Genomic DNA, 115343 nt, shown 5'->3' on the forward strand with positions numbered 1-115343 from the left:
AAAGCCTAGTTAAAGAGGGGGCTGAAGGTGGTGAACCAGTAGAAGAACCGCCACTGGCTTTGGACCAAATTAATCAGCAGTCATTGCGTCTGACTACCATGACACTGTTCGTGATATTCGGTAGCGCCTTTTATGGCATCTGGGCGGATCTGATAACCGTTATTTCCTATCTGGATAGCATCTCTTTATGGCACTACACCTCAACAGTAGCTGGTGCGAGCATCACACAAGCTGTCACATTAGGTAATATGCTAGTGGCAGTGATGGCTCTGGTGGTTGCTTATGTTTTGACACGTAACCTACCTGGTTTACTTGAAGTGGTGGTGCTGTCGCGCCTGCAACTACGTCAGGGGACTTCTTATGCAATCACCACAATCCTGACCTATCTGATTACCGCTATTGGGGTCATTACCGCACTTGGTTCACTCGGTGTCTCGTGGGATAAGTTGCAATGGTTGGTTGCGGCACTCTCCGTCGGTTTGGGGTTTGGTTTGCAGGAAATCTTCGCCAACTTTGTTTCGGGTTTAATTATCCTCTTTGAACGTCCTGTTCGTATCGGCGATACAATCACTATTGGGACTTTCTCGGGTAATGTCAGCAAGATACGTATACGTGCAACAACTATTACTGATTTTGACCGCAAAGAAGTCATTATTCCAAACAAAGCCTTTGTTACCGAGCGGCTGATTAACTGGTCACTGTCAGACACTGTTACCCGGATTATTATTAAAGTCGGGGTGGCATATGGCTCTGATTTGACAAAAGTAAAAGACATATTGCTGCAAGCGGCCCATGAAAATCCACGGGTAATGTCTGATCCGGAACCTCATGCATTCTTCCTGAACTTTGGTGCCAGTACCCTTGATCATGAGTTGCGAGTGTATGTGCGTGAATTACGAGATCGAAGCTATACGGTGGACGAATTAAACCGGGCGATTGATAAACTATGTCGTGAGAACGACATTAATATCGCGTTTAATCAGTTGGAAGTGTATCTGCACAAAGCGGATGGAACAGAAGTTCAAGAAGTTAATCGTCCTTTTGAAACCAAAGAGTTACCTTCAACTCAGGCTAAAATTGGAAATGCCAAACCTGGTTTACCAGATATCAATAAACCACTCGCTTAAGATACTCTGCTGGGAAAGCATGGAATGAGGGATGGCGACCAACCACACTGCATTTCGTAAAACGAACGCTATACAACAAGGCGATACCTGAATGTATCGCCTTGGTTAAACATCATGACTAATCCGAAGTCTGGCGGCGGAGCTTACGCTGATAATCAAGTTGCACGATCGCTAATGCCGCCAATGCTGTTTCTGGCGCTATCTCATTGCATTCCAGCAAGTAGATAAGATCTACTGCCAGTTGCAGTTCTGGTGAAGCTTTTTCAACTGACATAATGTGGCCAACATTTGATTTTCAGTTAATTGGGAAAGTCGGGGAACACCGCTACTGTGAGTTTTCACCTGACTTGATTTCAATCTCTATACCTAATTAGTTGCAATATGTAGGACGGATCTACTGGGTGAGCCTCTGGAGAGGCCTCATTAGCCCTGATGAGCTTACATAAGTAAGTCATTCTGGCGATTGAAACAACCGACATACCTGCAACCTGAAGGACAATAGATTTAAACATTATAGAAAACTATTCGATGTCGAAACCCTAATGATTCAAAAAATGTGACAAATATTCAAAAACCGTTCTCTTTCCTTTCAATGCTGCGCTCAATTTTTATTAATGCCTGCCGACAACGCATTAAACGTCCCTCTAGTGCGGCAAGTTCTTTTTGTATTTTTTGCTGTTCACTTAATAGACTTTGCTTACCGAGCAGGCTCTCTCTATCTTGGATCATCGCCAGTATTCTTCGTTCATAATCTTGGTGTTCAGCCAGTTTATGGTAAGGGTCCGACTTGCTTTCACGAGGTTCAGGATTAGATTTTCTCAATTTCTGCGTCGCTAACTCTCTTTGTAATGCGGATATCTGCGCTACCAATTTCTCAGCCAAAAAGGCGACCTGTTGTGTACGATTCTCTGCCACGACTTGCTTTAGTTGTGCCATATTCTTATGCACTTCTAATAGATAATCGCGAAAACGATTACCATGATTACTGAATAAATTCAGATCAAAACGGGCTTGCTGGGATGGAGTATTGGCTTGTGGGCCAACCTGCGTAGACAATGCTTCAATTTGGCTTTCAAGCACCTGTAATAATTTTTCTGTACTCATGGCGCTTCTCCTGAAGGTTTCTCGCCAGCTTGCCCTCGAAAAGGGGGGGTGACAAGCAAGGACGAGTAAATATATGTATCGTGTTAATAATGCCAAGAATATCTATTGATGATGCTCAACGCATGCGCTAATGATAGAGCGGCATATTTTGATGAATATTATAAAGGGAGTTTATGTCTCGTTGGTTGTTAATTGCCTTGGGTTGGGTGGCGGTGGTTTTAGCAACCTTAGGTGTTGTGCTGCCTCTTCTGCCCACTACGCCATTTTTACTATTGGCTGCATGGTGTTTTGCGCGTTCATCGCCCCGCTTTCATCATTGGCTACTGTATCGTTCGTGGTTCGGCAGCTACATACGCACTTGGCAACAACATAAAGCGTTGCCACCAGGTGTTAAATGGAAAGCAATAATGGTGACCTTACTCACTTTTGCTATTTCGCTATGGTTAGTGAAAATTTGGTGGGTCAGAGTCATCTTGCTCGTTATATTAACGTTATTGCTGACTTTCATGTTGCGCATGCCAGTTATTGACCTATCGCAACAAAAAAAGCCCTGAGCAGCTTACACCAGTTGCATTTTAGTATCAGTTTGCATAGATTTGAGCGTTTTCGTGCGCGGGGTAATCCCACGTTGCGTCCTTAGGGTTAAGGATGCAGTAATTTACTCTATTCAGGCGATATTGATGGGTAGAATAAGTTACTCAGTTGATGCCATTTTGCACCGACTGGCCGCGCTTTAGTATGTACAGCAGTTTTATCAGGCACAAATTATGACCGCTACTGCACCTAATACAGCACAACAGCTTGAATATATTAAAAACAGTATCAAAACTATCCCCGATTATCCAAAAGCGGGAATACTGTTCCGTGATGTGACCAGCTTGCTGGAAGATCCTTTAGCCTATGCCGCCAGTATTGAATTGCTGGTTGAACGTTATCTGGATGCAGGCGTGACTAAAGTCGTCGGTACTGAAGCTCGTGGTTTTCTGTTCGGTGCGCCAGTGGCTTTGTCGCTGGGCGTGGGTTTTGTTCCGGTACGTAAACCGGGCAAGTTGCCGCGTGAAACCATCAGCGAAAGCTATGAATTGGAATACGGTACTGACAAACTTGAGATCCACACCGATAGCATTCAACCTGGCGATAAAGTCTTGGTAATTGACGACTTACTGGCGACCGGTGGAACAATTGAAGCGACGGTTAAGCTCATCCGTCGTTTGGGTGGTGAAGTGACAGATGCTGCGTTTGTCATCGATTTACCTGAACTGGGTGGCGAAACGCGTCTGACTCAGCAAGGGATTACTTGCTACAGTTTGGTCTCTTTCAGCGGCCACTGATCGCATTGATAATATCAGTCTCGCAGCAAGTCGTGAGGCTGATATTTGGGTTATCCGACCTACTATTTATTTTATTAGGCCTGTATTAGGCCTGTATTAGGCCTGAGAACGTTAGGTTGGGGAAGGGTACCCGGTATAAAGATATTCTCATCACAGAAAACCCGCCTTGCTATCACCATGTTCCCCACTATCTCCCATGATCTCGCCAAGACGACTTGGCATCCACAAAGTAAATTTATGGGAATGAGGATAGACGTACTGGTACACTACGCTGAGCATCATCATTATGCGACTTGCATATGTCCGAAAACCGGCCAAATTAGATATACTAGGTTAAATTATCCATCATAAATCAACGATGAAGCATTAATGAGCTATCAGGTACTGGCCCGTAAGTGGCGCCCCAAAACGTTTTCAGACGTCGTTGGTCAGGAACATGTCCTGACGGCGTTGGCTAATGGCCTTTCGTTAGGGCGAATTCATCACGCCTATCTATTCTCTGGTACTCGTGGTGTCGGCAAGACCTCTATAGCTCGCTTGTTAGCCAAAGGTCTTAATTGCGAAACGGGCATTACTGCGACACCTTGTGGCGTCTGCGCCAATTGTCAGGAAATCGAACAAGGCCGTTTTGTTGACCTCATCGAAATAGACGCCGCCTCTCGCACGAAAGTCGAGGACACCCGAGAACTGCTAGATAATGTTCAATATGCTCCGGCCCGTGGTCGCTTCAAGGTCTATTTGATTGATGAAGTACACATGTTGTCACGGCACAGTTTTAACGCCTTACTAAAAACGCTTGAAGAGCCGCCTGCTCATGTGAAATTCCTGTTGGCGACTACTGATCCGCAAAAGTTGCCAGTGACGATTCTTTCCCGGTGCTTACAGTTTCATCTCAAAGTTATTGATGTTGATATCATTCGTGCGCAGCTTGAAAAAATACTACTGGCTGAACAGATTAGCAGTGATGCTCGCGCCTTACAGTTACTGGCTCGAGCGGCTGATGGTAGCATGCGCGATGCGCTAAGTTTGACTGATCAAGCCATCGCGATGGGGGATGGTAGTGTGACGACCTCCACTGTCAGCCAAATGTTAGGGACATTGGATGACGAGCAACCATTGGCAATAATTGAAGCCTTGGTGAGTGCTGATGGGGCGCGGGTAATGGCCCAACTTGAACAAGCGGCATCACGCGGCATCGATTGGGAAAACCTGTTGGTCGAAACCCTAAGTTTGTTGCACCGCATTGCCATGGTGCAGTTATTACCATCGATGCTGGATAATCATTACGCTACCTTGGAACCGCGATTGCGTGAGTTGGCCCGGACTCTGCCGCCTACGGATATTCAGCTTTATTACCAAACCTTGCTGGTGGGACGTAAAGAGTTAGCTTTTGCCCCCGATCGCCGCATGGGGGTTGAAATGACCTTTTTGCGAGCGTTAGCTTTTCACCCAAAAGCGATAATTGCTGAATCTCAAATGGTGCCAGTGAGTGTTCCGGCGGCCATTAATCATAGCGTACCTGCCCAGCAGTATACGCAAGTCTCTGCTCATACTCAGCCAGCTCCCCAGCAAGAGGCGCCGCCATTAGGTGCAACTATGCAGGTGAATACTCAACTTCCGGATTCTACTGCGCAACTGCTTCAGGCACGTACACAGCTACTGCGACAGTCGGGGACAACCACACCAAAAAAGAATGAGCCGGCAGCGCCAGGAAAAGCGCGGCCGGCAAACTCAGCACTGGAGCGATTAGCCTCGGTGACTGAGCGAAGCCAGCAACGTCTGGCGGCTAAATCAACGGAAGAAAAGAAGCCGGCGAAGAAAGAAGCGTATCGCTGGACTGCGCAGAACCAACCCGAGGTGTCGCCTGAACCTGTCGCCACACCGAAAGCACTACGTTCTGCGTTGGAACATGAGAAAACACCGGAGCTATCTGCGAAATTGGCTGAAGCTGCTATAGCTCGAGACCCTTGGGCTGCTGAGATAGATAAGCTACAGATTCCTAAGTTGGTGCAGCAACTTGCACTGAATGCATTTAAAGAAGAAATAGAACCGGGTAATATTTGCCTTCACCTGCGTTCTGCTCAGCGCCATTTAAACTCGCCGTCAGCGCAAAAGGCGCTGGCTGATGCGTTGAGTGAATTACACGGTAGCGCTGTTACATTGAGTGTTATTGAAGATGATAATCTAACGGAGCGTACCCCGTTGGAATGGCGGCAGGCCATTTATGAAGAAAAACTGGCACAAGCACGCCAGTCAATTATTGCGGATAATAATATTCAGACGCTGCGTCGTTTCTTCGACGCTGAATTGGATGAAGATAGTATCCGGCCGGTTTAATCGCTGTGATAAGTGCGTGGTGCACTGACGCAGCCCCTTGCTATGAGAGATGACTATGTTTGGTAAAGGCGGTATTGGCAATTTAATGAAACAAGCCCAGCAGATGCAGGAAAAAATGCAGCAGATGCAGGAAGAAGTCGCCAAATTGGAAGTTACCGGTGAATCTGGCGCGGGCTTGGTCAAAGTGACAATTAATGGGGCGCACAATTGCCGTCGGGTTGAAATTGACCCAAGCCTGTTGGTTGAAGACGATAAGGAAATGCTGGAAGACCTGATTGCTGCGGCCTTCAACGATGCTGCTCGCCGTATCGATGAAACGCAAAAAGAGAAAATGGCTTCTGTCTCAAGTGGTATGCAATTGCCACCAGGCTTTAAGATGCCGTTCTGATGCAAACCAGTCCACTCCTTGAGTCATTAATGGAGGCGTTGCGCTGTTTACCGGGTGTCGGCCCAAAATCAGCGCAGCGTATGGCATTTCAGTTGCTACAGCGTGACCGTAGCGGTGGGATGCGTCTGGCGCAGTCTTTGACCCGCGCGATGTCTGAGATTGGTCACTGTGCGGATTGCCGCACATTTACCGAGCAAGACCGTTGTACTATTTGCGCTAATCCACGCCGTCAGCAAAACGGCCAAATCTGCGTGGTCGAAAGTCCAGCGGATATCCATGCAATTGAGCAAACGGGCCAATTTGGTGGGCGTTACTTTGTGCTGATGGGGCATTTATCACCGCTTGATGGTATTGGCCCCGGCGATATAGGTCTGGATTTGCTTGAAGAACGGCTGAGAACTGAAACTATCAGTGAAGTTATTTTAGCAACCAACCCAACCGTTGAAGGTGATGCAACCGCCAACTATATTGGCCAGATGTGTGGTCAGTATGGTGTGCAAGCTAGCCGTATAGCACATGGTGTACCGGTGGGGGGCGAGCTGGAAATGGTTGATGGTACGACCTTATCCCACTCTTTAGCCGGGCGGACTCCCATTAAGTATTAATCGTATTTAATCTGGTGGGCGATTGTTTTCCATTGATTATCATATGAATATTTCAATTCCTGATACTCAGTAAATCGCCCCTGATTCTCTGTTTTTTTCTCTGTAACGACTTGAAACCCCCTCCTGTTGGCCCCATTTGATACACATTGTTCGATTTTATATACCTGTCGGTAATTTGGATTGAGGTAATTAATGAGTATGAAAGGTCAAGAAACCCGTGGATTCCAATCTGAAGTTAAACAACTTCTCCATTTGATGATTCACTCGCTCTATTCCAATAAAGAAATTTTCTTGCGCGAGTTGATCTCTAACGCTTCTGATGCGGCAGATAAACTGCGTTTCCGTGCGCTGTCTAACCCTGAATTGTTTGAAGGGGATGGTGAGCTGCGCGTGCGTTTATCTTTTGATAAAGAAAAACGCACTTTGACCCTAAGTGATAACGGCATCGGTATGAGCCGTGATGAAGTCATTGATAATCTCGGCACCATCGCAAAATCAGGGACCAAAGCATTCCTCGAATCTATTGGTTCTGATCAAGCCAAAGACAGTCAATTAATCGGTCAGTTTGGCGTGGGCTTCTACTCTGCTTTCATCGTGGCAGATAAAGTCACTGTTCGTACCCGCGCGGCAGGTGCCCCGGCTGATGCTGGCGTATTCTGGGAATCAGCAGGCGAGGGTGATTACACTATCGCAGATATCACCAAAGAAGATCGCGGTACAGAAATTACATTGCACCTGCGAGAAGGTGAAGATGAATACCTTGATGACTGGCGCTTGCGCTCCGTTATCAGCAAATACTCAGACCATATTGCACTGCCGGTCGAAATTCAGAGCAAGAATGAAGAAGATGGCACAGTGACATGGGAAAAAATTAATAAAGCCCAAGCGCTGTGGACTCGCGGTAAAGCAGAAATAACCGACGACGAATATAAGGCATTCTACAAACACATCGCGCATGACTTCACTGATCCACTCATTTGGAGCCATAACCGCGTTGAAGGTAAGCAAGAGTACACCAGTTTGCTATATATCCCGGCACAAGCGCCTTGGGATATGTGGAATCGCGACCATAAACATGGCCTGAAATTGTACGTCCAGCGTGTCTTTATCATGGATGATGCTGAACAATTCATGCCGAATTATCTGCGATTCGTTCGTGGTTTAATCGATTCTAATGATCTGCCGCTGAACGTCTCACGCGAAATTCTGCAAGATAGTCGTGTGACACAGAACCTGCGTAGTGCGCTGACAAAGCGTGTGCTACAAATGCTGGAGAAACTGGCGAAAGATGATGCTGAGAAATATCAGCAGTTCTGGCAACAGTTTGGTATGGCATTAAAAGAAGGCCCTGCGGAAGATGGTAGCAACAAAGAGACTATCGCCAAGTTGTTACGCTTTGCTTCAACTCATACTGACAGCTCTGCGCAGACCGTGTCGTTAGAAGATTATGTCAGCCGCATGGCCGAAGGGCAGGAGAAGATTTACTACATTACTGCTGATAGCTACGCTGCTGCGAAGAACAGTCCGCATCTAGAATTGTTCCGTAAAAAAGGCATTGAAGTCTTGCTGTTATCTGACCGTATTGACGAATGGATGATGAGTTACCTGACTGAGTTTGAGAGTAAATCTTTCCAATCTGTCAGCAAGGCCGATGACTCACTGAACAAACTGGCAGATGAAGAACGCCCAGAGCAGCAAGAGGCGGACAAAGCGTTGGAACCTTTCGTTGAGCGTGTGAAAACGCTGTTAGGTGAGCGTGTAAAAGATGTCCGTCTGACACATCGGCTGACGGATACTCCGGCGATTGTGACCACAGATGCTGACGAAATGAGCACGCAAATGGCGAAATTATTCGCTGCTGCGGGTCAACAGGCACCGGAAGTGAAGTATATCTTTGAATTGAATCCAGAACATAGCCTGGTCAAACGTGCTGCTGATGTGGCTGATGACGCTCAGTTTGCCGAGTGGGTCGAGTTATTACTGGATCAAGCTCTGCTTGCCGAGCGTGGAACATTAGAAGATCCTAACCAGTTCATTCGTAGAATGAATCAGCTATTAACTGCTTAATTAAGTAATGAGACGCCCTTGACAGAGATGTTGTCAGGGGCGTTTTTTGTTTAATTTCATTGTGTTATTCTTATTTTTTGTCTTGTTCTTATGAATTCTATCTCATGAAACAAAATCGCATACCTTGAGCCAACCCCCCTGAAAATGGTAAGGTTGCTTGTTTTCCGCAATTTCGATTTAATTTAAAAAAACACAGATACCCAATAGATTTCATGATGCAGAAAGGCGACAAACGAGAGAAAAATTGGTCGGGAACCGATTTGAACCGTGTTTGCGCTAGTCCGCAGGGTGAACCTCAGAGATGGGATTCATTAATCCCGATGAACTGACTTAAGTCAGTGATTCGGGTGACCTAGAGCAGGCAACACATTTGCAGCTTGAAAGATGAAGGGTATAGAAAAACTACATAGCAAGGGGATTTACGCAATGCGTATCATTCTGCTGGGCGCTCCGGGCGCTGGTAAGGGTACTCAGGCTCAATTCATCATGGAGAAATACGGTATTCCGCAAATCTCTACTGGTGACATGTTGCGCGCCGCTGTAAAAGCAGGTTCTGAGTTAGGTCTGAAAGCGAAAGAAATTATGGATGCCGGCAAGCTGGTCACTGATGAGCTGGTTATCGCATTGGTTAAAGAGCGCATCACTCAGGACGATTGCCGTGACGGTTTCCTGTTAGACGGGTTCCCACGTACCATTCCTCAGGCTGATGCCATGAAAGAAGCCGGTATCAAGGTTGATTATGTGCTGGAGTTTGATGTTCCGGACGAGTTGATCGTTGAGCGCATTGTCGGCCGCCGAGTGCACGCCGCTTCAGGCCGTGTTTATCACATTAAATTCAACCCACCAAAAGTTGACGATAGAGACGATGTGACCGGTGAAGATCTGACTATCCGTAAAGATGATCAGGAAGCCACGGTCCGTAAACGTTTGATCGAATATCATCAGCAAACTGCACCTTTAGTTTCTTATTATCGTAAAGAAGCTGATGCAGGAAATACCCAATATTATAAACTGGACGGAACCCGTAAAGTAGCAGAAGTCAGTGCAGAGCTGGCGACTATTCTCGGTTAATTCTGGATGGTAAGATAGCGAAGGCGGCCTGAGGTCGCCTTTATTATTTTACGGGTTTATCCATCTGCTCACATAATCGGTGCAATACCCACAACAAGGACTTATGCATGATGCACAGCAAGCTTGGCGTACTGATGGTTAATCTAGGGACACCGGATGCCCCTACATCACAAGCGGTTAAACGCTATCTGGCTGAGTTCCTGAGCGACCGTCGTGTGGTGGATACTTCCCCTTGGCTCTGGTGGCCACTGTTGCGTGGGGTTATTCTGCCAATTCGCTCGCCCCGTGTGGCAAAATTATATCAATCAGTCTGGATGGAGGAAGGCTCTCCTCTCTTGGTTTATAGTCGGCGACAGCAAAAAGCACTCGCTGCACGTATGCCTGAAATCCCCGTCGAATTAGGTATGAGCTATGGTTCGCCAAATCTAGCTAATGCTATTGATAAATTGTTAGCGCAAGGCGTGACCAAGCTAGTGGTATTGCCGCTTTATCCGCAATATTCTTGCTCAACAAGTGCCGCCGTTTGGGATGCTGTTGCTCGTATTTTGAAAGGCTATCGCCGCTTACCGTCGGTGTCATTTATCCGTGATTATGCTGAACATCCCGCTTATATTTCGGCATTGAAACACAGCGTTGAACGTGCTTTCGAGCAGCATGGAAAACCTGATCGGTTAGTGCTCTCTTTCCACGGCATTCCCAAACGCTATGCCCACTTAGGTGATGACTATCCACAGCGCTGTGAAGATACCAGCCATGCTTTACGGGCAGAATTAACGCTACCTGCTGAACAAGTCATGATGACTTATCAATCTCGATTTGGTCGCGAGCCTTGGCTTACCCCCTATACAGACGAGACATTAAAAAGTCTACCTTCCCAAGGTGTTAAGCATATTCAGCTGATTTGCCCCGGCTTTTCTGCTGACTGTCTGGAAACATTGGAAGAGATCAAAGAGCAAAACCGAGAGATTTTCTTGCATGCAGGTGGCGAGAAATTTGAATATATTCCGGCACTGAACGACGACGAGAGCCATATTGATCTTTTAGAACAACTGGTAAAACAAGAAATTGGTTCACTATCCTTGTCTTCATAATTTTTTATGTATCAGTCGGTCGCTAAGTGGCCATCATTACACTTTTTTTACTCGGCCTTTTGCTTGTAATACCTGTTTAGATGTATGAGAATTACTTAATTATAAAAAATAGGCATGTGATTATATCCTGTAACCATTTGTTATAAATTGATTTTTATTCGGTCGAACAGAATGCTGATTCCCAGAACAGTACATTGGTAGCTGCAAGCCAAGGGCGGTAGCGTGTCTCTATTATATCTGTAAAAATGACTTCTACGCTTACCGTGATTTTGTCTAGTGCGAATCTAGTATTTAATAAGCTAAGTCTTATATAAACTAAAAATAGTTTCACATATAGCATGTTTTGTAAGTTTATAATTAATTTCTTAATTAAACTATCATAAGTAAAGAGTTCCTAATGAAGATACTATTTGTTATCACAGGGCTTGGTATGGGCGGCGCCGAAAAGCAAACATGTTTATTGGCAGATAGAATGGTTGATGCTGGACATGATGTTATAATCATATCTCTTACTGGTAATACAGTTGTAAGACCAATAAACAATATTTCTATTAAAGAACTTAAAATGGGTAAGAATATATTTTCTTTTATATATACATTGATAAGAGCAAGGGAATTAATAAAAAAATTCAAACCAGATGTGGTTCATAGCCATATGTTTCATGCAAATATTTTTTCACGTATATTACGTATTTTTACTAAAATACCTTGTCTAGTATGCACTGCTCACAGTACTAATGAGGGCAATAAAGCTAGAATGTTTATATATCGATTAACTGATAAACTGGCGTCTATCACAACAAATGTAAGTCAGGAAGCAGTCCAAACTTTTATTGATAAAGGAGCTTCATACCCTGGACGGATTATCAGTATACCCAACGGAATTGATACTGATAAATTTAAATATACGACTGAAACTAGGTTGATAAAAAGAAAAGAATTAAATATTAATGATAACAATCTAATGTTATTAAGTGTAGGTCGACTGACTGAAGCCAAAGATTATCCTAATCTATTTAAAGCATATGCTAAACTATGTAAAGAAAATTATTTTGGTAGGGAATTATTATTTTTTATAGTTGGTGTTGGACATCTACAGACAGAGCTTGAAACTTTAGCTGAAGAGTTGAATATTAAAAGTAGTATTCACTTTTTAGGAATAAGAAATGATATTCCTGATTTAATGTGTGCTGCGGATATATTTATATTATCTTCTGAGTGGGAAGGGTTTGGTTTGGTTATAGCAGAAGCAATGGCCTGTGAAAGAGTTGTTGTCGCGACTGATTGTGGTGGAGTAAAAGAAGTTATTGGAAATTGTGGTGAACTAGTACCCATAAAGAATCATATTGCATTATCTGACGCTATATCAAGAATGTTAACAATTACCGTTGAGGAAAAAACAAAATTGGGTGCCCATGCGAGAGAACGAATTATTAAAAATAATTCTATTGATGTAATCATGAATAGATGGGTTGATATATATCGTGGGCAAATGAATTAATTATTAAAAACTAATAATTTTGTGATGAGATGATTGTTCAGTATCAATATTCATTGAAGCTATAATAAAACTTTCTTTGTTTATTGTGTTTTTATATGTAATTTCATTGTCTATAAAACGTGAAGAGAATATATGTCTAATATTATGTTGGAGTTGTTCTTCTATCTTGCTCTATCGATTATATTAACTTGGCAGTTGCGTCGTTATGCTCTTAAAAATAATATTATAGATACACCTAATTCACGCAGTTCACATGTGATTCCAACCCCACGTGGTGGCGGTGTTGCTATTGTGATTAGTTTCCTTGTCGGCATAGCTCTTTTTTATTTTCAAGGTTATCTACCACTATTGCCTTCTGTAGGATTAATTATCTCCGGTGGGATCATTGCATTGGTTGGTTTTTGGGATGACCATGGGCATATTGCGGCTCGTTGGCGTCTTCTTGCCCACTTTTCTGCTGCGGCATTTTTATTATTTTGTTTAGGTGGTTTCCCTGTATTAACTTTCTCTGAATATACTCTTAATCTTGGGATATTGAGCAGTTTGTTTGGTTTACTATTTCTAGTCTGGATGCTGAACCTCTATAACTTTATGGATGGTATTGACGGTTTAGCCAGTGCTCAAGCGGTAACTAGTTGTATTGGTGCAATCGTTATCTATTACATTAGCGCCGATCATATCGCACTAGATAATTATTTGGTTCTTTGGTTACTTGCGAGTACAGTTTTGGGCTTTTTATTGTGGAATTTTCCGCCAGCAAAAATATTTATGGGAGATGCAGGTAGCGGCTTTTTGGGGCTGGTTATAGGGGCTTTGGCGATAAACGCGGGATGGATAGAAACGAAGTTCTTCTTCTGTTGGCTAATTTTATTGGGTTTATTTATTGTTGATGCAACTTGGACTTTAATACGTAGAGTTCTTGGTGGGTTTAAAGTTTATGAAGCTCATCGAAGCCATGGTTACCAAATTGCGTCCAGAAAATTTAAACGACATTTGCCCGTAACACTGTCTGCCATTGCTATTAATGTTATCTGGCTTTTCCCTATTGCACTTCTGGTTGGATTAAATATTGTTAATCCGGTAGTTGCACTAATTATCTCTTATATCCCTCTTTTTTATATTGATTATAAACTTAATGCTGGAGTTAATAATAATTAATTGATTGGGTTTGTTGTCAGATAACTGGTTGCATCCGAATATTTAAAACGACGTATTCCGTCTTGGGTTGGTACTCTATGTTCCTTGTTTTTTTATTATCTTTACCAAGGCCTGTAAAACGAATCATTATGCTTTTGCTAGATACTATTCTTATTGCTTTAGCATACTGGGGCGCTTTTTGGGTACGATTGGATGTTGATAGTCCATTTAGCAGTGTTGAACAGTGGGTCGCCTTGGCTGTAATTATACCACCGACTCTATTGGTATATATTCGTCTTGGTCTATATCGGACTGTATTACGTTATGTTAGTGCAAAAATTATCAGTACCGTACTTGTTGGTGTTGTGTTGTCCTCTGGTTTACTGGTATTGGGTTCCTATTTCCTAGGTGTGTACTTGCCAAGAACAGTATCCGTTATGTTCTTTATTTTCTCGTTAGTGCTAATCTGTGGTTCTCGGATATTCTTCCGAATGCTATTAAACTATGGTGTTAGGGGGCAGGTTCCAGTCGTTATTTATGGTGCAGGTGCATCTGGCCGACAATTAGTACCTGCACTTATGCAAGCAAGTGAATACTTCCCAATCGCCTTTGTTGATGATAATCCTAAACTACATAAAGCTGTTATCCATGGTGTGACAGTTTATCCCTCAGAAAAACTTGAATATTTAGTTGGCCGTTATGGCATAAAGAAAGTATTACTGGCGATGCCAAGTGTTAGCCAAAGTCAGCGCAGAGCCGTGATAAGTAAACTTGAAAATCTTTCTTGTGAAGTTCTATCTATTCCTGGTATGTCTGACTTAGTTGAAGGTCGAGCACAAATCAGTAGTTTAAAGAAAGTGTCAATAGAGGAACTTCTCGGAAGAGATCCTGTCGAGCCGGATGAAAAGTTGTTAGCTAAAAATATCACCGACAAAGTCGTTATGGTGACCGGCGCTGGGGGGTCAATTGGCTCAGAATTATGCCGCCAAATTATTGTTGAAAAACCAACTTTACTCATTCTTTTTGATATTTCTGAGTTTTCACTTTATTCCATTGAAAATGAAATTGCTGCAATTTGTAGACATCATCATATTGATACAAAATTTGTGGCACTACTTGGTTCTGTACAAAGTGAAAAGCGCTTAATTCAAGTCATGTCTAGTTTCAACGTGAATACAGTATACCATGCCGCCGCTTATAAACATGTCCCTCTGGTTGAAAATAATGTTATTGAAGGGGTGAAAAATAATATATTTGGTACGCTTTGTTGCGCTAAAGCGGCAATAAAATCTGAGGTGGAAAAGTTTGTTTTAATTTCTACAGATAAAGCAGTTCGGCCAACCAATACTATGGGAGCAACCAAACGGATGGCTGAACTTGTATTGCAGGCATTATCTAAAGAACAGGATAAGACTAAATTTTGTATGGTTCGCTTTGGTAATGTTCTTGGATCTTCAGGTTCTGTTGTACCGCTTTTTAAGAAACAGATCGCTGAGGGAGGGCCAATAACGCTAACCCATAAAGATATTATTCGCTACTTCATGACCATTCCAGAAGCAGCTCAACTTGTTATTCAAGCTGGTGCTATGGGGCAAGGAGGGGATGTTTTTGTATTGGATATGGGCGATCCGGTTAAGATTATTGATTTGGCAAAACGTATGATTAACCTTTCAGGTCTTTCAATTAAGAGTGAAGATAATCCTGAAGGTGATATTGCAATAGAGATCTCAGGTTTACGCCCTGGTGAGAAATTATATGAAGAGTTACTCATTGGTGAATCTGTACAGAACACTTATCATCCACGAATTATGACTGCAACTGAAGTTATGCTTGCATGGAGTGATTTGAATATTTTACTAAACAAAATTGAAGCTGCTTGCAATGACTTTAATTATGAGTCTATTCGCTCTTTATTATTAGAAGCGCCCGCAGGATTTCAACCTACAGATGGTATCTGCGATATAGTTTGGCAGAAGACTCACGAAGGAAATGCAAAAAATATAACAGTCCATTGAGAGTGTTGAGGCTGTTCTCTCGTCATATTTGCATTTTATTGTTTATGGAAAAGATATGAAAAATATTGCATTTGTCATCACAAAGTCAATCATTGGTGGAGCCCAAGGCTGGGTTCTTGAGCAAGTAAAATTACTTAAAGATGATTGTAAGATTATTTTAATAACTTCTGAGCCAGGTTGGTTAACTGAAACAATTATTTGCGATAAAGTCGTTATTATTCCAGAGATCAGAAAAATGGCCAGTATTAAGGCTATCTACTCTTTATATAAGACTCTTAAAGAAAATAAGGTTGATATTGTTGTCTCTAGCTCTGCAAATGCAGGTCTTTACAGTCGATTAGCTCGTTTGTTCTTACGTTTTCGTGGTGTCTATGTTTCCCATGGCTGGTCATGTATCTACAATGGGAATGTATTGAAATTTATTTTTTGCTATATTGAAAAGTTATTATCGAATATTACTGATGTTATCTGGTGTGTTTCTCAAAGTGATGCTGATAAGGCTATAAATATTATTGGTATCAAGCCTGAAAAAATCATGACTCAACTTAATGCAATTACACCATTGGTTGAGAGAGCCGATCGTCCTTGCCAAAATAAAATCATTTATGTTTGTCGGTTAGCCTATCCTAAACGACCTGATTTGATGTTAAAGGTAGCCGCATCTAACCCTCAATATAACCTAGATGTTGTTGGTGATGGTGAATATTATCAAGATCTAAAAAAAGAATATGATGATTATAAAAACATTCATTTCTATGGTGAGATAAAGGGATTTGATAAATTTAATGAGTATGATGTATTTGTATTAACATCAGAAAGTGAAGGTTTACCCATGGCAGCGATTGAAGCGACTAGTGCCTGCTTACCCGTTATTCTGAGTGATGTCGGTGGTTGTGGTGAGGTTGTCGATCAAAATGGCATCTTAATTGAAAATACAACAGAAGCGCTAGAGTCAGCGCTTAATACTGTATTTTCAAATTATGAGTCATTCTATAAAGCAGCTCAGAAACAAAAGAGTAAGTTTGATATAAATAATGTTAAAAATAAGTGTCGTGAAATTATTCTTGGTCAATGAATTCTGTTCAAATACCTCAAATACAATAGGTGCATTATGACTATTTTAGTAACTGGTGGTGCAGGATATATTGGCTCACATACAGTATTAACATTATTAGAACAAGGCAACGATGTTGTTGTGTTAGATAATTTATCTAATGCTTCGGTAGAGTCACTGCGACGTGTAGCCGAAATTACGGGCCGAAGTGCAATATTTTATGAGGGCGATGTACTCGATAGGCATTGCCTAAAAAAAATATTTTCTGAACATAAAATAGATGCTGTCATTCATTTTGCTGGTTTAAAATCAGTAGGTGAATCGGTTATTAAGCCGATTGAATATTATCAAAATAACGTTACCGGCTCGCTGCTCTTGCTAGAAGAGATGGTCAGTGCTGGTGTAACAAAACTAATATTTAGCTCATCTGCAACTGTATATGGTGATCCAGAGTTTGTTCCTTTGACAGAAAACGCACGCATCGGTGGTACGACAAACCCTTATGGCTCATCTAAAGTCATGGTTGAGCAAATACTGAAAGATTTCTCTGTCGCGCACCCAGACTTCTCCATCAGCGCATTACGTTATTTTAATCCTGTAGGTGCTCATCCATCTGGGTTAATTGGCGAGGATCCAAATGGGAAACCTAACAATTTGTTGCCTTTTATCACGCAAGTTGCTATTGGAAAACTCCCTAAGTTAGCTGTCTATGGTGATGATTATCCTACAGTAGATGGTTCAGGGGTTCGTGATTATATCCATGTTATGGATCTTGCTGAAGGGCATCTTTGTGCACTGAATAAACTAACGACAGGATTTAAGGTTTATAATCTCGGCTCGGGCGTTGGGTATTCTGTGTTACAGATGATTAATGAGTTTGAACGTATATCGGGTAAAAAAATTCCTTATGAGATAGTCGCACGACGGTCTGGCGATATCGCCGAATGTTGGGCGAGTGCGAAATTAGCATTTAACGAGTTGGGTTGGGAAGCCAAAAGAAACTTAACCGATATGCTAACAGATGCATGGAATTGGCAGCAGCGTAATCCAAATGGTTATGCGCGCTGAATCCCAGATGACTTGTGCTAAAATTCTTTATCTTTTCATTTCTAAATTTGTAACTCATAACAATGAAATTTCCTGGCAAACGCAAATCTAAACACTATTTTCCTGTTAATGCTCGCGATCCCTTATTGCAGCCAGCTCAAACAGAAAATGAAGTGAGTACATCTTATATTGTTGGCATTGATCAGACGCTGGTTGATATTGAAGCGAAGGTCGATGAGGACTTTATTGCGCGTTATGGTTTGAGCCAAGGGCACTCTTTGGTGATTGAAGATGATGTTGCTGAACGCCTTTATCAGGAGCTCACGGCCAAGGGATTAATTACGCATGAGTTTGCTGGCGGTACCATTGGCAATACGTTACATAACTATTCCGTACTGGCTGATGATCGTTCAATTTTGTTGGGTACGATGTGTAGTAATATTAAGATTGGTAGCTATGCCTATCGCTACCTGTGCAATACCTCAAGTAGTACTGATTTGAATTACTTACAGGCCGTTGATGGTGCTATTGGCCGCTGCTTTACTTTAATTACGGACAATGGTGAGCGGACATTTGCCATCAGCCCGGGGCAAATGAATCAATTGCGGCCAGAAAGCATTCCTGAGGATGTTATTGCTGGGGCATCAGCGCTAGTTCTTACCGCTTATCTGGTGCGCTGTAAACCTGGAGAGCCGATGCCAGATGCGACGATGCAGGCAATTCGTTATGCGAAGAAGCATAATGTGCCTGTGGTGATGACTCTGGGAACAAAATACGTCATTGCAGATAATCCGCAGTGGTGGCGTGATTTCCTTAATGAGCATGTTTCTATCGTCGCAATGAATGAAGATGAGGCTTATGAGCTGACGGGCCTAAATGATCCGTTAATGGCCTCTGATATGGCATTGAACTGGGTTGATTTGGTTCTGTGTACTGCTGGCCCTAATGGTCTTTATATGGCGGGCTATACAGAAGAAGCTAATAAACGGCAGACACAGCACCCTTTACTCCCCGGCGCTATTGCCGAATTTAACTTGTATGAATTCAGTCGAGCAATGCGTAAAGAGCATTGTGATAACCCATTACGTATTTATTCTCACATTGCTCCCTATATGGGGGGACCTGAGAAAATAATGAATACCAATGGGGCTGGTGATGGTGCTTTATCAGCTTTGCTGCATGACATTGCTGCTAATGGTTATCACCGTAATAATGTTCCTAACTCAAGTAAACATGTACGTAGTTATCTGAGTTACTCTTCCTTGGCGCAAGTGTGCAAATATGCCAATCGGGTCAGCTATCAAGTATTGAATCAACATTCACCACGTTTAACTCGTGGATTGCCTGAGAGAGAAGACAGTTTGGAAGAGTCTTACTGGGAGCGATAATTTACGTCGCGCCGAACATCAAAAATAATGAGGGCCAGCTTATGCTGGCCCTTTTTGTCTATATGGCGTGAAATCATCGCCATCGAAACGATTTAGATTGGGCAAATCGGGCGCTTATCATCCTCGGTTAGTGTTTCTATTTTCAGCATATTAAGCATGCTATTGGCAATTTCACGTTCACCCATAACAACCTGATTCGCACCGCGATCCGAAATATAAACCACTTCGTCGTCATAATGTGCGCGTGCAATAATTTCAAGGTCTGGTCGCTTAATTCTGGCAGACGCGACTATCTCTCCAGCTTCGTAGCCATTTGGAATGGTTAGCAATAACCAGCGTGCGCAATCCAGACGTGCCAGTGACATTATATCAGCGCTAGCAGCATTCCCTAATACGGCATTAATACCCTGTTCACGTAGCGCTTCAACTCTTGGTCGGGAATTTTCAATGACGACCAGTGGAATGCCCGCAGCATTCAGTTTTGCCCCTAATAAGCTACCGACTCGACCATAGCCAACCAATAATGCATGGTTACACAAGTCGACAGGGATCTGTTTTTCTTCTTCTACGGCTTCTTCCAGAATCAGATCTTCCATCGTCTCATTTTTGGCTAAATAGCGGTCTAGCAAGGTGAAAAGCAGGGGGTTGAGCATAATGGATAAAATTGCGCTAGCCAGCACTAAATTACGGCCCTGTTCTGACATCAAACCAAGGGAAATCCCAAGCCCTGCCAAAATAAAGGCGAACTCTCCAATTTGCGCCAGACTGACTGAGATGGTCAGTGCAGTGCGTTTGGAGTGACCAAACATGCGTACCAATATGAATGCTGCAGCAGATTTACCGAAGATGATGATAGCCAGCGAAGCTAACACGGTTAACGGCTCATGCACCAAAATCATCGGATCAAACAGCATCCCAACAGAGACAAAGAACAGTACGGCGAATGCGTCGCGTAGTGGCAAAGTATCTTGCGCAGCACGGTGGCTGAGTTCAGATTCATTCAAGACCATTCCGGCGAAGAATGCACCCAGAGCGAAGGAGACATCGAACAACCCGACAGCGCCGTAGGCAATACCGAGAGCTAATACCAGCACGGCCAGAGTAAATAACTCACGGGAACCCGTGCTGGCAGTTTTGGCCAGTATCCACGGGACCAATCGGCGACCGACAACAATCATCAAGGTAATGAAAGCGATAACTTTACCGATGGTAATGGCCAGCTCAGTGAACAGTTGGCCCAAACTGGTGGTTTCGTTCCCCATGACGCCTGCAAATGCCGGCAAGAGGACTAATGTCAGTACCATTGCCAAATCTTCAACAATCAGCCAGCCAATCGCAATTTGCCCTCGTTGGCTATCAATCAGTTGCCGCTCTTCCAATGCTCGTAGCAATACCACTGTACTGGCGGTTGATAGACAAAGACCGAAGACAAATCCTGTCATCAAATCCCAGCCTAATAAATGCGATAGCCCCATACCCAGTAAGGTAGCGACAGCAATTTGCGCTACGGCTCCGGGGATGGCGATGGCTTTTACGGCGAGAAGATCTTTAAGTGAGAAGTGAAGCCCAACACCAAACATCAACAAAATAACACCAATTTCAGCCAGTTCAGGAGCTAATGAGGTATCAGCAACAAAACCTGGCGTGAATGGCCCGGCAAGCACCCCTGCAGCAAGATATCCCACCAGAGGTGAGATGCGCAGGCGATGAGCCAGAGTGCCCAAAAGGAAGGCGAGAACAAGGCCTCCGACAATCGTGGTAATTAAGGGTGTTGAGTGGTGCATCCAGACTCCTTCTCGTGACTACCCGTTATTTTTCAAATTACAGGCGTGTTGGCTGTGTTCAATGACTAAAGTCACTTACCTGGGTAAGTTCATCAGGGTTTTTGAGCTTCATAAGAGGCTCACTCTTCGGGCCGGTGTTTGCCACCTTCCTGCATGTTAAATCGATGGGTATATACAGAGCGACAAGCATTTCACAGCAATAACATCAGTTTATTGCATTTATGCGATCAATGCGCGATAAAATTTCATTTTTTATCAAGAAAAGTCTAGTTTGGCACGAAAATTGTTTGAAGTGGTTGTTTGTCGTGGACTTGATGTTTTCATCTCGATAATGCAGGGGACTCTCCCGACTGAAACACATGTCTCAGTCGGGATTATAAGGTTATTACTATTACTTATCTTCTATATTAGGCAGTAAGGCAGTAAATATCCCCAGTAATGGTAAGAATGCACATATTTGGTAAACCAATTCGATACTGGTTAAATCAGCAACATACCCTAGTACAGCCGCACCTAACCCCCCCATACCGAAAGCAAAACCGAAGAATAAACCAGAAACCATACCGACTTTTCCTGGGATCAGCTCTTGCGCGTACACCAGTATGGCCGAGAAGGCCGATGCGAGGATTACACCAATGATCACGGTTAAAATCCCAATCCAATACAAAGATGCATAGGGTAAAATGAGTGTAAATGGCGCTACGCCTAAGATTGACCCCCAAATAACATATTTTCTCCCAATCCGATCGCCAAGAGGGCCGCCAATAATAGTGCCAGCGGCTACGGCAAAGAGGAAAACAAACAAATGTATCTGGGCGTTTTGTACCGAAACTCCAAACTTATGCATCAGATAAAAGGTGTAATAGCTGCTGATACTAGTCAAATAGAAGTATTTAGAGAATATCAGCACCATCAAGATAGCTAATGTGCTAATAACTGTCTTTTTTGGCAGTACTTTTGCCGATGAGACTTTTATGGCTTTGCCATGGCTGGCTCTTTGTTGTTGCTGATACCATTTACTGACTTGCAGTAGCACCACGATCGCCAGTAATGCCGCGAGTGAGAACCAACCAACGTTGCCTTTACCATAAGGTGCAATCAGAATTGCGGCTAGCAGTGGGCCAAGAGCACTACCGAAGTTGCCACCAACTTGAAAAATGGATTGAGCCATACCATGACGCCCACCAGAGGCCATCCGGGCGACTCGCGAAGATTCTGGGTGGAATACTGAAGAGCCGGTCCCGACCAACGCCGCTGCCAGTAAAACCACAGGGAAAGTCGTGGCAACAGCCAACAACAAAATACCTGATAGGGTAAATCCCATACCGATGGGCAATGAGTAGGGTTGTGGATGTTTATCTGTATACAGGCCAATCAATGGCTGTAACAGTGAGGCGGTAAGCTGGTAAGTCAGAGTAATTAACCCGATTTGGGCAAAACTCAGTGAAAACTCGGCTTGTAAGAGAGGATAAATCGCCAAAATCAGCGATTGAATCATATCGTTGAGCAAGTGAGATACGCTGATCGCACCTAAAATAGAGAATGAGGTGCGTTTTACGGAGGCAGTAACGGAGGGTGGGAATTCCGTCTCAGAGCGATCGGTCATAGTGAGTATTCGCCTAATAATTTTCACTGTTAATAATATGTTGGTAACGAATACATATTATGCAGTTCGGACGATTTTTACTACTCCTGACATTCTTTGATATCTATTCCAAAGTTATGAAATTGATAGCGGCACTATCATATTACAATACAAAGTGTGTCACAGTATGGTCTTGATTTATCGTGGTATTAATATATACCACTCAAACTTCACTCATTAGACTGGCATTGATGGTGTCGGTTTTTAACGACAATATGGAGATTTGCCATGCGTTTTTCATTACCGACCACCGCCTGTGCTTTGGCTGTGTCGCTGGCGTTTACACCGGGATGGGCCGCTGCGTGGGAAAAAGACAAAACCTACGACATCACCATTTTGCATACTAATGACCACCATGGGCATTTTTGGCAAAACGATCACGGTGAGTATGGTCTGGCGGCACAGAAAACGCTTGTTGATGAGATTCGCAAGCAAGTTGCCGCCCAAGGAGGAAGTTTACTGTTACTCTCCGGCGGGGATATCAATACAGGTGTTCCTGAGTCGGATTTGCAAGATGCCGAGCCAGACTTCCGTGGGATGAATCTGGTTGGCTATGATGCGATGGCTATCGGCAATCATGAATTTGATAACCCACTGAGTGTGCTGCGCCAACAGGAGAAGTGGGCGACTTTCCCATTATTGTCGGCCAATATTTATCAGAAAAGTACCCAGCAGCGGTTATTCAAACCCTACACTTTGTTTGATAAACAAGGGGTAAAAATTGCGGTAATTGGACTAACGACTGACGATACAGCAAAGATCGGTAATCCCGAATATTTCACTGATATTGAATTTCGAGTGCCAGCAGTAGAAGCAAAGCAAGTTGTCGATCAGTTAAGAAAAACAGAAAAGCCGGACATTATCATCGCTGCAACCCATATGGGGCATTACGATGATGGTAAGCATGGTTCTAATGCTGCGGGTGATGTCGAGATGGCACGCAGTTTACCAGCAGGCTATTTAGACATGATAGTAGGTGGTCACTCGCAGGATCCGGTTTGTATGGCTAGCGAGAATCATAAACAGGCTGATTATGTACCAGGGACACCTTGCGCCCCCGATCGACAAAATGGCACTTGGATCGTACAAGCCCATGAGTGGGGAAAATATGTTGGCCGAGCTGATTTTACATTCCGCAATGGTGAGCTGAAATTAGTGAGCTATCAGTTAATCCCAATTAATTTGAAGAAAAAAGTCGAGAAAGCTGATGGCACTAGTGAGCGTGTCTTTTATACGCAAGAAATAGCCCAAGACCCATCGATGCTGAAACTGTTGACCCCATTTGAAGAGCAGGGCAAGGCGCAGCTGGAGATTAAAGTGGGGAGTGTGAATGACAAGCTAGAAGGGGATCGCAGCAAAGTCCGTTTCGAGCAAACGAATTTGGCTCGCATGTTATTGGCAGCACAAATGGAACGTGCGGGAGCAGATTTTGCTGTGATGAGTGGTGGCGGTATTCGTGATTCTATCGAAAAAGGTGATATCACCTATAAAGACGTGCTCAAAGTTCAACCATTCGGTAATACTCTGGTTTACGCTGACATGAAAGGGCGTGATGTTGAGAAGTATCTGGCTGTGGTGGCAAATAAAAAAGTAGATTCTGGTGCTTATGCCCAATTTGCCAACGTTAGCCTAGTGGCCGATGGTGAGGGGGTGAGTGATGTCAAAATACAGGGCAAGCTGCTAGACCCAAATAAAACCTATCGTTTGGCAACATTGAATTTTAATGCGTTAGGGGGGGATGGATATCCGAAGATTGATACCCTACCTGGCTATGTCAATACCGGTTTTATCGATGCAGAAGTTCTAAAACAGTATATTGAAAAACACTCTCCACTGGATGCCAGTCAGTATCAGCCGAAAGGTGAGATTGTCTATAAGTAATTAATTGTAACGTGCTGTATTTAATAAAGATGATGTTCAGGTGGTATACTGTGCTTCATCTTTTTTTTCGTCCCCGATAAGCAGAACTTCTTGAGAAGACTGCTGTTTTAGAATAGATTTCGTAAAAGAAAAATTTTTGCTAGCTGTATGCAACAATAATTTCTCACCCATCGATTTTTTGTCCTCATTGAGCAAGGAATTAACTGGTTTTTCTTGCATCCATCCATGGTGATAGTTCATGTCGCGTGTAGCAAAAAATACATTCTGGCTAATGTTGGCACAAATTGGCGGTTTATTTATCCCCTTGATTGAGCTACCTGTGTTGGCTCGAGCTTTGGGGCAACAAGGTTATGGGCAAGTGCTTTATGCTTTGGGGCTAGCATTGACTGCTTCCGTTTTTGTCGAGTTTGGTTTTAATTTCAGCGCAGCACGTAGCGTCGTAAAAGTGAAAGAAGATCGTGCAAGACTAGCTCAACTCGTTACTAACGTATTGGCAGCAAAGCTGCTATTAAGTTCGGTAGTTATTCTTGCCATCGGAGTTTTGATATTTTTCAGTATGGGGGCGACTACGATTCCTCACTATTGGTTTATTTGGGTTTCACTGTTTCTTGTTGCATTTGGTTTTAGTCCACTATGGTACTACGTAGGAATTGAACGGCTAATCTTGCCTTCATTATTAGATCTTGCACTACGCAGCACGGGACTTTTATTTACGATCACTTTGGTTTCATCACCAGAACATGCCCAACGTGTATTAATTATCCAGGCAACGGTTGGAATTCTTAACACCTTTATTCCAACATTTATTATGCTGCGCCAAACGGGCTTGGGGCGAATAAATCTGAATGGTACATGGCAAGTTATTCGTGATAGTTGGGAGCTATTTTTGTACAAAGGTGCTCAAAGTATTATGGGTTCCATTGCTTCAACATTATTAGGTTTTTTAGGTGGTGCTCGTGCTGTTGGTTCGTTTGTCCCTGCGGAAAAACTAATTCGAGCGGCTAGTGGCTTGGCTATTCCGGCTTTAAATGCAGCATTTCCACATCTGGTTAAATTGCAGCGTGACTCAGAACGTACTGCTAAAAAATTAGTCACTATCGCACTAGTGGTAATTTCAATCGCCACTATATTATTCTCAATTACCACTGTATTTGCATCAGCCTGGGTTGTGAATATTGTTTTCGGGCCAGGCTATCAAGATGCTATTAATTTATTAAAAATACTGGTGTGGGTAGTGCCATTTCGTATTAATAGTATGATTTTGGCCGTTTTATGGTTCATTCCTACAGGAAAAGAACGTATTGCCAGCAGAGTGATGATAGCTAATATAAGCCTTATTTGCATGCTTGCTATACTATTAATTCCAACGCTAGGTGGCCTGGGTATGACACTCGCATTTTTGGTGGCCGAGATAATAATGTTCTTGGTGCTAATATTCTTTTTTTGTAGGAATAGATAGTGAATGATTTAACTCTAAGTGTTGTGATTACAACTTATAATCGCCCCGAATTAGTGGTTAGGGCTGTTAATTCCGTAGTGTCACAGAGAAGTCAGAAATATCGTATTGAAATCATAGTTGTTGATGATGCCTCGACATCACTTTTACCCGAATTCAATGTACCTGAACTTATCACTTATCGCATGCCCATCAACGGCGGTCCTGGTTTAGCAAGGATGCAGGGGCTTAAATTATCCCATGCACCTTGGGTATTAATACTAGATGATGACGATGTGATGACATCAGGATCTGTTGAAAAACTTATGCATATTCTTGATGACGAAAATCTTGATTCATATTTAGTAACTATGTTTGCCTGTTCTAACGGGAGTATGAGGGATAAATATCATCTAATTAGTTTTGATGATTATATGTCTGGGTATATTATCGGCGATTTTACGCCTGTCTTTAATAGAGAAAAATTCTTAGCAACAGGGTTAAGCTATCCTCAAACTAGGCTTGGTGGTGAGCATCTATTGTGGTGGCGTATTGCGTTAGATTATAAAGGAATCCCTACCTTTAATATGAAATTAATCGATGTTTCAAATGATGCTCCATCGCGCTTAACTAGTGCTACTACGCAAGTTAAATATTCAGCAGAACATAAAATTCTCGCCGATCTAACATTGTCCCAATTTGGTGAGCGTATATCCAAAGATTATCCAGAGCAATTTCGTCGTATCAGTTTAGCGAGAATTACTTATAGTCTATTAAGTAATGATAAGGCGAGTGCTCGCCGTTATATACTCACGAGTACTATTAGCTTAAGTATGAAGATATCTTTGCTGGTTATCAGCCTTTGTCCTCAGAGTATAATTCGCAAAGCTTTTGTTTTTTATAGGGGTAGATAAAAATCCTACGCAATTATTAAGCCGAGCAGGGCTAGGTTGTTAATTTCTGCTCGGTTTCGTGGCTGTTCATCAATCCCTTTTTGCGATATCAGCAAATGTGCCTTGCAGTAATCGGCATAAATCTGTTGCGGCTAGTTCAATATCTAATCCCCGCTTACCCCCGGAAACAAATATCGTGGCGTATTCTTGTGCTGGGCTATCAATTACCGTGGGGAGGCGTTTTTTTTGCCCCAATGGGCTAATACCCCCCACTAAATATCCGGTGCTGCGCTGTGCCAATTGTGGATCGGCCATTTCAGCCTTCTTTGCCCCCAATGCACGGGCTACTTTTTTCAGGTCAAGTTGGGTGGCGACAGGGGTGACGGCAACGGCTAAATTTTTGGCATCACCATTTAAAGCGACCAGCAATGTCTTATAGACTTGATCGGCATTGAGACCCAATTTTTTAACGGCTTCATCGCCAAAGTTGGTTTCTGCTGCATCGTGGTGATATGGGTGTAGTGTGAAAGGAACTTTTTGTTTTTCCAGCAAAACAACGGCAGGTGTCATAATAAACGTCCAATTAAAAATGAAGATTTATTCAGGTGGATTATCCTACACGGAATCATGGTGACAGGGATAAAAATTAACCGAGCAAAATCAGCATAATGGTTAGGTGCTCCGCGAGTTATGATGAATGTCGGTTGCTAATCTAATCGTCAGGTTGCTACCCTGTATTGGCTGCTCATATTATCCGCAAGGAATGTGGGCGCTTAATAACTAAAATAACGAAAATTCCTCTTTGACTGGCCGATAGCGATATCGGCCATTTTTTTATTGGGCGTTGGATTTTAATAAATCAGGAAGATTCCCTTCGCCATACAAGTGTAGCGCACCGACGGCAATGACATAGCGCCCGGAAGGCAGTTGTTCAAGTTGTCTTTGCCAGCGTTTGTTCCTTTGAATCATCAGAACATCGTACAACCCTTGGCTAAAGGTGGGGGCCAGAGCCGTCAGGTCATTGACTGGATGATGTTCCAGCCACCAGCTAATCATGGTTTGCAGTAAACGGGCATTGGTGTGCCAGTGAGTTAAGGTATCCAGCAGTAACGACATGCCGTTGTCAGGCAATGTTTCCAACAAATCGAGCTGCATCTGCGCACCTTCCAGCTCAATCACGTTTTTGTCCTGTGCTGTCGCCGCTTTCAATAATTGGTAATCGATACCGTATTCCCCTCGTAACCCTAAACGCTGGGCCTGACGGGCCTGAAGCATTAAGGCCACTTGCCATGCTGGCAGAAAGGCCATAGTAAGTGGGTCATTGTCCAGTTCTTCGCAGCGTTGCAAAAATTGTTGATAATGCTCTGCAGATAACCTGTCAATTAATGGTTCATCAAGGCTATCGTTACCAAAGGGAGAGGCTGTATCGGTGATATCAGCTTCGACAATAAGTGCATCAGCCTGATTCAATTTATTGAGTAACTCATGGGGGAGGGGAAACATCCCCTCGGTTCCCATATGGATACTGCCAACCAAGTGAAAATGACGTTCACCAGGTAAAGTCATGTCTAAAGCTGGGTAGGAATAGCTCGCCGGGGCAGTCATGCCCAAAAATTTTGCGAGGCGGCGTAATAATTGGCCCATGTGGTTCCCTTATTAGCGTTTCTTAACATGCTAAACGCTAAGTGGCGCACAAGAAAGGGGTTGTGCGCCATTAGGTTCCTAATTATTGCTTAGGCTTAAACCGCAGTAATCGGTTCGCATTGCTCACAACGGTAATAGATGACAACGCCATCGCCGCCCCTGCCACCACAGGGCTGAGGAGGGTTCCGGTGAAGGGGAACAAAATACCCGCAGCAATCGGAATCCCTAAGGCGTTGTAGAAGAACGCTCCCAGCAGATTTTGTTTCATGTTGCGCAATGTTGCTTTGGAAAGCTCTACTGCATCAGCAACGCCATGCAAACTGTGGCGCATCAAGGTAATAGCGGCGGTTTCAATCGCAATATCACTACCGCCACCCATAGCAATCCCAACATCGGCTTGCGCCAGTGCTGGTGCATCATTGATACCATCGCCAATCATCGCTACTTTGTGTCCGGAAGCTTGCAGTTGCTTAATTGCCTCTGCTTTACCATCAGGCAAGACTCCGGCGATCACCTGATCAATACCCGCTTCTTTAGCAATAGCATTCGCAGTAATAGGGTTATCGCCGGTTAACATCACCAAATTATATCCTTGCTGATGCAATCGTTGCAGGGCACTAACACTGTCACTGCGCAGTGGATCACGAATCGATAACAGTGCCGCGGGTTTGCCTTGTGCCGTCAGAATAACTGGTGTTGCACCACTTTCTGCTTGTTGCTGCATCAATGCTTGCAACTCGCTGGTGTCAATCTGTTGCTCTTCCAGTAGGCGGTTATTCCCCAGCAATAGTGGAATGCCATCCACTTCACCACTGACCCCTAAGCCGCGCAGTGTGCGGAATTGGCACACTGTCGCCAGTGTCAGTCCTTCCGCCCGTTGTAAAATCGCACGAGCCAAGGGGTGATTAGAGCCAGTCTCCAGTGCTGCTGCCCATTCCAGCGCTTGCTGTTCGTTCACGCCATTGAAAGTATGAATGGCAACTACCTGCGGATGCCCTTCGGTCAATGTGCCGGTTTTGTCGAACACTAAAGTATCGAGGTTGCTGGCCTGCTGTAATGCATCAGCATCACGTACCAGAACGCCAAACTCAGCCGCTCGCCCAACACCTGAGATGATCGACATAGGTGTTGCCAGCCCGAGAGCACATGGGCAGGCGATAATCAGTACTGTCGTGGCGACGACCAGGGTATAGACCAACTGTGGTTGTGGGCCGAAGAAATACCAAATCAACCCGGCTATCACCGCAATTGCGACCACGGTTGGAACAAATACCGCAGAGATTCTATCAGCCAGTTTGCCGATTTCCGGTTTACTGCTTTGCGCTTGCCGAACTAATTTGATGATGCGCGCCAACGTTGTTTGGCTGCCGATGGCATTGGCGCGGAACAGTACTGAACCATCCTGAACTTGCGTCCCTGCATGAACCACATCACCAGCCGATTTTTGCTGTGGGATAGGTTCGCCAGTCAACATGGCTTCATCCATCCACACTTCCCCTTGCACAATTTCGCCATCAACCGGGACACGGTCACCCGTAGTCAGACGTAATGTCATGCCTAATTGAACATCCGCCAATGGAATAACTTTCTCACCTTCATCAGTTACCAGCCGAGCGGTCGGAGGGGCTAAATCTAATAAGCGCTCCAGCGCGTTGGATGAGCGCTGTCTGGCGCGCTGCTCCATGGCATGACCAAGGTTAATCAAACCGATGATCATGGCACTGGCTTCGTAGTAAAGATGGCGAGCTTCCATTGGAAAAACGTCTGGCCAGATATTCACCGTAATGGAGTAAACCCAAGCGGCACCTGTCCCCAATGCCACCAAGGTATCCATAGTGGCACTGCCATTCTTCAGACTGACCCAAGCATTACGATAAAAGTGACCACCGGCAAATATCATCACCAGCAGAGTGATTATGCCGACAATCAGCCACGGCGTTTGGGTTTCTGGTGTTAGCGTCATACTGCCGCCAAATAACCCCCATGCCATCAATGGGATACCCAGCAATAGGCCGAGCGCGGCTTGCCATTGGAAGCGCTTCATACTGGCTTGCGACATTTGTTGCTGACGCTCGCGCCGCTCCCCTTCATCTTCAATAATTTCAGCACCATAACCGGCATTCTTCACGGCCGTGATTAAAGCCTCGTGACTCGGATTACCGGTAACCAATGCACTACGTTCGGCAAGATTGACGCGTGCAACTTCAACGCCATCAACACTTTCCAGTGCATTTTGTACTTTAGAGACGCAACTGGCGCAGCTCATCCCCGTGAGCAAGAGTTGGACACTATCGCTATCACTGGCTGGTGGCTCTGCGGCTGTCGTCGATGCGGTTGTTGCCAATGTTGATACTGTCGCTGCCGGAACAGTTGAAGAGGCCGCTGCCAGATGTTCCGGCTGAGATGGGGCTGAGTGAGTCAGCGGCTCAGTTTTTGGGAGTTCAGCCCCTTGCAGGGTAGCGTGATAGCCCGCTTGTTCGACAGCATCAATCAATGTCTGTGCATCTACTTTGCCGTAAATCTTGGCACTGTCGAGGGTCACATCAGCAGCTATCACATCGGGAACTGCCTCCAGAGCTTTTCGGGTGGATTCAGTGCAATGCCCGCAACTCAAGCCCGAGAGTTGTAGTTCAACATCAGGAGTCTGCGCTTCTTCTGCCTGATAACCTGCTTGTTTGATTGTATCAATCAGCGTATTGGTTTCAGCTTCACCGGTCACTTTTGCGTAGTGAACATTCACTTCTGCATGATGGACATCTTCACGGCTTTCTAGCGCTGTTTTCACGCGTTTGGCACAATTCATGCAGGAAAGGCCGTGTAAGGCCAGTACTGTGGTTTGCAACATAGTTAACTCCTTATCGAGTAGGAACCTATCCATAAATTTTGTAGGGATAAGTTTAGTCGGTATTCCCCGTCATATTCCTTATCTATGGCAATAATGGTCTTATTCATTGCCTCTAGTTGTACCGGTTTTATTGAGCTTGAACGTCTTTCATTCCGCTTGACTCGCATGGTTCTTTTCACTAATGATAGAGGTTAAACCTTCCAGCAAGGGGAAGGTCAAGGGGGGAATATGAATATTAGCGATGTCGCAAAAAAAACAGGCTTAACCAGCAAAGCCATTCGCTTTTACGAAGAAAAAAAGCTGATGACGCCGCCGATCCGCACGGATAATGGCTATCGCAGCTACAATGCTAAACATATTGAAGAGTTAACTCTGCTGCGTCAGGCACGGCAGGTTGGCTTCACATTGGATGAATGTCGTGAATTGCTGGCATTGTTTCATAACCCAGCGCGGCATAGTGCGGATGTAAAAGCAGCGACATTGCAAAAAGTCGCCGAAATTGAGCAGCACATTAATGATCTTAATCAGATGCGATTACGCTTATTAGCGTTAGCCGATGAATGCCCTGGTGATGATGGTGCAGATTGCCCGATTATTAATAACTTGGCGGGATGTTGCCACATGAGTGATAAGCAAAAAGTGGTAAGTTAACAAATCAATCGGCGATTAATTTATGTCATTAGCCTCGGCGTATTTAGATAAATACGCCTTTAGATTCAATCATCAGTGATGAATTGTGGGACGGACATGCAAAGTATTGCCTTCCACTAGTATCACTTCAACTTCGGTGCCCACATTCAGCTCCGTCGCACTGTAAATACGCCAACTGCTGTCGCCTACTTTCATACGGCCATAACCGTCAACCGTGGCCTCGGTCAGTGTTGCTCGAGTTCCCAATAATTGATGATTACGCTGGTTCAGCATAGCGGGTTGCGGTTTGGTACGTTTACTTAGCCAATACCACCACAGGATGGCAGAGACTACTGTCAGGACAGAAAACAGCACGCCCTGCATTTCCCAGCTAAAAGGAAATAGCCAGACCAAAATGCCGACGACCACGGCAGCAACACCGCTCCACAACATATAACCACTGGCACCTAGCATCTCAGCGGCCAATAATAAGCCGCCGAGTGAAAGCCAAAACCAGTTTGGATTTGCTGCAATTTCTTCCAGCATGGTTATTTACCCCGGCTGTTTTTACTCTCACCAATCAGTTCTGCAATTCCACCAATAGCGCCCATTAGGTTGCTGGCTTCCAGTGGCATCATAATGACTTTGCTGTTATTGGCAGAGCCAATATGTTGCAGTGCATCGGTATATTTTTGCGCTACAAAGTAGTTAATGGCTTGAATATCACCGGCGGCGATAGCTTCAGAAACCATTTTGGTTGCTTGAGCTTCCGCTTCTGCGGCACGTTCACGCGCTTCAGCCTGTAAGAATGCGGACTGACGCTCACCTTCCGCTTTCAGAATTTGTGACTGTTTTTCACCTTCAGCACGTAAAATCGCGGCCTGACGAACCCCTTCAGCTTCTAGAATATCGGCACGCTTGGTACGTTCAGCTTTCATCTGAGCATTCATCGCTGAAATCAGTTCAGTCGGTGGGCGCACATCACGGATTTCAATTCGCGTGATTTTAATGCCCCACGGGTTGGTGGCTTCATCGACGATATGCAGCAAACGGCTATTGATGTTGTCACGCTGAGACAACATTTCATCCAACTCCATTGAGCCTAAAACAGTACGGAAGTTGGTCATGGTCAGGTTAACGATGGCCAGTTCAAGGTTGCTGACTTCATATGCGGCTTTTACTGGGTCAATTACCTGAATAAAACAGACGGCATCAATTGCCACGTTAGCATTATCGCGGGAGATGATTTCTTGGGATGGGATATCCAGGACCTGCTCCATCATATTGATTTTACGACCAATACGATCCATGAATGGCACAACGATATTCAGACCCGGCATTAGCGTTTTGGTATAGCGACCAAAACGTTCGACCGTCCACTGAAAACCTTGTGGAACAATTTTGATTGAGGAGAAGACCACAATCAGGGCGACAACGATAAGAACAGGGATAACCGTAAACATATTTAACTTCCTGTCAGCAATGAATATTGTTTCTTAATATTACGTGACAGAGCGCTAAATGCCTAACGAAAGGCGGGTAAAAGCGTGTAAATGAGAGAAAGCTTGATTAGGGCAGAATAAAACTGCGCGGGATGGCCTCGCGCAGTCGTAAATAATGGCAACGAATGCCGGTTAAATATGTCAATCAGTACAATAATGCATACAACTGACGACGATATTTAGCTGCCAGTGCATCGCCAGTGCCTAATGCGGCCAAAATATCCATTAATGTCTTACGGGCAGTACCATTGGCGGCAGCTAAGTCTTTCTTCAAGTGCCCCAATAGCAGTTCCAGCGCTTCTTCATTGCGACCAACCTGATGCAATTGCAGTGCTAATTGCACGGCCAGTTCAACGTTATCTGGTTGATCGGCCACTTGCTGCTGTAATTGCTGAATTTCTGGTGTGTCAGCGGCTTGTTTGAGTAGCTCGATTTGTGCAATCAGCCCCTGATAACGTGTATCACGGTCTTGCAGTGGGATTGTCGCCAGTACGCCTTCGGCATCTTCACTGCGATTTAGCAAAATTTGTGCTTCAGCCAATTGCAGCGCGATATCGCTGGTTTGTGGGTTGTGATTTTGCTGCATCAGTTGCCAGGCATCTTTGAGCAATGGCAGAGCGTCTTGCGCATTCCCCTCGCTCATCAAACGTGCCGCTTCTGCCGCTTTTAGCTCTTCTGGTTTTGGCAACACTCGTTGCAGCAATTCGCGAATCACTTCTTCTGGCTGTGGTCCCTGAAAACCATCAACCGGCTGACCATCTTTAAAGAGGTAAACTGCCGGAATGGAGCGTAAACCAAACTGTGATGCGACCATCTGTTGTGCATCGCAATCGACACGCGCCAGAATAAATTGACCAGCATATTCTGCGGCCAGCTTATCCAGTACCGGGGTCAGTTGCAGGCAGTGCTGACTGCGTTCAGACCAAAAATAGAACAGCACGGGCACAGCCATGGATTGTTCTAATGTCTGATGCAGATTCGCTTCGGTAATATCAATCGTTGTAGGTGCTAGCATGACTTATTTCTCTCATCCGTTTTAGCAGTAGATGGGGGCAGATTATGTAGCTTCAACCCTCACGACGCTTATCAAGAATTACCACGCAGGACTTTATCTAACATGCGACCTGGCAATATACGGCGCAGTACTGTCAACGCATGGGCCACTAAGGTGACCGGATAACGTAACTGTGGACGCGGGCTTTCCAATGCGTGGCGTAATTTCGGTAATATAGCCTCTGGCGGTAGTGTAAAGCGTTTTGCAATGCCGGGATTGTTCACCGGTTTGTCGGCTTCGGCCTGGTTAACATTTTGCGTAAAATGGGTGCTTATCGGGCCAGGCTCAATCAGACTGACTTGAATTCCACTGCCGTGTAGTTCCATACGTAATGCATCTGACCAAGCCTCCAGAGCGTATTTACTGGCAGCATAGGCGCCACGACCCGCAGTTGAAACCAACCCCATAACGGAACTGGTTTGAATAATGCGGCCTTCGCTGTGAGGCAGCATCGCGGGTAGCAGCAACTGTGTCAGTTGGTGAGTACCAAACAAGTTGGTTGAGAATTGTTTCTCCAACTGCTGGCGCGAGATGGTATGTAACGGTCCGTAGAGGCCAAAACCTCCGTTGTTGAACAAGGCATACAAGCGTCCACCAGTCAGCTCGATAACTTGTGCCGCAGCACGCTCGACACTGTCACTGTCATCCAAATCCAGTTCAATACCTTCCAGACCCATCTGCGTCATTTTTACCACGTCATCGGGTTTACGGCAGGCCGCGAGTACGCGATAACCGCGGTTTTTCAAATCTTTCGCCGCAACCAGGCCGATACCACTGGAACAACCGGTAATTAATACTGCTTTTTGCATAACTTTACCTAGTGAATGAATCTATTTGTTTAAACAAATGTTATACCTTTCATCTTTCAAATTGCCGGTGTGTTGGCTGTTCTCGCTCACCCGAATCACTTGACTTCGTAAGCTCATCGGGATTATCTCCCTTGCCGCCTGCCTGCATTTTGAAATCTATCAGGTAGAGTATTCATACTAATGACTAACTAACGGCTTGAGTTGTTGCGCCATCCAATCAGCGATAAAAGGTTGCGCTTCTGCGTTAGGATGTAAACCATCATCCTGCATCCACTCAGGCTTTACGGCAACGTGTTCCATAAAGAATGGGACAAGCGGGATGCCAAATTGTTGTGCCAATTGCGGATACATTGCGGTGAAGGCCTCAGTATAACGGCGGCCATAGTTAGGCGGAATGCGGATTTGCATCAATAATGGTTGGGCTTTCGCTTCCTTGACCAGATTGATAATTTGTGTGAGATCCCGTTGAATATCCTGCGTTGGAAAACCGCGTAGGCCGTCATTGGCACCCAATTCAATCAATACCCAGCGCGGCTGATGTTGCTTGAGCAGCGCGGGCAGGCGAGCTAAACCTTGTGCCGCCGTATCACCACTGATACTGGCGTTGATGACCTTTGGCAATGAGGGCGTGGCCTGCCATGTTTTATCCAGCCGTGAAGGCCATGCTTCGGCAATGGGCAAGCGGTAGCCGGCGCTTAAACTGTCGCCGAGAATCAAAAGTGTGTCGGTTGCGGCGGCACGCAAACTGAATAATCCCAACAGTAATAGGAAGGGAAGATGCCAGCGGAAAACGTTCTTGAAGTTCATCATCTTAATAAACACGTCGGTCAGGGTGAGCAACAGCTCTCCATCCTTACCGGAGTTGAGCTGGTTGTCAAACCCGCTCAGACAATTGCGCTTATTGGTGAGTCAGGTTCAGGCAAATCAACTTTGCTGGGAATTCTGGCAGGGCTGGATGATGGCAGTAGTGGTGAGGTGAGTCTGCTCGGCCAGTCCTTGACCGCAATGGATGAAGAAGGGCGGGCGCAGTTGCGCGCAAAAAACGTCGGTTTTGTGTTTCAGTCATTTATGTTGGTGCCAACACTCAATACATTGGAAAACGTTCAGCTTCCAGCGTTGTTGCGCGGCGAAAGTGAGCGCGAAAGTAAAGTGCACGCCATTGAACTGTTAAAACAGGTGGGGCTGGAGAAACGTCTGCACCACCTTCCTGCCCAACTTTCTGGCGGTGAACAGCAGCGTGTGGCGCTGGCGCGGGCTTTCAGTGGCCGACCCAAAATACTTTTTGCCGATGAACCCACCGGTAATCTTGATAGACACACCGGCGATCGCATTGCCGACTTGCTGTTTTCCCTTAATCGGGATTACGACACCACGCTTATTCTCGTCACCCATGATGTGCAACTGGCTGGCCGTTGTCAGCGTCGGCTGCGCTTACAGGACGGTAAATTGTGGGAGGAAGCATGATCTGGCGGTGGTTTTGGCGTGAGTGGCGCTCACCCTCACTGCTGATTGTCTGGCTGGCATTAACACTGGCGGTGGCTTGCGTATTGGCACTGGGCAGTATTAGTGATCGGATGGAGCAAGGGCTGAGTCAGCAGAGCCGTGATTTTCTGGCAGGTGATAGAGTTCTGAGATCATCTCATCCCGTCCCCGAAAGTTGGTTGCAAGAAGCGCAAAAACAGGGGCTGGTTATCAGTCGTCAGCTTTCGTTTATGACCATGACCTTTGCCGGTGACCGGCCACAGCTGGCGGATGTGAAGGCCACTGACTTAGCCTATCCGCTGTATGGCGAGTTAGAAACCTTACCACCTCAAGTCAAACTTGAGCCGGGTACGGCACTGGTGGCCCCACGGTTGCTAGCCCTGTTGGGCGTTAAGGTAGGTGACACCCTTGAAGTGGGGGATACGTCCCTGAAAATCATTGGTGAAGTGATTCAGGAGCCAGATTCGGGGTTTAATCCATTCCAAACGGCCCCACGTATTTTGATCAATCTGAGCGATGTAGAAAAAACCGGAGCAATACAACCGGGGAGCCGTTTAAGTTATCGCTATATGTTTGCAGGCCCGCCAGATGCGGTTACGCAATTTAGTGATTGGCTCACACCGCAACTGACACCTGATCAGCGTTGGTATGGTTTACAAGAATCCGGTGGTGCGTTGGGGAAATCACTGCAACGTGCGCAACAGTTCTTGCTGTTATCGGCATTATTGACGTTGTTGTTGTCCATTGCTGCTGTTGCTGTGGCGATGGGGCACTATTGCCGCAGCCGCTACTCTCTGGTGGCGGTGCTGAAAACATTGGGGGCCGGGCGCAGTGCATTACGGCGGTTGATTATTGGTCAGTGGTTCTCTGTTCTGGTGTTGGCAGGCCTGTGTGGCAGTGTGATTGGGCTGCTGTTTGAGAAAATATTAATCCGCTTATTGTCCCCGGTATTACCGGCAGCATTGCCAGCGGCTGGTCTATGGCCATGGGTATGGTCAATGGGATCGCTGGTATTGATTTCGCTACTGGTGGGAATTCGCCCTTATCGGCAACTGCTGGCGACTCAACCTTTGCGAGTTTTGCGCCGCGATGTCTCTGCTAATGTTTGGCCGCTTCGTTACTTTATTCCAGCCATGATCGTAGTTGTGGTGGGGTTATTGGCCTTACTCATGGGCGGAAACACGCTGCTATGGGCGATTCTTGGCGGTATGGTGGTGTTGGCGTTGTTGTTGGGGGTGATTGGCTGGGGCGGTTTATTGCTACTCCGCCGCTTGACGATCACTCGTCTGTCACTCCGGCTGGCTATCAACCGGTTATTGCGCCAACCTTGGATGACACTGACTCAACTGGCGGCATTCTCACTGTCGTTTATGTTATTGGCTTTATTATTGGTGCTGCGCGGCGATCTATTAGATCGTTGGCAACAACAGTTGCCACCCGATAGCCCGAATTATTTTCTGCTAAATATCACGCCGCAGCAGGTGCCACAAGTCACGGAGTTCCTTACACAGCATCAAATAACGCCGTCGACTTTCTATCCTATTGTCCGGGTGCGTTTAACGGAGATTAACCAACAACTGGCCACGGAGCGTGTACATGAAGACGACCCTGGCGGCGAGGCGGTTAACCGTGAGTTGAATCTGACTTGGCAGCAGGATTTACCTGCACACAATATTTTGACTGCGGGGCAGTGGCCACCGAAGGAAAATGAAGTCTCGATGGAGCAGGGGATTGCTGATCGACTAGGAATTAAAATCGGCGATAAACTGACATTCAGCGGCGATACTCAATCATTTGAGGCAACGGTGAGTAGTATTCGCCAAGTGGATTGGGAAAGTCTGCGTCCTAATTTTTACTTTATTTTCCCGCCGGGCGCACTGGATAACCAGCCGCAAACTTGGCTGACCAGCTTCCGCTATCAGGGGGATGGAGAGGTTCTGACGCAATTAAATCGCCAATTCCCAACACTCAGTTTGCTGGATATCGGCGCGATGCTGAAACAAGTCGGGCAGGTGCTGCAACAGGTCAGTCGTGCACTGGAAGTCATGGTGGTTTTGGTGATTATTTGTGGCACCTTGCTGCTGTTGGCTCAGGTGCAGGTCGGCATGCGCCAGCGCCGTCAGGAGCTGGTGGTCTATCGCACACTCGGAGCAAGTAAACGCTTACTGCGAGGTACATTGTGGTGGGAGTTTGCGCTATTGGGGTTGGTTGCGGGTCTTGCAGCGGCCATCGGCGCAGAAGCCGCACTCTGGGCATTACAGCGGTTAGTGTTTGATTTCCCGTGGCAACCTAATTGGGTGATGTGGTGGCTATTGCCACTGGCGGCCGCGCTCTTGCTGTCTCTTTGTGGCGGATGGCTAGGCGCGAGGTTATTACAGGGGCGGGCGTTGTTCCGCAATGACGAAATTTAGGAGCATCGCGGGCAGCCTCTGCCGCCCGCGATTTATTTATAACTTCGCCTGTGCCCAACGTAGAGCATTCTGATATTCAGTAGGCAGCAAAGGCGCTAATGCGGCCAGTGCGGTACTCAGTGCTGCGCCATCGGGATCATTTAAATTCAAATGACCCACTTTACGCCCGTCACGCACCTCTTTTTCATACCAATGCAGATGTACTAATGGCAGCGATAACCACTCGGTATTCACTGGCGTACCAATCAGATTGACCATGGCTGATGGGGTATTCACTACCGGCGTTGGCAACGGTAAATCTAAAATAGCGCGCAAATGCAGCTCAAACTGGCTGATAGAAGCCCCATTCTGAGTCCAGTGACCGCTGTTATGCACTCGTGGTGCCAGTTCATTGATCAGTAAACTGTCCCCGACAATAAAGCACTCCACCGCCATCACACCGACATAATTCAGCTCATCCATAATGGCTGACAGCATCTTTTCAGCTTGCTGCTGTAGACGGCTATTTGGCTGTGGCAAGGCTACGCTCATGCGTAGGATGCCATCCTCATGCAGGTTATGAGTGAGTGGGTAAAAGACAGATTTACCTTGATGGCTACGTGCGCCCACCAAAGAGACTTCGCCGGAAAAATTGATGCCTTGTTCAACAATACATTCGCCATAAGCATCAGCAGGCAAGGTGTTTTGCTCGCCAGCACGTATACGCCATTGACCACGTCCGTCATAGCCGCCGACTCGACGTTTCACGATGGCTAATTCACCTAGCGTGGCGAAGACTTGTGGCCACTCGCTGGCACTGGCCAATAATTGCCATGGCGCTGTCGCCAAATTCAGGCTGTCGAGTAACTGCTTTTGTGTCAGACGATCAGCCAGGCGCGGGAAAATATCGCGGTTAACAAAAGCGGTGTGTGTGGCGAGTTCGCGAGTCAGGGCGGTTTCTGGCCAGCGCTCAATCTCAGCGGTGATAACACTGTGCTGATAAGGTACGGCTTCCGGTTCAGCATCCAAACCTACCGGATAAACAGCAATACCCAGAGGCTCGCCAGCTTGACGCAGCATGCGCCCTAACTGACCGTTGCCTAATACGCAAACGGGTTTCATGCTTTCACCTGTGAATTCGGCATTGGTAGATCTGATTCCCGTGGGTCTGGGTTATCTAACACTTCGTCAGTTTGGCTTTTACGCCAATCGGCTAGACGCTCTGCTAACTTGTGGTCATGTAACGCCAGTATTTGAGCTGCTAGTAAGGCCGCGTTCGCTGCCCCTGCTTTACCAATCGCCAGCGTTCCCACCGGAATACCGCGCGGCATTTGCACAATAGAATACAGGCTATCGACGCCACTTAATGCGGCACTTTGTACTGGAACCCCTAAAACCGGCACCAATGTTTTTGCTGCCAGCATACCCGGCAGGTGAGCTGCACCTCCCGCGCCAGCAATAATGACATGTAAGCCATTGGCATCCGCTTGTTCGGCGAAACTGAACAGTTTGTCAGGGGTTCGGTGTGCAGAAACAACTTCGACATGAAACGGAACATTGAGCGTGGTGAGCACGTCGGCGGCGAACTGCATGGTGGCCCAGTCACTCTTGGACCCCATTACGATAGCGATTTTAACCCCGGCTGCATAAGCCGAATCGAGGTTGGCTCCCATGGGTGTAAAGCTCCTGTAATTGCGCAAGCGTCGGCCAGAACGACTTGATATAAATCGTGACTGGCGAAGAGGGCGTAGAGCATATCATGAGCCAAAGGCAAGGAAAACGGTTGCGTCGCGGCTTTTAGCGGGATTTACCGGTTTTTTTATCTATGGGGATGCTGTCGTGATTTATAACGATGTCTGATTAAAAGGGGAATTTAATCAACTCGACGCTCTCTTTAGTGACTTTTACCATCGACCCTTCAACATGCCAAGCTCCTAAAACGACTCGATGGGCTGTTGTTGTTGGCAATTCTACAGTATGAACTGCAGGGCGATGGGTATGTCCATGAATCATCCAACTGACATTATTACGCTGAAAAGTGTCCACCACAGCCTGTGGATTAACATCCATAATCAGTTGCGATTTACCGGTGTTATTTTGCTGACTTTGGCCGCGCATATAAACTGCTATTCGCAAGCGAAAGCGCAAAGGGAGCCACAGGAATAATTTTTGGATCAGTGGGTTGTGCACTCGGCGGCGAAAATGTTGATAGTCAGCATCATCAGTACACAGAGTATCTCCGTGTAAAATCACAATACGGCGGTCATACAATTCGACCACTTTTTCTTCGGGCAGTAAGATCATGCCACTTTCAGCCGCAAAGCGTTTACCGAGCAAAAAATCGCGGTTGCCGTGAATAAAGTAGCAGGGTACACCCTGTTGCTGGAGGGATTTTAATGCAGCAGCGACTTGCCGATACAAAGGTTCGGGGTCATCGTCGCCAATCCAAGACTCAAATAAATCACCCAGAATATAGAGGGCATCAGCATGAATAGCTTCACGCTGTATAAAATGCAGGAAACCGGCAGTGATTGCCGGTTCCTGAACACTAAGATGCAAGTCTGCGATAAAAAGCGTGCTCATTAAGCCGTTATTACTCGCTAACAGTAACGCTTTTAATGATCACATCTTCTTTCGGCACATCTTGATGCATACCGCTGCGGCCAGTTGAAACGTTTTTGATTTTATCAACCACGTCCATGCCTTCAACAACTTCAGCGAATACACAGTATCCCCAGCCATCTGGGCGCTCTGAACGGAAGTTCAGGAAGTCGTTATCTGCAACGTTAATAAAGAACTGAGCAGTGGCAGAGTGCGGATCATTAGTACGTGCCATTGCCAAGGTGCCGCGGGTGTTTTTCAGACCGTTGTTGGCTTCGTTCTTGATAGGAGCATCAGTATTCTTCTGGTTCATGCCGGGCTCAAAACCACCGCCTTGAATCATGAAACCATCGATAACACGGTGGAAGATAGTGTTATCATAGAAACCTTTACGGCAGTAGTTCAGGAAGTTTTCAACGGTAACCGGCGCTTTATCGGCGAAGGTGTTGATGACGATATCGCCATGATTAGTATGAAACGTGACCATAATAATGTTCCTGCTAGTGTAATAAGTGTACTCACAAATGAGCCGTAACTCTTTAGACGGCTCTTATATCATATCTCTGAGATTGAGTCAGCACTCGAAACGCCGCCAAGATGTGCGAAAAAGTACTGTATCAGAGGCTGATTTGCCTCATAATCTAATGATATCCTATTAAACCATGCGTACCGCAAAAACAAAAACCACGGAATGTCCCGATGCTAAAGATTTTTAATACACTGAGTCGCCAAAAAGAGGAATTCAAGCCAATCCATGCCGGTAAAATTGGTATGTACGTGTGCGGGATCACCATTTATGACCTGTGTCACATCGGGCATGGGCGCACTTTTGTGGCTTTCGACGTTGTTGCGCGTTATTTGCGTTATTTAGGTTACTCTTTGACCTATGTTCGTAATGTCACGGATGTCGATGATAAGATCATTAAACGTGCGATTGAGAACAATGAAACCTGCGAGCAGCTCACGACGCGGATGTTGGCCGAAATGCACAAAGATTTCGATGCCCTGAATCTTGAGCGCCCAGATTTAGAACCACGAGCTACGCATCATATTCCCGAAATCATTGAGTTGACTGAGCGTTTGATCGCCCGTGATCACGCCTATGTGGCTTCAAATGGTGATGTTATGTTCGCTGTCGACAGTGATCCTGACTATGGCGTGTTGTCTCGTCAGGATCTGGACCAATTGCAGGCGGGAGCACGGGTTGAAGTTGCTGATGTTAAACGCAATCCGATGGATTTTGTTTTATGGAAGATGTCCAAACCCGGAGAGCCTAGCTGGGAATCACCTTGGGGTCCGGGCCGCCCTGGTTGGCATATTGAGTGCTCTGCCATGAATGGCAAGCAGTTAGGGGCACATTTCGACATTCATGGGGGGGGCTCAGATTTGATGTTCCCACATCATGAAAATGAAATTGCGCAATCTACCTGTGCGCATGATGGCCCCTACGTTAATTACTGGATGCATTCCGGTATGGTGATGATCGATAAAGAGAAAATGTCGAAATCACTGAATAACTTTTTCACTATCCGTGATGTACTGGCTTATTACGATGCTGAGACTGTGCGCTATTTCCTGATGTCAGGGCACTATCGCAGCCAGCTTAATTACAGCGAAGAAAATCTCAAACAAGCGCGAGCTTCATTAGAGCGTCTCTATACTGCGTTACGTGGTACAGATGCAAGCGCAGCCCCAGCCGGTGGCGCTGAATTTGAAGCGCGTTTCCGCGCCGCTATGGATGATGATTTCAATACGCCAGAAGCCTACTCAGTGTTGTTTGATATCGCCCGCGAAGTGAACCGCCTGAAAACCGAAGATATCGCTGCGGCGAATGGTTTAGCAGCGGAACTGCGCAAACTGGCCCGTGTGCTGGGCTTGTTGGAACAGGATCCTGAACTGTTCTTACAAAGTGGTGCGAAGACTGACGACGATGAAGTGGCAAAAATTGAAGCTCTGATTAAGCAACGCAATGATGCTCGCAGCAGCAAAGATTGGGCATTGGCCGATTCTGCTCGTGATCAACTCAATGAGCTGGGCATCGTGCTGGAAGATGGTCCACAAGGAACGACTTGGCGTCGCAAATAGCCGGGCGAATTAGGCAATAAGATAAAAAAATTGCGGTTCTGGTGCTAACCAGTAACCGCATTTTTTTGCCCATACCGTGTGCTACCAGCAGGGAAGATTAAGCTCAGGCTTTAACCTGCACTTTCATACCTTCAAACTCAACAATCTGATCGGCCACGATTTTGCAGCGCTTGCGCGTTTCTACATTTCCGTCGACTTTTACCAGCCCATCAGCGACGGCGGCTTTTGCTGAGGCACCACTGTCGCTCCAACCTTGCAACTTGAGTAAGTCACACAGCTCGACATGCGGGTGTTTTTCCAAATGAAAAATGTCCATTACTGTCCTTTCTATCAATTTTCGTTGATGTCGTGATATTCCTCGCAGGCTTGCAAGGTATTTTGTATCAGCGTTGCAACGGTCATTGGCCCGACACCACCGGGGACCGGTGTAATCCAACCCGCACGTTCAACAGCGACATCAAATTCTACATCACCGACTACTTTACCACTTTCCAGGCGGTTAATGCCCACATCAATCACGATAGCACCGGGTTTAATCCACTCACCGGGAATAAAACCAGGTTTGCCGACTGCCACGACCAATAAATCCGCATTTTCAACATGCTGACGCAGATTTTTGGTGAAACGGTGCGTTACGGTTGTGGTACACCCCGCTAGCAGTAGCTCTAGGCTCATCGGGCGACCAACAATATTAGATGCCCCAACAACGACCGCATTCAACCCATAAGTTGGGATCTCATAGCGTTCAAGTAAGGTAACGATACCGCGTGGGGTACAAGGGCGTAGTTTTGGTGCGCGCTGGCACAGGCGACCAACGTTATACGGATGGAAGCCGTCGACATCTTTATCTGGATGGATACGCTCCAAGACTTTGACATTATCAATACCGGCAGGCAGCGGTAGCTGTACTAAAATTCCATCAATTTCACTATCGTCATTCAGTGAATCAATCAAGGATAGCAGCTCGGCTTCAGTGGTGGTCATCGGCAGGTCATAAGAACGGGAAACAAAGCCGACCTCTTCACAGGCCTTACGCTTACTGGCGACATAAATTTGTGACGCCGGATTCTCGCCAACCAACACCACGGCAAGACCGGGAGCACGCTTACCCGCAGCTAGGCGTTTCTGTACTAACGCAGCAATTTCATTTCTTACCTGCTGCGCAATCGTTTTACCATCAATAATTTTTGCTGACATCAGTGGAGGGGTCCATCAATTAAAAAAGCGGGAATCAGTCTATTTTGTCAGAAGCGGGGCGTGCTGTCAGGCGTATAATAACGATTAATTAACGATTAAATAGCCAGATGATAAACCGTAAGGCGAAAACCCATTGACTCGAAAGCGACTGCCCGTATAATCCAACCCGCAACTGACAACCAGCAGTATTCTGTGCTGCGGTAAATATCAAATGCGCCCTTAGCTCAGTTGGATAGAGCAACGGCCTTCTAAGCCGTAGGTCACAGGTTCGAGCCCTGTAGGGCGTACCATTAAAATCAATGAATTACCCTCCGATCATATCCTAATTATCAACAACCTTTTTCCAACGTGTCAGATTAGTGACATTAATCCCCACTACCTCATCAATTTTACGCGCATGCTCAGTTAAGTGGTTTGGCGACAAGTGTGCATACCTCTGTATCATTTCAATCGATTCCCAACTGCCCACTTCTAGCAAAACCGTCAGCAAAACTCCTGCCTGAAGCAGCCAACTTGCCCAAGTATGACCTTACGACCGTCATCAGTTTCCACGGAAAACTCAATTGATTTAGCGCCGCCAGAGCTGATCACATATTTAGCTTCTGAGATGGTGAAGATAAATGCTATGCAAGAAGCGAGATAAGACACTCGGCTTGAATATCAATATATCGTAATTGAAGCCATCATAGCCCACCTTTGCGCGGTTTTTTTCATTTATAGGGGGCGTAAATGTCTTTTTTATGCTTTAAATTCAGTTTGTTGACTGATTTAGTGCATCGGAATTTTCTCTAAGGCTACCTACGCCAAGCCGTATCAGTTGGTATATGTGATGGCCCCCCCTTCAATAAAATCTTGTACAACAGCTAGCAACGCTGGGTTTCAAATGGGTAAGGAGCATTTACTGCTACTGAAAGAGCAGAACCCGCTATGACAACACGTAATATTGGTTGTTACTCAAAAAGCGAAATTCGCTTTTACTAAACTATAAAAAGTTTGTCGAATGACTCAGGGCGTGAAGCGGATTTGTATAACAGTGTTGAGGGGCTAAACGGAACTATACATCAGCCAGCGATAGTTGTTGTAGGCTGTTCGATGTGAACAGCCCAGCATCGTCGGGCCTGCGTCCACTAGAGGCAAACTTCCCTAGCGCTGCGGTGGCGTATCAAGCGGTTCAGCACAGGTTTCGTGCCGGCATTCGAGGTGATTGCCAGCGGTTGTCGGCGATGATAAACCACTTCTCAAACTAGGTTTTTCCTATCGCTTTGACATGCATGTTGGCGACGTATTGATCTTCTGCCCAGAAGATACGCTCGGCAACCATGGCTTCTGGGTTGAGGGTGACGCCGCATAGCACTCGTTCCTTGAACTTGTGATAACCGGCTCGATCGATCAGATGGCCCATGTGGAGGTAAATGGGTTTACCACCCAACATCTCGGCTTCAAATTCGAACAGGTTCTTGATCACCGCATGCAGCACATCTTCGGTTACCCAATTGAGAAACTGCTTGCCGGTACGAGGAGTCTTCTTGCTGGTACGGCCTCCCAACTTGACCATGTAGAGCTGTTGGGGATCTCGCTGCCAGGCGAGCGTCGGGCAGGCCAGCACGCACTCGCCACACCCGATGCACTTGCTCTTCTCTTTCACCGCCTTTCCATGTTTGATGGTGAGGCAATCTACCGCGTGGTGACTGCATGCCTTGATACAGGCACCGCAGCCAATGCAGCGCTCGGCCTTGAAGTGGATTTTGGCGATACCGAAGATGCCAAAGTCGGCCATGTTAGCCTTGGCACAGTCGTTAGGGCAGCCGGCGATCACCATCTTGAGGTGATAGGGATTGGGATAGAGGTGCTTTTCCATCCGCTGGGCCAGACCGGTACAGTCGATATTGCCCTTCTGACAGATAGTGTTGCCCTGACAGGCAACGATGTTGCGCCCGCCGATGCTCTGGTAACCCGCTTTGGTATCAGCTATCTCGATGCTACAGGTCTCCACCTCGATTTCTTTAATGAACGGCTCCAGGGCGGCGTTGACTTTGTCCATGTCACGGTACTTGATGCCGGGCATAGCCAGTTTCTGTCGGGTAGTGAGGTGTATCAGACCATTGCCGTACTGTTCGGCGATCTGCTGGGCGACTGCCAGTAGATGGGCGGGCATAATTCCACCGGGAATGCGGACGCTGATCATCGCCTCACCGCGCACTTTGGAGAGGCGGTATTCGTTATTAGCGCGTGCCTTGATGATGTCAATATCGAGACTCATAATGTTCTCCCTCAATCGATCAGATGCTGGGCTTGGTCAAAACGAAAGACCGGGCCATCCATGCAGATATAGGTGTCACCCATCCTGCAGTGACCACACTTGCCAACTGCGCAAGCCATACGCCGCTCGTAGTCGACCCAAATGCGATCCTTGGAGATGCCGAGTTTGAGGAAGGCGAGTACCACGAAGCGGATCATTATGGGGGGGCCGACCACGATCACTTGGATATCCTCTTTGTCGGCTAAATCCAACTGATCAATGTAATCGGTCACCCGACCGATGCGAAATTGCTCGCTTTCCTTGCCCTCATCTAGCGTGACGATGAGGTTCTGCTGCTCGGCCCATAGAGGCATTTCGTGGCGATAGAGCACTGCCTGCTCGTTTTTGAAACCGAGGATGATGTCGAGGGATTTCACCTCCTCTGGGTGTTTGCTAAAACGACGTAGCAAACCCTTGACAGGGGCGACACCTGTGCCGCCAGCTACGACAATAAGATGCTGATTGCTATAGCTCTCCAGTGGATAGCCGTTGCCATGAACGCCGCGCATCCACACCTTTTCACCCACATCAAGAGTGAATAGAGCATCGGTTACTTTGCCAACTTTACGGATCAATAGATCCACGTAGCCATCTCCATAGTCTGAGACGGAGATGGGGGCCTCGCCGACGGCGGGTAGAGAGACCTCAACAAACTGACCATAGTGGACATCAAAGTCACGGGAAACACGAAAGTTCCACTCCAGTTCAGTGTGACGTTCGATGTCTTGGATGGTGTAGGGTTTGGGGAGCAGACGGTTCTTCGACTCTGTCTGTTCCATTGTTGTGGTTTGCTGGCAGTCGGACATATCAGTTCCCCCCCTGTGCTTGGTCAGCCTCTATGGTCTGTTCGACCACATCAGTCATCTTATTGATGATGTTGGTAAAGGAGATGTAGTGAGGGCAACGATCGTCACAGCGGCCGCAGCCAACGCACATGTGTTCCTCCCCCTGACGGGCTTTATAGTCATTAACCTTGTGCAGAGCTCGGTAACGCAACCGCTCGCCATGCTTGGCTCGAAAACCGTGGCCACCAGCCATGTCGCTGAAACCATCAACCATGCAGCTTGACCACTGGCGGCGTCGCTCGCCCTGCTGTGAGTTCTCGGCATAGGTTAGGTCGTGTACGCTATAGCAGCTACAGGTAGGACAGGAAGTTGTGCAGCGACCGCAACCGATACAGCGGCTGTCATATTCAGCCCAGACAGGATGGCCTGTAAGGATTTGACGAATACGTTTGGGATCATCACAGACACTGTCTGGAGTACGTACCTTGACAGGATTGCTCTGGACAAATTCTGGCGTGAAAGCGTCAGGTTTTCCCAGTTCGGCAAAATAGGGCAACAGATCTGGGTCTTTTATCTCGATGCGTGCGTTATGGTCGCTCATGCGAATGGCGGCAGCGTAGTCATGCGTTTTATTGCTGCCCATGGAAACGCAAAAGCAGTTCTCGAAGCTCTCGCGGCACTCCAGCAACACCAGCTTGAGCTTACTGCGTAGCCTCGCGTAGTAGACATCCTGATTTTGGCCGTTCTTAAGGTAAATTTGATCCAGTCGGCGCAGGGCGTGAATATCGCAGCTACGCAGGAACAGCAGGGTGGGCTTGGCATCGACTTTCGATTCCCGTAGTTCCAAATTGTCGAAGTGAAACAGGGTCTGAGTGATGGGAAGTACCACCTCCTTGGGGGAGAAGTGGGACTTTTCCTGCCACACCAGTTCCGCGGGTTGACGGATATTGCGGTAGGTGACGTTGTCAGTGTCGGAGAAGCGGCCACCCCGATATTCGGCCACTGGCGCCATAATCCTGTAATCAAGTCGCAATCGCTTGAACAACTGCTCCAACGCAGGATTGGTGAGAAGAAATGACATAAATAAACACCTTGTTTGAGGGTTACATGCCTTGGCACTGAAATGGTTTAGGAGGGGAAGAATAAGTCACTAAATATAAGTGAGCGACTCTGTCACTAACTGGAAAAAATAAAAATTATGCTCATTATAAATGACCATTTTTTCCTCCTTAAGCGTGTTTTACTACTGTAAAATCATTCTATGGAGATTATTTTATTTAGAGTATCTATTAATAATGAATGTATCGTTTGGTATTTCTAAACGATACGGTGCTGCTGCGGAGGTTGATGTAGCCACGCCATTCCTAGCCAAAATGCAACACAGTGATTCACCCGTGTGTGTTATTTCTTCAGTATCTACCTGAGCGGTTACCAACAAAGATATGTGTAGAATTCGCCGTAGCCTCTTGTCGACGATGACACGGCGTAGTCCCCTGTTTTTCCTTTTATAGGGCACAGGGTGGTCAATAATATCGAACGGCTTGAGCCTCACTTGATATGGGAGGGCTATTTTGCAATAGCCCAAATTTACATCTTATCTTCATCTTCACTCTATTTTAATGGGCTAAATAGAATGTCCTCAATGAGTTAGCTCATACAGGGAGACTGATGCTACCTAGCGATGAGCGCGAACACGCCCCAGCCAAAGTATTCCCTTGTGTAGGTGACGTGGCGTTTCGGCGATATCGTTAACTCCGCTCTGACCTCTTCGGCAAAGTCATCGTTAGGATTTTCCTCCAGCCAGCGGCGCATGGTCAGCCACTTAGCTCCTTCATATCTGTCCCAGCCCTCTTGATCCGCCAGCACCATTTCCACCACATCATAACCGAGTGTGTCGAAAGAGGTGACCAGCTCGGAAAGGGTAAGAAAATCGGCCAGAGATGTGACGCCACTCTCACACTCTCTTGCCATTTCATCCGTCGTGGGCAACTGACGCCAATACGGCTCCCCAATGAGCAGCATTCCGCCAGGCTTAAGGCTTTTTGCTAGCAGCTCAATGGTCCCGGCGACGCCTCCAGCAATCCAAGTGGCACCGACGCAGGCTGCTATGTCGCATTTCTCTTTTGCAACATAACCCGTTGCGTCGTTATGGATAAAAGTCACCCGATCGCTGACGCCGAGTTCTTCAGCGCGCAGTTTAGCTTGCTCACTGAACAGTTGGCTCATGTCGATGCCGACACCGGTAATGCCATAATCGCGAGCCCAAGTGCAGAGCATTTCGCCCGAGCCGCTGCCGAGATCGAGGATTTGCGTGCCCGATTTCATGCGTAATACGCGCCCAAGGGTGTCATACTTTTCTGGTGTGAACGGGTTATGGATGCGGTGCTCACTTTCGCTAATCGTAAAAATACGTGGAATATCCAATGCTTAATTCCTTTTATAGGGTCGAGTGTTAAGGGGAGTTCCCTTACAAATTTTGGTGACTGCTTTTTCAGACAGCAGCAACACTGAGTAGATGTTTTTGTTATCAAACACATCAGCCACCAGAGTGGCTGCTGTGTTGAATCCAAATGCGCGAGTTTTAACCTCGTGAATGTCATCGGTGTCGCATTCTGCGGCGATGTGAACGTTGCAGTAATGTGATGTCATAAAGCGCTCCTTAGCGATTGTCCAACTGGGCACGAACATTGTTCAGCCCGGTGGTGTTGATGCGGTAAGGTTGACCATTGACGGATTTAATCAGTTTTTTGGTTTTGAGTTTTTTAAAAACGGCAAGTGTACAATTGGTGAGCAACAGTCCTTCGCGGCTGTAGCATTCAACGGATGTGACGCGGCCTGATGTGTCGCGAACGTACACAATACGTCCACCTTTGGCGAGAACGTGTAAGGTACGTTGTTCCTGACGGGATAAATTCATACTGGAAAACCTGTTTAATCATCATGTGCAAAACGTGCAAACACACAGCGGTGTCCGCATTCGATTTCGGCGCATTGATAATCAGCCCGGCCTGAAAAAGTCGGTAAACTGATTATCGGATGATTACATTCTCCAGCATCAAAGCCTCGGATTGAGTTGAAAGGTATTTACGAGGTGAATAATAACACGTGGTTTTAGAAGATGTATGTGGGCGCCGGAAAAGTGTGATCTGCTTCGATAAACTTGATCTGACAAATTGCAGTAGTTAACCAGAAATAAATGTTCAGGAAACGCAAAAAGAGAAATGCGATATCAGTTTCTGTCGGGATTCTGGTGTAATGGAGCTATACGCCACAGATGCAATATAGATTTTTCCAGAGATATATCATCTCGTTACCACTCCTTTCTACTCACCTAATTGGCTATTTTTGTTACTCGGGTAGTCAGTGCCATCGCTGCGCTGGCCACGGTAAATACTGCGATTATCCAACCCATGTGCCATCACTTAATGGCCCCCAAATCAATTTAGCAATGCAAAAGCTGATTAAAAATCCGGTGATGGTCAGTTCCACATTGCCTTGCAAATCTTCCGCCATGGTAGGCATAGCCGGTAAATAAATATCGGTAGATAAAGAGGTGAAAGCCATTAATGCACTGAGAATAATAACAAAAGAAAGGCCGGTCGTTTTTCGGGAAATGGTCTGCATGTGCGCCTGAGTGTCAATCATAATTATTGATTTGGAGATAAGGAGATAGACATAGGTTAACGCTTTCAGGCGGGGAAATAGTTACATGTAAAAGGATAGAAGTTATGAATGGTACTCATAAATACTGTTGGCATTAGAGTATTCCCATACATTTACAATGATCGCTTTTAGCTAATATCAGAAACTGAAGCGCGTGCAATCAGACGGCCGGTGATTGTATGGCCTTCCGTGCTAAATACGGGATGCCCGTCAATCAATGCGCGAATACGTTGCATACAGTTTTCTAAAAGCTGTTCCACCGGGTAAGCGATGCACGTCAGTGGTGGGTAGAGCAAGGATGCCAGTGGTGAATCCTCAAGGCTAACCAAAGAGACCTCTTGCGGAACTGCGATATTAAATTCACGCAACAAACGCATAGCTTCAGCCGCGTAGCAATCGCGCTTGGCAATAATGACCGAGTACTTGGTGAAACTGTTTATGAGGGTGAGCAACGCCTGCTCAACATTGCGATTAGCCGTGACCAATAATTGTCGGTTAAAGGGGAGCGAGTAGTTTTGCAAGACACTGCGATAGCCTTCGAGCATCTGTTTGCTGGCTTCATCCTGTTCGCTATCGACCAAGAGAGCAATATTACGATGCCCTTTCCCCAAGACATAGCGGCACGCACTTTCAGTGGCAAACGCATAATTATAGCCCTGACTGACGTTGCCTTTTACTGAAAACTCATCAAAAGCAATGACATTGTTGGCAATAGCTGTGCTATTTCTCCCCAAAGTCACGACAGCAACACACTGGTGCTGTAAATCTTCAACAGCGCGTTGCTGTTCAATTTCATCGTTTACATATTGAATCAATAATGACTTATTGAGGGATTTTATGGCTTGAGATAGCTGAGGTAACAGAGAGGCGCTTAACCCGGCTTCAGTTGCCGGCAACACCATTCCAACGTAACTGGATGTTTGGCTTGCCAAATTTTGGGCGGCAAAGCTTGGACGGTAGTTTAACTCTTCTACCGCCCGTAATACGGCCTCACGGCTTTCATCACGAACGCCGCGTGTGCCAGTAAGAACACGTGACACGGTGGCTCGGGAAACGTTGGCTAACTTTGAAACATCATCAATTGTAGGCATGGTGTCTTCTGTATAACGATTTTCCCCTTATAGTAACACAAATGCGAAGTGGAATTAGCCCACTTGCGAAAGCGTATATTCTCAATATTACGTCAATGTTGGTAACCACGCAGCCCCCCGTACACCACTAGAATCGCCATATTTGGCTTTCAGAATGGCGGTGCGGCAATGTGTTGAGAAAATATATTTTTCAATAACTTTCGGTAGATCCTGATAAATTTGCTCAACATTTGATAATCCACCGCCAATGACTATCGCGTGGGGATCAAGAATGTTGATTACACTTGCGAGGCTGCGAGCAAAAGCATCAATAAAATGCTGATAATGCGCAACCGCGTGTGCCTCCTGCTTTTGCACGAAATCCATAATGGCTTCTGTGGTGAATAATGTTCCATGAGTTTCATTAAATCGTCTGGCAAAACCGGTCCCAGAGATAAAACTCTCAATGCAATTCTCTTGGCCACAATAGCAATATTGCGCCGGGCCATCGTTCATTTGGTTCATGGCGGGTAAGGGGTTATGTCCCCACTCACCGGCAATTGCGTTAGGGCCGCGGAGTAAATTCCCATTAACCACAACACCGCCACCGCAGCCAGTTCCAACAATGACGCCAAACACGCAAGCATACCCCGCACCTGCACCATCGACCGCTTCCGAGAGTGCAAAGCAATCGGCATCATTTGCCAAAAATACCGGTTGTTTGAGTTGATGGATAAGATCGCCTTTGAGATCCTCACCATTGAGTACCAGACAATTACAATTTTTGATAAGCCCACTTTGTGGATCAATGGCCCCCGGTAAGCCGATACCGAGAGTAAATTCTTCTTCTGCCCTGTGTCTGACACTTTCAATCATCGAGAGCAGGTTACTGAGAAAACCTTGATAACTCTCTTTATGTGTTGGGCGGCGTTCACTGTAGTGCAGGTTGCCATGCTGATCGAGCAGCACGGCCTCCATTTTAGTGCCACCGATATCCAGGCCGAGATGTAACATATTGTCCTCACAAAAAAGTCAGAGAGGCGATAGCGCCTCTCTTAAAAGACACAGAAACTTACTGGCGGGTGCGGTAAATCTCAATCAATTCGGTCACGAGTTCTTTGGCGAGAATCGAGGTCATTAAATGGTCTTGCGCATGCACCATGACCAGTGTCATTTTGGTTTTTCCCTCCCCCTCATCGGCTTCAATCAACTGGGTCTGAACCAAATGAGCTTCACGAGCATAATGTTGAGCCTGCTTCATTTTTTCATCAGCATCGGCAAAATCACCTTGTTTCGCACTACTGAGGGCTTCGTAACACAAGCTACGCGATTGACCGGCATTAATAATGATGCCCATAACCTGTTCTTCTAATTCCATGACAACCTCTGATATTTAAGACAAAAAATTATGCAGTTTCTGATTGTGCGTTCGCACCTTGCAGTTCAGTATTTTCAGATTCCTGTTCAAGTAATTGTTTTTCATATGCTTTCAGAAACGGGAAGTACATTATGGCGGAGCTTACCATGCACAGCAGGCACAAAATGACCGGGCTAAATGTCCAGTTAGCCGCCCACGAGGCACCTATTGGCGCTGGGGTTGTCCATGGCGTCATCGACACCACACGGGACACTAAATCTAAATCGAGGGCAAAATACGCAAAAGTGGCATTTACCATCGGTACTAATACAAAGGGGATGAAAAACAATGGGTTCATAATGATCGGTGCGCCGAACAAAATAGGCTCATTAATATTGAAAAGGCCGGGAACCACACCCATACGACCAATGGTGCGCAAATGTACGGCTTTGCTACGCATCAGTAAAAATGCCAGTGGCAGAGTGGAACCTACGCCACCAATGAGCAAGTAGTGATCCCAGAAACCCTGAACATAGATGTGCGGAATGGCAGCACCAGCCGCCATCGCCGCCTGATTGACTGACAGGTTTGCCATCCAGAATGGGTTCATGATGCCTGTAACGATTAATGCCCCGTGGATCCCCGCAAACCAAAGCACTTGGCAAACTAAGACAGAAAGTAAAATGGCTGGCAGTGTGTCAGAAGCCGCCACTAGCGGTTTGACCAGCGACATAATGGCTTCAGGAATAATCATGCCAAGTTGCGTTTCGATAAACAGATTCAGAGGATGTAAAGTGAGCACGACGGCCAGTACTGGGATCAAAATTTCGAAAGAACGCGCGACCCCTGTAGGAACTTCTGGTGGTAAGCGTATCGTAATATTGTGACGTTTCAGGAAGGCGTATAGCTCTGTGGTGTAGATAGCCACCAGAATGGCCGTGAAAATGCCTTGCCCAGAGAAATAAGCTGTCGATATTTGCCCTTCTTTTAAAGGGGCAGCTACGAGCAAGAATCCCATCAGCGATAGCATTCCAGACGTTAGCGGGTCAAGGCCATGATGCCGAGCCAAGCTTGCCGCAATCCCAACAGAAATAAATATCGTCATGATGCCCATGCTGAAATTAAATGGCAGCATAAGACTTTCTCGATTTTCTAACGAAAATTGGAGCCAAGCCCGGGCGAAGCCCCACTGGGTATCCGGCGAAAAAGGAGGGAAAATAAAGACCAACATGAATGAACCGACAATCATAAAGGGCAGGGCGGTAATAAAGCCATCACGAATAGACGTGACATATTTTTGCTGTCCAACGACACCGGCCATTGGCGTGATTTTTTCTTCTATCACGCTGATTAATTTAGAGTACAGAGTGCTCATACCTTATCCTTTATTTATTATTTTCAATTAATGAAAGGGCAAAATCTAAAACAGCCGCACCTTTTTGCATGCCGTAATCCATCATGTTGATGGGTTCGACTTTAATGCCGTATGCGTTCGCTTTGTTTTGCAGGTCTTTTTGCATGTACTTCACTTGAGGACCAAGCAAAACTACCTGATAACCGCCAACGACTTGCTCAAATTCCGCGACGCCAAAAGCTTTGATATCCACCTCAAGACCGCGCTTATCTGCTTCTTCCACCATTTTTTTAACCAACAAGCTGGTGGACATTCCGGCAGAGCAGCAAAGCATGATTTTTTTCATTGGTAACTCCTGATTGGGTAATAACAATGAGCGGACTATAATTATATGGATTCAAAACGGAAAGCGCTTTCCGTTAATGGATCCGTTAAATGTGAGCACGATCACCAGATGGAGGCTTTCACTTTCCACGGATGTAAGCGATCATCGCGGAACTAATAGGTTCCTTATAGGTTTCCAGATGAACATTCAGTTTATGAATGTTGCTGTCACGCTGATTGAACAGCGGTTGACTCCCTTTGCGAATATGCTCACTCGCAGCCAACACATCACCGCAATGCGCGACAGCTTTGCTCTTGCCATGCCATTTGTGATTATTGGCAGCCTCATGGTGCCGCTGATATTTCCCCCTTTTGCCATTGATATTTTTTCTTGGTATGGCGGGGTTTATCAGGTTGTTCGCCCGATGTTGTTACCGACTTTTGAATTAACCATTGGACTGGTGGCGGTGATTATCGCCTTCGGTGCGAGTGCCAGTTTGGCCAAGCAATACTGCCTACCTGAACGGTTATCGGGTTTGACTGGGTGTCTGGCTTTTTTGATGTTTGTTGGGTTTAAGGAAAATGCCGGCACGAACGTTTTTCTGGGCGGAATGGGGATTTTTAGTGCGCTTATTTCAAGTTTTTATACGATTGAAATAATACGTTTTTTTTATCGTAAAGGGTGGTGTATCCGCTTACCTGAAGAAGTCCCTGTGATGACGCGTAACAGCTTCCAGTTATTGGTGCCGTTGCTCGTGATTATGTTGTCGATCACGGTGATTAACGCTTGGCTCAAACTGACAACAGGGATGATTTTACCTAACCTAATTAGCGAAGCATTTCGCCCCTTAATTATTGCATCCGACACCCTGACGGCTTTGCTTATCTCGCTACTTATCTGCCATCTACTGTGGTTTGTCGGTATTCACGGTGCGCTGATAGTTACTGGCATTATGAACCCGTTTTGGATGACGTATCTGTTTGAAAATCAACAAGCATTAGCACAGGGTATTACGCCACTCCCCCATATTTATTTGCAGGGATTCTGGGATTTTTATCTGCTGATTGGCGGGATTGGTTCTACACTTCCGCTGATATTTATGGCGATGCGTAGTCGTTCAAGGCAGCTAAAAAGTGTCGGTAAAATAGGCCTTATTCCTTCCTTGTTTAATATCAATGAACCGATTCTTTTTGGATTCCCCATCATTCTTAACCCTGTATTTTTGTTGCCTTTTATTGGTGTTCCGATGATTAATGCCTGCATTGCCTGGTATCTAACACACTTAGGTGTGCTCGACCGGGCTGTGGCGATGCTTCCTTGGTCTATGCCGTCACCCTTAGGGGCTGCATGGGCCGCTAATGGTAGCTGGAAAAATATGTTTATGTGTTTGTTCGCCATCTTTAACTCTTGGATGATCTATCGGCCATTCTTCAAAGTCTACGAACGGCAACTCACTGAATTAGAAAACAAATAGCTCATCAATGTCATGTTTTACTCTTAGCCAGCGCCTACGGGTAGCTGGCTTTTTTATGCCTGCAAACTTTATAGAGTGATCTCTATCACGATTTAGCGAACATTCACCGCTAATTTGTGACGCAATCCGGCAATTATGGAAAGCGCTTTCCGTAATTGGATGTACATTTCCGCAATTGATCCGTAAATTTCCCTCCGCGTTATTCAGATGCCATCTCACTCAAAATACAAAAGGGAAATCATGAAAAGTCTGAACCGATTATTACCTCTGTCTTTACTGGTTAGCTCTGCAATTAGTGGCCTTGCTTATGCGGATCAATACGATTTTAAAATGCATGGCTATATCCGCTCCGGCATTCTTGCAAACACTGATGGTAACCGTGTCGATTCTGTTGGCCTGATGCCGGACGGAAAATTCCGCCTTGGCAACGAAGACGACACCAAGATTGAACTCATCCCACAAGTCACACTGAAGTCTGATTCTGGAGTAGTTGCAAAAGTTCAGGCCAATATTACTCATCAAAGCAAATGTACCTCTGACTGGAACTGTCTTGATGATGATGGCAAATCAGTGCAATTCCGCGAAGGATACGTCGAGCTAAGCCAACTGGATTTCGCGCCAGATATCACGTTCTGGGGGGGGAAACGTTATAGCAGTTCCAATACTTCCAGCCACCAATTTGACTGGGAATATATCCAATACAACGGTACGGGAGGCGGCTTCGATAATCTTGATCTGGGCTTTGCACGTTTTGATGCGGGAATCTATTCCTTTTCCACGACAGATGAAGCCAAAGCCTATCCAGTGGATAAGAGTGAACAGGGCTACCCAGATGATTACTCCCTTAATCTGTGGTTCAAGAAAATTGGCGGCTCGGCTTTTGACCTGGAACTGGTCGGCCACCATATGAACAACAACGAAAATCATGTTGGGGCGGCAGAAAAGGGTTATGGCGTCACCGGTGTGTATCACTTTGATGGATTCTATGGCCTGCTTGATGGAAGCTCCAAATTTGTTGCTCAGTACGGCCGCGGGTTAGCAGCAGGCGATTCATTGGGCAAAAATGGTTGGGGATGGGCGAATCTGGAAGACACGCAATCTTGGCGAATCGTGCTAGATGGTCTGGTTTCTGTGGGTGATGGTTGGGAAGTTTCCACTTTTGCTTACTACCAAAAAGATAAGAATTACCGTTGGTGGACCAGCGACGACAAAGGGTGGGGACGCACCAGTTGGGTCGCCGGTATTCGCCCTTACCAACAAATCACCAAAAACTTCGCGATGCAGTATGAGGTGGGCTACGAGTATCTCGACGATGAAAACTACAAAGGTGTGGATGGCAAAGGCAAAGGCGGTTTAACCAAAGTCACAATCGCACCCACGCTGACTTTTGACTCGGGCTTCTGGAGCCGTCCACAAATCCGCGTATTTGCGACTTATGCTAAATGGGATAAAGGGGTTTCCGACGCACTCGACGGCAACTATGACTGGAGCACCAACACCATTAGTGCTGGCGGTTATAGCCGTACTGGTGGAACCGACACTCTGAACTTTGGTATTCAGGCCGAAGTGTGGTTCTAAGGAGAAATACGATGAAACTACCTATCAGAAAAGCTCTGTTATTGTCGCTATTATCGGCGTTGGCAAGTGTTGGTGCCATGGCGGCGGAACAATCCCATTTTGAGCACTTTATTACTCGGCAGGGCGCTCAGTTAATGGAGGGCAGCAATACATTTCGTTTTGCTGGTATTCATGCCCCTGAATTGCATCGTATTGAAAATGATGCGCGTGGGGTTTGTAAGGCTGACCCGCGCGGTTGGGGTCAATATTTTACCTGGCCGACGGCTGAAGAGCAGGAAAACTGGATCAAAGCCATCGTGCAAACGGGCGCTAAGGTGCAGCGAGTATATGTACTCTCGGTGCAACAAGAGAATGATAAAGCGTGTGAGCGAGAGACGCATATTCTGGCACCGACGACGCCTGATGGCATGCCCAGCCTGAATGAGAAAGCCATGATAGTTTACGACAACATGATTGCTGAGGCTGATAAACAAGGGTTGAGATTAATCCTGCCTTTTATCGATCAATGGTGGTGGTGGGGAGGGCGCGAGCAGTTGGCCGCTTTCTATCATGAAAAACCAGAAGATTTTTATAATACCAACAGTAAAACCTATAAAGCATACCAAGACATTATTCGTCAGGTCATCACCCGTACCAACACGATTACGGGCCGCCCTTATTACGATGAAAAGGCCATTATGGCGTGGGAAACAGGGAATGAGCTTGAAGATACCAACGCCGCTTTCCTACATGAAACCGCCGCATGGATAAAACGTTGGGCGCCACATCAGTTGGTGGTGGATGGTACATATAAGAAAATTAATGATTTTTCATTAGATGATCCAAACATTGATATCGTCAGCAACCACTATTACACCAATGCTGGAAATAACCATCCTGACCAAGTGAAGAAAGATTTACAGGCCATAGCAGGGAAGAAAGTTTATCTGGTGGGTGAGTTCGGTTTACTCGATAGCAAAAATCTCAACGACATCATGCAATCGATCGTCCATACCGAGGTGAATGGGGCGAAAGCCGCAGGCGGTTTCATCTGGGGCTTCCGTGGGCATCGCCATGACGGCGGTTTCTACTGGCACAAAGAGTACACCGGTCACTACAGCTACCACTTACCGGGCTTCCCGCAAGAGGGGAAAGATAAACAGGAAATGGATGTGGTTAATCTGGTGCGGACAGCGGCCGCACAAATGGATGGGCGGGATAAAATGTCACCGCTTCCTGCACCAGAGGCCCCAAAACTCCGTGAAACGGCATCGCCATTCGCCATTAATTGGATGGGGTCCGCCGTTGGTCGTCACTACGATGTTGAACGGGCAGAAACGAAAGAAGGTCCATGGATAATGGTCGGCCAAGATATTTCCGACGGTATTCAGGAGTGGGATCCAGCCAAAATGGACCTGTTCCGTGACGATTATTCCTCACTTGAGCTAGGTAAAACTTATTACTACCGAGTTATTGCTAAAAATGAATCGGGTCAGTCGGCACCTTCAAATGTTATTAGCGTGACGCATAACCAGAAAAACCAGCCACCGGTTATTGAACTGAATAACTCTGCATCAACGGTACAGAATAAAGGTATTAGCCTTGATGCTCGCTGGACAGATGACAATCTGCCTAACCGCAATGTCAGTGTGAAATGGCGGAGTTCGGGCAAAAGTAAGGCGCATTTCTGTGATGCGGAAAAACCATCAACGCGAGTTTGGTTCTCTAAGCCGGGTCAATATCAACTGACATTTACTGCGGATGACGGCCTGTTGAAAAGTAGCAAAACCATGGACGTTACCGTGACTCAAGCGACGGGGCGAGTGCCAACTGATTTTTGCAAGTTTGACAGTAAACCCCTGTCTCTCAAGCAGGGGAAAGTCACGGTCGTGAAGAGTGCAGAAAATCAACTGGCAACCGGTGACGATGGTTTCCTCGGCCCGTTTGTTAATGAGGGAGATAAGGTGAGCTGGTTGGTTGATGCACCTTGGGATGGCGAGTATTTATTGCACCTGAATTTTAATGCCAAATGGGGCAGCAAGAAAAACTCAGTACAAATAAACAGTGAGAAACCGCAGCAAATAGAATTCCCGGAAACGGATGATAAAGGTCAGAAAATGACAATACCTGTGCAACTTAAGCAGGGGGAAAATATCATCGATTTCGGGAAATTTGCTGGTGATTGGGGATATCTCTTTATCAAGTCTATCCAGGTGACTGCCGAGTAGTGTTTTAGCTGCGTCATGATTGGCGCAGCTTTTTTTTTGAATCATTGAGGAGGTTAAATGACAACGTATTCATTCCCAGCAAACTTTTTATGGGGAGCCGCGGCTTCTGGTCCACAAACCGAAGGTGCGGATAACAAGCCATATCGCTCAATTTGGGATAGCTGGCATGCTCATCAGCCAGAACGTTTTTTTCAGGGAATAGGGCCGGAAAAAGTCTGCGAAACTCTGCACAAATATAAAGAAGATGTCGCGTTGATGAAAAAAATTGGTTTTAATTCGTTTCGCACGTCTATTCAGTGGTCGCGCCTTATTGAAGACGTTGAAACCGGTAAACCCAATGCAGAGGCCGTGCGTTTTTATAACGACTATTTTGACGAGATGATCAATCAGGGCATTGAGCCGATGATCAATCTCTATCATTTCGATATGCCAGAAGTTTTGCAAAATCGCTACGGTGGGTTTGAATCCAATCATGTCACCGACCTTTTTGCCCTCTTTGCCAAAACGGCATTCACTCTTTTTGGGCATAAGATTAAATACTGGATAACATTTAATGAACCTATCGTTCCAGTAGAGGGTGGGTATTTGTATGATTTCCATTACCCTTGCAAAAAAGACGGTAAGCTTGCGGCTCAGGTAGGTTTTAATATCATGTTGGCCCATGCAAAAGCCGTAAAATGCTACCGAGAATTAAATTTGTCGGGCGAAATTGGTGTGGTTCTCAATTTAACGCCATCCTACACACGTAGTGATTCGCCAGAAGATAAAAAAGCAGCTTGGTATGCTGACCTCCTGTTTAACCGTAGCTTCCTTGACCCTCTGGTGAAGCATCAGTTTCCACAAGAACTGTGTGATGTACTGGCAAAGCATCATTGTCTACCTGACGTCAGTCATACGGACGTGACGTTAATTACTGAGTCACGCATCGATTTCTTGGGCGTTAATTATTATGTACCGCGTCGTGTAAAAGCACGCGAGACAGAATATGCATTAGACTATTTTACGCCTGAGTTTTATTTCGAGAACTATATCGATCCAGATGGCCGCTTTAACCCCTATCGCGATAATAATGAAATATTTCCACAGGCTATTTACGATATTGCCACGAATATCCGCGATAACTACGGCAACATAAAATGGTATCTCGCTGAAATTGGTATTGCGATGGATCTTGAGTCCGAAGGGCCAGTTCAACAAGACGGTATAATTGACGACAGTTTTCGCATTGAACTGATGAAAGAACATTTAGTTCAGCTTCATCGTGCTATTACGGCTGGTGCTAATTGCTTTGGTGTGCACCAATGGACGTTTATTGATAACTGGTCGTGGATTAACTCCTTTAAGCGCCGTTACGGTTTTTACCGTTTGGATCTTGCAACAGGTCAACGGCAAATTAAACGTAATGGTTTATGGTTTAAAACGTTAGCGCAAAGCAATCAATTTTCTTGTGAGGATGACTCATGAGCCATGCCAATTTTTATCCGCTGACCAATGTTGTGAAAAACTACCCATGGGGTAGCCATACTGCACTGAATACATTTTTTCATGTTTTAAATCCAGATAATCAGCCGCAGGCAGAGTTATGGATGGGTGTGCATCCCGCCGGTTCGTCAAGTGTTATTGAAAAGGGAACGCCTTTACTGCTTTCGGATTTCATTGCGCAGAACAAGCCTGCCATGTTGGGAGCTACTGTTTCTCAGCGTTTCGATAACTTACCGTTTCTTTTGAAAATTCTTAGTGCAGAGACGGCATTGTCGATTCAGGTTCATCCTACTAAAACTCAAGCAGAAGCGGGTTTTTTACGTCAGAAGCAAAGCGGGGCAGCTGATTATAACGATGAAAACCATAAGCCGGAGTTGGTCTACGCTATTACCGACTTTATGGCGATGAATGGTTTTCGCGAGATTGCTGACATCATAAATAACTTCAAATTGTTAGCGACTCCAACACTGGACAGCGCAGTGAGTTCTCTACAGCAATGCCCAAACTCTGAAGGATTAAAAAGGTTCTTTATCGCCCTGATGCAGATGTCTCTGACGGTTAAAGAGCAGGTATTACATCTGTTGGTCAATGCATCCCAGAGATTATATGGTGAAGAACTCTCTGCGTTTATTCAGCGCTTTCATAAAAATTACCCAAATGATATTGGCATTCTCGCGCCACTCATTCTTAATTGCATCACACTGAAACCTGGCGAAGCTATGTTTTTGCATCCCGGCACACTACATGCTTATGTCCAAGGTACTGCCATTGAAGTGATGGCCAGTTCAGATAATGTACTTCGCGCGGGATTAACGGGTAAAAACATTAATTTGACTGAACTGGTTCATTGCACATCGTTTGAACCTACTCGGTTTGAATCGTTATTAATGGCACCCCATTGGGAGAGTGAGCAGGCGAGTTATCCGATTCCAGTGGATGATTTTCGTTTCAGTATTTTTAACGAAGTCAATAATCACCCCGTGAGTATTAGCAGCGGTGAGATTTTATTAGTCATAAGTGGTAATGCCTTGCTAAGACATTGTGATGGAGAAATATTGACAGTTCAAACCGGCCAATCAGTATTTATCCCGGCATCAGCAGGTAGTTACTCTCTCACAACTTCCGGCCGCTTGTGCCGGGTTTTCTGTTAATCAATTCATTTCTATTTAACCCCACAATTTTACGATTGTGGGGTTTTACTCGTTGATTTAGTATCTTATACCGTCAATGATGTTCGTATGTCAGGAAATTAAACTATATTATTCCCCTATGTCAGGAATATTCTTACTTGCCCTGTCAGAATATTCATACAAATTTGTTTTTAACGAATTAATAACAACGATTTTATTTTTCAATATGATTGAATATAGGTCGGGGAGAGACTTAACATCTCGCTATTACTGAATTAGTTTGCCTGCAATCTAAAAGTAGATAATATCACTCAACATAATATTTATTGGTTTTTTTATCTTACTAGGATGAATTTTTTACATGAACAGGATCATCAAACTTGGCATCATTTCGTTGCTTACACTCTCCTTTTTTCCAGCCTATGCGCAGAATATCAATATTGATGTTTTGAGTGCGACAGTAAAAGATCAAAAAATTTCGGACGCCAACATCTTATTACAACGCAATGGCGGACAGACACTCACTGCGACAACTCATTCGAGTGGTAGTGCGCAGATCAATAGTGCTTCTGCGGACGATGGCGAAAATATACTTATCATTAAAAAAGAAGGCTACTCAACGTTGGTGGTTAAATGCCCTTGCGATGGCATGTCATACGCGCTGAGCCCCGTAATGAAAGGATTAGACAGCATTCGCGTTGTGCTGACATGGGGGGAGACGCCAAGTGACCTTGACTCGCATATGGTTTATCCCGGTAATCACATTTATTTCGACCACAAAATAGGTGAAGACGGTAATCTTGATGTTGATGATACCGACAGTTTTGGCCCTGAAACGGTGACATTAAGCAAAAAACGATATGGTGAGGATTATATCTATGCCGTTCATGACTACAGCGATAAAGATGACAGTGAGACCACAAATCTTTCCAGTAGCCAGGCGAAAGTCTTTGTCTATATTGGTGAGTCATTAGTGCGAACCTACTATGTGCCAACAGGCAAAGTGGGCAATTTATGGACTGTTTTCAAAATAAATAAAACCGGTGAAATTGAAGATATTAATAACTTTGCCGGTATGACACTTCAGGCGTCAGATATCGCTAATCAGCTACAACCCCTACTGAGTAATAGTGCTGTTGTTTCTCACTCATCACTTAGCCCCACAACAATTGAACAGGTTAAGAATTTGAATTTGCAGGGTGAGAAAGCTTATCAGGATAAAGATTTAGAATTAGCGATTTCGCTTTTTACTCAGGCAATCAATATTGATGCCGAAAACGGTAAAGCATACGGTAATCTGGGGCTGGTTTATCAGAAAGCGGGGCGAACAGCGGAGGCTATTTGGGCTAATCGTAAAGCTATTGCATTAGCCAGTGGGCCAAAGGCTGCCACAATTCGTGCAGGAGCTAATTACAATATTGCACGTATCTATGAAGCTGCGGGTCAAAACTCAGATGCTTTACGCTATTATCAATTGGCAAAAGAGCAGAAAAATAACCCTGTTTATGACACAGCAATAGAACGTATTCAGAATAAATAAGCGCTAGCCTGTCATTAAAAAAGTCCCACTGAAATTCAGTGGGACTTTTCACGTATTAGTTTTTCGCAGTCTGGCCAGCAGTATTGGTATTTTGGCCTTGGCTTATAGAGTAAGTACCTTGATAGCTGTCATGGTCACCGATATTTGCCATTGAAATTGTTGGGGCTAACATTGCTGCGATCAGGGTCAGTGCTGCGATAGTTGTTTTCATGATAAATTCTCTTCTGTTTTTTATGGGAAAGCAGGTTGCTTTCGATAGAAGAAATGTTACTCCGATCACATAATTTGGATATCAAAGAGAATTGCTGATGTTGTTCAAAAAATATGAACGATTTTTCCGGTATACAAAGTCGCGAATATCATCCACCTGATTAGCCCATTACTCTGATACGTGGCAGAATATAAAAAAATAATGACAGCTTTTTCACCTGAGATGACAGATACCTAAATATGGATCGCTCCCGTTTACTGAAGTTCCTGCTGCCTTATCTGTGGCCCCAAAATAACCCCAAACTACGCTACTACTTGATTGCTGCTGTTATCTTTATGGTGGCATCTAAAGTCAGCACCACACTGGTTCCACTCGCCTATAGGGCAATGGTTGATGCATTAAGCAGTGAAAGTGCCAAGATGCTGGCGATTCCAATTGGCTTTATCGTTGCTTATGGGGTCGCGAGAATTAGTGCCTCTTTATTTGAAGAATTACGTAACGTCATGTTTATCCATATTAGCCAGAATGCAACTCGGCTACTTGGGCTACGGGTATTTAAGCAATTACATGAACTTAGTTTACGTTTTCATCTAGACCGGCAAACAGGGGGGTTATCTTTATCTATTGAACGCGGAACACAAGCTGTTGCGACGGTACTTTCGCGTTTGCTGTTCTCTATTTTTCCTATTTTATTTGAGATAACACTGGTCTCTTTGATCATGTGGCATCTATTAGATGGCTGGTTTGCGGTTGCTATTCTTGTCACTGTTGCCTGTTACATCTTATTTACTGTTATAGCCGTTAGTTGGCGAACCCGCTTTCGGCGAGAATTGAACCAAGCTAATGCGGATGCCAACACCAAATCTATCGACAGCCTGATAAATTATGAAACAGTAAAATATTTTGGCAATGAAGAGTTTGAGGCCCAACGTTTTAATACGTCACGGCAACTTTATGAATATGCCGCGATAAAAAATCAGTTCAGTTTTACGGCGTTAAGTCTGGGACAGACTGCCATTATATCAATAGGGCTGGTTGTCATGATGGCCATGGCAGCGAAAGGCATTACGCAAGGCCATATGACTATCGGCGATTTCGTACTGGTCAATGCCTATCTTCTTCAGTTATATCAGCCACTCAATTTCTTTGGATTTATTTACTCGGAGATCAGACAGGCATTAATTGATATGGAGAACATGCTTGATTTGTTGATGGTGAAAAAAGAGATTACTGATCGTCCTAATGCTCCGGCTTTGCATCTTACAAAAGGTGAAGTGCGTTTTGATTCAGTCAGTTTTGGCTATGATCCACGTAGACCTATTTTGAAGAAAGTGAGTTTCACTATCCCTGAGGGCAAAACTGTGGCGGTGGTTGGAGCTTCGGGCGCAGGTAAGTCAACACTCGGTCGTTTGCTATTTCGTTTTTATGATGTGACCGATGGTGCGATTTATATTGATGACCAAGATATTCGCAATGTTACCCAAGCGAGTTTGCGTGAAGCCATTGGTATTGTGCCCCAAGATACGGTGCTATTTAATGACACGCTGCGTTATAACATCGCTTATGGTAGAACTACTTCCAGTTTTGAAGAGATAGAACGAGCCGCAAAACTTGCTCACATTCATGACTTTATCGTTAGCCTACCCGATGGATATGATACCCGAGTGGGGGAACGCGGACTTAAGCTATCCGGTGGTGAGAAACAGCGGGTGGCGATTGCGCGTACAATCCTTAAAAATCCAGCGATTTTGATTTTTGATGAAGCAACCAGCGCATTGGATACCCACACTGAACGCGAGATTCAGGCTCACTTGCGCGACGTTAGCCGTGACCACACCACGTTAGTTATCGCTCACCGTTTATCCACCATCATTGACGCAGATGAAATCATTGTGATGGAGGCCGGTGAAATTGTTGAACGTGGGCGGCACGAGACGTTGTTGCTTAACAATGGCCAATATTCAGCCATGTGGCAAAATCAATATCATGAAGAGGAAGAACTCGCTTTGTGATGACGGTTATAGGCATTTAAGGCGGCACGATTCGGCCGCCTTAGGCACCAGTAAAGTGAGTATACGCAAATACAGCCAGAGCTATGGCAATCATAATCATCGTTGTTTTTCGCATTTCAGTTCCGTTCTAGTCATAGATTGTTGGTGGTCGGTGGGATACCCAAGAAGATAACGGAAAATCAGTGAAAAAACAGCGATCCGCTACAAAATACCCAAGCTCAGTTTAAATCCAATTAAACCAATCAAAGCACCAATCTTGGGATTTTAGCGGTGTGCAATCTTTTTAAATTGATCATGGTCACGGTTTTAATATAATTATTTGTGTTAAATTTGACCACGTGCTAGGCCGCATAAGGGGGTTATCATGTCAGCACTTGAGAAGCTTGTTTCCACATATTGCCATACCAGCCTGGACTTTGTGGCATCCACGGTTGCATTTATGGAAAACCAAAAAAAGAAAATTAATGTTGGTGAGATTGAAGCAAAACTTTCGCCTGAGGAATGCAGTTTTTTCCGTGAAAGGTTAGCGCATTACAGAGATATTTATCGCCCTTTGTAATTGCATTGCGTTCGATACATCAGCCATGAATAGGCCGCCTGAGGGCGGCTTATTCATGAAAAAAAGACAAAAATGTTCAAGATTTTTGAGTCGCAAGAATCACGCTTGATGCTTTAAATAGCGCAGTGACTTCACTTCCGACAGATAAAGCCATCTCTGTCAGACTTTCATTAGTAATCACTGAAATAAGCTCTAACCCATTAGCGGTAACGACATGAACCGTTGAGTTTACGGCCCCTTTAGTGACGGTTTGAACTTTGCCGGTAAATTGGTTGCGAGCAGAAAAATTCAAACCGCAATCCAGCGACGCTAAAATAACCCAAGGTGCCTTGATCAAGGCAATTGCAGGTTTACCTACAGCCAAACCTAATGCTTTACAGCTGGTTTTGGTTATTATGGTGGTTAGCTTTTCTCCTCCTTCTAAAGAGAGAGCGACCTCATCATTGACCGAGCCTTCAATAATGGAATGTACTGTTCCAGCTAACTGATTTCGTGCGGAGATAGACATCGTGTTTCCTCATCGTCATGCCAGATTGAAGTGAGGCCGTAGGGCTTTCACTCGACACTTCATTTGACCAAATGCGCCGATGGGAGTACAGGCATGACACCCTTGAAGTGGATAAAAGTATGTACATGTGCTGATGGTCACAATCTTGCCCCTATTTTTTGCTGAACTCTCGCGCTACTTGCTCATAAAGCATGCAATTCAACTAAGGTTAATATTAGGCAATGCACTGACTGTGGAGCCTGTTATGTACCAGAAAATTAATGGCAGCGAATACCGACGTATCTTTATCGTCGGAGATATTCATGGTTGTTATAAAAAACTGATGAATGCTTTAGACAGTGTGCAATTTGAGCGAGCGTCAGATCTTGTCGTTTCAGTCGGAGATCTTGCCGACCGTGGCGCGCAGAATATTGAATGCTATGAGCTGCTCAACGCCTATTGGTTCCGCGCAGTTCGCGGAAATCATGAGCAAATGGCCCTTGATGTGCTAGCAGGTGGAGAACCGGATACTTGGATTGCAAATGGCGGGCGGTGGTTTTTCTTATTGGAGGAGAGCCAGAAACATCAGGCAGAGCGCTTGATTAAACGGGCGGAAGAATTGCCATTAGTGATCGAAGTAAATACTGACAGTGGGAAATATGTTATTGCTCATGCAGATTACCCCGCTGATGAATATGTTTACGGTAAACCAGTTAGCGAACAATTAGTTGTATGGAACCGTAAGCGCTTGAATGCGGCGATGAAAGGGGAGAGCCAGGAAATTGTGGGGGCGGATAAGTTTATTTTTGGTCATACGCCTCTGGTCACACCATCACTATTTAAAAATCAGCTCTATATTGACACTGGGGCTGTATTTGGTAACACACTGACCCTAATTCAAATTCAGTGAATAGGGCTGTTGTCATCCATGAGTTGATTTCTGCAATAAAGGTATTGCTTTAACTTAACACCTTCACTTTTCGATATTAAATCTGTGACGGGAAGCCTGTATGTTATTTTTCGCTGTTAACAGTGACGGCCATTATTACCTCAATGAGTTTGTATAGGATTAGCCCATTTTCTCTGTTTTGATGATACGACACATCTTGTGATGTGAGCAGAGGTCGTATCAATCAAAATGAGATAAAGCGCGATGTATACTTATTGAGTAATAAAATCCGCGATAACAATACCGATGCTGCGAATACGGATAACAGCAGAGTGAATCTCAGTGTCACATCCGATAAGTTATATGCGCTGGCAATAAAGTAGAAAATCCCATCATGCAGAATATAAACTCCGATCATGGATGGGCTGATATAAGCTAATGTTTTCTTTATCCATTCATATTGGGTATCAAAGTTATCAAATATGACAAATAAACATAAACTCAGTATTAAAACATGCAAGTTATCGAGGAAGTACCCTGCATTCACTGTTTTATATACATGTATCGACATAAAACTTTCATAGTAATACATCGAGATTGCTGTCGGGATAAGGAGTATTTTAGCTGTAAGCAGTACCCGCGGCATTTTTGTTATTTTTTGGCAGACCTTCGACCAGAGGAATCTACCCGTCATATAATAGAAAATCCAGGTCCACAATCTAAAGTATTGTGGAAAATCAATCAGGTAAGGTCTTTCACTGAAAGCACTGATGAGGTCAATAGAAATGGAGAATATAACCAAACAAGAAAGGGTTATTATTGCCGTTCTGTTACTTTTTAACACTTTTGAAATTATTGGGTTAATAAGGTAAATAATGGCAATGCTGAATAAAAGCCAGCTTTGTAAGAAGTATCCTCGCTTAAAACCATCTTCATTGATAAAGTAGAAAAGTACGTTCCAGAAGATAATAATACTGATTATAGATTTTAATTTTCTCAGGATATCTTGTTGATCTATCTCATCATTTGAGTCGATGTAACCAATAATCATAAAAAATAGAGGAGTGGCGATGATCGATAAAAAATACAGTACGGCCATCACTTCGCCACCTAAAAAACACTGGTCTGTACAAGTCTTGCTGGCAGAATAAAAAGTCACAGCAGAAAAACAGCTTAACGTTTTTAGGGCATGTAAACCTACGTTTCTCATAAAGTAGTCTGACTTAGAATAGGGTTAGATGAGATGTTCAGCTTCATAGGGCTTAGGTCTAGCATCTAAACCATCCTATTTAGGCTACTAATATTCTTGTATTTTTACATATAATCCCAATTCTGTCACGTAATGGAAACTTAATTTTAAATAAAGCATCAGGAAATATTTCTTAGAGAAAAAGACGTTTCCTACACTCTCCGGTGTTGACATCCTATATATCTTCCACCCCCCCTATGGTCTACTCAAAAGTAGGGTATGAACTAGGCTATCTTTATAATTTGTAATGCTATTTGATTACATCACAAACAGATGTGAGTTACCAATTCATAGGGTGCTGAAGCACTAACGGGTGTGGCCAATATGATAAGTTGTATGATAGTTGATAACGATAAATATCAAACTTTAGGTATGGTAGCTATCGTAAAAAAGATATTCACATCATTAGGATTTAAAAAAGAGATTAAATTCTATCGGAAAGCATTTTATTCTGCTGATGTCATTTTTATTGGGGTTGATGAGTTTAGTTTTTTTGAAGCGTTAAAACGTCTGGATAAGGCACCATCAGAAGCTGATGTGTTTTTGATTTGTGATGCCAGATTGAATAGCTTTTTGCAGGGTATCCCAAGATTTAGCAATGTCACTATGATCTTCCGAGAAGATTCTGTCGATACAGCGACTAACAAGATTACTACTGTGCTTAAACGTAGGCTCCGTGGCATTAAAGATAATTTTACTGAGCGCAAAGTGACCAAAGTACTAAGTCTGGAATCAGCAGAGCGGCAATATTTAACACCGAATGAAAATATTGTGTTGAAGTTGTTTAACGAGGGTTTTTCGGGCGGTGATATTGCCAGAATTTTGAAAAAGAGTGAAAAGACAGTCAGTGGGCAAAAAAGGTCTGCGATGAAAAAGTTGGGTGCTCGTACTGATGTAGAGTTAATTAAAATGTTTATGTTCAAATAGTTAGTATGAAGAATGGACTGGATTTTTAGTTACTTTTGCCGTCAACACCAGAGAATACCAAAGGGATTTTCTTATGCTTGCAGGCAGGGATGCCAGCATCAGATTCCCGGGGGAGGGACCCGGGCAGCCCCAGTATTATGATATTTGGGGCTGTTGGTTGGTTATGATTTCAAGCGGTTTCAGTAAAAACCGTATCCAATATTAAATGCACTTCAACTTAGCAATCGTACTGTCGATATCAACTTCATGTTCAGAAAATGTATAAGTTATATTTTGGAATGTGGTTATCGACAACATTCTTAGTGGTACCGTTTTTTCTGAAATATCTTCTTCCTGCGGCCGGATCTTATTCATCAGTAAATTGACTGAGAGGATGGTGTTGGCTTTATCAACTTCAGCCTGCGCAGGAACTTCTTTGGTGAAGGTATTGAATGATTTGATGCTAGTGAGTTTGATTCTCTCATTGGCTATGAATATATATTTACTCTCAATAGCCACTTTCACCGCATAAGCAGATAAACCTTTAGTGTTGGTTGTTGGCTCAAAAGTCACTTCCGCGCCTTTTTTGATCATCTCGGGATTAGCAACTTTAATAACGTGAAAATAACGGTTATCTCCGTTCTCATCGGTGATAAAACCAAAACCTTTATCTTCAAAAAAAGTTGTTATTCTACCGTTCATCATGCATCTCATATTAGCGTATCCAATGGGTAAGTATAATACAGGTGAATCGCTTTCAGATACAGTCTGGTGGTTTAACGGTGCTTTTGGACAGCAGTGAAGGTGAGTCGTAAAAGAAAAAAATATGGATTTCTGTGCTATAAATTGAGCAAAAAAAGGCGGCTTTTCACTTTTTCTCTGTTTTTTGTGATCCCTGCCGTGGACAAAAAACGGTTCTATTGCTGTACTGTATCTGACACACACTTTGTGTCCAACATTCACGTAAAGGTAAGTTTGATGTCTAAGATTAAAGGTAGCGTTAAGTGGTTCAATGAAGCTAAAGGCTTTGGTTTCATCACCCCAGAAGATGGCAGCAAGGACGTTTTCGTTCATTTCTCAGCCATCGCAAGCAACGGTTTCAAAACTCTTGCTGAAGGCCAGCGTGTAGAATTTGAAATCACAAGCGGTGCCAAAGGGCCATCTGCTGCTAATGTTATCGCTATCTAAGTAGCCCATATCTCTTAAAACCCGCCTCAATAGGCGGGTTTTTATTTGTGGCGTTGGGACGCAACCAGAAAGATCTGCAATTAAAAGAGATATATTTTCAAGAAAGCAGTGGTGATAAACAGACAAAAAATCACTGTCAACCATTCAACCCTTGTTTTGGGTAAACTAAACATAAATCTTATCCTGCGCATCAGTTGCCCCATTGACCAACTGTTCTGGTGACCAGTATCCGATGCGAAGATTAAGAAAACATTAAGACACGACTCTCAGCAAATTCATTGACTGACAAAAGAATTAACCAGCATAAAAGCCAGCATCGTCATGGCGAGTGAGCCGGCCAGATTAAGTAAAATAGTGCCAGCCGCCCATGCCAATTTCCCATCCTGAATTAAATAAACAACTTCAACTGAGAAAGTTGAAAATGTAGTCAGCCCCCCACAAAATCCAGTAGTAATTAATAACTTCCAAACGGGATCAATGTGCGCAATACGGGTAAATAGCGCTAATGTTAGGCCAATAATAAAAGCGCCAAGTAGGTTTACAATGAGTGTCCCCACCGGAAGATTGCTTGATAAGCTGTTTAACTTCATGCTGACCAGCCAACGGGCAACGCTACCCATGCCCCCACCAATAAATACTGCAATTAATGTATTAAACATAAATACCTATTTTTATTGGCACCTGTATTAAGTGCCTTGTTCAGCTCGCCAATTCAATACGGTTTCGGCCATTATCTTTTGCCACATACAGCGCAGAGTCAGCCGCTTTCAGCCATTGTTGATAGTTAATCATGTCGTGCCGGTAGTCGGCAATACCAGCGCTGACTCTAAGTTGCAATGGAGGGGCTTGGGTAAAAACTAAATCTGCCAGTTTTTCTTGAATCCTAATTAATACTTCCCGCGTTTGCTCCGCCGTCGTATTTGGCAAAATAGCACCAAACTCATCCCCACCATAGCGACCAACAATATCAATGGCTCGCAGTCCTAATAATAACTCTTCTGCAAGAACGGTAATGGCTTCATCGCCGACGGCATGACCAAAAGTATCGTTGATAGACTTAAAGTTATCGATATCAAGTAAAATCAGTGTGGCACCGTGTTGGTAACGACGACAACTATCAAATTGATTATGTAGCTGATGTTCCCAATGTCTGCGGTTGTACAAGCCCGTTAATCCATCTCTTACACTAATGCGTAAAAGCTCTTCTTTATTTTCGGCCAAACGTTTTGCTGTTCTATAGGTTACTAATCCAAGCAGGGAAGGGTAAATAATTATCATGGGTAAGCAGGCATAAACTTGGAGCGGCGAGGTCTCTGGCTTAAAGGGTAAATTAAATATCCATGCAGTCAGTAAACTACAGGCAATTTGTAATGCCAGTCCTTTGCAAAAAACGTTTTTCCCGCCAGAAGCTATATTATTCATACTCATCATTGAGAGAATAACGACCGATGGTAGAGCATTGAATGACATTATTGCGACCCAGACACCACCGAGTGCCGAGTCTATTTTCATATTTATTATTTCTTGTTCGAACGGTTGTTCTGAGCGCAAGGCTAGCAAAAAAGCAATATGTGGCCAGATCAATCCATTAGTAGCGAGTGCGAGCCATAACCATAATGAAGCATTTTGTGTGTAGAGTACTGAGCCGACACAAAACATACCAATGCCTAAGCCAAATGCTCGTGGTAAATAAGTCCTTTTAGCAAAACTTAATCCTGATCGGCGGGTATTTATTCTCGTTGAATAAGGCAATTGGCGGTTCCCTCGTTTTTTCTGCTTTAGGGGGATGTTAACGGCAATGTCTCATCCGGAATGAGTCAAAAATCAGGATGCATAGACTCTTGAATAAATCATAGTTCACTAACTAAATCTGTTACATATTACTGTTGTTTTAATCGGTGATTTATTCGTAAATAGCCCATGATTAAATGAACAGTGCTAACCAAGAAGGTGAGTATGGAAGGTATCAGTATTACCAAATTGCTGGTCGTCGGCATATTAATCGTATTGTTGTTTGGTACCAGCAAATTACGTACGCTTGGGGCAGACTTAGGTGCCGCTCTGAAAGGCTTTAAAAAGGCCATGGGCAATGATGATGCGCCATCGGCGAGTACGACGGCTGAATCTAAAGCAGCAATCGATACCAAAATAACACCGCCAAACGAGCATAAAGACTGATTGTACTCACGGAGAGGGCCTCTATTTCGGTTATCCCGGTAGACTCATCATCTTTTGATTCGCGTATTATCATGCCACGGCATAATAGCGGATAACAAAAAAACGGATCTCCACTGGAAATCCGTTTTTATTTATTGGTTGTCTAAGGTGTAATAAATTATTTCAGTTACTCAGGTCAAAACGTCTATTCAGACCCGATTTGCTTATTTGACTTCCAATCCTTTTGCTTGCAGATCGGCATGATAAGAGGAGCGAACGAACGGGCCACAAGCGGCATGGGTAAAGCCCATAGCCATAGCTTCAGCTTTCATCTCATCAAACTCTGCTGGGCTGACATAACGCTGTACCGGTAGATGGTGACGGCTAGGTTGCAAGTACTGCCCCAGCGTTAACATGGTCACTCCGTGGCGGCGTAAATCACGCATCACTTCTACTATCTCGGCATTGGTCTCACCTAAACCAACCATCAAACCCGATTTGGTTGGAATCTCAGGATGCGCTTCTTTAAAGCGCTCTAATAATTTAAGCGACCACTCATAGTTAGCCCCTGGACGAACCTGTCGATATACCCGAGGAACGTTTTCCAAATTGTGGTTAAACACATCTGGTGGGGTCACGGTCAAAATATCTAGTGCACGATCCATACGACCACGGAAGTCAGGCACGAGTGTTTCAATTTTAATGGTTGGATTTTTGGCACGTATCGCGGAGATGCAATCGGCAAAATGCTGGGCACCGCCGTCGCGCAGGTCATCACGGTCAACAGAGGTGATAACCACATAACGCAGCCCCATATCTTTAATGGTCTGGGCCAGTTTCTCCGGCTCATTGGCATCTGGTGTCACCGGACGACCATGGGCGACGTCACAGAATGGACAACGACGGGTACAGATCGCGCCAAGGATCATAAAGGTCGCGGTACCGTGGTTAAAACACTCCGACAGGTTAGGGCAGGATGCTTCTTCGCAAACCGAGTGCAGACCATTTTTACGCATTGCTGCCTTGATACCCTGAATACGGCTGGAGTCAGCAGGGAGCTTGATTTTCATCCATTCGGGTTTACGTAGCAGCTCTTGACGTTCGGTAACCACGGTTTTAATCGGGATTAACGCCATTTTATCTGCGTCACGGTATTTGACGCCGCGTTCCATCTGAATCGGTTTACTCATAATCGTGCTGGTTCCAGTTCTGAATCTCTCAATTTGAGATTTTTCATTAAATTCAACGGGATGTGGCGTTCGTTAAAAAATATTTGAAAATTGTTTAAAAATTATATCATCTTTGCCCCACGTCATTCAGCCCCCAATTTTGTAAGTGTTAGTGGCTGTGGTTGGGTCATTTATTTTGTGTCGGATGATACATAGTCCGCCAGCGACCAAGGCTGTTGTTCTGCCTCGGGATAATCTAGCTGACGGGTAAATTCATGCACCAATATCGGCTGGATATCAGCAACAGTGGTACCTATTTTCAATGCGCTGACCTGAGTCATCTGCATACCGGCATAGCCACAGGGATTAATGCGCTGGAAGGGTTCCAGATCCATCGCAATGTTTAATGCCAGACCATGAAATGAACATCCCCGACGGATGCGCAATCCAAGCGAGCATATCTTCTGCTGGCCGACATAGACACCAGGCGCATCCGGACGAGCTTGCGACTCAATACCCAAATGGGCAAGCGTTTGTATCACGGTATTCTCAATGGCGGTGACTAACTGCCGCACACCCAATTTGGCGCGTTTGAGATCAATCATGATGTACATGACTTGCTGGCCGGGGCCATGGTAGGTGACTTGCCCACCGCGGTCACTTTGGATAACCGGTATATCACCGGGCATTAATACGTGTTCGGCTTTTCCGGCCTGACCCTGAGTAAAGACTTTCTGATGTTCAACCAGCCAGATTTCATCCGCGCTGGCAGCAGTGCGAAACTCAGTGAAGTTATGCATGGCTTGAGATACGGGGGCATAGGGTTGTAACCCGAGCTGGCGTAAAATGATCTTGTGTTGTTGCAAGCGAGGCATCATCTGGTTACAGAAATGGTGGCGTCAGTATACCAGCCCAGCAGTGTGGGGCCACTATTTTGACATTTTAAAAATCAGTTTGATATTTTAAACACAAATCTACCGCTTAATTCGCAGGGATAACGATATTGTTTAAAAGGAAAAAGACAAAAATAAGGCCCAGAGAGCGTTGCTGTCCAGGCCATTATATGAGGCGGTGTTGAATTGATGGGATATTTTGTCAGCAGGCCAAATGGGCTAAATTACAGCACCATCCGCACTAATTCCAGATTGCCCAATTCTTCATACAGCGTTTCCACTTGATCAATATGAGTTGCTGTGATGGTGATGGAAACAGAGTGATAGTTGCCTTTGCTGCTCGGTTTTACCTGCGGGGTATAATCGCCCGGAGCATGGCGCTGTACCACTTCAACCACCTGGTTAACCAGCTGAGGTTCAGCAATGCCCATTACCTTGTAGGTAAAAGAACAAGGGAACTCAAGCAGTTCGTTCAGTTTAGTTTTCATGTGCGCTCCTGGGTTGTCGCCGGACCAGATTAGGATTAAAGCATCCGACTCTAAAATTATAACTCCCGCCAGAGCGGGAGTTTCATATTATTTTTAATATGGGGCTGGCTTGCTGATTTTCAAGTATTCCCATCATCTTTCAAGTGAGTTGTACTCTTGAAATCTATAGGGTGAAATCAGAGGACTAACCGAACCAGCGGTGGAACATCAGCTTGATGTAGTCAACCATGCGGCTAAAGATGCCGCCTTCTTTCACTTCGTTCATCACCACTAATGGGCGTTGATCGATGGTTTTGCCATCCAACTGGAAGTTAATTGTTCCGACAACCTGATTCTTCGCCAGAGGGGCATGAATTTCAGGTGTATTGAGTACATAGCTGGCTTTCAGGTCTTTCATTCGGCCACGAGGGATAGTCAGGTAAACGTCTTTATCCACCCCTAACTGCACACGATCACTGTCGCCGAACCAGACCGGCTCAGAGGCAAATTCTTTACCCACTTTCAGCGGTGCAACAGTTTCAAAGAAACGGAAACCCCAAGTCAGCAGTTTTTTGCTTTCAGTTTCACGGCCTTTAAAGGTATGACCCCCCAGTACGGCTGAAATCAAACGCATTTGCCCATCAGTTGCTGATGCCACCAAATTGTAGCCCGCAGCTTCGGTGTGGCCAGTTTTAATGCCATCAACGTTTAAGCTAGTATCCCACAGTAAACCATTGCGGTTGGTCTGGCGGATATTGTTGAACGTAAATTCTTTCTCTTTATAAATGGCATATTCATCGGGCACATCACGAATGAGTGCCTGACCAATCAGCGCCATATCACGGGCAGAACTGAACTGGCCGTCAGCATCTAAACCGTGAACCGTTTTGAAATGCGTGTTTTTCAGGCCTAAAGCGTTAACGTAGTTGTTCATCAGATTAACGAATGAATCTTGGCTACCCGCCACGTAGTCGGCCATCGCAACACAAGCATCATTACCTGACTGCAGGTTGATGCCGCGGGTCAGCTTAGACACGGGCACACGGTCGCCGGGCTTTAGGAACATCAACGAGGAACCTTTGAACTCAGGATTGCCGGTCGCCCATGCATCTTTGCCCACGGTAACCATGTCTTCCGGCCCGATTTTACCTGCTTTGATGGCCTGGCCAATAACATAGCTGGTCATCATTTTAGTCAGACTGGCTGGGTTGCGACGCGTATCTGCGTTCATTTCAGCCAAAACTTTACCGGAGTTGTAATCAATCAGAATGTAGGCTTCCGCATCGATTTGTGGAACGCCGGGGATCATGGTTTTCAGATTGACGTCATCAGCGTTTGCAGCAGACGCTGCGCTCATAACAATAACAGTGCCGAGCGCCAGGCTCTTGATAATGCGAGAAGTAGTTACATATTTCATGATCAGGACAACAACATCCGTGGGAGTAAGTTAAGAACATGCCACACTATAACATACCCTTCTTCATTGATATTGCAGGGCGCAGCTTTCACCTCCCCGCAGCATCAATAAATTTGGATATACACCCATGTGGCGTTTATGCATTTTTACCGGCAGATTTCTCTACGCGGTTATGATTATGTTTTCAACCGTAACATTCTGTTTGTACAGAGAGTTACGGTTATTTCTACCAGACCGACCTTAAATTGCTACAAGGTATGTCTATACCTTGGAACATCATTTATGGCGCCGCGACGACAAATGATTGCTGTTGTGCTTCACTCGACAGGCGTTGTTGAAGCGCCACAGCTTGCTGGCGAGTACTGAACGGCCCAAGCTGGACACGATGTACGCTACCATTGGTCGCAACCTTCCCCGGCACACCAAAACGCTGACTCAAACTCTGTTGCCAGGTCTGTGCGCGCTGTGCATCACTCAATGCCCCCACTTGCACCACATACCCATAGCTGCCAGATGTTGCTGTGGCTGCTGATGGGGTGGTCGCCGCTGATGAGGTCACAGGGCCTGGATTAGCAACGACTGGTGGCCTGACGGGTTCAGAATTCACTGTGGGAGTGGCGCTACTCAGCGCCGGTTCTGAACTTTCCAGCACCCCAGCCGGTACCGGTGTTGAGGCGCGTAGGAAACCGCTACTTTGTGGGGCAACGGGTTGTGTGGCATCAGCACCTGACAAATTGCTGTTATCGATCGGACGCACTGGCGCACTCACTTCCGGAGCATCTTGCTGAATAGGGGTTCCCATGCCACCGGAGGTCAGATCCGGGCGGCTAGGTAACGCATAACTTTGCTTGGCAATAGTCGTGCCGACCATGCCGGGACCAGATAATGAACCATCGGGTGCCACATTGATAAAATCAATTTTTACCTTGGTATTATTTGAGATATTTAAACGGTCGGCAGCGGCTTTGGACAAATCAATGACCCGGCCCGGAGTATAAGGGCCACGGTCATTTACGCGGACGACAATTTGGCGGCCATTGCTGACGTTAGTGACGCGCACATAGCTTGGAATAGGCAGGGTTGGGTGGGCAGCGGTCAGCGCATTGGGATCAAAAATTTCGCCAGTCGCGGTGGAATTGCCATTCGCTTCTTCACCATACCAAGCAGCCAAGCCAATTTGAGTGAAGTTTTGTGGATCTTTGACGATGGTGTATGACTGACCATTCGCTTTGTAATCCTGATTAAAATTAGGATTAAAAGGCTCGTAGCGGGGTTCCGCACCACCAATTTCTTCAACTGGGCCATTGTATGTCTGCTGCACTTGTTGCTGCGGTGCCGGGGGCTGACTGGTACATGCTGATAGCAGCACGCCTGCGATGCCTGCCCAAAGCCATTCCTTACGCATTGCTCACCTCTATAAATTCTTAGATAACATTTTTCGATGAGTATGTATCGACATCACGATACCAAACCCGGCCATCAGGACTATCAGCGCCGAGCCTCCGTAGCTGACCAAAGGCAAAGGTACGCCAACTACAGGTAAAATTCCACTGACCATACCTATGTTAACAAACACATATACAAAGAGTATCAGCATTAATCCGCCGACCATCACCCGGCCAAAGGTCGTCTGCGCATGGGCAGCAATCACCAAACCACGCATGATAAGACAGAGATAAAGTGCCAGCAGCACCAGTACACCAATTAACCCCAACTCTTCTGCCAGTACAGCAAAGATAAAGTCAGTATGACGCTCTGGCAAAAATTCCAACTGTGATTGTGTTCCGTGCAACCAGCCTTTACCTGATAACCCACCCGAACCGATGGCTATTTTCGACTGAATAATATGATAACCGGCCCCAAGTGGATCACTCTCTGGATCCAGCAGCATCATTACACGATCCCGTTGGTAGCCGTGCATCAGGAAGAACCAGAGAATAGGAATAAATCCAGCAACGAGCACAGCAGCAATGGCAATTAAACGCCAACTCATACCTGAAAGGAATAATACAAACAGACCAGAAGCGGCAATCAGGATAGAGGTGCCAAGATCGGGTTGAGCCGCAACCAGTAAGGTAGGCATAAAGATTAAAATCAGCGCAATACCCGTATTTTTCAATGAGGGCGGACAGACATCACGGTTCATAAAGCGTGCGACCATCAGCGGAACTGCAATTTTAGCAATCTCAGAGGGCTGGAAACGAATAAAACCCAGATCTAACCAGCGTTGTGCCCCTTTACTTATTTGCCCAAATGCATCAACCAACACCAGTAAGATTACGCACACAAAATAGAGATAAGGCGCCCAGCTTTCATAGACGCGAGGCGGTATCTGCGCCATCACCAGCATAACAACTAGGCCCATGGCAATTTGGCCAACCTTGCGCTCCATCATACCTATGTCTTGCCCACTGGCACTCCACATGACAAAAGCGCTATAAGCCAGCAGAGCCAGTACGCAAATCAGAAACGGCAGGTCGATGTGCATTTTGTACCACAACGAACCCTTTTGTTGATTATCAGTCATGAGTTACCTTAATCCGCTTCAACTAGTCGGCTTCGACGCCCGGAGGCAGGGGGGTGGCATCCGGCAATTCAGTATTGTTATCGCCCAACAAAATGTGGTCGAGAATTTGGCGGGTAATCGTCCCCACCGCTGGCCCTGCACCGCCGTTTTCTAAAATCATGGCGACTGAGACGGTCGGGTTTTCGTAAGGTGCAAACGCGACCATCAACTTATGGTCACGCAAATGTTCCGCCACTTTATGGGCATTATAGGTCTCGTAGCTGTAAACCTGCGCGGTACCCGATTTAGCTGCCGCCTTATAGGGAGTCCCCTCAAAGAATTTACGACCAGTTCCGTTTGGACGGTTGGCTACACCATACATGCCATCTTTAGCAATTTCCCAGTAACCCGAATGGATATCCCCTATCTGGGTTGTATCTTCTTGTTTATAAGGGACTAATGCGCCATCAATGCGCGTGCTTTGCAGCAAATGAGGTGTTTTAACGGCCCCATCATTAATTAGTGTCATCAACGCTTTTGCCATCTGGATAGGCGTTGCCGTCCAATATCCCTGACCGATACCCACTGGGATTGTATCCCCTTGATACCAAGGTTTTTTATGGCGCTTTTGTTTCCATTCACGGGTTGGCATGAGACCCGCCCGCTCTTCGGATAAATCGATACCAGTATATTCACCGTAACCAAACTTGCTCATCCATGAGGATAAGCGGTCAATCCCCATATCATAGGCTACTTGGTAGAAGAAGGTATCGGCAGATTCTTCTAGCGCCTTGGTGACATTCAACCGGCCATGGCCCCACTTTTTCCAGTCACGGAAACGCTTTTCGGAGCCTGGCAATTGCCACCAACCGGGATCAAACAAGCTGGTGTTTTTATTGATCACGCCAGCACTGAGCGCAGAAACGGCAATATAAGGTTTTACCGTCGAAGCAGGAGGGTAAACACCTTGAGTAGCGCGGTTAATCAGTGGGCGATTTGGGTCGTTCAATAACCCCTGATAATCTTTGTTAGATATGCCATCAACGAACAGGTTCGGGTCATAACTTGGGTTTGACACCAAGGCTAATATTCCGCCGGTGCGCGGATCCGTAACCACCACTGCGGCGCGGCTGCCACTGAGAAGTTGCTCGATATAAGTTTGCAAATGCAAATCAAGTGTCAGGTAAATATCTTTACCGGCCTGAGGTGGTTGCTCATGCAATTGGCGAATGACTCGGCCACGGTTGTTGACTTCAACTTCTTCATAACCGGTTTTGCCGTGTAAGACAGATTCATAATAGCGCTCAATACCCAGCTTGCCGATATCGTGAGTGGCAGCATAGTTAGCCAAGATACCTTCTTTATCCAACCGCTCCACATCTTTATCGTTAATTTTGGAGACGTAGCCGATAACATGGGTTAGTGCAGAGCCATAGGGGTAGAAGCGGCGTTGATAACCTTTGACTTCAATGCCGGGGAAGCGGAATTGATTTACGGCAAAACGGGCGACTTGCACCTCGGTGAGCGGTGTTTTTACCGCAATAGAGGTGAAGCGGCGTGAGCGTTTACGCTCTTTTTCAAAATTGGCGATATCCTCATCCGTCAAATCGACTATCGGGCGCAGTGCATTGAGGGTCGCAGAAAGGTTTTCGATTTTTTCGGGCATCAGCTCTAGCTGATAGATAGTTCGGTTCATCGCCAGAGGGGTGCCGTTGCGGTCAAAAATCATGCCACGGCTAGGGGCGATTGGTACCAGTTTAATGCGGTTTTCATTGGAACGGGTGCGATAGTCTTCGAAACGGACTATCTGCAAATTGTACATGTTTGCGACCAATATCCCGCTTAACAGCAGGATACCGAGGAAAGCCACAAGGGCACGGCGGACAAACAGGGCCGATTCAGCCGAATAGTCGCGAAAAGGGTTAGGTTCTTTTTTCATCCCGCAGCTTACTTCATTCTATTCAGGGTCATCATGTTACTCAAATTCATCGCCCGCTTATTCCCGATGATAAGGGTGATTGGTCGTAATGCTCCAGGCACGGTAAAGGCTTTCAGCCACTAAAACGCGCACTAAAGGGTGTGGTAGCGTCAACGGAGAGAGCGACCAGCTCTGCTCTGCTGCAGCTTTACAGGCCGGGGCTAACCCCTCCGGCCCGCCAATCAACAGGCTGACATCACGGCCATCCTGCTTCCAGCGCTCTAATTGTTGAGCTAACTGCGGAGTCTCCCAAGGTGTACCTGGGATATCCAGTGTGACAATGCGGTTGTTCTTACCAACCGCTGCTAGCATTAGTTCGCCTTCTTTTTCCAAAATACGTTTGATATCCGCATTTTTGCCCCTTTTCCCTGCGGGTATTTCTACCAGCTCAAAGGGCATATCTTTGGGAAAGCGGCGCAGGTAATCCATAAAACCTGTCTGCACCCAGTCTGGCATTTTGGTACCGACGGCTACCAGTTGCAGTTTCACCGCTTAGCTCCAGAGTTTTTCCAGTTCATACATACGGCGGCTTTCTTCTTGCATAACATGCACAATTACTTCACCCAAATCGACAACGATCCAGTCAGATACACCCTGACCTTCGATACCCAAAGGTATCATGCCTGCCTTGCGGGATTCCTGAACCAGATTATCAGCCAATGCCATAACATGGCGAGTGGAGGTCCCGGTACAGATGATCATGCAATCAGTGATGCTGGATTTACCCTGAACATCAATAGCAACGATGTCTTGGCCTTTTAAATCATCGAGTTTGTCGATAACAAACTCTTGGAGTGCTTTACCTTGCAAAGGTTCCCCCTCAGGTGGTTTCTGTCCATAACGCTCTCAGGTACTGTCTCACGGGAAAACCCGTCGAGAGTGACCGGCAGTGAACGGTTATGATTGATTTATCGGCAGGATGCCGCTGAAAGCCAACTGTTTTATGTTATTTCACAGGGGTTTTCAGCGAATACCTGAAATTTAGCGGCGGAGTATAACATGGGTCAATGCGTCGCGATATAAACCCTCAGCCTCGATATAAACCTTGTAACTCAATATATCGCTGGACAGCTCGCGGCAGCAGATCATCACAGCTCTCACCTTGATGACGCCGATGGCGAATATCGGTAGCAGAAATATCCAATAAAGGCGTATTTGCCAGATAGATAGCCCCATGTGATCGTGTGCTCAACACCTGTGGATCAAAGACCTGATGGGCTTCAAGCCAGTGCTGCAATTCTACTGTGTCCAATGTTTGTGAATAACCGGGGCGGGCGCACACCAACAGATGGCACATATCCAATAGCGATTCCCAACGATGCCATTTATGCAGTGACAATAATGAGTCCTGCCCAATGATAAATGCCAAAGGCTGTTCAGCACCACGTTCTTTACGCAGTGATTCCAGTGTATCGATAGTGAATGATGGGCTATCGCGTAATAACTCGCGTGAATCGACGCTGAACAATGGGTTGCCTGTCACTGCCAGTTCGACCATCTTCAGCCGTTGTTGTGCATTGGCCTCGGGTTGAGGGCGATGGGGCGGGACATTATTGGGCAATAAAATAATGCGTTGTAAACCAACTTCCTGAGCCAATGCTTCAACCGGCTTTAAATGACCATAATGGATGGGGTCAAATGTACCGCCGAACAGGGCATGAAGGGCGCGAGTCGGGGAGTTATTGGGCATCAAAAAAGCTCTCGGGTAATGTTTTTCCACAGATCAGCATAGATAGCGTTTCTAACTCAGGCCAGATTGATTGGCCGTAATCCTGCTTAAGGCGGACTTCCATCTGTGCCAACAAATGAACGGCTTGTTGTAGTTGCCGCATAGAAAGACGTTGTAGCGCCTGAGCCATCATTGGGCGGCGATTCTGCCAGACTTTGAATTGGTCAAATAATGTGCGCAGTGGCACCTGTTCCATCCGGCGTTTGAGCGTTAATAACTGCAATAATTCACGTTGCAGGGTACGCAGCAAAATAACTGGTTCGCTGTCTTCCTGTTGTAATTGTTGCAGAATATGCCAAGCGCGTTTGCTTTTCCCTGCTAATAAAGCATCAAGCCAGTGATAAGGTGTGAAATGCGCAGCATCGTTGACGGCTTGTTCAACTTTGGGCAATGTCAGCTTACCGTCAGGATAAAGCAGTGATAGCCGCTCCAGTGCCTGCGATAACGCCAGCAGATTACCTTCGTAGCAATAGCACAGCAGTTGAATGGCCGCGTCATCAACGTCCAAATTAAGACTTTTGGCACGTGCACTGACCCAGCGGGGGAGTTGAGCTTGTTCGGGTGTTTGGCAACTGACAAAGACACCGTTCTTGCTAAGAGCTTTAAACCAGACGCTGTTTTCTTGTGCTTTGGTCAGTTTGTTTGCCCGTAGTATCAGTAAGATATCAGGGTGTAGTAGGCTCGATAATTTGACTAATTGCTCATTCATCGGTGCCGTCAAGCCACTTTCAGGGAAGCTCAATAGCAGTGTCTGGCGGCTGGCAAATAGGCTCAGAGCCTGACATAGACTAAAGATGTTGTCCCATTCAGTGTGGGCATCCAGTGCAAAACTGAAGTGTTCGCTGAAATCATGCTGAGCCGCGATTCGACGAATGTGATCCTGACTTTCCTGTAGTAATAGAGGTTCATTACCGCACAACAAATAGCAAGCGCGCAGCCCTTCATGGAGCTGCGCGACAAGTTGTTCAGGATAAATACGAATCATTTGGCTGAGGTACTGACTGCAGGTTTGCCAATGTTGATTTCTTTGACATCGGCCGTTTTAGCACTACCTGTAGTGACAGCCGTACTCCCTTCTTCCTGTGCGTTTTTGACTTCCGCAGCATGTACTGTCAGGAGTTGACGAACTAACTGTTGAGCTGCTTGATCACGCATTTCCTGACGGAGAACATCGGCTTCTGCCGTTTTCGCAAGTGCGGTTAACGGGTTATCGAAGAAGCTACGGAAGACATTAACCCGCAGTGGATAAATATCATGTCCAGGAATTAATACCTGAGCATTTACATGCAGCACCAACTGATATTCAGCCGTAACACCGTTTTGGAAGATTGACACAGTGGTCTTATTTTCAGTAGAGCCGAGAATCCGTAGCGCTGGTAAATCTTTACGCATTGGGTCATCAACAATGGTGACGTTGCTTAAGCGTAGCTGTTGGCGCACCGCACGGGTTAGTGGACCGTAGGGGTCACCACTTTCCAGCAACAGTTTTTGCAGTTCAGGTGGCACCTGAGTGGTGCCCCGCAAATTAAAGCCACAGCCAGCGGTGACCAGCACCGCTAACCCCAGCAACAGCGTCAGAATACGATGTCGCACAACTCCTCCTCGTCTTAACCCACTACCAGGTTAAGCAGTTTGCCAGGGACATAGATTACTTTACGCACGGTAACCCCATCTAGGTATTTAGCCACCAGGTGCTCTTGAGCAGCACGTTCACGCACTTGTTGCTCAGTGGCATCGGCTGGCACAGTAATTCGTCCACGCACTTTACCATTAACCTGTACGACCACTAATTTAGAGTCTTCGATCATCGCTTGCTCATCAGCCACTGGCCATGGGGCGGTATCGATATCACCTTCGCCACCCAGTGCTTGCCACAAGCTGAAGCACACATGAGGGGTGAATGGATAAAGCATACGAACCACTGCCAGTAATGCTTCTTGCAGCAGAGCACGGTCTTGCTCGGTTTCCTGTGGCGCGCGACCCAGTTTATTCATCAACTCCATCACTGCAGCGATAGCGGTGTTGAAGGTTTGACGGCGGCCCACGTCATCAGTGACTTTGGCGATTGTTTTGTGTAGATCACGACGTAAGGATTTCTGCTCTTCCGTTAGGCTGGCAATATCCAGTGGTGCGGTAGCTCCTTTTGCGGTGTGATCAAAGGCCAGACGCCAAACACGTTTCAGGAAGCGGTTAGCTCCTTCAACGCCAGACTCCTGCCATTCCAAGGTCATTTCTGCGGGAGAGGCAAACATCATAAAGAGACGTACGGTATCGGCACCGTATTTTTCTACCATGACTTGCGGGTCGATACCGTTATTTTTCGATTTCGACATTTTGCTCATACCAGCGTAAACCAGTTCATGGCCTTCGGCATCACTGGCCTTAACAATACGGCCTTTCTCATCACGCTCTACAATGGCGTCAACCGGTGAAACCCAGATACGTTCACCGTTAGGGCCGGTGTAGTAGAAGGCATCAGCTAGCACCATCCCCTGACACAGCAGGCGTTTAGCCGGCTCATCAGAATCAACCAAACCAGCATCACGCAGCAGTTTGTGGAAGAAACGGAAATACATCAGGTGCATGATGGCATGCTCAATCCCCCCCACATACTGATCGACTGGCAGCCAGTAGTTTGCTGCGGCTGGATCCAGCATGCCTTCGTCAAATTGTGGGCAGGTGTAGCGTGCGTAATACCAAGACGATTCCATAAAGGTATCGAAAGTATCTGTTTCACGCAGGCCCGGGATCCCGTTAACGGTAGTTTTAGCCCACTCAGGATCAGCCTTAATCGGGCTAGAAATACCGTCCATCACCACATCTTCAGGCAGAATAACGGGCAATTGATCTTCTGGTGTTGGGACGACAGTACCATCTTCCAGTGTCACCATTGGAATTGGCGCACCCCAGTAACGTTGACGAGACACACCCCAGTCACGCAGACGGTAATTCACTTTCCGCTGACCAACACCCAGAGCAACCAACTTATCGGCAATGGCATTAAAGGCATCTTCATAATTCAGACCATCAAACTCGCCAGAGTTAAACAATGTGCCTTTCTCGGTCATTGCCTCCTGACTCAAATCTGGCTCACTGCCATCAGCCGCTAAAATAACGGGCTTAATTGGTAGGTTATATTTGGATGCAAATTCATAGTCGCGAGCATCGTGGCCAGGAACCGCCATCACCGCGCCAGTACCGTAATCCATCAAGACGAAGTTCGCCGCCCAAATTGGTAATTTCTCACCACTCAAAGGGTGGATGGCATACAGACCGGTTGCCATGCCTTTTTTCTCCATGGTGGCCATTTCAGCTTCGGCAACCTTGGTATTACGGCATTCAGCAACAAAATCAGCTAACGCTGGATTAGTGGCTGCCGCTTGCAATGACAGAGGATGACTCGCAGCAACCGCAACGTAAGTCACGCCCATAAAGGTATCTGGACGGGTGGTATAGACTGAGAGTTTATCGTCGCTATCAGCGACATTGAAAACGATATCAACCCCTTCAGAGCGGCCAATCCAGTTACGCTGCATCGTCTTCACTTGCTCCGGCCAGCTTTCAAGCGTGTCCAGATCGTTTAACAATTGGTCAGCGTAATCAGTGATTTTGATAAACCACTGTGGAATTTCTTTGCGTTCAACCGGCGTGTCACAGCGCCAGCAACAGCCCTCGATCACTTGTTCGTTAGCTAATACGGTTTGATCGTGCGGGCACCAGTTAACTGCGGAGGTCTTTTTGTAGACCATGCCTTTTTCATACAGCTTGGTGAAGAACCACTGTTCCCAACGATAGTAATCTGGTTTACAGGTGGCAATCTCGCGATCCCAGTCGTAGCCGAAGCCCAGTAGTTTCAACTGGTTCTTCATGTATTCGATGTTGTCGTAAGTCCAAGGCGCTGGCGCGGTATTGTTTTTTACCGCAGCACCTTCAGCAGGCAAGCCAAATGCATCCCAACCGATTGGCTGTAATACGTTTTTGCCCAGCATACGCTGGTAACGGGAGATAACATCACCAATGGTATAGTTACGAACGTGCCCCATATGTAGGCGCCCTGAAGGGTACGGCAGCATAGATAGGCAGTAATATTTTTCTTTGCTGGTGTCTTCAGTGACTTTAAAAGTTTGCTTCTCTTGCCAGTGAAGCTGTACTTGCGTTTCGATATCTTCTGGGCGGTATTGCTCTTGCATGGCGGCCGGTGGTCCTATAGTGAAAAACAGCTACGCCTGTAGCATCATCTGTTTCATATCATAAAGAGAGATCCGCATAGCATAGCTGATAAGCGGCAGCCGCAACAACACTCTGCGTCTTGTGGAGGGCTTTTTCTGCGCAGTGGATGGCAGAAATAACTAAAGTGGGGGAGGAACAACCTAATGATGACGTGACTTCAGTCATTTACGACTAAAATAATTAACGTTAGCTTTAATATCATAGGCAATAGAATCTGCATGAAGACTTCCCGATAACAGCAACGAGGTAACAAAAATCAGCCGAAAGAAGTCGATTGCCCCTATTTTCTTTGTCACAACTTTTGCTTTATCACAACCGTGGATCGAGGAGATTGTATGAACAAGGTCGCTCAATATTATCGTGAGTTAGTGTCATCACTGACGGAACGCTTGAAAAATGGTGAACGTGATATCGATAAGCTAGTGGACAGCGCCGAACAGCGGTTGAATGCTGTAGAAGACTTAACTCGGCATGAAGTTGAGCAAATCATTCAGGCAGTACGCCGTGATTTGGAAGAGTTTGCTCGCAGTTATGAAGAAAGCAAAGATGAGTTCACCGACAGTGTATTTATGCGAGTTATCAAAGAGAGTTTGTGGCAAGAACTGGCTGATATTACGGATAAAACACAGTTAGAGTGGCGCGAGGTGTTTAAAGATGTCAGCCATCATGGGGTTTATCACAGCGGTGAGGTGGTTGGATTGGGGAATCTAGTGTGTGAAAAATGCCATTACCATTTGGCTTTCTATACCCCAGAGGTGCTGCCTTTGTGCCCTAAATGTGGGCATGACCAGTTTAATCGTCGGCCATTCCAGCCTTAAAATCAGTTTGGGATAAAGAGAGACACTCCGTGCGTGCGGAGTGTCATGAGCTTGCAATCATTGACCACAGTCATGCGTTGAGTGCATGTGCCACGGGTTTCCATACCGACCCTGTGTTCAATGCTGTTGAATACGTTCGATATTTTCCTCCCCGATAAAGGCGGGGAGGAGGAGAGCGCTAGTGCAGGATTTTTGCCAAGAAGTCTTTGGCACGATCAGATTTAGGATTGTTAAAGAAATCGTCTTTGTTACTGTCTTCGACGATTTTCCCCTCATCCATAAAAATCACCCGGTTAGCCACTTTGCGGGCGAAGCCCATCTCATGAGTGACCACCATCATGGTCATACCTTCTAACGCCAGTTTGACCATCACGTCCAGCACTTCATTAATCATTTCGGGATCAAGAGCGGAGGTAGGTTCATCAAACAGCATAGCGATGGGATCCATGCACAGCGCCCGGGCAATAGCGACACGCTGCTGCTGGCCACCCGATAGCTGAGAAGGGAACTTATCGGCGTGAGTAGAAAGACCGACGCGGTCTAACAGTTTCAGACCTTTTTCCCGTGCTGCCGCTTTATCGCGTTTCAATACTTTGATTTGCGCCAGTGTCAGGTTTTCAATAATAGACAGGTGAGGGAACAGTTCGAAATGTTGGAATACCATGCCCACTTTGGAACGCAATTGCGCCAAATTGGTTCCCTTATCATTCACACCAATACCATTAACCGTAATGCTGCCTTTTTGGATAGGTTCTAGCCCATTAACGGTTTTGATTAAGGTTGATTTGCCTGAGCCTGAAGGGCCGCAGACCACCACGACCTCACCTTTTTTAACTTCGGTGGTGCAGTCAGCCAGCACCTGAAACTGACCGTACCACTTAGAAACATTTTTCAGGGAAATCATCAAACAGTCCTTTTCTTCAAATAGTTAACCAGCATCGACGCGGCAAAACTGATAACGAAATACACAAAACCGGCAAACAGCACCATTTCAACCTGAGTCCCGTCCCGCTCGCCAATGGTAGTGGCGGTACGGAAGAAATCGGCCAGACTAAGGACATACACCAATGATGTATCCTGAAATAACACAATCCCTTGAGTTAACAGCAATGGCACCATTGCGCGGAAAGCTTGCGGCAGGATAACCAATCTCATTGATTGGCCTTGAGTCATGCCTAACGCTAAGGCGGCAGAGGATTGCCCACGAGAGATACTTTGGATCCCGGCACGAATAATTTCTGAATAATAAGCCGCTTCAAATAGTGAAAAGGCTACCATGGCAGAGATTAGGCGAATATCAGTTTTTGGTGATAAGCCCAGCACATTTTGTAATAAGCTCGGAACCACCAGATAAAACCATAGCAACACCATCACCAACGGAATAGAGCGGAACACGTTGACATAGGCGGTGGCGAACCAACTGATGGCTTTTATCGGCGACAGACGCATGACGGCCAGAACCGTGCCCCAAATAATGCCGAACACAATGGCGATGAGGGTTATTTTGGCGGTAACCGCCAAGCCTTGTAGCAGATATGGCAGGGCAGGGGCGATGGAGCTCCAATCAAATTCGTACATTATTTACTCCCCAGATTGCCGGGTAACTGCACTTTCTTTTCAACTAATCGCATCAACAGCATGATCACGGCGTTGATCAGTACATAACCAAGGGTGATGGCGGTGAATGACTCATAGGCGTGAGCTGAGTAATCCAACAGCTTACCGGCCTGTGCCGCCATATCGACCAGCCCGATTGTTGACGCGATGGCTGAGTTTTTTACCAAGTTGAGCATTTCTGAGGTCATCGGGGGAATGATCACCCGGTAAGCATTTGGTAGCAAAACATAGCGATAAGTCTGTGGCAGGGTTAACCCCATAGCCAGACCTGCCGCTTTCTGACCGCGAGGCAGTGATTGAATTCCCGCACGAACCTGTTCGCAGACTCGGGCTGCTGTAAATAAGCCAAGACAAATCATTGATGAGAGGAAGAATTGGATATTCGGGTCCAGCTCACTTTTAAACCACATACCGATATCCGTCGGTAATAATTCAGGCACCACCAGATACCAGGTAAAAAATTGTACAATCAGCGGTACGTTGCGAAACAACTCAACGTAACAGGTCCCTATCCCTGACAAGATTCGATTGGGTACGGTTCGTAAAATACCGAACAATGAGCCGACGAAGAAAGCGATCACCCAAGCGCATAGTGATAATGCGACCGTGACCTGAAAGCCAGACCAGATCCAGCCGAGATAGGTGGTATTACCGAAAGGGGCAGGTTGCAGGAAAATGCCCCAGTTCCAGTCTATTGACATAAAAAACTCCCTTAAAAGGATGGGTAAACCATCCTGATGACTGATGATTCAATGCGTTGCGGCCTCCCGAGGGCTAACAAAAAAATGCGGAGTGGGGAACGGCCACCCCGCATCCTGTCCTTACCTGCCATCGGTCCATCATCAATCTGTAGGGCAAGCATTGCCTACCCTGATTATTATTGTTAGTTCAATGCTTTATCGTTAGGGGCTTTGAACAGCGCCTTCATCTCATCAGACAGAGAGAAATTCAGGTTAAGGTTTTTCGGTGGAATTGGGTTTTTGAACCAACGATCAAAGGATTTTTCAGCAACGCCGCCAGTTTGTGCGGTGGCGATGGTTTCATCCAGCAGGGCTTTAAAGGCTGGATCGTCTTTACGCAGCATGCAACCGTAAGCTTCTTGAGATTGCGGTGTGCCTACAATTTCCCACTGATCCGGTTTCTTCGCTTTAGCACGTTCGCCGGCAAGCAGAGCATCATCCATCATAAAGGCCACTGCACGACCACTTTCCAATGTGCGGAAAGAATCACCGTGGTCTTTAGCGCTGATGATGCGCATGTTCATTTTATCTTTTTCATTCAGTTTATTGAGCAGCACTTCAGAGGTTGTTCCGGAGGTTACCACCACTGCTTTACCCGCTAAATCTTTGAAGTCTTTAACTTCTGAACCTTTTTTGGTCAGTAAACGGGTACCAACAACAAAAATGGTATTAGAGAACGCAGCTTGTTTTTGACGTTCCAGATTATTCGTGGTTGAACCACACTCGAAATCAAAAGTGCCATTTTGCAGCAATGGGATACGGTTCTGAGAAGTGATTGGGATCAGTTTTACCTGTAAGTCCGGTGCGTTAAGTTTTTTCTTGATCGCATCGACAATCAGATTGGAATAATCTTGCGAATAACCGACCACTTTCTGCTGATTATCATAATAAGAGAATGGAACGGAAGATTCACGATGACCGACCACGATAACGCCGTTATCTTTAATCTTCTTCAGTGTGTCAGCTGAAGCTGCTGCGGCTTGCTCTGGTTTTGCTGCTGCTTCTTCTGCTTGGGCTACGCCACTTGCCATCCCAGCTAACAGTAGCGCTAACGCCAATTTACGCATATGCATGGTCTAACTCCTTTGCTGTTGTTTTTTACCTAATGTTTTCTTGCTCGATGTTGTGATACTTAAAATGTAGTCATGTTAAAAACGTGAAAAGTGAAAAATCGTCTTATTTTGTGGTATAGGCGTAACCACAGATATTTGTTGGTTAACACGCTATTTTCGCTGTTACTTGTATCAGATTATCTTTAAAAAATAGCCAATTGTTATGTAAATGATGAATAAATGTTTGTTTTTTGAGACGCAAATCGCACCAAATAGAGGCAATAAAACAGCAATGCACTACCTTGGTGCGCGCTATGCCCTATAAATGTGCGAGGAAATAGTGGCAATTCCCCCATGTAAACTGAGCTTTGCATACCTGCGGCGGTGATACTCATCACTGACAAAACAATGGCTAATGACTAACACCATTTGGTTACAAACAATGCAATGTTTGTGCCAGTAACAGAAAAAACGAGGGCAATAGCCCCATGAATTGAGGGCTATAGGCGTCTTCGAGGGGAGTTCTATTTCATCAAAAACCAACCAGCAGGCATGAAACTACTGGTTTGCTTAACTGTTGCCAGTTGATGGAGACTAGCTTAGCTGTTGGTTGTTGATAGCCAGATGAGCTTTAAAGACTTCCAACGCGGTAGGAACAGCCTCTTTTGCTGCGTGTTTCTCTGGATTCCACAAATCAGCAAAAGTAATCGCACGGCCACAGTGAATAAAGACCTCATCCACTTCAATGACTAGCACACTGCGTGCTGGTTGGCCGTTTTGGCTAAAACGTTCGCAGAGTTCTGGGTCAACAGAGATTTTTGCTCGGCCATTAACGCGGAAACCTTCAGTCCAGCCAGGGATCAGGAACAAAATACCGATAAAAGGGTTATGCAGCAAATTGCGGATACCATCCAAACGGTTATTGCCGGGCCTGTCTGGCAACATCAGGGTTTTACTGTCCTGCACATGAATGAAACCTGGCTCCCCACCTTTTGGCGAACAGTCTATTCCATTGGCGCCCAATGTTCCCAAAACAGCAAAAGGCGCGGCTGCAATCAGTTGTTTGGCGTAATCATCAATATGATCTATCTGTTTTTTCAACACATTCTGATTAGGGGAGGCGTAATGCTCACTTAATTGTGCTTCGGTGGTGAGAATAAATTCAGGATTCAGTGACATAAGGCTCTCAAATTGCAAATCATGCTAATTATTTGTACTAGGCGGCAAGATAACAGCAGTGATAACGATTCACAATACTGATAATGAGGGAGTTCAAGGGAGGGCGGGAATATCAACGACATGCCCGTGATATAGTTTATTTTTTATCTGAACGACAACGGATAGCACGGTACAGCGTCAACGCTCCAAGAACCAAGGTGATAATCCACATTGGCCACGAACCAAAACGAGCATAAGGAGTAAGACCCGTGGTTGGTGTCACTTTAACCTCCAGCACTTGCTGGGTGAACTGTGGAATTTGTGCCAAGACTTCCCCACTTGGGCCGATAGCCGCGGTAATACCATTATTGGTTGAGCGCAGTAGAGGGCGGCCCAACTCCAGTGCGCGCATACGTGCCATCTGGAAATGTTGCCATGGCCCGATAGAGTGCCCAAACCAAGCATCATTGGAGATAGTCAGTAAGAAATTAGTATCCGGGCTGAAGTTATCGCGAACCTGCTGCCCTAAGACGATTTCATAACAAATGGCCGCTGTCAAATTAAAGCCTGCGACATTGAGCTGTGGTTGCACATAACTGCCCCGGCTGAATGATGACATCGGCAGATCAAAGAATGGGGCCAGTGGGCGTAGTAATGATTCCAGCGGTACAAATTCACCAAATGGAACTAAGTGGTGTTTGCTATAGCGGTTATGGGTTGGGTACTGATATGGCTCTTTATCCCCTAACACAATGATACTGTTAAAGAAGTGATAACCTTTACCCTCTGGCCGACGCTGTGCGTCAACAATACCGGTAATCAGACTGCTGTGGTTTGCCCGCATGAGGCCATCGACCATCGTAAGGAAAGTCGTTTGGTCGGTTTCGATGTCAGGAATTGCTGATTCTGGCCAGATAATAATTGGTGCTCTCCCCATAAATGGGCGAGTCTCATCCAGATAAATTTGTAATGTACTGAGCAGGACTTTGGGATCCCACTTCATTGATTGGGCGATATTACCTTGCACCATAGCGATATTTACAGCACGTTCAGGTTCAGGGGTGAACCAGTGCAATTGGCGTAGCGGCCAAGGTAACAGTAACATCGCAATGGCAATAACCGCCGCAGTAATACGACGCTGATAGCAGGCATAGACCAATAACCCACTGATAGACATCAATATAAAGGTGATGCCATCAACCCCAAGAATAGGGGCAATGCCGCGAAGTGGGCCATTAACTTGGCTATAACCGAATTGTAGCCATGGGAACCCTGTCAGTACCCAACCGCGCAGGAACTCAGTCAGTTGCCACACCACCGGAGCGGCAATTGCTAGCCGCCACCAGCTTACTCTCGGGCATAATCGTGCTAATACACCAGCAAACAGCATGGTGTAGAGCGAAAGATAGGCGGCCAGTAATACCACCAGGAAGATGTTGATAGCCGTCGGCATCCCGCCAAATTCGGAGATGCTGACGTATACCCAATTGATACCACTGCCAAATTGCCCCATACCCCAACAGAAGCCAATGAACGCAGCTTGTTTGGTACTACGGTTCAATGTCAGGCTGAGTAAGCCAAATAGTGAAACAATGGCCGCAGGCCAGTGGTCAAATGGCGAGTAGGCCAGCGTCCCGCAGGCGCCAAAAAATAGCGCCAGTAGGGCGCGAACCCACTGGCGTTGGAGGTATGAAGCGATAGGCATCGAGGATTTATTCTTCCAATTTTGGTTGCGGAGCATCATCCGGGATTTTTACATGAACCTGAATAATACGTCGGCTATCCGCCATGGCAACTTTAAATAAGTAACCTTCAATTTCAATGGTTTCACCGCGCGCAGGTAGATGGCCAAAGGCCTGCATCACTAAACCACCGATTGTGTCTACTTCATCATCGCTGAAATGGGTATTGAAAACTTCGTTAAAATCTTCAATCTGTGTCAGCGCGCGAATGGTATAAGTGTGCCGACTAAGCTGACGAACATCTCTGTCTTCTTCATCGTCATACTCATCTTCGATTTCGCCAACGATCAGCTCAAGAATATCCTCAATGGTCACCAAGCCTGAAACGCCACCAAACTCATCAATGACAATGGCCATGTGATAGCGCTGGGAGCGGAACTCTTTTAGCATCCGATCAACGCGCTTACTTTCAGGCACTACAACTGCCGTCCGTAAGACTTTATCAATGCTGAATGGCTCGGAATCTGTGCGCATAAACGGCAACAGGTCTTTGGCCATCAGAATGCCTTCAATATGATCTTTATCTTCGCTGATCACCGGAAAGCGGGAGTGAGCAGATTCAATGATGACATCCAGACACTCATCCAGCGTTTGATTACGCTTTAATGTAACCATCTGAGAACGGGGGATCATGATATCCCGAACGCGCTGCTCGGCGATATCCATCACGCCTTCCAGCATGTCGCGGGTATCGGGATCGATCAGATCGTTTTGCTCAGAATCACGGATAAGCTCTACCAGATCACCACGGTTTTTAGGCTCACCGTGGAATAACTGGTTAAGAATGAGAGTAAAGAACCCTTTCTTGGGACTGGGGCTATCGCTGTTTTGTGAGTGGTCGTCGCTCATGGCGTTTTAGTTAAGTTTACCTATATCAAATTATATTATTATCGGCAGTGGTGGACTCACACCGCCGACATCACTTTTTATTTTTACCCGATCAATAGGGTATTAGTACACCCGCTTTGACGGGATTATTCGGAGTCCTTCTCTGAAATATACGGGTCTGGGTAGCCCAGACTTTGCATAATTTCAGTTTCAATAGACTCCATTTCTTCAGCTTCATCGTCAACGATGTGGTCATACCCTAGCAGATGGAGGCTGCCGTGAACAACCATATGCGCCCAATGTGCCAATAGTGCTTTCTCTTGCTCAATGGCTTCTTGCTCAACAACCTGCCGACAAATGATTAAATCACCCAATAATGGCAGTTCAATTTCAGGTGGGGCCTCAAAAGGAAAAGACAAGACATTGGTCGATTTATCTTTACCACGATAAGTCAGATTGAGTTCATGGCTTTCAGCTTCATCAACCAAGCGAATAGTCACTTCAGAGACTTCCTGAAATTGGGGGAGTACCGCTTCCAGCCAACGTTGAAAATCTGCTTCGGTAGGTAAGCCATGGCTATCAGCGCAGGCAATTTGTAAATCGAGAATAACTTGGCTCACGGAGCCTCCTGCTCAGACGGGGTATGGCTTTCCCGCTTACGTTGTTCGGCAATAGCATCTTTACGTTTTTGTTCCGCGGCTTCCCAAGCTTCATAAGCAATGACTACGCGGGCAACCACAGGGTGGCGTACCACATCTTCACTATGGAAGAAGTTAAAACTCAGCTCTTCCACCTCAGATAACACCTCAATGGCGTGTCTTAAACCTGACTTTTGGTGGCGCGGTAAGTCAGTCTGCGTGATATCGCCGGTAATCACTGCTTTGGAATTGAAACCAATGCGGGTTAAGAACATTTTCATCTGCTCAATGGTGGTGTTTTGGCTTTCATCTAAAATGATAAACGCATCATTCAGGGTACGGCCACGCATGTATGCCAATGGGGCAACCTCAATCACATTGCGTTCAATCAGTTTTTCAACGCGTTCAAAGCCCAACATTTCAAACAGTGCATCATAGAGTGGACGCAGGTAAGGGTCGACTTTTTGGCTGAGGTCGCCGGGTAAGAAACCCAGTTTTTCGCCCGCTTCGACAGCTGGACGCGTTAGCAAAATACGCCGCACATTCTGGCGCTCTAGGGCATCAACTGCCGCGGCTACCGCCAGATAGGTTTTACCGGTCCCGGCCGGGCCAACCCCAAAAGTGATGTCGTGATCGAGAATATTGGCGATGTATTGTGCCTGATTAGGTGTGCGTGGCTTCACCATCCCGCGTTTGGTACGGATATTTACTGCTTTCCCGTAGTCAGGTACGCTCTCGGCGGTTTGTTCCAATACGCGGCTCTCTTTGACCGCAAGGTGGATATCCTCAGGATCAATATCGGGGATGACGCCACGAATAGGGGCGGTATCCACATACAGGTGGCGCAGGATATCTGCCGCTGCAACAACGCAGATATTCTTACCGACTAGTTTAAAACGATTATCACGACGATTAATTTCAATACCTAATCGGCGTTCCAACTGTTTAATGTTGTCATCAAAAGGGCCGCATAAACTCAGCAGGCGCTGATTATCCGCGGGTTCCAGCAAGATTTCTTGTGTCACTACGTGCAAACTATTTCTCTGAGTCACTGCGTTCCTCTGGGTCACTTAGGGCCAGTTTAGTGTGAAGCCTGAGTACATCTCTAATAACGTTGAATATATCATTAATGGATATGATGCTAATCATACATGTCATTTCTGAATTATTCATGGTGCAGGGCGCTGACGCAAGTTTGCGGCTTACCAATTCATCTCTTCGGCCTTTATTCAAATAGCAGCGGCCTGTTGGTGCAACTTGAAAAGTCAGAGTCTGCGTGACATCGCGCCAAAATAAAACAGGCACTGACAATGCAGTGCCTGTTCTTGCGAAGTGGCTCTAAATTAAGGTTGATATAGGCCAACACCGATTTCATTCTCTTTGCGAGTGCGCGCAATGACCGATTGCGGTGATTCATGAACTCGCAGGTCCATTTGGTCTTCGGTACGTAGCAAGATGCCACGCAGTGAACTGGCATAAACGTCGACAATTTCCACATCAACGAATTTACCGATCATCTCCGGAGTGCCCTCAAAGTTCACGACACGGTTATTCTCAGTGCGACCCGCCAGCTCCATCACGTTTTTACGCGAGGTGCCCTCTACCAGAACCCTTTGCACGGAACCCACCATCCGGCGGCTGATTTCCATCGCTTGTTGAGTAATTCGCTGTTGCAAGATGTGTAGCCGCTGTTTTTTCTCTTCTTCGGACACATCATCGGGTAGATCTGCCGCCGGTGTACCGGGGCGCGAGGAGTAAATAAAGCTGTAACTGGTATCAAAATGAATGTCTGTAACCAGTTTCATGGTCTGCTCGAAATCTTGCTGAGTTTCACCAGGGAAACCGATAATAAAATCAGAGCTAATCTGAATATCAGGCCGTGCCTGACGCAGCTTGCGAATAATTGCTTTGTACTCCAGCGCAGTATGGGCGCGCTTCATCATCGTCAAAATACGATCAGAGCCACTTTGTACTGGCAGATGCAGGAAGCTCACCAATTCTGGCGTATCACGATAAACATCAATGATATCGTCAGTAAATTCAATTGGATGGCTGGTGGTAAAGCGCACGCGGTCAATACCATCAATAGCAGCAACTAAGCGCAATAACTCGGCAAAACTACAGATGTCGCCATCATAGGTGGCTCCACGATAAGCATTTACATTTTGGCCGAGTAGATTCACTTCTCGCACACCTTGAGCAGCTAACTGCGCGATTTCGAACAAGATATCGTCGCTTGGTCGACTGACTTCCTCACCACGGGTGTAGGGCACCACACAGAATGTGCAATATTTATTGCAGCCTTCCATGATGGAGACAAAGGCGGTAGGGCCTTCGGCACGCGGTTCCGGTAGCCGGTCAAATTTTTCAATTTCAGGAAAACTGATATCTACGACTGGGCTATTTGTCCCTTGTACATGGTTAATCATTTCTGGCAAACGATGTAGGGTTTGCGGTCCAAAAATCACATCGACACAAGGGGCGCGCTGGCGCAGATGTTCACCTTCTTGCGAGGCAACACAGCCGCCGACGCCGATAATCAGCTCTGGGTTTTTCTCTTTGAGTAACTTCCAGTGGCCTAGCAAGCTGAAGACTTTTTCTTGCGCTTTTTCGCGAATAGAGCAGGTATTGAGAAGCAGTAAATCAGCTTCCTCAGGGATTTCGGTCAACTGATAACCATGGGTGCTGGCCAGTAAATCAGCCATTTTTGATGAATCATACTCATTCATCTGGCAACCCCAAGTTTTGATGTGCAGTTTTTTAGTCATTGAATTATTCATCTTAAAAGTCACATCGCGCGGTGTGGTACTCCGTGCCGTGCTCCGTAATAGAATAGTGGGTAGCACAAAGGCTCCGTGGTGATAGGGGTATTGTAGTCATTTGCCACTGCGATGACCACCGCATAACGGCTTACTTATTCTGATGGGCGGTGAAAAATCCGGTACACTTGGGGCAAACAAGACACTTACCAGTGTAGGTGTTATTTTTCACTTTAAAAGCATGGCCAAAATGAATAAATCGCAACCAAATTATGATGTTGTGGTGGTGGGGGGCGGCATGGTGGGTGCCGCTGCTGCGCTGGGATTGGCTCAAACAGGCTGGTCCGTGGCATTACTGGAACATGAGGCTCCCACAGCGTTTGATACCAATAGTGCACCGGATTTACGGGTTTCGGCTATTGGTTGCGCCTCTGTGGCGTTACTAAAGCAGTTACAGGTCTGGCCCCGAGTTCAACAGATGCGTTATGCCCCTTACCGTCGTTTAGAAACGTGGGAGCAACCGGGTTCTCAGGTTATTTTTGATGCAACATCACTTGCGTTACCTGAGCTGGGTTTTATGGTCGAGAACCGAGTTTTGCAGTTGGCGTTGTGGCAACAGATGGAGGAATGCCCAAATTTGACGCTACTGTGCCCATCACGGCTACAAAGCATGGTTAGAGTAGATGAGCACTGGAAAGTCACTTTAGATGCACAGCAAGAGATACAGGGCCGTTTAGTGATAGGCGCGGATGGTGCCAACTCTCTGGTGCGGCGTTTAGCCGGTATTGGGACCAGTGGATGGCAGTATCGCCAGTCATGCATGCTAATCACCGTTGAAACTGATACCGCCAAGCAAGATACGACCTGGCAGCAATTCTTCCCAACGGGGCCACGTGCTTTCCTGCCATTGTTTGATAACTGGGCATCCTTGGTCTGGTACGACAGTCCACAGCGTATACGCCAGCTTCAGGCCATGCCGATGCTTCAATTGAGTCAGGAAGTCGCTGCGGCTTTTCCGTCACGTCTGGGGGCGGTTAAGGCGATTGCTGCGGGGTCTTTCCCGTTGGTTCGTCGCCATGCACAGCAATATGTGCAGCCGGGGTTGGTTCTACTGGGGGATGCTGCCCACACCATCAATCCATTAGCCGGACAAGGGGTTAATCTGGGTTACCGAGATGTCGATGCGCTGCTAGATGTATTGAATCAGGCACGTGAACAAGCTGAGCTTTGGCACAGTGAGCCAGTATTGCAGCGTTATCAACGCCGCCGCCGCACCGATAATTTAATTATGCAAAGTGGTATGGATGTGTTTTACACGGCATTTAGTAACAACCTGCCAGCCGTAAAATTTGTGCGTAATCTGGCACTGATGACCGCGCAACGGGCAGGTAAGCTTAAAGAACATGCGCTGAAATATGCATTGGGGCTGTAGGCTTACAACTCCCATTCTGGCCTGTAGACAGATATTGGTTCTGCTTACAGGCTGCTGAATCTGCAATTCTTCAATGATTAATTAAGAAAACGAAATTCAGAAAAGCAAAAAGCCCGCCGAAGCGAGCTTTTCTAAATTTGGCTGGGGTACGAGGATTCGAACCTCGGAATGCTGGAATCAGAATCCAGTGCCTTACCGCTTGGCGATACCCCAAAAGATGGTGGCTACGACGGGAATCGAACCTGTGACCCCAGCATTATGAGTGCTGTGCTCTAACCAGCTGAGCTACGTAGCCATCTTAAAATCTTTATGCTAAGAAATTGTATGGCTGGGATACCAGGATTCGAACCTGGGAATGCCAGGATCAAAACCTGGTGCCTTACCGCTTGGCGATATCCCAACTGAAATACAATTCTTTTCTGATGCAGAACTACTACAGCACATCTTTGCCGCCTTACAGCTACCATCCGGTAAAAAAGATGGCTGGGATACCAGGATTCGAACCTGGGAATGCCAGGATCAAAACCTGGTGCCTTACCGCTTGGCGATATCCCATCCGCTGTGACAAACCGATGAACGAATAATGGTGCGGGAGGCGAGACTTGAACTCGCACACCTTGCGGCGCTAGAACCTAAATCTAGTGCGTCTACCAATTTCGCCACTCCCGCAAAAAGATGGTGGCTACGACGGGAATCGAACCTGTGACCCCAGCATTATGAGTGCTGTGCTCTAACCAGCTGAGCTACGTAGCCATCTTTTTTCGCATTACCTTCATCGGCGTTGCGGGGCGCATTATGCGTATATGGCCGAATTGCGTCAACTAATTTTTTCCCAAAAAAGCGCTGAAAGGGTTCGTTTGTTTGGCTTGTGAACAGTCTGGCGATTAAAGCAGCAATTATACTGATTAATTGTTGAATTTGCCCGCAAAAGGAATGTATCTCTCCACTGGTGGGGTTGCAGCATAATGATATGCGCTCCTTGAGCTTTGTCTCTTGGAGTGGTTAATACCATATAAAAAATAAGGCCGCCCGTAGGCGACCTCAGTATCAGAATAAGTTATGAAAGCTTGATTACTTATAGGCGTCCTGATGTACACCAACCGCACGGCCTGATGGGTCATCCATGTTTTTGAATGCTTCGTCCCACTCGATAGCTTTAGCTGATGAACATGCGACTGACGGGCCGCCAGGAACACATTCAGCGGCACTTGGTAGTGGGAACAGCTCTTCAAAGATTTCGCGATACAGGTAGCCTTCTTTAGAGGATGGCGTGTTGTATGGGAAACGGAAGTGCGCTGTCTCCATCTGTTGGTCTGTGACTTGTTCGGCAGCTTTCTCTTTTAATGTGTCAATCCAGCTGTAGCCCACACCATCGGAGAATTGCTCTTTCTGCCGCCATGCAACGCTGTGCGGCAGATAAGATTCAAAACATTCACGCAGAACGTGTTTCTCCATTTTGCCATTGCCGCACATTTTATCTTGCGGGTTGATACGCATTGCCACATCGAGGAAGTTTTTATCCAAGAAGGGCACGCGAGCTTCAACACCCCAAGCTGACATTGCTTTGTTAGCACGAGCACAGTCATACATATGCAGCGCTAACAGCTTACGCACGGTTTCTTCATGCAATTCTTTGGCGTTTGGCGCTTTGTGGAAGTAGAGATAGCCACCAAAGACTTCGTCAGAACCTTCACCCGACAGCACCATTTTAATCCCCATCGCCTTGATTTTACGTGACATCAGGTACATAGGTGTTGAGGCTCGGATGGTGGTGACATCATAGGTCTCAATGTGGTAAATCACATCGCGGATAGCATCCAGACCTTCTTGCACGGTGAAATGAATTTCATGGTGTACAGTGCCTAAATGGTTGGCGACTTCTTTCGCGGCACGCAAGTCTGGGGAGCCGACTAAGCCGACAGCGAAAGAGTGCAGTTGTGGCCACCAAGCCTCACTGCGTTCATCATCTTCTACCCGACGAGCCGCAAATTTTTTGGTAATAGCCGAAATAACTGAAGAGTCCAGTCCACCAGACAACAGCACGCCGTATGGGACGTCAGACATCAAATGGCTTTTGACGGCTTCTTCTAATGCGTTGGCCAACTCTATTTTGTTGGTGACATTATCTTCTACGTTATCGAAGTCAAACCAGTCGCGATGATAATACTCACGAACTTCGCCGTCTTTACTCCATAAATAGCTGCCTGCTGGGAATTCTTTAATGGTACGGCAAACCGGAACTAAGGCTTTCATTTCTGAAGCGACAAACATGTTGCCATGCTCATCGTGGCCCATATAGAGCGGAATAATCCCCAAGTGATCACGGCCAATCAGGTAGGCGTCTTTTTCTGTATCGTATAAGACAAAAGCAAACATGCCTTGCAGGTCATCAAGGAAATCTGGGCCTTTCTCCTGATACAACGCCAGAATGACTTCGCAGTCAGATCCAGTCTGGAATTCATAACGGTCGCCATATTGTTGACGTAATGCTTGATGATTATAAATTTCACCGTTTACCGCCAGAATATGGGTATGAGCCGCATTATACAGTGGTTGGGCTCCCGTATTAACGTCAACAATCGATAGGCGTTCATGGGCGAGAATAGCTTTATCATTTGCCCACACACCAGACCAGTCCGGGCCGCGGTGGCGCATTAAACGTGACATTTCCAGCGCTTTTTTGCGCAACTCGATGGGGTCGGTTTTAAGGTCGAGGACCCCGAAAATAGAACACATAGTAATCTCCCTAACTTCTCTGCTTTGGCGGTGATGATGTGGAATTTGAGTCGTTCATCGCTGGAACTGTTATTTACAGACTTGCTTATGATTGATGCAAGTTATGCCCCATGACGATGCAGTCATCTGAATAATTGTTAGAAAGTGATGCAAAAAACACGCCAATTTATAGCATCTGTGATTTGCTGCTATAGCAGGGGCGGTTCTTAGGGCATAAAAAGAAAATGCGCCAAAACAGGGAGGAATGGCAAGAAACTTTGGTGCAATGCACCAAAAAAGGGAATGTGGCGAACGAGGAGAGTGGCGGTCATATACGCATGACCGCCAATCGAGTTTAGATAATATCGATTTCAGCAACAGAGGAGTAAACGCGACTCGGGCGGAATGGCATAGCTTCAATATCAGATAATGTCGACACACCAGACAGCACTAAGATAGTCTCAAGACCGGCCTGGAAACCCGCCAAAATATCAGTTCTCAGGTTATCCCCAACAATCACGGTACTTTCCGAGTGAGCTTGCATTTTATTCAGTGCAGCGCGGATGATCCACGGGCTAGGTTTGCCCACATAAAAGGGCTTACGACCTGAGATCTTCTCGATGGGGGCGCATAATGCACCACAAGCAGGTGCAAAGCCGTGACCATGGCTATCGGGGTTAGTTGCAATGAATCGCGCGCCATTGGCAACAAAATAGGCAGCTTTATGCATCATATCCCAATTATAAGAGCGGGTTTCACCCACGATAACAAAATCGGGATTGATATCAGTGATGGTAAAACCGGCTTTATACAACTCATGAACCAGCGCACCTTCACCAACCACATAGGCTTTTTTACCTTCCTGACGGCGTAGGAAGTCGGCAGTTGCCATCGCTGAGGTATAAAACGCACTCTCTGGGACTTCCAACCCGGCAGAACTGAAGCGGTTAGCCAAGTCCTGAGCGGTTTGTGACGGGTAGTTGGTCAAGATGACCAGCGGCATGCCCGCTTCTTGAATTCGGGCCAGAAAAGTATCGGCACCCGGAATGGCTTTATTGTCATGCAACAATACGCCGTCGATATCACATATAACGCTTTTAATTGTCATTGTTTATATTACTCTTTCGGCCGCAGCAATGAGTCACTATAACATGGCCGATCACGGGATCGACCATGCAACTTCCTTATCAGCAGGTTATACCCGTCATCTTCAAATCTATGGATTCTGATTTTCCAGCAGCCGTTGCAGCAAAACACCATTGAGCATGGCGCGTTTAGCCAGAGCAAAAGCGCCAATGGCAGATTGGTGGTCAAGCTGCGAGGTGACGACGGGCAGATTTTGGCGGAAGTTTTTCAACACTTGTGTATTGATACACCCTTGGATGGCAGGAAGCAGGATTTTGTCTGCTTCGATGATTTCACCGGCGATCACCACTTTTTGTGGGTTAAATAAGTTGATGGCAATAGAAATGGCTTTACCCAAGTAGCGGCCAACATGCTCAATCACTTCGCTCGCCAGTAAATCACCTTTGTTAGCTGCTTTGCAGATGGCGCTAATGTGGCAATCATCCAATGTCAATTTGCTGGGATAGCCCTGAGCAAGCAGATGGCGTACGCGGTTTTCAATGGCCGCATTAGATGCAACGGTCTCCAGACAACCAAAATTGCCGCAATAGCAGCGCTCGCCCAGTGGGTCAATCTGGATATGGCCGATTTCTCCGACGTTACCATTACTGCCTAAGAATATCTGACTGTTAACGATGATACCGGCACCCGTACCGCGATGCAGACGAACCAAGATGGAGTCTTCACAGTCGCGGGTTGCACCAAAATAGTGCTCGGCCAGCGCTAGGCTGCGAATATCGTGGCCGACAAAACTGGTGACATTGAAGCGGTTTTGTAGGTTTTCGACCAGTGGCCAGTTGCTTACACTGATATGTGGCATATAGCGCACGATGCCTTTACTCGGTTCAACCAAGCCCGGAAGAATAACGGCGATGGCAATCAGCTCACGTAATTTGCGCTGATAGGCTTCGATAAACTGACTGATAACATTAAAGAGAGCGTATTCCAGCGTCTCTTGGGTGCGTTCCGGTAGTGCATAATGCTCTTCACCGAGCGATTTCCCACTCATGTCAAACAGTGTGATGGTGGCGTCATGGCGGCCCAGACGGACAGCGATGGTATGAAATTGGCGATTTTCTGTGACGATGGAAATGGCGCGGCGGCCACCGGTAGAGGCTTGCTGATCGACTTCTTTGATCAGCCCGCGCTCTAACAGTTGACGGGTAATTTTGGTGACACTGGCGGGGGCTAGCTGGCTGAGGTCGGCAATTTGAATGCGCGAAATCGGGCCTTGCTGATCAATCAGCCGATAAACCACGGCACCATTGAGTTGTTTCACAAGATCTACATTACCAATTTGTGACAGTCCGCCAGTGCTCATCAATAAAATTACTCGCTTATTTTAAAACCTCGTCACCGTTAACGATGGTTTTAGTGATTTTATAATCGCGGGTAAATGCGGTTAGGTTGGCGACTTTGCCGACTTCAATACTCCCTAACTGCTTATCCACGCCAATGGCGCGTGCCGCATAAAGTGTTGCCATACGCAATGATTCATCCAGCGCGATGCCGACATGTTCAACACTGTTTTGTACTGCTTCTATCATCGTCAGTGCTGAACCGCTTAAGGTGCCGTTCTCATCTACACATAAACCATCGCGATAGTATATTGTTTTACCAGCAAAAATAAATTGATCAATTTCTGCCCCTGCCGGCGCGGTGGCATCGGTAACAAGTACTAACTTTTCACCTTTCAGTCGTTTAGCATTACGAATATTCGCCCAATCGACATGTAGACCATCAGCAATAACACCCGTGTAGACTTCTGGTGTATCAAAAATAGCCCCAATCAAACCGGGTTCACGACCGGAAATATATGGCATGGCATTATAAAGATGCGTTGAAAAACGGATGCCGGCAGTAAACCCTTTACGAGCTTGCTGATACGTTGCATTCGAATGACCGGCAGAGACCAGAATACCGGCCTCCGTCAGCTGACGAATATATTTTGCATCAACAATTTCTGGTGCCAGCGTCAGTTTGGTAATCACATCAGCATTGGCGCACAGATAGTCAATCATTTCTGCGCTTGGTTTACGGATAAATGCCGGGTTGTGAGTCCCTTTCTTCAGTGGGCTGATATAAGGCCCTTCCAGATGTAAACCCAAGGCTTTATGTTGATTTTCTTTCTTTTGCAGATATGAACGCATGACGTTAACGCCGTGCTTCATAAACTCATCACTGCATGTAATCAGTGTCGGCAGGAAACTGGTGCAACCTGATTTTTCATTGGCGCGTTGCATGATGTCCAATGTCTCTTCTGAGATAGCGTCAAGAGAATCATTGAATTGCACGCCGCCGCAGCCATTAAGCTGAACATCAATAAAACCGGGGGCCAGAATGGCACCACCCAAATCGCGTATCTCAATACCAGCCGGAAGTTCATCGACAGGACAGATACGTTCGATCAATCCATTAGCCACGATAACGGCATGATTATCCAGTACTTCGTGGCTGGTATAAATACGGCCGTGAGTTAAAGCGTACATCTTAGCCCCCTGATAACTATTAAAGATTTTTGACGTTTTCAGCTTCTAATTCGCGGAAATATTTTACCGTTTTGACCTTCAATTCCATAGTGGAAGGTTCATCACACACCATGATGGCTTTGGCATGCAGTTGCAGGCAACTGATGGTCCACATGTGGTTAATGCTACCTTCGACAGCGGCTTGCAAGGCTTGTGCTTTGCCATGACCGGTAACCAGAATCATCACTTCTTCTGCGTCCAGCAATGTCCCCACACCGACTGTAAGTGCATATTTCGGCACGAGGTTTGCATCACCACCAAAGAAGCGAGAGTTAGCCATACGGGTTTCTTGTGTCAGCGTTTTGATGCGCGTACGAGAAGCTAAAGAAGACGCTGGTTCATTAAATGCGATATGACCATCAACGCCCACGCCACCCATGAACAGGTGAATCTTGCCGTAAGACTTAATTTTCTCTTCGTAGCGACGGCATTCTGCATCGATGTCAGGTGCATTGCCATTCAGTAGATTGATATTTTCAGCAGGAATATCAACATGATCGAAGAAATTGGTGTGCATGAACGTGTAGTAACTTTCTGGGTGTTCCTGCGGCAAGCCGACATATTCATCCATGTTGAAGGTAACAACATGCTTGAAGCTAACGTCACCCGCTTTATGCATAGCAACTAAGTGCTTATACGCTTCCATTGGTGTGCCGCCAGTCGGCAGCCCCAATACGAATGGGCGGTCAGCTGTTGGTTTAAAGGCGTTGATACGATTAACGATATGACGTGCTGCCCATTTGCCAACTTCTGTGGTGTTTTTCAGTGGGATAAGTCTCATCTTGCACCTCTTGGATTGCGAATAGTGGCTATACTCTACGCGGTTCGAATCATTCATCTAAGCGTAACTCAGATTTTGACTGATGCGCTGGTACAATGCTTTGTTCATTTTTCGAATGATAAAATAAGTTTTGTGTCATGGCTAGTGCATTGGTGCTTTTTGACTGGTTTTTGGTGACATTTATCACATATTAGGGGGTTTTAATTTGCGTTACGAAATAATTTTTTTACACTCCGCAATGAGTAATACGTGCCGTGAATAAATAAAAGTGTGCCATGCGTTTTTCTAAAAGGTAGTGAGTCAATTAAATAAACTACTTAAAGGGTCCGATATCGGACGAATAGGGGGAAAGGTGAATATTCTTAGTTACTTGCAAAAAGTAGGTCGGGCTTTGATGGTCCCAGTGGCCACACTGCCTGCTGCCGCAATACTGATGGGGGTGGGTTACTGGATAGACCCAGTAAGCTGGGGGGGTGATAATGCACTAGCGGCATTATTTATCAAATCCGGTGCTGCCATCATCGATAACATGTCCGTGCTGTTCGCCATTGGTGTGGCTTACGGTATGTCAAAAGACAAAGACGGTGCTGCTGCACTGACCGGCTTTGTGGGCTTCTTGGTGTTAACCACGTTGTGTTCTCCAGCCGCGGTCTCGATGATTCAAAAGATTCCGGTTGATCAAGTTCCAGCGGCCTTCGGCAAAATCAACAACCAGTTCGTGGGTATCTTGGTCGGTATCATCTCAGCTGAGTTGTACAACCGCTTCAGCGGTGTTGAACTGCCAAAAGCACTTTCTTTCTTCAGTGGTCGTCGTCTGGTTCCGATTCTGACGTCTTTCCTGATGATCGTCGTGGCTTTCATCCTGATGTACGTTTGGCCACTGATTTACAACGCATTAGTGACCTTCGGCGAATACATTAAAGATATGGGTTCTGTTGGCGCTGGCATCTATGCTTTCTTCAACCGTTTGCTGATTCCTGTTGGCCTGCATCACGCCTTGAACTCGGTGTTCTGGTTTGACGTTGCTGGCATCAACGATATCCCTAACTTCTTGGGTGGCCAACAGTCTATCGATAGCGGTAAAGCGATCGTCGGTATTACTGGCCGTTATCAGGCAGGTTTCTTCCCGATTATGATGTTCGGTTTACCTGGTGCCGCGCTGGCGATTTATCACTGTGCACGCCCGGAAAATAAAGCAAAAGTGGCAGGTATCATGTTGGCGGGTGCATTTGCAGCCTTCTTCACCGGTATCACTGAACCACTTGAGTTCTCCTTCATGTTCGTTGCACCGGTGCTGTATTTCATCCACGCCGTGCTGACCGGTATCTCTGTGTTCATTGCAGCCAGTATGCATTGGATTGCGGGCTTTGGTTTCAGTGCAGGTTTGGTGGATATGGTGCTGTCTTCTCGCAACCCGTTGGCTACACATTGGTACATGCTGATTCCACAAGGTCTGGTGTTCTTCGCCATTTACTACGTGGTCTTCCGTTTCACTATCCAAAAATTCAACTTGCTGACACCGGGCCGTGAATTGGCTGTTGAAGGCAGTGAAGAAGATGGTTATGACGTCAACGTTGATAAGAATCCAGAAGTTAACGAAAGTGAAATTAATGGGTTAGCGCGTCGCTACATCGGTGCTATCGGTGGTTCAGATAACCTGACGGGTATTGATGCTTGTATCACTCGTCTGCGTTTGAATGTGAAAGATTCTGCACAGGTTAATGACAGTGTTGCCAAACGCTTAGGTGCTTCTGGTGTTATTCGTCTGAACAAACAAAGTGTGCAAATTATTGTCGGTACCCGTGCAGAACTGATTGCTTCGGCGATGCGCAATGTATTGGCAGGCGGCCCGGTTCCGGCAGCAAGCACGGCTGCACCTGCGGCCAAACCTCAGGCGGTGATTAACACAGCAAAAACAGCCTCTCTGGTCTTAGTTTCTCCCATTACCGGTGATGTTGTGGCTTTGGATCAAGTTCCTGATGAAGCATTCGCCAGCAAAGCGGTGGGTGAGGGTGTTGCTATCCGTCCGACGGATAAAATGGTGGTTTCTCCGGCAAACGGCACTATCGTAAAAATCTTCAATACTAATCATGCTTTCTGTCTGGAAACTGAAACCGGCGCAGAAGTTGTGGTTCATATCGGGATTGATACGGTGAAACTGAACGGTCAGGGCTTCGCTCGTCTGGTTGAAGAGGGGACGACGGTGGTTGCTGGTCAGCCTGTTCTGGAACTGGATCTGGCTTATCTGAACGCTAATGCGCGCTCCATGATTAGCCCGGTTGTTGTCAGTAATATCGATGATTATGCCGGCATCGACGTCTTGGCGGGGGGCACTGTGGTTGCTGGTCAAAGCCCTCTGTTCGAGGTGCGTGGCAAGTAATCTGTTTAAAATTCACGGGAAGTAAGGCACTGATGTCCTGAACAACCGGTCTGAGTTTTAATCGATATAACGGGAAGAGAGCGATCTCTTCCCGTTTTTTTGTTTTATTTACTGTAACAAACGGTTGTTTCCGGGCCGGGCTTGTTGGATTATATGCGGTTATATTTGTTGCGTTTGCATTGAGGAATAGAACAATGAGTGAGGCAGAAGCCCGCCCAAGTAATTTTATCCGTCAGATTATTGACGAAGACTTAGCCAGCGGCAAACACACGTCGGTTCATACCCGCTTCCCGCCAGAGCCGAATGGTTATCTGCATATCGGCCACGCGAAGTCTATTTGCCTGAACTTTGGTATTGCACAAGACTATCAAGGTCAATGTAACCTGCGTTTTGACGACACTAACCCCGTGAAAGAAGACGTGGAGTTTGTCGAGTCAATTAAACACGACGTAGAGTGGCTGGGCTTCACCTGGAGCGGTGATATACGTTACTCCTCAGACTATTTTGATCAACTGTACCAGTACGCGGTAGAGCTTATTAACAAGGGCTTGGCCTATGTGGATGAGTTAAGCGCTGAACAGATGCGCGAATACCGTGGCACATTGACGTCACCGGGTAAAAACAGTCCATACCGTGATCGCAGTGTGGAAGAGAATCTGGCGCTGTTTGAAAAAATGCGTGCGGGTGGTTTTGCTGAAGGCACTGCGTGTCTGCGTGCCAAAATCGACATGGCGTCGCCGTTTATCGTCATGCGTGACCCGGTGTTGTATCGCATTAAATTTGCCGAGCATCATCAGTCTGGTAACAAGTGGTGCATCTACCCGATGTATGACTTTACCCACTGCATTTCCGATGCGATCGAAGGGATCACCCACTCGCTTTGTACTCTGGAGTTTCAGGATAACCGTCGCTTGTATGATTGGGTGCTGGATAATATCTCTATTGAATGTCACCCACGTCAGTATGAGTTTTCACGCCTGAATCTTGAATACACCATCATGTCTAAGCGCAAGCTGAACCAATTGGTGACCGAGAAGGTTGTGGAAGGCTGGGATGACCCGCGTATGCCAACCATTTCAGGCTTACGCCGTCGTGGTTATACTGCGGCTTCCATTCGTGAATTCTGTCGTCGTATTGGTGTAACCAAACAAGATAACAACGTTGAGATGATGTCACTGGAATCTTGTATTCGTGATGATCTGAACGAAAATGCACCACGCGCTATGGCCGTTCTCGACCCAATCAAAGTGGTTATCGAAAACCGTGCGGCTGGGGAAGAGTGGCTGACCATGCCAAATCACCCAAATAATCCGGACATGGGTACCCGTCAAGTCCCATTCGATAGTGAAATTTATATCGATCGTGCTGACTTCCGCGAAGAAGCTAATAAGCAATACAAGCGTTTAGTGCTGGGCAAAGAAGTGCGCCTGCGTAATGCATATGTTCTCAAAGCTGAGCGTGTTGAGAAAGATGCAGAAGGCAATGTCACTACGCTTTATTGCAGCTATGACCCAGAAACCTTGAATAAAGATCCCGCCGATGGACGTAAAGTTAAAGGCGTTATCCATTGGGTTTCTGTTAATCACGCATTGCCTGCGGAAATTCGTTTGTATGACCGTTTGTTTAGCGTACCAAACCCCGCAGCAGCGGATGACTTCCTATCGACCATCAACCCTGAGTCGTTGGTTATCCGCCATGGCTTTGTTGAACCAAGCTTGGCTGATGCCGTGCCAGAAAAAACCTATCAGTTTGAACGTGAAGGCTATTTCTGTGCTGATAGCCGTTATTCGCGTCCAGAGGCTTTGGTGTTTAACCGCACTGTAGGCCTGCGTGATACTTGGGCGCTCAAAGCAGCTAATTAATTTTTAGCTTCCAGAAAAGGCGTGGCTGAAGCTGCGCCTTTTTTATGGAATTAATGAAATAGTTTCTTTTACTAAACACCGATGGTTACCCCTCTTTTTATCCTCTCGTTTCGCTTTACCCCTTGGTCAATCTCGAAAGATTGTTTTCCGTTCTCTCTTGAGAGCACCTGCCTGTAAGTCTTTCTTAAATATTCGCTTTACGAATTAACTGAATAAATATCGCTATTTTTTCCACAAAAAGACATGTTTTATTCAGTTTGCTGAAACCATTCAAGATGTCAATGAGAGACTATTTTCACTTGATGAGTTGCCCTTATGCATTGTTTTTAAAGCTTTTGTGACCTCTGTAATATTTTTTCATAGTTATGTGCTCGTTGTCATACTTTGAATAATTAGCTTCTTTTTTGATTGATAATTCGCGTCGCGAAAAATAGTCTGTACTCCAGCAGCAATCTTCAAAGAGTTTGTTTTCCGAAAGAGCAATTGCTGGTGGGGGCTTTCCTCCCCAGCAAAATTTTACCCACTTAGGGTTTTTTTGAGGCAAAGCTTGCGGGCAGTGGTGAACACAGGCAATGCACTTTAAATGTGATGTCAAAGAGGAATTTTTTTATATGGTTATGCACGGTGCTAAACGTAAAACGTTAGCGCTCGCAGTCGCGGGCGCACTGTTAGGAACTGGCTTTATGGTAGCTCCAGAGGCCAAAGCTGAAGGTTTTATTGATGATTCGTCACTGACCGGCGGTATTTACTATTGGCAGCGTCAACGTGACCGTAAAGACTTAACTCCAGGTAGTGCTGAATACGGTAAGTATGTCGCTAACCTGCATCACTCCACCTTTAACGCCAATCTGGATTTCTCCTCCGGCTATGCCGCAGATATGTTCGGTATCGACTTAGCGGCTTTTGGCGCAGTTGAGATGACCAACAGTGGCCCGGCAGCGCCAAATGAAATTGGCTTCAGTGATGCTAAAACCCGTTGGGATGAAAAATGGACTGGCGATAAGAGTGGCGTCAGTGTTTACAAAGCGGCAGCCAAATTCAAATTGGGTGATTTCTGGGCTCGAGGTGGTTATATCCAACCCACCGGACAGACTTTGTTAGCCCCACATTGGAGCTTCATGCCGGGGACATATCGTGGTGCTGAAGGTGGTGCAAAATTTGATTTCGATACCGCCGGTGCTCTGTCCATGTCTTACATGTGGACTGATGAATATAAAGCACCGTGGTATCAGAATATGTACAACTTCCGTCAGGCCGACGGTAAAACCGGTGTGAGCTACCTGCATTCATTCGGTGCCAAATACGACTTTAAAAATAAGTTGGTATTGGAAGCTGCTTTCGGTCAAGCCAAAGACTATATGGATCAGTACTTTGCTAAGGCATCTTATGCCTTCCCGGTTGCGGGTAATGAGCTGCGTACTTCCTACCAGTTCTACGGTGCAAAAGACAAAGTTGACGGCGGTTTCAAAGATGTTAATGACGTTTATGATGGGCTGGCTTGGTTACAAGCACTGACATTGGGCTACACCACCGGCCCATTTGATTGGCGTTTAGAGGGGACTTGGGCCAAGGCTGATGGCAACCAAGGTTACTTCCTGCAACGTATGACTCCTGGTTACGCGACCTCAAATGGCCGCTTGGATGTTTGGTGGGATTCGCGCTCTGACTTCAACGCCAACGGCGAAAAAGCGTTGTTCGGTGGCGTGATGTATGACCT

At 46.1% G+C, this 115343-nt stretch carries 103 protein-coding genes, 7 tRNA genes, 3 pseudogenes and 1 other annotated feature (2 of these 114 only partly in view); of the genes and pseudogenes, 40 read left to right on the plus strand and 73 right to left on the minus strand.

What is annotated here, in order from left to right; genetic code table 11:
- Positions 1-1127 carry the 3' portion of a mechanosensitive channel MscK gene (gene mscK / locus HUZ92_RS10990; protein ID WP_050099103.1) on the plus strand. 2326 nt of this gene lie to the left of the window's left edge, so 1127 of the gene's 3453 nt are visible here — the last part of the coding sequence; its start codon lies off the left edge, out of view; the stop codon is at positions 1125-1127.
- A gap of 118 nt (positions 1128-1245) precedes the next feature.
- Here the strand turns inward: mscK and rsmS are convergent, their stop codons facing one another.
- Positions 1246-1401 carry a pleiotropic regulatory protein RsmS gene (rsmS, locus tag HUZ92_RS10995; RefSeq protein WP_050099102.1) on the minus strand — a complete coding sequence of 52 codons (156 nt, stop codon included), beginning with the start codon at positions 1399-1401 and terminating at the stop codon, positions 1246-1248.
- A 293-nt stretch (positions 1402-1694) separates the two neighbouring features.
- On the minus strand, positions 1695-2231 hold the full coding sequence (gene priC, locus HUZ92_RS11000) for a primosomal replication protein PriC (protein ID WP_050099101.1): 537 nt from the start codon (positions 2229-2231) through the stop codon (positions 1695-1697).
- A 173-nt stretch (positions 2232-2404) separates the two neighbouring features.
- Between priC and HUZ92_RS11005 the strand changes: the two genes are divergently transcribed.
- The 14 genes from HUZ92_RS11005 to HUZ92_RS11070 all read left to right on the plus strand — a co-directional run bounded on the left by HUZ92_RS11005 (position 2405) and on the right by HUZ92_RS11070 (position 19263).
- Entirely contained in the window at positions 2405-2785 is a 381-nt protein-coding gene (locus HUZ92_RS11005) for a DUF454 family protein (RefSeq protein ID WP_050099100.1), read from the plus strand.
- Between the two features lie 213 nt (positions 2786-2998).
- Positions 2999-3562, plus strand: coding sequence for an adenine phosphoribosyltransferase (gene apt, locus HUZ92_RS11010; protein ID WP_050099099.1), 564 nt, complete (start codon positions 2999-3001; stop codon positions 3560-3562).
- 369 nt (positions 3563-3931) lie between these two features.
- Complete coding sequence (dnaX, locus tag HUZ92_RS11015; protein ID WP_050099097.1) at positions 3932-5899, plus strand: DNA polymerase III subunit gamma/tau; 1968 nt, start codon at positions 3932-3934, stop codon at positions 5897-5899.
- Positions 5229-5293: a sequence feature (DnaX frameshifting element), on the plus strand. It overlaps the preceding gene by 65 nt.
- A 55-nt stretch (positions 5900-5954) precedes the next feature.
- Positions 5955-6287 (plus strand): YbaB/EbfC family nucleoid-associated protein, encoded by a 333-nt coding sequence (locus HUZ92_RS11020; RefSeq protein WP_019212859.1) that lies wholly within the window; start codon positions 5955-5957, stop codon positions 6285-6287.
- Positions 6287-6892: a recombination mediator RecR gene (recR, locus tag HUZ92_RS11025; RefSeq protein WP_050099093.1), complete on the plus strand. Its 606-nt coding sequence runs from the start codon at positions 6287-6289 to the stop codon at positions 6890-6892. Before HUZ92_RS11020 ends, recR begins: the two co-directional genes overlap by 1 nt.
- 198 nt (positions 6893-7090) lie before the next feature.
- A complete protein-coding gene (gene htpG / locus HUZ92_RS11030) occupies positions 7091-8959 on the plus strand; it encodes a molecular chaperone HtpG (RefSeq protein ID WP_174846828.1) in 1869 nt (622 codons plus the stop codon).
- 426 nt (positions 8960-9385) lie between these two features.
- Positions 9386-10030 carry an adenylate kinase gene (gene adk, locus HUZ92_RS11035; protein WP_050099089.1) on the plus strand — a complete coding sequence of 215 codons (645 nt, stop codon included), beginning with the start codon at positions 9386-9388 and terminating at the stop codon, positions 10028-10030.
- Positions 10031-10137: 107 nt separating this feature from the next.
- Positions 10138-11121, plus strand: coding sequence for a ferrochelatase (gene hemH, locus HUZ92_RS11040; RefSeq protein WP_050099088.1), 984 nt, complete (start codon positions 10138-10140; stop codon positions 11119-11121).
- Between the two features lie 397 nt (positions 11122-11518).
- Positions 11519-12622, plus strand: coding sequence for a glycosyltransferase (locus HUZ92_RS11045; protein ID WP_128451450.1), 1104 nt, complete (start codon positions 11519-11521; stop codon positions 12620-12622).
- Positions 12623-12754: 132 nt separating this feature from the next.
- A complete protein-coding gene (locus HUZ92_RS11050) occupies positions 12755-13780 on the plus strand; it encodes an MraY family glycosyltransferase (protein WP_050139907.1) in 1026 nt (341 codons plus the stop codon).
- 77 nt (positions 13781-13857) lie between these two features.
- Positions 13858-15774 carry a polysaccharide biosynthesis protein gene (locus HUZ92_RS11055; protein ID WP_074006906.1) on the plus strand — a complete coding sequence of 639 codons (1917 nt, stop codon included), beginning with the start codon at positions 13858-13860 and terminating at the stop codon, positions 15772-15774.
- Positions 15775-15829: 55 nt separating this feature from the next.
- On the plus strand, positions 15830-16849 hold the full coding sequence (locus tag HUZ92_RS11060) for a glycosyltransferase (protein WP_050139906.1): 1020 nt from the start codon (positions 15830-15832) through the stop codon (positions 16847-16849).
- A 36-nt stretch (positions 16850-16885) separates the two neighbouring features.
- Positions 16886-17896: a UDP-glucose 4-epimerase GalE gene (gene galE, locus HUZ92_RS11065; RefSeq protein ID WP_050296022.1), complete on the plus strand. Its 1011-nt coding sequence runs from the start codon at positions 16886-16888 to the stop codon at positions 17894-17896.
- Positions 17897-17958: 62 nt separating this feature from the next.
- Entirely contained in the window at positions 17959-19263 is a 1305-nt protein-coding gene (locus tag HUZ92_RS11070) for an inosine/guanosine kinase (protein ID WP_145579590.1), read from the plus strand.
- A 92-nt stretch (positions 19264-19355) separates the two neighbouring features.
- Here the strand turns inward: HUZ92_RS11070 and ybaL are convergent, their stop codons facing one another.
- Positions 19356-21047, minus strand: a complete 1692-nt coding sequence (gene ybaL / locus HUZ92_RS11075; RefSeq protein ID WP_145579591.1) for a YbaL family putative K(+) efflux transporter — start codon at positions 21045-21047, stop codon at positions 19356-19358.
- A gap of 391 nt (positions 21048-21438) precedes the next feature.
- Positions 21439-22653, minus strand: coding sequence for an MFS transporter RosA (locus tag HUZ92_RS11080; RefSeq protein WP_050099068.1), 1215 nt, complete (start codon positions 22651-22653; stop codon positions 21439-21441).
- Positions 22654-22920: 267 nt separating this feature from the next.
- On the opposite strand from HUZ92_RS11080, the gene ushA reads away from it, so the two are divergent.
- On the plus strand, positions 22921-24573 hold the full coding sequence (ushA, locus tag HUZ92_RS11085; RefSeq protein ID WP_050296021.1) for a bifunctional UDP-sugar hydrolase/5'-nucleotidase UshA: 1653 nt from the start codon (positions 22921-22923) through the stop codon (positions 24571-24573).
- A 36-nt stretch (positions 24574-24609) separates the two neighbouring features.
- Here ushA and HUZ92_RS11090 read toward each other — a convergent pair whose 3' ends face one another.
- Positions 24610-24792: a hypothetical protein gene (locus HUZ92_RS11090; protein ID WP_050139903.1), complete on the minus strand. Its 183-nt coding sequence runs from the start codon at positions 24790-24792 to the stop codon at positions 24610-24612.
- Between the two features lie 19 nt (positions 24793-24811).
- Here HUZ92_RS11090 and HUZ92_RS11095 point away from each other — a divergent pair, with 19 nt between their 5' ends.
- Together HUZ92_RS11095 and HUZ92_RS11100 are read left to right on the plus strand one after the other, a co-directional pair.
- Positions 24812-26032 (plus strand): oligosaccharide flippase family protein, encoded by a 1221-nt coding sequence (locus tag HUZ92_RS11095; protein WP_050139902.1) that lies wholly within the window; start codon positions 24812-24814, stop codon positions 26030-26032.
- On the plus strand, positions 26032-26922 hold the full coding sequence (locus HUZ92_RS11100; RefSeq protein ID WP_164908369.1) for a glycosyltransferase family 2 protein: 891 nt from the start codon (positions 26032-26034) through the stop codon (positions 26920-26922). Before HUZ92_RS11095 ends, HUZ92_RS11100 begins: the two co-directional genes overlap by 1 nt.
- Positions 26923-26991: 69 nt before the next feature.
- Here HUZ92_RS11100 and ybaK read toward each other — a convergent pair whose 3' ends face one another.
- From ybaK to copA, 3 genes are all read right to left on the minus strand, one after another.
- Positions 26992-27471, minus strand: coding sequence for a Cys-tRNA(Pro)/Cys-tRNA(Cys) deacylase YbaK (gene ybaK / locus HUZ92_RS11105; protein WP_050099065.1), 480 nt, complete (start codon positions 27469-27471; stop codon positions 26992-26994).
- Between the two features lie 264 nt (positions 27472-27735).
- Entirely contained in the window at positions 27736-28545 is an 810-nt protein-coding gene (locus tag HUZ92_RS11110) for a TraB/GumN family protein (protein WP_050099063.1), read from the minus strand.
- Between the two features lie 82 nt (positions 28546-28627).
- The gene (gene copA, locus HUZ92_RS11115) at positions 28628-31390 is read right to left on the minus strand and encodes a copper-exporting P-type ATPase CopA (protein WP_050139900.1); all 2763 of its coding nucleotides are present in this window, start codon (positions 31388-31390) and stop codon (positions 28628-28630) included.
- 228 nt (positions 31391-31618) lie between these two features.
- Between copA and cueR the strand changes: the two genes are divergently transcribed.
- Positions 31619-32041 (plus strand): Cu(I)-responsive transcriptional regulator, encoded by a 423-nt coding sequence (gene cueR, locus HUZ92_RS11120; RefSeq protein WP_050099060.1) that lies wholly within the window; start codon positions 31619-31621, stop codon positions 32039-32041.
- A 72-nt stretch (positions 32042-32113) separates the two neighbouring features.
- On the opposite strand, the gene HUZ92_RS11125 is transcribed toward cueR, so the two are convergent.
- From HUZ92_RS11125 to tesA, 5 genes are all read right to left on the minus strand, one after another.
- The gene (locus tag HUZ92_RS11125) at positions 32114-32566 is read right to left on the minus strand and encodes an NfeD family protein (RefSeq protein ID WP_050296018.1); all 453 of its coding nucleotides are present in this window, start codon (positions 32564-32566) and stop codon (positions 32114-32116) included.
- Positions 32567-32568: 2 nt separating this feature from the next.
- Positions 32569-33483 carry an SPFH domain-containing protein gene (locus HUZ92_RS11130; protein WP_005158246.1) on the minus strand — a complete coding sequence of 305 codons (915 nt, stop codon included), beginning with the start codon at positions 33481-33483 and terminating at the stop codon, positions 32569-32571.
- Positions 33484-33667: 184 nt separating this feature from the next.
- Positions 33668-34537 carry a co-chaperone YbbN gene (locus HUZ92_RS11135; protein WP_050139879.1) on the minus strand — a complete coding sequence of 290 codons (870 nt, stop codon included), beginning with the start codon at positions 34535-34537 and terminating at the stop codon, positions 33668-33670.
- A 71-nt stretch (positions 34538-34608) separates the two neighbouring features.
- Positions 34609-35385, minus strand: a complete 777-nt coding sequence (locus tag HUZ92_RS11140; protein ID WP_050099055.1) for an SDR family oxidoreductase — start codon at positions 35383-35385, stop codon at positions 34609-34611.
- Between the two features lie 177 nt (positions 35386-35562).
- Positions 35563-36192, minus strand: coding sequence for a multifunctional acyl-CoA thioesterase I/protease I/lysophospholipase L1 (gene tesA / locus HUZ92_RS11145; RefSeq protein ID WP_050099246.1), 630 nt, complete (start codon positions 36190-36192; stop codon positions 35563-35565).
- Here tesA and ybbA point away from each other — a divergent pair.
- Both ybbA and ybbP read left to right on the plus strand, forming a co-directional pair.
- The gene (gene ybbA / locus HUZ92_RS11150; RefSeq protein ID WP_050099054.1) at positions 36163-36849 is read left to right on the plus strand and encodes a putative ABC transporter ATP-binding protein YbbA; all 687 of its coding nucleotides are present in this window, start codon (positions 36163-36165) and stop codon (positions 36847-36849) included. The genes tesA and ybbA overlap by 30 nt on opposite strands.
- The gene (gene ybbP / locus HUZ92_RS11155) at positions 36846-39278 is read left to right on the plus strand and encodes a putative ABC transporter permease subunit YbbP (RefSeq protein ID WP_050296016.1); all 2433 of its coding nucleotides are present in this window, start codon (positions 36846-36848) and stop codon (positions 39276-39278) included. Before ybbA ends, ybbP begins: the two co-directional genes overlap by 4 nt.
- 36 nt (positions 39279-39314) lie before the next feature.
- Here ybbP and purK read toward each other — a convergent pair whose 3' ends face one another.
- From purK to ppiB, 4 genes are all read right to left on the minus strand, one after another.
- Positions 39315-40379, minus strand: a complete 1065-nt coding sequence (purK, locus tag HUZ92_RS11160) for a 5-(carboxyamino)imidazole ribonucleotide synthase (RefSeq protein WP_145579592.1) — start codon at positions 40377-40379, stop codon at positions 39315-39317.
- The gene (gene purE, locus HUZ92_RS11165; protein ID WP_050099051.1) at positions 40376-40930 is read right to left on the minus strand and encodes a 5-(carboxyamino)imidazole ribonucleotide mutase; all 555 of its coding nucleotides are present in this window, start codon (positions 40928-40930) and stop codon (positions 40376-40378) included. Before purE ends, purK begins: the two co-directional genes overlap by 4 nt.
- 187 nt (positions 40931-41117) lie before the next feature.
- Positions 41118-41840 (minus strand): UDP-2,3-diacylglucosamine diphosphatase, encoded by a 723-nt coding sequence (locus HUZ92_RS11170; protein ID WP_050099049.1) that lies wholly within the window; start codon positions 41838-41840, stop codon positions 41118-41120.
- 10 nt (positions 41841-41850) lie between these two features.
- On the minus strand, positions 41851-42345 hold the full coding sequence (gene ppiB / locus HUZ92_RS11175) for a peptidylprolyl isomerase B (protein ID WP_050099046.1): 495 nt from the start codon (positions 42343-42345) through the stop codon (positions 41851-41853).
- Between the two features lie 212 nt (positions 42346-42557).
- Here ppiB and cysS point away from each other — a divergent pair, with 212 nt between their 5' ends.
- Complete coding sequence (gene cysS, locus HUZ92_RS11180; RefSeq protein ID WP_050139876.1) at positions 42558-43943, plus strand: cysteine--tRNA ligase; 1386 nt, start codon at positions 42558-42560, stop codon at positions 43941-43943.
- A gap of 103 nt (positions 43944-44046) precedes the next feature.
- On the opposite strand, the gene ybcJ is transcribed toward cysS, so the two are convergent.
- Positions 44047-44259, minus strand: coding sequence for a ribosome-associated protein YbcJ (gene ybcJ, locus HUZ92_RS11185; protein WP_050139875.1), 213 nt, complete (start codon positions 44257-44259; stop codon positions 44047-44049).
- A 14-nt stretch (positions 44260-44273) separates the two neighbouring features.
- Positions 44274-45140: a bifunctional methylenetetrahydrofolate dehydrogenase/methenyltetrahydrofolate cyclohydrolase FolD gene (folD, locus tag HUZ92_RS11190; RefSeq protein ID WP_128451497.1), complete on the minus strand. Its 867-nt coding sequence runs from the start codon at positions 45138-45140 to the stop codon at positions 44274-44276.
- 213 nt (positions 45141-45353) lie between these two features.
- Between folD and HUZ92_RS11195 the strand changes: the two genes are divergently transcribed.
- A tRNA-Arg gene (locus HUZ92_RS11195) sits at positions 45354-45430 on the plus strand.
- Between the two features lie 32 nt (positions 45431-45462).
- Here HUZ92_RS11195 and HUZ92_RS20880 read toward each other — a convergent pair.
- The 14 genes and pseudogenes from HUZ92_RS20880 to HUZ92_RS11255 form a co-directional block, all read right to left on the minus strand.
- A pseudogene (locus tag HUZ92_RS20880) lies at positions 45463-45666 on the minus strand (integrase); the annotation flags it as partial.
- A pseudogene (locus HUZ92_RS21035) lies at positions 45666-45764 on the minus strand (DUF669 domain-containing protein); the annotation flags it as partial. The pseudogenes HUZ92_RS20880 and HUZ92_RS21035, both read right to left, overlap by 1 nt.
- A gap of 619 nt (positions 45765-46383) precedes the next feature.
- A complete protein-coding gene (gene asrC / locus HUZ92_RS11200; RefSeq protein ID WP_050295412.1) occupies positions 46384-47400 on the minus strand; it encodes a sulfite reductase subunit C in 1017 nt (338 codons plus the stop codon).
- 11 nt (positions 47401-47411) lie between these two features.
- Positions 47412-48245: an anaerobic sulfite reductase subunit AsrB gene (asrB, locus tag HUZ92_RS11205; RefSeq protein ID WP_050099025.1), complete on the minus strand. Its 834-nt coding sequence runs from the start codon at positions 48243-48245 to the stop codon at positions 47412-47414.
- A gap of 1 nt (position 48246) precedes the next feature.
- The gene (asrA, locus tag HUZ92_RS11210) at positions 48247-49305 is read right to left on the minus strand and encodes an anaerobic sulfite reductase subunit AsrA (RefSeq protein ID WP_145579593.1); all 1059 of its coding nucleotides are present in this window, start codon (positions 49303-49305) and stop codon (positions 48247-48249) included.
- Between the two features lie 590 nt (positions 49306-49895).
- Positions 49896-50648, minus strand: coding sequence for an SAM-dependent methyltransferase (locus HUZ92_RS11215; RefSeq protein WP_050139860.1), 753 nt, complete (start codon positions 50646-50648; stop codon positions 49896-49898).
- A 3-nt stretch (positions 50649-50651) separates the two neighbouring features.
- Entirely contained in the window at positions 50652-50873 is a 222-nt protein-coding gene (locus tag HUZ92_RS11220) for a hypothetical protein (RefSeq protein ID WP_050099020.1), read from the minus strand.
- Positions 50874-50883: 10 nt separating this feature from the next.
- Entirely contained in the window at positions 50884-51141 is a 258-nt protein-coding gene (locus HUZ92_RS11225; RefSeq protein WP_050099017.1) for a YjhX family toxin, read from the minus strand.
- A 500-nt stretch (positions 51142-51641) separates the two neighbouring features.
- A pseudogene (locus tag HUZ92_RS11230) lies at positions 51642-51869 on the minus strand (Bcr/CflA family drug resistance efflux transporter); the annotation flags it as partial.
- A 146-nt stretch (positions 51870-52015) separates the two neighbouring features.
- Complete coding sequence (locus HUZ92_RS11235; RefSeq protein ID WP_050099014.1) at positions 52016-52978, minus strand: LacI family DNA-binding transcriptional regulator; 963 nt, start codon at positions 52976-52978, stop codon at positions 52016-52018.
- Between the two features lie 87 nt (positions 52979-53065).
- Complete coding sequence (locus HUZ92_RS11240) at positions 53066-53971, minus strand: ROK family protein (protein ID WP_050099012.1); 906 nt, start codon at positions 53969-53971, stop codon at positions 53066-53068.
- A 58-nt stretch (positions 53972-54029) separates the two neighbouring features.
- Positions 54030-54335, minus strand: a complete 306-nt coding sequence (chbA, locus tag HUZ92_RS11245; RefSeq protein ID WP_050099010.1) for a PTS N,N'-diacetylchitobiose transporter subunit IIA — start codon at positions 54333-54335, stop codon at positions 54030-54032.
- 28 nt (positions 54336-54363) lie between these two features.
- Positions 54364-55689, minus strand: coding sequence for a PTS sugar transporter subunit IIC (locus tag HUZ92_RS11250; protein ID WP_050099008.1), 1326 nt, complete (start codon positions 55687-55689; stop codon positions 54364-54366).
- Positions 55690-55699: 10 nt separating this feature from the next.
- On the minus strand, positions 55700-56014 hold the full coding sequence (locus HUZ92_RS11255; protein WP_050099006.1) for a PTS sugar transporter subunit IIB: 315 nt from the start codon (positions 56012-56014) through the stop codon (positions 55700-55702).
- 178 nt (positions 56015-56192) lie between these two features.
- Between HUZ92_RS11255 and HUZ92_RS11260 the strand changes: the two genes are divergently transcribed.
- The 6 genes from HUZ92_RS11260 to HUZ92_RS11285 all read left to right on the plus strand — a co-directional run bounded on the left by HUZ92_RS11260 (position 56193) and on the right by HUZ92_RS11285 (position 65404).
- The gene (locus tag HUZ92_RS11260; RefSeq protein ID WP_050139854.1) at positions 56193-57467 is read left to right on the plus strand and encodes a PTS sugar transporter subunit IIC; all 1275 of its coding nucleotides are present in this window, start codon (positions 56193-56195) and stop codon (positions 57465-57467) included.
- A gap of 240 nt (positions 57468-57707) precedes the next feature.
- Complete coding sequence (locus tag HUZ92_RS11265; RefSeq protein ID WP_145579594.1) at positions 57708-59045, plus strand: maltoporin; 1338 nt, start codon at positions 57708-57710, stop codon at positions 59043-59045.
- A gap of 11 nt (positions 59046-59056) precedes the next feature.
- Positions 59057-61252 carry a CBM35 domain-containing protein gene (locus HUZ92_RS11270; RefSeq protein ID WP_145579595.1) on the plus strand — a complete coding sequence of 732 codons (2196 nt, stop codon included), beginning with the start codon at positions 59057-59059 and terminating at the stop codon, positions 61250-61252.
- A gap of 57 nt (positions 61253-61309) precedes the next feature.
- The gene (locus HUZ92_RS11275; protein ID WP_050139851.1) at positions 61310-62716 is read left to right on the plus strand and encodes a glycoside hydrolase family 1 protein; all 1407 of its coding nucleotides are present in this window, start codon (positions 61310-61312) and stop codon (positions 62714-62716) included.
- A complete protein-coding gene (gene manA / locus HUZ92_RS11280; RefSeq protein ID WP_145579596.1) occupies positions 62713-63885 on the plus strand; it encodes a mannose-6-phosphate isomerase, class I in 1173 nt (390 codons plus the stop codon). The genes HUZ92_RS11275 and manA overlap by 4 nt, the downstream gene beginning before the upstream one ends.
- A gap of 340 nt (positions 63886-64225) precedes the next feature.
- Positions 64226-65404 carry a tetratricopeptide repeat protein gene (locus HUZ92_RS11285; protein ID WP_128451503.1) on the plus strand — a complete coding sequence of 393 codons (1179 nt, stop codon included), beginning with the start codon at positions 64226-64228 and terminating at the stop codon, positions 65402-65404.
- A gap of 55 nt (positions 65405-65459) precedes the next feature.
- On the opposite strand, the gene HUZ92_RS11290 is transcribed toward HUZ92_RS11285, so the two are convergent.
- On the minus strand, positions 65460-65615 hold the full coding sequence (locus HUZ92_RS11290) for a hypothetical protein (protein WP_164908374.1): 156 nt from the start codon (positions 65613-65615) through the stop codon (positions 65460-65462).
- A 239-nt stretch (positions 65616-65854) separates the two neighbouring features.
- On the opposite strand from HUZ92_RS11290, the gene HUZ92_RS11295 reads away from it, so the two are divergent.
- Both HUZ92_RS11295 and HUZ92_RS11300 read left to right on the plus strand, forming a co-directional pair.
- A complete protein-coding gene (locus HUZ92_RS11295; protein ID WP_050139845.1) occupies positions 65855-67627 on the plus strand; it encodes an ABCB family ABC transporter ATP-binding protein/permease in 1773 nt (590 codons plus the stop codon).
- Between the two features lie 364 nt (positions 67628-67991).
- Complete coding sequence (locus tag HUZ92_RS11300) at positions 67992-68186, plus strand: glycogen synthase (protein WP_050098989.1); 195 nt, start codon at positions 67992-67994, stop codon at positions 68184-68186.
- 76 nt (positions 68187-68262) lie between these two features.
- Here HUZ92_RS11300 and HUZ92_RS11305 read toward each other — a convergent pair whose 3' ends face one another.
- Positions 68263-68694, minus strand: coding sequence for a TOBE domain-containing protein (locus tag HUZ92_RS11305; RefSeq protein WP_145579597.1), 432 nt, complete (start codon positions 68692-68694; stop codon positions 68263-68265).
- A gap of 244 nt (positions 68695-68938) precedes the next feature.
- Between HUZ92_RS11305 and HUZ92_RS11310 the strand changes: the two genes are divergently transcribed.
- Complete coding sequence (locus HUZ92_RS11310; RefSeq protein ID WP_050098985.1) at positions 68939-69583, plus strand: metallophosphoesterase; 645 nt, start codon at positions 68939-68941, stop codon at positions 69581-69583.
- 223 nt (positions 69584-69806) lie between these two features.
- Here HUZ92_RS11310 and HUZ92_RS11315 read toward each other — a convergent pair whose 3' ends face one another.
- The gene (locus HUZ92_RS11315; RefSeq protein ID WP_050098984.1) at positions 69807-70772 is read right to left on the minus strand and encodes an acyltransferase family protein; all 966 of its coding nucleotides are present in this window, start codon (positions 70770-70772) and stop codon (positions 69807-69809) included.
- Positions 70773-71147: 375 nt separating this feature from the next.
- On the opposite strand from HUZ92_RS11315, the gene HUZ92_RS11320 reads away from it, so the two are divergent.
- Positions 71148-71738: a helix-turn-helix transcriptional regulator gene (locus tag HUZ92_RS11320; protein WP_050098982.1), complete on the plus strand. Its 591-nt coding sequence runs from the start codon at positions 71148-71150 to the stop codon at positions 71736-71738.
- A gap of 201 nt (positions 71739-71939) precedes the next feature.
- On the opposite strand, the gene HUZ92_RS11325 is transcribed toward HUZ92_RS11320, so the two are convergent.
- A complete protein-coding gene (locus HUZ92_RS11325; RefSeq protein WP_050098980.1) occupies positions 71940-72419 on the minus strand; it encodes a cold-shock protein in 480 nt (159 codons plus the stop codon).
- Positions 72420-72695: 276 nt separating this feature from the next.
- Between HUZ92_RS11325 and cspE the strand changes: the two genes are divergently transcribed.
- Entirely contained in the window at positions 72696-72905 is a 210-nt protein-coding gene (gene cspE, locus HUZ92_RS11330; RefSeq protein WP_004716300.1) for a transcription antiterminator/RNA stability regulator CspE, read from the plus strand.
- Positions 72906-73180: 275 nt separating this feature from the next.
- On the opposite strand, the gene crcB is transcribed toward cspE, so the two are convergent.
- Positions 73181-73564: a fluoride efflux transporter CrcB gene (gene crcB, locus HUZ92_RS11335; RefSeq protein ID WP_050098979.1), complete on the minus strand. Its 384-nt coding sequence runs from the start codon at positions 73562-73564 to the stop codon at positions 73181-73183.
- 40 nt (positions 73565-73604) lie between these two features.
- Positions 73605-74657 carry a diguanylate cyclase gene (locus HUZ92_RS11340; protein ID WP_050295419.1) on the minus strand — a complete coding sequence of 351 codons (1053 nt, stop codon included), beginning with the start codon at positions 74655-74657 and terminating at the stop codon, positions 73605-73607.
- A gap of 204 nt (positions 74658-74861) precedes the next feature.
- On the opposite strand from HUZ92_RS11340, the gene tatA reads away from it, so the two are divergent.
- A complete protein-coding gene (gene tatA, locus HUZ92_RS11345; protein WP_050098975.1) occupies positions 74862-75083 on the plus strand; it encodes a Sec-independent protein translocase subunit TatA in 222 nt (73 codons plus the stop codon).
- Positions 75084-75286: 203 nt separating this feature from the next.
- Here the strand turns inward: tatA and lipA are convergent, their stop codons facing one another.
- The 13 genes from lipA to leuS form a co-directional block, all read right to left on the minus strand.
- Entirely contained in the window at positions 75287-76252 is a 966-nt protein-coding gene (lipA, locus tag HUZ92_RS11350; protein WP_050098973.1) for a lipoyl synthase, read from the minus strand.
- Positions 76253-76422: 170 nt separating this feature from the next.
- A complete protein-coding gene (lipB, locus tag HUZ92_RS11355; RefSeq protein WP_072086587.1) occupies positions 76423-77109 on the minus strand; it encodes a lipoyl(octanoyl) transferase LipB in 687 nt (228 codons plus the stop codon).
- A gap of 239 nt (positions 77110-77348) precedes the next feature.
- Entirely contained in the window at positions 77349-77612 is a 264-nt protein-coding gene (gene ybeD / locus HUZ92_RS11360; protein WP_032818005.1) for a DUF493 family protein YbeD, read from the minus strand.
- Between the two features lie 184 nt (positions 77613-77796).
- Complete coding sequence (gene dacA / locus HUZ92_RS11365) at positions 77797-79008, minus strand: D-alanyl-D-alanine carboxypeptidase DacA (protein ID WP_050098967.1); 1212 nt, start codon at positions 79006-79008, stop codon at positions 77797-77799.
- Between the two features lie 280 nt (positions 79009-79288).
- On the minus strand, positions 79289-80413 hold the full coding sequence (gene rlpA / locus HUZ92_RS11370; RefSeq protein ID WP_145579598.1) for an endolytic peptidoglycan transglycosylase RlpA: 1125 nt from the start codon (positions 80411-80413) through the stop codon (positions 79289-79291).
- 9 nt (positions 80414-80422) lie between these two features.
- On the minus strand, positions 80423-81535 hold the full coding sequence (mrdB, locus tag HUZ92_RS11375; RefSeq protein WP_050098963.1) for a peptidoglycan glycosyltransferase MrdB: 1113 nt from the start codon (positions 81533-81535) through the stop codon (positions 80423-80425).
- Between the two features lie 22 nt (positions 81536-81557).
- Entirely contained in the window at positions 81558-83453 is a 1896-nt protein-coding gene (gene mrdA, locus HUZ92_RS11380) for a peptidoglycan DD-transpeptidase MrdA (RefSeq protein WP_050098961.1), read from the minus strand.
- Positions 83454-83510: 57 nt separating this feature from the next.
- Positions 83511-83981: a 23S rRNA (pseudouridine(1915)-N(3))-methyltransferase RlmH gene (gene rlmH, locus HUZ92_RS11385; RefSeq protein WP_050098959.1), complete on the minus strand. Its 471-nt coding sequence runs from the start codon at positions 83979-83981 to the stop codon at positions 83511-83513.
- Between the two features lie 3 nt (positions 83982-83984).
- A complete protein-coding gene (gene rsfS / locus HUZ92_RS11390) occupies positions 83985-84302 on the minus strand; it encodes a ribosome silencing factor (RefSeq protein WP_050098957.1) in 318 nt (105 codons plus the stop codon).
- Between the two features lie 217 nt (positions 84303-84519).
- Positions 84520-85182: a nicotinate-nucleotide adenylyltransferase gene (gene nadD / locus HUZ92_RS11395; protein WP_050098954.1), complete on the minus strand. Its 663-nt coding sequence runs from the start codon at positions 85180-85182 to the stop codon at positions 84520-84522.
- Positions 85172-86206: a DNA polymerase III subunit delta gene (holA, locus tag HUZ92_RS11400; protein ID WP_145579599.1), complete on the minus strand. Its 1035-nt coding sequence runs from the start codon at positions 86204-86206 to the stop codon at positions 85172-85174. Before holA ends, nadD begins: the two co-directional genes overlap by 11 nt.
- Positions 86203-86814 carry an LPS assembly lipoprotein LptE gene (gene lptE / locus HUZ92_RS11405; protein ID WP_050098951.1) on the minus strand — a complete coding sequence of 204 codons (612 nt, stop codon included), beginning with the start codon at positions 86812-86814 and terminating at the stop codon, positions 86203-86205. Before lptE ends, holA begins: the two co-directional genes overlap by 4 nt.
- A 14-nt stretch (positions 86815-86828) precedes the next feature.
- Positions 86829-89411, minus strand: a complete 2583-nt coding sequence (gene leuS, locus HUZ92_RS11410) for a leucine--tRNA ligase (protein ID WP_050098949.1) — start codon at positions 89409-89411, stop codon at positions 86829-86831.
- Between the two features lie 375 nt (positions 89412-89786).
- Here leuS and HUZ92_RS11415 point away from each other — a divergent pair, with 375 nt between their 5' ends.
- On the plus strand, positions 89787-90269 hold the full coding sequence (locus tag HUZ92_RS11415; protein ID WP_145579600.1) for a zinc ribbon-containing protein: 483 nt from the start codon (positions 89787-89789) through the stop codon (positions 90267-90269).
- 178 nt (positions 90270-90447) lie between these two features.
- On the opposite strand, the gene HUZ92_RS11420 is transcribed toward HUZ92_RS11415, so the two are convergent.
- From HUZ92_RS11420 to miaB, 10 genes are all read right to left on the minus strand, one after another.
- Positions 90448-91173: an amino acid ABC transporter ATP-binding protein gene (locus HUZ92_RS11420; protein ID WP_050098945.1), complete on the minus strand. Its 726-nt coding sequence runs from the start codon at positions 91171-91173 to the stop codon at positions 90448-90450.
- Entirely contained in the window at positions 91173-91847 is a 675-nt protein-coding gene (gltK, locus tag HUZ92_RS11425) for a glutamate/aspartate ABC transporter permease GltK (protein ID WP_050098944.1), read from the minus strand. Before gltK ends, HUZ92_RS11420 begins: the two co-directional genes overlap by 1 nt.
- On the minus strand, positions 91847-92587 hold the full coding sequence (locus HUZ92_RS11430; RefSeq protein WP_050098942.1) for an amino acid ABC transporter permease: 741 nt from the start codon (positions 92585-92587) through the stop codon (positions 91847-91849). Before HUZ92_RS11430 ends, gltK begins: the two co-directional genes overlap by 1 nt.
- A 182-nt stretch (positions 92588-92769) precedes the next feature.
- Positions 92770-93699, minus strand: coding sequence for an amino acid ABC transporter substrate-binding protein (locus HUZ92_RS11435; protein WP_050139830.1), 930 nt, complete (start codon positions 93697-93699; stop codon positions 92770-92772).
- Between the two features lie 573 nt (positions 93700-94272).
- The gene (locus tag HUZ92_RS11440) at positions 94273-94857 is read right to left on the minus strand and encodes an MSMEG_1061 family FMN-dependent PPOX-type flavoprotein (RefSeq protein WP_050098939.1); all 585 of its coding nucleotides are present in this window, start codon (positions 94855-94857) and stop codon (positions 94273-94275) included.
- Between the two features lie 136 nt (positions 94858-94993).
- On the minus strand, positions 94994-96541 hold the full coding sequence (gene lnt / locus HUZ92_RS11445; protein WP_050098937.1) for an apolipoprotein N-acyltransferase: 1548 nt from the start codon (positions 96539-96541) through the stop codon (positions 94994-94996).
- A 7-nt stretch (positions 96542-96548) separates the two neighbouring features.
- Entirely contained in the window at positions 96549-97427 is an 879-nt protein-coding gene (corC, locus tag HUZ92_RS11450) for a CNNM family magnesium/cobalt transport protein CorC (protein ID WP_050098935.1), read from the minus strand.
- Positions 97428-97552: 125 nt separating this feature from the next.
- A complete protein-coding gene (ybeY, locus tag HUZ92_RS11455) occupies positions 97553-98026 on the minus strand; it encodes an rRNA maturation RNase YbeY (RefSeq protein WP_050098932.1) in 474 nt (157 codons plus the stop codon).
- Positions 98023-99096, minus strand: a complete 1074-nt coding sequence (locus HUZ92_RS11460; RefSeq protein WP_174846825.1) for a PhoH family protein — start codon at positions 99094-99096, stop codon at positions 98023-98025. The genes ybeY and HUZ92_RS11460 overlap by 4 nt, the downstream gene beginning before the upstream one ends.
- A gap of 291 nt (positions 99097-99387) precedes the next feature.
- On the minus strand, positions 99388-100812 hold the full coding sequence (gene miaB, locus HUZ92_RS11465; protein WP_050099239.1) for a tRNA (N6-isopentenyl adenosine(37)-C2)-methylthiotransferase MiaB: 1425 nt from the start codon (positions 100810-100812) through the stop codon (positions 99388-99390).
- A 241-nt stretch (positions 100813-101053) separates the two neighbouring features.
- On the opposite strand from miaB, the gene ubiF reads away from it, so the two are divergent.
- A complete protein-coding gene (gene ubiF / locus HUZ92_RS11470; protein WP_145579601.1) occupies positions 101054-102235 on the plus strand; it encodes a 3-demethoxyubiquinol 3-hydroxylase in 1182 nt (393 codons plus the stop codon).
- Between the two features lie 138 nt (positions 102236-102373).
- On the opposite strand, the gene HUZ92_RS11475 is transcribed toward ubiF, so the two are convergent.
- The 11 genes from HUZ92_RS11475 to nagB all read right to left on the minus strand — a co-directional run bounded on the left by HUZ92_RS11475 (position 102374) and on the right by nagB (position 109384).
- Positions 102374-102448, minus strand: a tRNA-Gln gene (locus HUZ92_RS11475).
- A 5-nt stretch (positions 102449-102453) separates the two neighbouring features.
- Positions 102454-102530 (minus strand) — tRNA-Met (locus HUZ92_RS11480).
- Between the two features lie 30 nt (positions 102531-102560).
- A tRNA-Gln gene (locus HUZ92_RS11485) sits at positions 102561-102635 on the minus strand.
- A gap of 80 nt (positions 102636-102715) precedes the next feature.
- Positions 102716-102790, minus strand: a tRNA-Gln gene (locus HUZ92_RS11490).
- A gap of 29 nt (positions 102791-102819) precedes the next feature.
- Positions 102820-102904, minus strand: a tRNA-Leu gene (locus HUZ92_RS11495).
- A gap of 7 nt (positions 102905-102911) precedes the next feature.
- Positions 102912-102988 (minus strand) — tRNA-Met (locus tag HUZ92_RS11500).
- A 318-nt stretch (positions 102989-103306) separates the two neighbouring features.
- Entirely contained in the window at positions 103307-104971 is a 1665-nt protein-coding gene (gene asnB, locus HUZ92_RS11505) for an asparagine synthase B (RefSeq protein ID WP_145579602.1), read from the minus strand.
- A 334-nt stretch (positions 104972-105305) separates the two neighbouring features.
- Positions 105306-106058: an HAD-IIA family hydrolase gene (locus tag HUZ92_RS11510; RefSeq protein ID WP_050098925.1), complete on the minus strand. Its 753-nt coding sequence runs from the start codon at positions 106056-106058 to the stop codon at positions 105306-105308.
- A gap of 108 nt (positions 106059-106166) precedes the next feature.
- Positions 106167-107396, minus strand: coding sequence for a DNA-binding transcriptional regulator NagC (gene nagC, locus HUZ92_RS11515; protein ID WP_050098924.1), 1230 nt, complete (start codon positions 107394-107396; stop codon positions 106167-106169).
- Positions 107397-107412: 16 nt separating this feature from the next.
- Entirely contained in the window at positions 107413-108564 is a 1152-nt protein-coding gene (nagA, locus tag HUZ92_RS11520; protein ID WP_050098922.1) for an N-acetylglucosamine-6-phosphate deacetylase, read from the minus strand.
- Between the two features lie 19 nt (positions 108565-108583).
- Positions 108584-109384 (minus strand): glucosamine-6-phosphate deaminase, encoded by an 801-nt coding sequence (nagB, locus tag HUZ92_RS11525; RefSeq protein WP_050098921.1) that lies wholly within the window; start codon positions 109382-109384, stop codon positions 108584-108586.
- 352 nt (positions 109385-109736) lie between these two features.
- Between nagB and nagE the strand changes: the two genes are divergently transcribed.
- The 3 genes from nagE to chiP all read left to right on the plus strand — a co-directional run.
- The gene (gene nagE, locus HUZ92_RS11530; protein ID WP_050139829.1) at positions 109737-111764 is read left to right on the plus strand and encodes an N-acetylglucosamine-specific PTS transporter subunit IIBC; all 2028 of its coding nucleotides are present in this window, start codon (positions 109737-109739) and stop codon (positions 111762-111764) included.
- Between the two features lie 194 nt (positions 111765-111958).
- Positions 111959-113626 (plus strand): glutamine--tRNA ligase, encoded by a 1668-nt coding sequence (gene glnS, locus HUZ92_RS11535; protein WP_050098917.1) that lies wholly within the window; start codon positions 111959-111961, stop codon positions 113624-113626.
- 611 nt (positions 113627-114237) lie between these two features.
- A protein-coding gene (gene chiP, locus HUZ92_RS11540; protein ID WP_050099235.1) for a chitoporin ChiP crosses the window boundary here: on the plus strand, positions 114238-115343 show its 5' portion. Its footprint extends 298 nt past the window's final position; 1106 of the gene's 1404 nt are visible here — the first part of the coding sequence; the start codon lies at positions 114238-114240; its stop codon lies off the right edge, out of view.

This window comes from Yersinia vastinensis, assembly GCF_902726565.1.
Taxonomy (GTDB): domain Bacteria; phylum Pseudomonadota; class Gammaproteobacteria; order Enterobacterales; family Enterobacteriaceae; genus Yersinia; species Yersinia vastinensis.

Bases quoted from the DNA above. Each gene is read 5' to 3' on its own strand.
- rsmS (WP_050099102.1), bottom strand. From the start codon at position 1,401: ATGTCAGTTGAAAAAGCTTCACCAGAACTGCAACTGGCAGTAGATCTT.
- priC (WP_050099101.1), bottom strand. From the start codon at position 2,231: ATGAGTACAGAAAAATTATTACAGGTGCTTGAAAGCCAAATTGAAGCA.
- HUZ92_RS11005 (WP_050099100.1), top strand. From the start codon at position 2,405: ATGTCTCGTTGGTTGTTAATTGCCTTGGGTTGGGTGGCGGTGGTTTTA.
- apt (WP_050099099.1), top strand. From the start codon at position 2,999: ATGACCGCTACTGCACCTAATACAGCACAACAGCTTGAATATATTAAA.
- dnaX (WP_050099097.1), top strand. From the start codon at position 3,932: ATGAGCTATCAGGTACTGGCCCGTAAGTGGCGCCCCAAAACGTTTTCA.
- HUZ92_RS11020 (WP_019212859.1), top strand. From the start codon at position 5,955: ATGTTTGGTAAAGGCGGTATTGGCAATTTAATGAAACAAGCCCAGCAG.
- recR (WP_050099093.1), top strand. From the start codon at position 6,287: ATGCAAACCAGTCCACTCCTTGAGTCATTAATGGAGGCGTTGCGCTGT.
- htpG (WP_174846828.1), top strand. From the start codon at position 7,091: ATGAAAGGTCAAGAAACCCGTGGATTCCAATCTGAAGTTAAACAACTT.
- adk (WP_050099089.1), top strand. From the start codon at position 9,386: ATGCGTATCATTCTGCTGGGCGCTCCGGGCGCTGGTAAGGGTACTCAG.
- hemH (WP_050099088.1), top strand. From the start codon at position 10,138: ATGATGCACAGCAAGCTTGGCGTACTGATGGTTAATCTAGGGACACCG.
- HUZ92_RS11045 (WP_128451450.1), top strand. From the start codon at position 11,519: ATGAAGATACTATTTGTTATCACAGGGCTTGGTATGGGCGGCGCCGAA.
- HUZ92_RS11050 (WP_050139907.1), top strand. From the start codon at position 12,755: ATGTCTAATATTATGTTGGAGTTGTTCTTCTATCTTGCTCTATCGATT.
- HUZ92_RS11055 (WP_074006906.1), top strand. From the start codon at position 13,858: ATGTTCCTTGTTTTTTTATTATCTTTACCAAGGCCTGTAAAACGAATC.
- HUZ92_RS11060 (WP_050139906.1), top strand. From the start codon at position 15,830: ATGAAAAATATTGCATTTGTCATCACAAAGTCAATCATTGGTGGAGCC.
- galE (WP_050296022.1), top strand. From the start codon at position 16,886: ATGACTATTTTAGTAACTGGTGGTGCAGGATATATTGGCTCACATACA.
- HUZ92_RS11070 (WP_145579590.1), top strand. From the start codon at position 17,959: ATGAAATTTCCTGGCAAACGCAAATCTAAACACTATTTTCCTGTTAAT.
- ybaL (WP_145579591.1), bottom strand. From the start codon at position 21,047: ATGCACCACTCAACACCCTTAATTACCACGATTGTCGGAGGCCTTGTT.
- HUZ92_RS11080 (WP_050099068.1), bottom strand. From the start codon at position 22,653: ATGACCGATCGCTCTGAGACGGAATTCCCACCCTCCGTTACTGCCTCC.
- ushA (WP_050296021.1), top strand. From the start codon at position 22,921: ATGCGTTTTTCATTACCGACCACCGCCTGTGCTTTGGCTGTGTCGCTG.
- HUZ92_RS11090 (WP_050139903.1), bottom strand. From the start codon at position 24,792: ATGCAAGAAAAACCAGTTAATTCCTTGCTCAATGAGGACAAAAAATCG.
- HUZ92_RS11095 (WP_050139902.1), top strand. From the start codon at position 24,812: ATGTCGCGTGTAGCAAAAAATACATTCTGGCTAATGTTGGCACAAATT.
- ybaK (WP_050099065.1), bottom strand. From the start codon at position 27,471: ATGACACCTGCCGTTGTTTTGCTGGAAAAACAAAAAGTTCCTTTCACA.
- HUZ92_RS11110 (WP_050099063.1), bottom strand. From the start codon at position 28,545: ATGGGCCAATTATTACGCCGCCTCGCAAAATTTTTGGGCATGACTGCC.
- copA (WP_050139900.1), bottom strand. From the start codon at position 31,390: ATGTTGCAAACCACAGTACTGGCCTTACACGGCCTTTCCTGCATGAAT.
- cueR (WP_050099060.1), top strand. From the start codon at position 31,619: ATGAATATTAGCGATGTCGCAAAAAAAACAGGCTTAACCAGCAAAGCC.
- HUZ92_RS11125 (WP_050296018.1), bottom strand. From the start codon at position 32,566: ATGCTGGAAGAAATTGCAGCAAATCCAAACTGGTTTTGGCTTTCACTC.
- HUZ92_RS11130 (WP_005158246.1), bottom strand. From the start codon at position 33,483: ATGTTTACGGTTATCCCTGTTCTTATCGTTGTCGCCCTGATTGTGGTC.
- HUZ92_RS11135 (WP_050139879.1), bottom strand. From the start codon at position 34,537: ATGCTAGCACCTACAACGATTGATATTACCGAAGCGAATCTGCATCAG.
- HUZ92_RS11140 (WP_050099055.1), bottom strand. From the start codon at position 35,385: ATGCAAAAAGCAGTATTAATTACCGGTTGTTCCAGTGGTATCGGCCTG.
- ybbA (WP_050099054.1), top strand. From the start codon at position 36,163: ATGCCAGCGGAAAACGTTCTTGAAGTTCATCATCTTAATAAACACGTC.
- tesA (WP_050099246.1), bottom strand. From the start codon at position 36,192: ATGAACTTCAAGAACGTTTTCCGCTGGCATCTTCCCTTCCTATTACTG.
- ybbP (WP_050296016.1), top strand. From the start codon at position 36,846: ATGATCTGGCGGTGGTTTTGGCGTGAGTGGCGCTCACCCTCACTGCTG.
- purK (WP_145579592.1), bottom strand. From the start codon at position 40,379: ATGAAACCCGTTTGCGTATTAGGCAACGGTCAGTTAGGGCGCATGCTG.
- purE (WP_050099051.1), bottom strand. From the start codon at position 40,930: ATGGGAGCCAACCTCGATTCGGCTTATGCAGCCGGGGTTAAAATCGCT.
- HUZ92_RS11170 (WP_050099049.1), bottom strand. From the start codon at position 41,840: ATGAGCACGCTTTTTATCGCAGACTTGCATCTTAGTGTTCAGGAACCG.
- ppiB (WP_050099046.1), bottom strand. From the start codon at position 42,345: ATGGTCACGTTTCATACTAATCATGGCGATATCGTCATCAACACCTTC.
- cysS (WP_050139876.1), top strand. From the start codon at position 42,558: ATGCTAAAGATTTTTAATACACTGAGTCGCCAAAAAGAGGAATTCAAG.
- ybcJ (WP_050139875.1), bottom strand. From the start codon at position 44,259: ATGGACATTTTTCATTTGGAAAAACACCCGCATGTCGAGCTGTGTGAC.
- folD (WP_128451497.1), bottom strand. From the start codon at position 45,140: ATGTCAGCAAAAATTATTGATGGTAAAACGATTGCGCAGCAGGTAAGA.
- asrC (WP_050295412.1), bottom strand. From the start codon at position 47,400: ATGAGTCTCGATATTGACATCATCAAGGCACGCGCTAATAACGAATAC.
- asrB (WP_050099025.1), bottom strand. From the start codon at position 48,245: ATGTCCGACTGCCAGCAAACCACAACAATGGAACAGACAGAGTCGAAG.
- asrA (WP_145579593.1), bottom strand. From the start codon at position 49,305: ATGTCATTTCTTCTCACCAATCCTGCGTTGGAGCAGTTGTTCAAGCGA.
- HUZ92_RS11220 (WP_050099020.1), bottom strand. From the start codon at position 50,873: ATGACATCACATTACTGCAACGTTCACATCGCCGCAGAATGCGACACC.
- HUZ92_RS11225 (WP_050099017.1), bottom strand. From the start codon at position 51,141: ATGAATTTATCCCGTCAGGAACAACGTACCTTACACGTTCTCGCCAAA.
- HUZ92_RS11235 (WP_050099014.1), bottom strand. From the start codon at position 52,978: ATGCCTACAATTGATGATGTTTCAAAGTTAGCCAACGTTTCCCGAGCC.
- HUZ92_RS11240 (WP_050099012.1), bottom strand. From the start codon at position 53,971: ATGTTACATCTCGGCCTGGATATCGGTGGCACTAAAATGGAGGCCGTG.
- chbA (WP_050099010.1), bottom strand. From the start codon at position 54,335: ATGGAATTAGAAGAACAGGTTATGGGCATCATTATTAATGCCGGTCAA.
- HUZ92_RS11250 (WP_050099008.1), bottom strand. From the start codon at position 55,689: ATGAGCACTCTGTACTCTAAATTAATCAGCGTGATAGAAGAAAAAATC.
- HUZ92_RS11255 (WP_050099006.1), bottom strand. From the start codon at position 56,014: ATGAAAAAAATCATGCTTTGCTGCTCTGCCGGAATGTCCACCAGCTTG.
- HUZ92_RS11260 (WP_050139854.1), top strand. From the start codon at position 56,193: ATGAACATTCAGTTTATGAATGTTGCTGTCACGCTGATTGAACAGCGG.
- HUZ92_RS11265 (WP_145579594.1), top strand. From the start codon at position 57,708: ATGAAAAGTCTGAACCGATTATTACCTCTGTCTTTACTGGTTAGCTCT.
- HUZ92_RS11270 (WP_145579595.1), top strand. From the start codon at position 59,057: ATGAAACTACCTATCAGAAAAGCTCTGTTATTGTCGCTATTATCGGCG.
- HUZ92_RS11275 (WP_050139851.1), top strand. From the start codon at position 61,310: ATGACAACGTATTCATTCCCAGCAAACTTTTTATGGGGAGCCGCGGCT.
- manA (WP_145579596.1), top strand. From the start codon at position 62,713: ATGAGCCATGCCAATTTTTATCCGCTGACCAATGTTGTGAAAAACTAC.
- HUZ92_RS11285 (WP_128451503.1), top strand. From the start codon at position 64,226: ATGAACAGGATCATCAAACTTGGCATCATTTCGTTGCTTACACTCTCC.
- HUZ92_RS11290 (WP_164908374.1), bottom strand. From the start codon at position 65,615: ATGAAAACAACTATCGCAGCACTGACCCTGATCGCAGCAATGTTAGCC.
- HUZ92_RS11295 (WP_050139845.1), top strand. From the start codon at position 65,855: ATGGATCGCTCCCGTTTACTGAAGTTCCTGCTGCCTTATCTGTGGCCC.
- HUZ92_RS11300 (WP_050098989.1), top strand. From the start codon at position 67,992: ATGTCAGCACTTGAGAAGCTTGTTTCCACATATTGCCATACCAGCCTG.
- HUZ92_RS11305 (WP_145579597.1), bottom strand. From the start codon at position 68,694: ATGTCTATCTCCGCACGAAATCAGTTAGCTGGAACAGTACATTCCATT.
- HUZ92_RS11310 (WP_050098985.1), top strand. From the start codon at position 68,939: ATGTACCAGAAAATTAATGGCAGCGAATACCGACGTATCTTTATCGTC.
- HUZ92_RS11315 (WP_050098984.1), bottom strand. From the start codon at position 70,772: ATGAGAAACGTAGGTTTACATGCCCTAAAAACGTTAAGCTGTTTTTCT.
- HUZ92_RS11320 (WP_050098982.1), top strand. From the start codon at position 71,148: ATGATAGTTGATAACGATAAATATCAAACTTTAGGTATGGTAGCTATC.
- HUZ92_RS11325 (WP_050098980.1), bottom strand. From the start codon at position 72,419: ATGAACGGTAGAATAACAACTTTTTTTGAAGATAAAGGTTTTGGTTTT.
- cspE (WP_004716300.1), top strand. From the start codon at position 72,696: ATGTCTAAGATTAAAGGTAGCGTTAAGTGGTTCAATGAAGCTAAAGGC.
- crcB (WP_050098979.1), bottom strand. From the start codon at position 73,564: ATGTTTAATACATTAATTGCAGTATTTATTGGTGGGGGCATGGGTAGC.
- tatA (WP_050098975.1), top strand. From the start codon at position 74,862: ATGGAAGGTATCAGTATTACCAAATTGCTGGTCGTCGGCATATTAATC.
- lipA (WP_050098973.1), bottom strand. From the start codon at position 76,252: ATGAGTAAACCGATTCAGATGGAACGCGGCGTCAAATACCGTGACGCA.
- lipB (WP_072086587.1), bottom strand. From the start codon at position 77,109: ATGATGCCTCGCTTGCAACAACACAAGATCATTTTACGCCAGCTCGGG.
- ybeD (WP_032818005.1), bottom strand. From the start codon at position 77,612: ATGAAAACTAAACTGAACGAACTGCTTGAGTTCCCTTGTTCTTTTACC.
- dacA (WP_050098967.1), bottom strand. From the start codon at position 79,008: ATGAAATATGTAACTACTTCTCGCATTATCAAGAGCCTGGCGCTCGGC.
- rlpA (WP_145579598.1), bottom strand. From the start codon at position 80,413: ATGCGTAAGGAATGGCTTTGGGCAGGCATCGCAGGCGTGCTGCTATCA.
- mrdB (WP_050098963.1), bottom strand. From the start codon at position 81,535: ATGACTGATAATCAACAAAAGGGTTCGTTGTGGTACAAAATGCACATC.
- mrdA (WP_050098961.1), bottom strand. From the start codon at position 83,453: ATGAAAAAAGAACCTAACCCTTTTCGCGACTATTCGGCTGAATCGGCC.
- nadD (WP_050098954.1), bottom strand. From the start codon at position 85,182: ATGCCCAATAACTCCCCGACTCGCGCCCTTCATGCCCTGTTCGGCGGT.
- holA (WP_145579599.1), bottom strand. From the start codon at position 86,206: ATGATTCGTATTTATCCTGAACAACTTGTCGCGCAGCTCCATGAAGGG.
- leuS (WP_050098949.1), bottom strand. From the start codon at position 89,411: ATGCAAGAGCAATACCGCCCAGAAGATATCGAAACGCAAGTACAGCTT.
- HUZ92_RS11415 (WP_145579600.1), top strand. From the start codon at position 89,787: ATGAACAAGGTCGCTCAATATTATCGTGAGTTAGTGTCATCACTGACG.
- HUZ92_RS11420 (WP_050098945.1), bottom strand. From the start codon at position 91,173: ATGATTTCCCTGAAAAATGTTTCTAAGTGGTACGGTCAGTTTCAGGTG.
- gltK (WP_050098944.1), bottom strand. From the start codon at position 91,847: ATGTACGAATTTGATTGGAGCTCCATCGCCCCTGCCCTGCCATATCTG.
- HUZ92_RS11430 (WP_050098942.1), bottom strand. From the start codon at position 92,587: ATGTCAATAGACTGGAACTGGGGCATTTTCCTGCAACCTGCCCCTTTC.
- HUZ92_RS11435 (WP_050139830.1), bottom strand. From the start codon at position 93,699: ATGCATATGCGTAAATTGGCGTTAGCGCTACTGTTAGCTGGGATGGCA.
- HUZ92_RS11440 (WP_050098939.1), bottom strand. From the start codon at position 94,857: ATGTCACTGAATCCTGAATTTATTCTCACCACCGAAGCACAATTAAGT.
- lnt (WP_050098937.1), bottom strand. From the start codon at position 96,541: ATGCCTATCGCTTCATACCTCCAACGCCAGTGGGTTCGCGCCCTACTG.
- corC (WP_050098935.1), bottom strand. From the start codon at position 97,427: ATGAGCGACGACCACTCACAAAACAGCGATAGCCCCAGTCCCAAGAAA.
- miaB (WP_050099239.1), bottom strand. From the start codon at position 100,812: ATGACTAAAAAACTGCACATCAAAACTTGGGGTTGCCAGATGAATGAG.
- ubiF (WP_145579601.1), top strand. From the start codon at position 101,054: ATGAATAAATCGCAACCAAATTATGATGTTGTGGTGGTGGGGGGCGGC.
- asnB (WP_145579602.1), bottom strand. From the start codon at position 104,971: ATGTGTTCTATTTTCGGGGTCCTCGACCTTAAAACCGACCCCATCGAG.
- HUZ92_RS11510 (WP_050098925.1), bottom strand. From the start codon at position 106,058: ATGACAATTAAAAGCGTTATATGTGATATCGACGGCGTATTGTTGCAT.
- nagC (WP_050098924.1), bottom strand. From the start codon at position 107,396: ATGAGCACTGGCGGACTGTCACAAATTGGTAATGTAGATCTTGTGAAA.
- nagA (WP_050098922.1), bottom strand. From the start codon at position 108,564: ATGTACGCTTTAACTCACGGCCGTATTTATACCAGCCACGAAGTACTG.
- nagB (WP_050098921.1), bottom strand. From the start codon at position 109,384: ATGAGACTTATCCCACTGAAAAACACCACAGAAGTTGGCAAATGGGCA.
- glnS (WP_050098917.1), top strand. From the start codon at position 111,959: ATGAGTGAGGCAGAAGCCCGCCCAAGTAATTTTATCCGTCAGATTATT.